General features: G+C 73.2%; 99 protein-coding genes (1 of these 99 running past the window's edge). 59 read left to right on the forward strand and 40 right to left on the reverse strand.

Annotated features, from left to right (window positions below):
• Positions 1-300 precede the first annotated feature (300 nt).
• The 3 genes from ACZ6TV_RS23825 to ACZ6TV_RS23835 are packed head-to-tail and all read left to right on the forward strand — an operon-like array spanning position 301 to position 1,795.
• Positions 301-804 carry a sensor histidine kinase gene (locus tag ACZ6TV_RS23825; protein WP_465299432.1) on the forward strand — a complete coding sequence of 168 codons (504 nt, stop codon included), beginning with the start codon at positions 301-303 and terminating at the stop codon, positions 802-804.
• A complete protein-coding gene (locus ACZ6TV_RS23830; RefSeq protein ID WP_465299433.1) occupies positions 801-1,496 on the forward strand; it encodes a response regulator in 696 nt (231 codons plus the stop codon). The genes ACZ6TV_RS23825 and ACZ6TV_RS23830 overlap by 4 nt, the downstream gene beginning before the upstream one ends.
• Before the next feature lie 35 nt (positions 1,497-1,531).
• On the forward strand, positions 1,532-1,795 hold the full coding sequence (locus tag ACZ6TV_RS23835; protein ID WP_465299434.1) for a hypothetical protein: 264 nt from the start codon (positions 1,532-1,534) through the stop codon (positions 1,793-1,795).
• Positions 1,796-1,833: 38 nt separating this feature from the next.
• On the opposite strand, the gene ACZ6TV_RS23840 is transcribed toward ACZ6TV_RS23835, so the two are convergent.
• The gene (locus ACZ6TV_RS23840) at positions 1,834-3,057 is read right to left on the reverse strand and encodes a GAF domain-containing sensor histidine kinase (protein ID WP_465299435.1); all 1,224 of its coding nucleotides are present in this window, start codon (positions 3,055-3,057) and stop codon (positions 1,834-1,836) included.
• Positions 3,058-3,444: 387 nt separating this feature from the next.
• Positions 3,445-6,573, reverse strand: a complete 3,129-nt coding sequence (locus tag ACZ6TV_RS23845) for a GH92 family glycosyl hydrolase (protein ID WP_465299436.1) — start codon at positions 6,571-6,573, stop codon at positions 3,445-3,447.
• Between the two features lie 228 nt (positions 6,574-6,801).
• On the opposite strand from ACZ6TV_RS23845, the gene ACZ6TV_RS23850 reads away from it, so the two are divergent.
• The gene (locus ACZ6TV_RS23850) at positions 6,802-7,983 is read left to right on the forward strand and encodes a zinc-dependent alcohol dehydrogenase (RefSeq protein ID WP_465299437.1); all 1,182 of its coding nucleotides are present in this window, start codon (positions 6,802-6,804) and stop codon (positions 7,981-7,983) included.
• Between the two features lie 21 nt (positions 7,984-8,004).
• Here the strand turns inward: ACZ6TV_RS23850 and ACZ6TV_RS23855 are convergent, their stop codons facing one another.
• Positions 8,005-8,451, reverse strand: coding sequence for a GntR family transcriptional regulator (locus ACZ6TV_RS23855; RefSeq protein ID WP_465299438.1), 447 nt, complete (start codon positions 8,449-8,451; stop codon positions 8,005-8,007).
• A gap of 64 nt (positions 8,452-8,515) precedes the next feature.
• Here ACZ6TV_RS23855 and ACZ6TV_RS23860 point away from each other — a divergent pair, with 64 nt between their 5' ends.
• The 4 genes from ACZ6TV_RS23860 to ACZ6TV_RS23875 all read left to right on the forward strand — a co-directional run bounded on the left by ACZ6TV_RS23860 (position 8,516) and on the right by ACZ6TV_RS23875 (position 12,586).
• Complete coding sequence (locus ACZ6TV_RS23860; RefSeq protein WP_465299439.1) at positions 8,516-9,976, forward strand: tetratricopeptide repeat protein; 1,461 nt, start codon at positions 8,516-8,518, stop codon at positions 9,974-9,976.
• A gap of 76 nt (positions 9,977-10,052) precedes the next feature.
• Entirely contained in the window at positions 10,053-10,586 is a 534-nt protein-coding gene (locus tag ACZ6TV_RS23865; RefSeq protein WP_465299440.1) for a SigE family RNA polymerase sigma factor, read from the forward strand.
• Positions 10,583-11,917, forward strand: coding sequence for a beta propeller repeat protein (locus ACZ6TV_RS23870; protein ID WP_465299441.1), 1,335 nt, complete (start codon positions 10,583-10,585; stop codon positions 11,915-11,917). Before ACZ6TV_RS23865 ends, ACZ6TV_RS23870 begins: the two co-directional genes overlap by 4 nt.
• Before the next feature lie 90 nt (positions 11,918-12,007).
• On the forward strand, positions 12,008-12,586 hold the full coding sequence (locus ACZ6TV_RS23875) for a hypothetical protein (RefSeq protein WP_465299442.1): 579 nt from the start codon (positions 12,008-12,010) through the stop codon (positions 12,584-12,586).
• A 72-nt stretch (positions 12,587-12,658) separates the two neighbouring features.
• On the opposite strand, the gene ACZ6TV_RS23880 is transcribed toward ACZ6TV_RS23875, so the two are convergent.
• The 12 genes from ACZ6TV_RS23880 to ACZ6TV_RS23935 all read right to left on the reverse strand — a co-directional run bounded on the left by ACZ6TV_RS23880 (position 12,659) and on the right by ACZ6TV_RS23935 (position 22,835).
• Entirely contained in the window at positions 12,659-13,513 is an 855-nt protein-coding gene (locus ACZ6TV_RS23880; protein ID WP_465299443.1) for a DMT family transporter, read from the reverse strand.
• Between the two features lie 11 nt (positions 13,514-13,524).
• The gene (locus tag ACZ6TV_RS23885) at positions 13,525-13,908 is read right to left on the reverse strand and encodes a PPOX class F420-dependent oxidoreductase (protein ID WP_465299444.1); all 384 of its coding nucleotides are present in this window, start codon (positions 13,906-13,908) and stop codon (positions 13,525-13,527) included.
• Positions 13,909-13,915: 7 nt separating this feature from the next.
• The gene (locus ACZ6TV_RS23890; RefSeq protein ID WP_465299445.1) at positions 13,916-14,869 is read right to left on the reverse strand and encodes a hypothetical protein; all 954 of its coding nucleotides are present in this window, start codon (positions 14,867-14,869) and stop codon (positions 13,916-13,918) included.
• The gene (locus tag ACZ6TV_RS23895; protein ID WP_465299446.1) at positions 14,866-15,375 is read right to left on the reverse strand and encodes a hypothetical protein; all 510 of its coding nucleotides are present in this window, start codon (positions 15,373-15,375) and stop codon (positions 14,866-14,868) included. Before ACZ6TV_RS23895 ends, ACZ6TV_RS23890 begins: the two co-directional genes overlap by 4 nt.
• Positions 15,376-15,582: 207 nt before the next feature.
• Entirely contained in the window at positions 15,583-17,619 is a 2,037-nt protein-coding gene (locus ACZ6TV_RS23900; RefSeq protein ID WP_465299447.1) for an MMPL family transporter, read from the reverse strand.
• Positions 17,616-17,900 carry a hypothetical protein gene (locus tag ACZ6TV_RS23905; RefSeq protein ID WP_465299448.1) on the reverse strand — a complete coding sequence of 95 codons (285 nt, stop codon included), beginning with the start codon at positions 17,898-17,900 and terminating at the stop codon, positions 17,616-17,618. Before ACZ6TV_RS23905 ends, ACZ6TV_RS23900 begins: the two co-directional genes overlap by 4 nt.
• Complete coding sequence (locus ACZ6TV_RS23910; protein WP_465299449.1) at positions 17,900-18,244, reverse strand: ArsR/SmtB family transcription factor; 345 nt, start codon at positions 18,242-18,244, stop codon at positions 17,900-17,902. The genes ACZ6TV_RS23905 and ACZ6TV_RS23910 overlap by 1 nt, the downstream gene beginning before the upstream one ends.
• A 151-nt stretch (positions 18,245-18,395) precedes the next feature.
• The gene (locus ACZ6TV_RS23915) at positions 18,396-19,208 is read right to left on the reverse strand and encodes an ABC transporter permease (RefSeq protein ID WP_465299450.1); all 813 of its coding nucleotides are present in this window, start codon (positions 19,206-19,208) and stop codon (positions 18,396-18,398) included.
• Positions 19,205-20,125 carry an ATP-binding cassette domain-containing protein gene (locus ACZ6TV_RS23920; RefSeq protein ID WP_465299451.1) on the reverse strand — a complete coding sequence of 307 codons (921 nt, stop codon included), beginning with the start codon at positions 20,123-20,125 and terminating at the stop codon, positions 19,205-19,207. Before ACZ6TV_RS23920 ends, ACZ6TV_RS23915 begins: the two co-directional genes overlap by 4 nt.
• Positions 20,122-21,024 (reverse strand): DUF4097 family beta strand repeat-containing protein, encoded by a 903-nt coding sequence (locus ACZ6TV_RS23925; protein WP_465299452.1) that lies wholly within the window; start codon positions 21,022-21,024, stop codon positions 20,122-20,124. The genes ACZ6TV_RS23920 and ACZ6TV_RS23925 overlap by 4 nt, the downstream gene beginning before the upstream one ends.
• A 74-nt stretch (positions 21,025-21,098) precedes the next feature.
• A complete protein-coding gene (locus ACZ6TV_RS23930) occupies positions 21,099-21,611 on the reverse strand; it encodes a toxin-antitoxin system HicB family antitoxin (RefSeq protein WP_465299453.1) in 513 nt (170 codons plus the stop codon).
• Positions 21,612-21,695: 84 nt separating this feature from the next.
• Positions 21,696-22,835 carry an ROK family protein gene (locus ACZ6TV_RS23935; RefSeq protein WP_465299454.1) on the reverse strand — a complete coding sequence of 380 codons (1,140 nt, stop codon included), beginning with the start codon at positions 22,833-22,835 and terminating at the stop codon, positions 21,696-21,698.
• Between the two features lie 58 nt (positions 22,836-22,893).
• On the opposite strand from ACZ6TV_RS23935, the gene ACZ6TV_RS23940 reads away from it, so the two are divergent.
• Positions 22,894-23,175, forward strand: a complete 282-nt coding sequence (locus ACZ6TV_RS23940) for a SemiSWEET family sugar transporter (RefSeq protein ID WP_465299455.1) — start codon at positions 22,894-22,896, stop codon at positions 23,173-23,175.
• 74 nt (positions 23,176-23,249) lie between these two features.
• Positions 23,250-23,849, forward strand: coding sequence for an HAD-IA family hydrolase (locus ACZ6TV_RS23945; RefSeq protein WP_465299456.1), 600 nt, complete (start codon positions 23,250-23,252; stop codon positions 23,847-23,849).
• A gap of 594 nt (positions 23,850-24,443) precedes the next feature.
• On the opposite strand, the gene ACZ6TV_RS23950 is transcribed toward ACZ6TV_RS23945, so the two are convergent.
• Together ACZ6TV_RS23950 and ACZ6TV_RS23955 are read right to left on the reverse strand one after the other, a co-directional pair.
• The gene (locus ACZ6TV_RS23950; protein WP_465299457.1) at positions 24,444-27,347 is read right to left on the reverse strand and encodes an ABC transporter permease; all 2,904 of its coding nucleotides are present in this window, start codon (positions 27,345-27,347) and stop codon (positions 24,444-24,446) included.
• Positions 27,348-27,349: 2 nt separating this feature from the next.
• Complete coding sequence (locus ACZ6TV_RS23955; RefSeq protein WP_465299458.1) at positions 27,350-28,102, reverse strand: ABC transporter ATP-binding protein; 753 nt, start codon at positions 28,100-28,102, stop codon at positions 27,350-27,352.
• 178 nt (positions 28,103-28,280) lie between these two features.
• On the opposite strand from ACZ6TV_RS23955, the gene ACZ6TV_RS23960 reads away from it, so the two are divergent.
• Together ACZ6TV_RS23960 and ACZ6TV_RS23965 are read left to right on the forward strand one after the other, a co-directional pair.
• Positions 28,281-29,447, forward strand: coding sequence for a sensor histidine kinase (locus ACZ6TV_RS23960; protein ID WP_465299459.1), 1,167 nt, complete (start codon positions 28,281-28,283; stop codon positions 29,445-29,447).
• Positions 29,448-29,645: 198 nt separating this feature from the next.
• Positions 29,646-30,308: a response regulator gene (locus tag ACZ6TV_RS23965; RefSeq protein ID WP_465299460.1), complete on the forward strand. Its 663-nt coding sequence runs from the start codon at positions 29,646-29,648 to the stop codon at positions 30,306-30,308.
• 48 nt (positions 30,309-30,356) lie between these two features.
• Here ACZ6TV_RS23965 and ACZ6TV_RS23970 read toward each other — a convergent pair whose 3' ends face one another.
• Both ACZ6TV_RS23970 and ACZ6TV_RS23975 read right to left on the reverse strand, forming a co-directional pair.
• Positions 30,357-30,722: a VOC family protein gene (locus ACZ6TV_RS23970; RefSeq protein ID WP_465299461.1), complete on the reverse strand. Its 366-nt coding sequence runs from the start codon at positions 30,720-30,722 to the stop codon at positions 30,357-30,359.
• Positions 30,719-31,153, reverse strand: a complete 435-nt coding sequence (locus ACZ6TV_RS23975; protein WP_465299462.1) for a MarR family winged helix-turn-helix transcriptional regulator — start codon at positions 31,151-31,153, stop codon at positions 30,719-30,721. The genes ACZ6TV_RS23970 and ACZ6TV_RS23975 overlap by 4 nt, the downstream gene beginning before the upstream one ends.
• Before the next feature lie 143 nt (positions 31,154-31,296).
• Here ACZ6TV_RS23975 and ACZ6TV_RS23980 point away from each other — a divergent pair, with 143 nt between their 5' ends.
• The 6 genes from ACZ6TV_RS23980 to ACZ6TV_RS24005 are packed head-to-tail and all read left to right on the forward strand — an operon-like array spanning position 31,297 to position 40,846.
• Complete coding sequence (locus ACZ6TV_RS23980; protein WP_354781153.1) at positions 31,297-31,740, forward strand: CBS domain-containing protein; 444 nt, start codon at positions 31,297-31,299, stop codon at positions 31,738-31,740.
• Between the two features lie 58 nt (positions 31,741-31,798).
• Positions 31,799-35,536: an FHA domain-containing protein gene (locus tag ACZ6TV_RS23985; protein WP_465299582.1), complete on the forward strand. Its 3,738-nt coding sequence runs from the start codon at positions 31,799-31,801 to the stop codon at positions 35,534-35,536.
• A 10-nt stretch (positions 35,537-35,546) separates the two neighbouring features.
• Entirely contained in the window at positions 35,547-36,230 is a 684-nt protein-coding gene (locus ACZ6TV_RS23990) for an MOSC domain-containing protein (protein ID WP_465299463.1), read from the forward strand.
• A gap of 10 nt (positions 36,231-36,240) precedes the next feature.
• On the forward strand, positions 36,241-38,418 hold the full coding sequence (locus tag ACZ6TV_RS23995; RefSeq protein WP_465299464.1) for a DUF4132 domain-containing protein: 2,178 nt from the start codon (positions 36,241-36,243) through the stop codon (positions 38,416-38,418).
• Positions 38,418-39,782, forward strand: coding sequence for a phosphotransferase family protein (locus ACZ6TV_RS24000; protein ID WP_465299465.1), 1,365 nt, complete (start codon positions 38,418-38,420; stop codon positions 39,780-39,782). The genes ACZ6TV_RS23995 and ACZ6TV_RS24000 overlap by 1 nt, the downstream gene beginning before the upstream one ends.
• 41 nt (positions 39,783-39,823) lie before the next feature.
• Positions 39,824-40,846: a hypothetical protein gene (locus tag ACZ6TV_RS24005; RefSeq protein ID WP_465299466.1), complete on the forward strand. Its 1,023-nt coding sequence runs from the start codon at positions 39,824-39,826 to the stop codon at positions 40,844-40,846.
• Here the strand turns inward: ACZ6TV_RS24005 and ACZ6TV_RS24010 are convergent.
• A complete protein-coding gene (locus ACZ6TV_RS24010) occupies positions 40,828-41,334 on the reverse strand; it encodes a YcxB family protein (protein WP_465299467.1) in 507 nt (168 codons plus the stop codon). The genes ACZ6TV_RS24005 and ACZ6TV_RS24010 overlap by 19 nt on opposite strands.
• Before the next feature lie 17 nt (positions 41,335-41,351).
• The gene (locus ACZ6TV_RS24015) at positions 41,352-42,881 is read right to left on the reverse strand and encodes a discoidin domain-containing protein (RefSeq protein WP_465299468.1); all 1,530 of its coding nucleotides are present in this window, start codon (positions 42,879-42,881) and stop codon (positions 41,352-41,354) included.
• A 132-nt stretch (positions 42,882-43,013) separates the two neighbouring features.
• Here ACZ6TV_RS24015 and ACZ6TV_RS24020 point away from each other — a divergent pair, with 132 nt between their 5' ends.
• From ACZ6TV_RS24020 to ACZ6TV_RS24035, 4 genes are all read left to right on the forward strand, one after another.
• Positions 43,014-44,714, forward strand: a complete 1,701-nt coding sequence (locus ACZ6TV_RS24020; protein ID WP_465299469.1) for an HD domain-containing protein — start codon at positions 43,014-43,016, stop codon at positions 44,712-44,714.
• Between the two features lie 32 nt (positions 44,715-44,746).
• A complete protein-coding gene (locus tag ACZ6TV_RS24025) occupies positions 44,747-45,433 on the forward strand; it encodes a SanA/YdcF family protein (RefSeq protein WP_465299470.1) in 687 nt (228 codons plus the stop codon).
• A gap of 147 nt (positions 45,434-45,580) precedes the next feature.
• Entirely contained in the window at positions 45,581-46,117 is a 537-nt protein-coding gene (locus ACZ6TV_RS24030) for a SigE family RNA polymerase sigma factor (protein ID WP_465299471.1), read from the forward strand.
• Positions 46,104-47,270, forward strand: coding sequence for a hypothetical protein (locus ACZ6TV_RS24035; RefSeq protein WP_465299472.1), 1,167 nt, complete (start codon positions 46,104-46,106; stop codon positions 47,268-47,270). The genes ACZ6TV_RS24030 and ACZ6TV_RS24035 overlap by 14 nt, the downstream gene beginning before the upstream one ends.
• A 439-nt stretch (positions 47,271-47,709) precedes the next feature.
• Here ACZ6TV_RS24035 and ACZ6TV_RS24040 read toward each other — a convergent pair whose 3' ends face one another.
• Both ACZ6TV_RS24040 and ACZ6TV_RS24045 read right to left on the reverse strand, forming a co-directional pair.
• Positions 47,710-48,054, reverse strand: a complete 345-nt coding sequence (locus ACZ6TV_RS24040) for a hypothetical protein (RefSeq protein ID WP_465299473.1) — start codon at positions 48,052-48,054, stop codon at positions 47,710-47,712.
• 88 nt (positions 48,055-48,142) lie between these two features.
• Positions 48,143-49,513: an MFS transporter gene (locus ACZ6TV_RS24045; protein WP_465299474.1), complete on the reverse strand. Its 1,371-nt coding sequence runs from the start codon at positions 49,511-49,513 to the stop codon at positions 48,143-48,145.
• 235 nt (positions 49,514-49,748) lie between these two features.
• Between ACZ6TV_RS24045 and fxsT (ACZ6TV_RS24050) the strand changes: the two genes are divergently transcribed.
• Positions 49,749-52,910 (forward strand): FxSxx-COOH system tetratricopeptide repeat protein, encoded by a 3,162-nt coding sequence (gene fxsT / locus ACZ6TV_RS24050; RefSeq protein ID WP_465299583.1) that lies wholly within the window; start codon positions 49,749-49,751, stop codon positions 52,908-52,910.
• Between the two features lie 19 nt (positions 52,911-52,929).
• Here fxsT (ACZ6TV_RS24050) and ACZ6TV_RS24055 read toward each other — a convergent pair whose 3' ends face one another.
• The 3 genes from ACZ6TV_RS24055 to fxsT (ACZ6TV_RS24065) form a co-directional block, all read right to left on the reverse strand.
• Positions 52,930-54,258: an HEXXH motif domain-containing protein gene (locus ACZ6TV_RS24055; protein ID WP_465299475.1), complete on the reverse strand. Its 1,329-nt coding sequence runs from the start codon at positions 54,256-54,258 to the stop codon at positions 52,930-52,932.
• Positions 54,255-55,451: an FxsB family cyclophane-forming radical SAM/SPASM peptide maturase gene (locus tag ACZ6TV_RS24060; RefSeq protein ID WP_465299476.1), complete on the reverse strand. Its 1,197-nt coding sequence runs from the start codon at positions 55,449-55,451 to the stop codon at positions 54,255-54,257. The genes ACZ6TV_RS24055 and ACZ6TV_RS24060 overlap by 4 nt, the downstream gene beginning before the upstream one ends.
• A gap of 373 nt (positions 55,452-55,824) precedes the next feature.
• Positions 55,825-58,716, reverse strand: coding sequence for an FxSxx-COOH system tetratricopeptide repeat protein (gene fxsT, locus ACZ6TV_RS24065; protein ID WP_465299477.1), 2,892 nt, complete (start codon positions 58,714-58,716; stop codon positions 55,825-55,827).
• A 343-nt stretch (positions 58,717-59,059) separates the two neighbouring features.
• Between fxsT (ACZ6TV_RS24065) and ACZ6TV_RS24070 the strand changes: the two genes are divergently transcribed.
• A complete protein-coding gene (locus tag ACZ6TV_RS24070) occupies positions 59,060-59,233 on the forward strand; it encodes a hypothetical protein (protein WP_465299478.1) in 174 nt (57 codons plus the stop codon).
• 119 nt (positions 59,234-59,352) lie between these two features.
• Positions 59,353-60,045 carry a glycerophosphodiester phosphodiesterase gene (locus ACZ6TV_RS24075; protein ID WP_465299479.1) on the forward strand — a complete coding sequence of 231 codons (693 nt, stop codon included), beginning with the start codon at positions 59,353-59,355 and terminating at the stop codon, positions 60,043-60,045.
• On the opposite strand, the gene ACZ6TV_RS24080 is transcribed toward ACZ6TV_RS24075, so the two are convergent.
• Genes ACZ6TV_RS24080 through ACZ6TV_RS24090 form a run of 3 tightly spaced genes read right to left on the reverse strand, consistent with a single transcriptional unit; the run spans position 60,003 to position 61,883 of the window.
• The gene (locus tag ACZ6TV_RS24080; protein WP_465299480.1) at positions 60,003-60,305 is read right to left on the reverse strand and encodes a hypothetical protein; all 303 of its coding nucleotides are present in this window, start codon (positions 60,303-60,305) and stop codon (positions 60,003-60,005) included. The genes ACZ6TV_RS24075 and ACZ6TV_RS24080 overlap by 43 nt on opposite strands.
• 1 nt (position 60,306) lies before the next feature.
• Positions 60,307-61,530, reverse strand: a complete 1,224-nt coding sequence (locus ACZ6TV_RS24085; protein ID WP_465299481.1) for an RNA polymerase sigma factor — start codon at positions 61,528-61,530, stop codon at positions 60,307-60,309.
• Between the two features lie 5 nt (positions 61,531-61,535).
• Positions 61,536-61,883: a YciI family protein gene (locus ACZ6TV_RS24090; RefSeq protein ID WP_465299482.1), complete on the reverse strand. Its 348-nt coding sequence runs from the start codon at positions 61,881-61,883 to the stop codon at positions 61,536-61,538.
• Between the two features lie 150 nt (positions 61,884-62,033).
• Here ACZ6TV_RS24090 and ACZ6TV_RS24095 point away from each other — a divergent pair, with 150 nt between their 5' ends.
• The 9 genes from ACZ6TV_RS24095 (at position 62,034) to ACZ6TV_RS24135 (ending at position 72,879) form a co-directional block, all read left to right on the forward strand.
• A complete protein-coding gene (locus ACZ6TV_RS24095; protein WP_465299483.1) occupies positions 62,034-64,145 on the forward strand; it encodes an alpha-galactosidase in 2,112 nt (703 codons plus the stop codon).
• Between the two features lie 63 nt (positions 64,146-64,208).
• Positions 64,209-65,126, forward strand: coding sequence for a S1C family serine protease (locus tag ACZ6TV_RS24100; RefSeq protein WP_465299484.1), 918 nt, complete (start codon positions 64,209-64,211; stop codon positions 65,124-65,126).
• 29 nt (positions 65,127-65,155) lie between these two features.
• Positions 65,156-66,148, forward strand: coding sequence for an AAA family ATPase (locus tag ACZ6TV_RS24105; protein WP_465299485.1), 993 nt, complete (start codon positions 65,156-65,158; stop codon positions 66,146-66,148).
• Between the two features lie 2 nt (positions 66,149-66,150).
• Positions 66,151-67,050, forward strand: coding sequence for a DUF58 domain-containing protein (locus tag ACZ6TV_RS24110; protein ID WP_465299486.1), 900 nt, complete (start codon positions 66,151-66,153; stop codon positions 67,048-67,050).
• Positions 67,047-68,009 carry a VWA domain-containing protein gene (locus tag ACZ6TV_RS24115; RefSeq protein ID WP_465299487.1) on the forward strand — a complete coding sequence of 321 codons (963 nt, stop codon included), beginning with the start codon at positions 67,047-67,049 and terminating at the stop codon, positions 68,007-68,009. The genes ACZ6TV_RS24110 and ACZ6TV_RS24115 overlap by 4 nt, the downstream gene beginning before the upstream one ends.
• The gene (locus tag ACZ6TV_RS24120; RefSeq protein ID WP_465299488.1) at positions 68,009-69,085 is read left to right on the forward strand and encodes a vWA domain-containing protein; all 1,077 of its coding nucleotides are present in this window, start codon (positions 68,009-68,011) and stop codon (positions 69,083-69,085) included. Before ACZ6TV_RS24115 ends, ACZ6TV_RS24120 begins: the two co-directional genes overlap by 1 nt.
• A 39-nt stretch (positions 69,086-69,124) precedes the next feature.
• Entirely contained in the window at positions 69,125-69,511 is a 387-nt protein-coding gene (locus tag ACZ6TV_RS24125) for a hypothetical protein (protein WP_465299489.1), read from the forward strand.
• Positions 69,508-71,832 carry a DUF4132 domain-containing protein gene (locus ACZ6TV_RS24130; RefSeq protein WP_465299490.1) on the forward strand — a complete coding sequence of 775 codons (2,325 nt, stop codon included), beginning with the start codon at positions 69,508-69,510 and terminating at the stop codon, positions 71,830-71,832. Before ACZ6TV_RS24125 ends, ACZ6TV_RS24130 begins: the two co-directional genes overlap by 4 nt.
• A gap of 45 nt (positions 71,833-71,877) precedes the next feature.
• Positions 71,878-72,879, forward strand: a complete 1,002-nt coding sequence (locus tag ACZ6TV_RS24135; protein WP_465299491.1) for an SMP-30/gluconolactonase/LRE family protein — start codon at positions 71,878-71,880, stop codon at positions 72,877-72,879.
• 202 nt (positions 72,880-73,081) lie between these two features.
• Here ACZ6TV_RS24135 and ACZ6TV_RS24140 read toward each other — a convergent pair whose 3' ends face one another.
• A complete protein-coding gene (locus tag ACZ6TV_RS24140; RefSeq protein ID WP_465299492.1) occupies positions 73,082-74,086 on the reverse strand; it encodes a LacI family DNA-binding transcriptional regulator in 1,005 nt (334 codons plus the stop codon).
• Positions 74,087-74,287: 201 nt separating this feature from the next.
• Between ACZ6TV_RS24140 and ACZ6TV_RS24145 the strand changes: the two genes are divergently transcribed.
• Positions 74,288-76,186 (forward strand): ricin-type beta-trefoil lectin domain protein, encoded by a 1,899-nt coding sequence (locus tag ACZ6TV_RS24145; RefSeq protein ID WP_465299493.1) that lies wholly within the window; start codon positions 74,288-74,290, stop codon positions 76,184-76,186.
• Positions 76,187-76,357: 171 nt separating this feature from the next.
• On the opposite strand, the gene uxaC is transcribed toward ACZ6TV_RS24145, so the two are convergent.
• The gene (gene uxaC / locus ACZ6TV_RS24150) at positions 76,358-77,764 is read right to left on the reverse strand and encodes a glucuronate isomerase (RefSeq protein WP_465299494.1); all 1,407 of its coding nucleotides are present in this window, start codon (positions 77,762-77,764) and stop codon (positions 76,358-76,360) included.
• Positions 77,765-77,908: 144 nt separating this feature from the next.
• On the opposite strand from uxaC, the gene ACZ6TV_RS24155 reads away from it, so the two are divergent.
• From ACZ6TV_RS24155 to ACZ6TV_RS24190, 8 genes are all read left to right on the forward strand, one after another.
• Positions 77,909-78,898, forward strand: a complete 990-nt coding sequence (locus tag ACZ6TV_RS24155) for a LacI family DNA-binding transcriptional regulator (RefSeq protein ID WP_465299495.1) — start codon at positions 77,909-77,911, stop codon at positions 78,896-78,898.
• Between the two features lie 13 nt (positions 78,899-78,911).
• Positions 78,912-80,111: an extracellular solute-binding protein gene (locus ACZ6TV_RS24160; RefSeq protein WP_465299496.1), complete on the forward strand. Its 1,200-nt coding sequence runs from the start codon at positions 78,912-78,914 to the stop codon at positions 80,109-80,111.
• Positions 80,108-81,163 carry an ABC transporter ATP-binding protein gene (locus ACZ6TV_RS24165; protein ID WP_465299497.1) on the forward strand — a complete coding sequence of 352 codons (1,056 nt, stop codon included), beginning with the start codon at positions 80,108-80,110 and terminating at the stop codon, positions 81,161-81,163. The genes ACZ6TV_RS24160 and ACZ6TV_RS24165 overlap by 4 nt, the downstream gene beginning before the upstream one ends.
• Positions 81,163-82,056, forward strand: a complete 894-nt coding sequence (locus ACZ6TV_RS24170; RefSeq protein WP_465299498.1) for an ABC transporter permease — start codon at positions 81,163-81,165, stop codon at positions 82,054-82,056. The genes ACZ6TV_RS24165 and ACZ6TV_RS24170 overlap by 1 nt, the downstream gene beginning before the upstream one ends.
• Positions 82,053-82,871 carry an ABC transporter permease gene (locus ACZ6TV_RS24175; RefSeq protein ID WP_465299499.1) on the forward strand — a complete coding sequence of 273 codons (819 nt, stop codon included), beginning with the start codon at positions 82,053-82,055 and terminating at the stop codon, positions 82,869-82,871. The genes ACZ6TV_RS24170 and ACZ6TV_RS24175 overlap by 4 nt, the downstream gene beginning before the upstream one ends.
• Positions 82,868-84,076 carry a D-mannonate dehydratase ManD gene (gene manD, locus ACZ6TV_RS24180; protein WP_465299500.1) on the forward strand — a complete coding sequence of 403 codons (1,209 nt, stop codon included), beginning with the start codon at positions 82,868-82,870 and terminating at the stop codon, positions 84,074-84,076. The genes ACZ6TV_RS24175 and manD overlap by 4 nt, the downstream gene beginning before the upstream one ends.
• Entirely contained in the window at positions 84,073-85,386 is a 1,314-nt protein-coding gene (locus ACZ6TV_RS24185; protein WP_465299584.1) for a mannitol dehydrogenase family protein, read from the forward strand. The genes manD and ACZ6TV_RS24185 overlap by 4 nt, the downstream gene beginning before the upstream one ends.
• A gap of 69 nt (positions 85,387-85,455) precedes the next feature.
• On the forward strand, positions 85,456-87,540 hold the full coding sequence (locus tag ACZ6TV_RS24190; RefSeq protein WP_465299501.1) for a glycoside hydrolase family 2 protein: 2,085 nt from the start codon (positions 85,456-85,458) through the stop codon (positions 87,538-87,540).
• Between the two features lie 122 nt (positions 87,541-87,662).
• Here ACZ6TV_RS24190 and ACZ6TV_RS24195 read toward each other — a convergent pair whose 3' ends face one another.
• Positions 87,663-87,926 (reverse strand): macro domain-containing protein, encoded by a 264-nt coding sequence (locus ACZ6TV_RS24195; protein ID WP_465299502.1) that lies wholly within the window; start codon positions 87,924-87,926, stop codon positions 87,663-87,665.
• Here ACZ6TV_RS24195 and ACZ6TV_RS24200 point away from each other — a divergent pair.
• The 3 genes from ACZ6TV_RS24200 to ACZ6TV_RS24210 are packed head-to-tail and all read left to right on the forward strand — an operon-like array spanning position 87,885 to position 89,746.
• Positions 87,885-88,172, forward strand: a complete 288-nt coding sequence (locus ACZ6TV_RS24200) for a hypothetical protein (protein ID WP_465299503.1) — start codon at positions 87,885-87,887, stop codon at positions 88,170-88,172. The two genes, ACZ6TV_RS24195 and ACZ6TV_RS24200, sit on opposite strands and share 42 nt — an antisense overlap.
• Before the next feature lie 38 nt (positions 88,173-88,210).
• On the forward strand, positions 88,211-89,077 hold the full coding sequence (locus ACZ6TV_RS24205; RefSeq protein WP_465299504.1) for a hypothetical protein: 867 nt from the start codon (positions 88,211-88,213) through the stop codon (positions 89,075-89,077).
• Positions 89,078-89,098: 21 nt separating this feature from the next.
• A complete protein-coding gene (locus ACZ6TV_RS24210) occupies positions 89,099-89,746 on the forward strand; it encodes an SIMPL domain-containing protein (protein ID WP_465299505.1) in 648 nt (215 codons plus the stop codon).
• On the opposite strand, the gene ACZ6TV_RS24215 is transcribed toward ACZ6TV_RS24210, so the two are convergent.
• Together ACZ6TV_RS24215 and ACZ6TV_RS24220 are read right to left on the reverse strand one after the other, a co-directional pair.
• Positions 89,732-90,529: a class I SAM-dependent methyltransferase gene (locus ACZ6TV_RS24215; RefSeq protein WP_465299506.1), complete on the reverse strand. Its 798-nt coding sequence runs from the start codon at positions 90,527-90,529 to the stop codon at positions 89,732-89,734. The genes ACZ6TV_RS24210 and ACZ6TV_RS24215 overlap by 15 nt on opposite strands.
• 10 nt (positions 90,530-90,539) lie before the next feature.
• Entirely contained in the window at positions 90,540-90,914 is a 375-nt protein-coding gene (locus tag ACZ6TV_RS24220; protein ID WP_465299507.1) for a response regulator transcription factor, read from the reverse strand.
• A gap of 88 nt (positions 90,915-91,002) precedes the next feature.
• Between ACZ6TV_RS24220 and ACZ6TV_RS24225 the strand changes: the two genes are divergently transcribed.
• Both ACZ6TV_RS24225 and ACZ6TV_RS24230 read left to right on the forward strand, forming a co-directional pair.
• Positions 91,003-91,659 carry a sensor histidine kinase gene (locus ACZ6TV_RS24225; protein ID WP_465299508.1) on the forward strand — a complete coding sequence of 219 codons (657 nt, stop codon included), beginning with the start codon at positions 91,003-91,005 and terminating at the stop codon, positions 91,657-91,659.
• Positions 91,656-94,040, forward strand: a complete 2,385-nt coding sequence (locus ACZ6TV_RS24230; protein WP_465299509.1) for an ATP-binding protein — start codon at positions 91,656-91,658, stop codon at positions 94,038-94,040. The genes ACZ6TV_RS24225 and ACZ6TV_RS24230 overlap by 4 nt, the downstream gene beginning before the upstream one ends.
• Here the strand turns inward: ACZ6TV_RS24230 and ACZ6TV_RS24235 are convergent.
• Both ACZ6TV_RS24235 and ACZ6TV_RS24240 read right to left on the reverse strand, forming a co-directional pair.
• Positions 93,991-94,488, reverse strand: a complete 498-nt coding sequence (locus ACZ6TV_RS24235; protein ID WP_465299510.1) for an SRPBCC family protein — start codon at positions 94,486-94,488, stop codon at positions 93,991-93,993. The genes ACZ6TV_RS24230 and ACZ6TV_RS24235 overlap by 50 nt on opposite strands.
• Positions 94,485-94,853, reverse strand: coding sequence for an ArsR/SmtB family transcription factor (locus ACZ6TV_RS24240; RefSeq protein ID WP_465299511.1), 369 nt, complete (start codon positions 94,851-94,853; stop codon positions 94,485-94,487). The genes ACZ6TV_RS24235 and ACZ6TV_RS24240 overlap by 4 nt, the downstream gene beginning before the upstream one ends.
• Positions 94,854-94,990: 137 nt before the next feature.
• Here ACZ6TV_RS24240 and ACZ6TV_RS24245 point away from each other — a divergent pair, with 137 nt between their 5' ends.
• Complete coding sequence (locus tag ACZ6TV_RS24245; RefSeq protein ID WP_465299512.1) at positions 94,991-96,259, forward strand: chitosanase; 1,269 nt, start codon at positions 94,991-94,993, stop codon at positions 96,257-96,259.
• Position 96,260: 1 nt separating this feature from the next.
• Here the strand turns inward: ACZ6TV_RS24245 and ACZ6TV_RS24250 are convergent, their stop codons facing one another.
• Positions 96,261-98,489, reverse strand: coding sequence for a putative bifunctional diguanylate cyclase/phosphodiesterase (locus ACZ6TV_RS24250; RefSeq protein ID WP_465299513.1), 2,229 nt, complete (start codon positions 98,487-98,489; stop codon positions 96,261-96,263).
• A 171-nt stretch (positions 98,490-98,660) separates the two neighbouring features.
• On the opposite strand from ACZ6TV_RS24250, the gene ACZ6TV_RS24255 reads away from it, so the two are divergent.
• From ACZ6TV_RS24255 to ACZ6TV_RS24285, 7 genes are all read left to right on the forward strand, one after another.
• Positions 98,661-99,821, forward strand: a complete 1,161-nt coding sequence (locus ACZ6TV_RS24255) for an alpha/beta hydrolase family protein (protein WP_465299514.1) — start codon at positions 98,661-98,663, stop codon at positions 99,819-99,821.
• Positions 99,818-100,717: an ABC transporter ATP-binding protein gene (locus tag ACZ6TV_RS24260; RefSeq protein ID WP_465299515.1), complete on the forward strand. Its 900-nt coding sequence runs from the start codon at positions 99,818-99,820 to the stop codon at positions 100,715-100,717. Before ACZ6TV_RS24255 ends, ACZ6TV_RS24260 begins: the two co-directional genes overlap by 4 nt.
• Positions 100,714-101,442, forward strand: a complete 729-nt coding sequence (locus tag ACZ6TV_RS24265; protein WP_465299516.1) for an ABC transporter permease — start codon at positions 100,714-100,716, stop codon at positions 101,440-101,442. The genes ACZ6TV_RS24260 and ACZ6TV_RS24265 overlap by 4 nt, the downstream gene beginning before the upstream one ends.
• A gap of 52 nt (positions 101,443-101,494) precedes the next feature.
• Positions 101,495-102,631 carry a sensor histidine kinase gene (locus tag ACZ6TV_RS24270; RefSeq protein ID WP_465299517.1) on the forward strand — a complete coding sequence of 379 codons (1,137 nt, stop codon included), beginning with the start codon at positions 101,495-101,497 and terminating at the stop codon, positions 102,629-102,631.
• The gene (locus ACZ6TV_RS24275; protein ID WP_465299518.1) at positions 102,628-103,233 is read left to right on the forward strand and encodes a response regulator transcription factor; all 606 of its coding nucleotides are present in this window, start codon (positions 102,628-102,630) and stop codon (positions 103,231-103,233) included. The genes ACZ6TV_RS24270 and ACZ6TV_RS24275 overlap by 4 nt, the downstream gene beginning before the upstream one ends.
• Positions 103,234-103,405: 172 nt before the next feature.
• Positions 103,406-103,888, forward strand: a complete 483-nt coding sequence (locus ACZ6TV_RS24280) for a hypothetical protein (protein ID WP_465299519.1) — start codon at positions 103,406-103,408, stop codon at positions 103,886-103,888.
• A 24-nt stretch (positions 103,889-103,912) separates the two neighbouring features.
• Entirely contained in the window at positions 103,913-104,470 is a 558-nt protein-coding gene (locus ACZ6TV_RS24285; protein ID WP_465299520.1) for a hypothetical protein, read from the forward strand.
• A gap of 44 nt (positions 104,471-104,514) precedes the next feature.
• Here the strand turns inward: ACZ6TV_RS24285 and ACZ6TV_RS24290 are convergent, their stop codons facing one another.
• The gene (locus ACZ6TV_RS24290) at positions 104,515-107,325 is read right to left on the reverse strand and encodes an Hsp70 family protein (RefSeq protein WP_465299521.1); all 2,811 of its coding nucleotides are present in this window, start codon (positions 107,323-107,325) and stop codon (positions 104,515-104,517) included.
• 21 nt (positions 107,326-107,346) lie between these two features.
• Entirely contained in the window at positions 107,347-108,249 is a 903-nt protein-coding gene (locus tag ACZ6TV_RS24295; protein ID WP_465299522.1) for an MBL fold metallo-hydrolase, read from the reverse strand.
• A 236-nt stretch (positions 108,250-108,485) separates the two neighbouring features.
• On the opposite strand from ACZ6TV_RS24295, the gene ACZ6TV_RS24300 reads away from it, so the two are divergent.
• Together ACZ6TV_RS24300 and groEL are read left to right on the forward strand one after the other, a co-directional pair.
• A complete protein-coding gene (locus ACZ6TV_RS24300) occupies positions 108,486-108,848 on the forward strand; it encodes a hypothetical protein (protein WP_465299523.1) in 363 nt (120 codons plus the stop codon).
• A gap of 4 nt (positions 108,849-108,852) precedes the next feature.
• Positions 108,853-111,132, forward strand: a complete 2,280-nt coding sequence (gene groEL / locus ACZ6TV_RS24305; protein WP_465299524.1) for a chaperonin GroEL — start codon at positions 108,853-108,855, stop codon at positions 111,130-111,132.
• A gap of 14 nt (positions 111,133-111,146) precedes the next feature.
• Here the strand turns inward: groEL and pepN are convergent, their stop codons facing one another.
• Positions 111,147-113,555, reverse strand: a complete 2,409-nt coding sequence (gene pepN, locus ACZ6TV_RS24310; protein ID WP_465299525.1) for an aminopeptidase N — start codon at positions 113,553-113,555, stop codon at positions 111,147-111,149.
• 33 nt (positions 113,556-113,588) lie between these two features.
• Between pepN and ACZ6TV_RS24315 the strand changes: the two genes are divergently transcribed.
• Positions 113,589-114,308, forward strand: the 5' portion of a protein-coding gene (locus tag ACZ6TV_RS24315; RefSeq protein WP_465299526.1) for a glycoside hydrolase family 30 protein. The gene runs 579 nt beyond the window's last position; the window shows 720 of its 1,299 coding nt (coding positions 1-720); its start codon is at positions 113,589-113,591; its stop codon lies beyond the right edge, outside the window.

A 114,308-nucleotide genomic window follows, 5' to 3' on the forward strand; every position in this document is an offset into this window, starting at 1 on the left:
CTCGCCGCTGAGACGCGCGGCGCGCCTGCCGCTGAGACTGACGGCGCGCCCGTCGCTGAGACGACCGGTGCGCCCGTCGAACAGATGAACGGCGCATTCGCCGCACAGACGAACGGCACACTCGCCGCTGAGACGCGCGGCGCGCCTGCCGCTGAGACTGACGGCGCGCCCGTCGCTGAGACGACCGGTGCGCCCGTCGAACAGATGAACGGCGCACTCGCCGCACAGACGAATTGTGCACTCGCCGCTGAGACGACCGGTGCACCTGTTGCAGAGACGACCGGTGCGCCCGTCGAACAGATGAACGGCGCACTCGCCGCACAGACGAACAGTGCGCCCGCCGCTGAGACGATCGCGGTGGCGCTCGGGCACGGCAGGGCCGCGCTCACCGCGATGCGGGAACTGCTCGCCGTGCTGCGGGTCGGTCCGGCTCCGCGCGCGGCGCAGCCGACTCTGGCCGGGCTGGCCGGGCTGGCCGGGCTGGCGGGGGTCGCCGTCGAGGTGCACGGCGCCGGGCCGGGGGTTCCCCTGGAGGTGCAGTTGTGCGCGTTCCGGCTGGTGGAGGCCGTCCTGCCGGTCGGTGGAGCGCCGCTGAGCGTGCGGGTCGAGCACGGGCCGGGTGCGCTGCGGCTGCGGGTGGAAGGGCTCGCCGGTCCGGTCCCGCGGCCGGTCCTGGCCGCCTTGCGCGAACGGGTCGACGCGGTCGGCGGCTCCGTCACCCCGGCCCGGGACACCGGCGAGGGCTGGCGGCTCGACGCGAGCCTGCCCACCATCGAACGGGACGTACAGGAGGCGCTGCGGTGATCAGGGTGCTGGTGGTCGACGACCAGCCGATGGTGCGGGCCGGGATCGCCGCCGTCGTGGACGCCGAGCCCGACCTGTCCGTGGTCGCGGTCGCCGCCGACGGGGGCGAGGCGGTCGCCGTCGCCCGCCGGGAGCGGCCCGACGTGGTGCTCATGGACATCCGCATGCCCGGCATGGACGGGCTGGCCGCGACGCGGCTGCTCACCGCAGGCGCGGAACCGTTGCGGGTGCTGGTGCTCACGACCTTCGGTCTCGACGAGTACGTGTACGCGGCGCTGCGCGCGGGTGCGTCCGGGTTCCTGCTCAAGGACGCCGACCCGCAGCGGGTCGTCGACGCGGTCCGGGTCGTCGCCGCCGGTGACTCGCTCATCGACCCGGCGCTGACGCGGCAGCTCATCGACGTGTTCGTCCGGGCGCCGGCGGTCGATCCGGCGGTCGCGGCCGGTCTCGCCGCGCTCACCGCCCGGGAGGTCGAGATCCTGCGCCGGGTGGCGAGGGGCCTGTCGAACGCGGAGATCGGCGCCGAGCTCGGCGTGCGGCCCGCGACGGTGAAGGCGCACATGAACGCGATCCTCGCCAAGCTCGACCTGCGCGACCGGGTGCAGGCGACGATCTTCGCGTACGACGCGGGCCTGGCCCGCCCGGGCACGTCTACACCCCAGGGTGGTGCCGGGAATCCGCCCCTGGCCTGACGAGCGCGGCGCCCGGCGGCCATAGCTTCGGATGTATGCGAACGAACTGGCGGCACGCGGGCGCGGTGCTCGTGATCGGGGGCGCGGCGGCGGTGGCGGTGCTGGTGCTGGCGGCAATGCTGTACTGGCAGCACGACGAGCGGCCGTGGCCGCTGCTGGTGTGGGCGGCCGTGAAAGGCCTGCTGTGGAGCAAGGGCGTGGTCAAGCTCGCGGTCGCGACGGGTCTCGGCGTGGTCATCGCCGTCCGGGCGGCGGCGCGGCGGCTCCGCCGGACACCGGCGGAGGACGCGTCACGGTGACGGAACAAGGCAGAGTGATGCGGACCCCGGAGGACGCGTCACGGTGAGCTTCCGGGACACGGCAGGGTCAGGCGGACCGCGGTGCCCTGGCCCTCGGTGCTGGTGACGGTGATGTCGCCGTGATGGGCTTCCATGATCGCCTTGACGATCGTCAGGCCGAGGCCGGCGCCCTGCGCGGCGAGGTGGTCGGCGGTGCTGCTGCGGTGGAAGCGGTCGAAGACGTGCGGCAGGTCCTCCGCGGGCACGCCGACGCCGGTGTCGACGATCGACAGCGTCGGCTGCGGCTCGGCGGTCGTGGTGACGGTGATGTGCCCGCCGGCGGGGGTGAACTTGACGGCGTTGAACAGCAGGTGGTCCAGGGCCTGCGCGAGGCGTTCCGGGTCGCCGGCCGCCGGCACCGGCCCGCGGGTCGTGGCGGTGAGCGTCAGCTGCTTGTGCTCGGCGATCGGCCGGGACGTGAGGCTCGCCTGGTATGCGAGCTCGGCGAGGTCGACCTCGGTGACGTCCAGCCGCAGCCCCGTCTCGTGCAGGCGGGCGACGAGCAGCAGGTCGTCGATGAGGCGCAGGAGCCGGTCGGCGTTGCGCTGCATGACGGCGAGGAACCGGCGCACGGTCTCCGGGTCGCTGGTCGCCTCGTCCTCGTCGAGGAGCACCTCGATGTAGCCGCGCACGGAGGCGAGCGGGGTGCGCAGCTCGTGGCTGACGCTGGCGAGGAACGAGTCCTTCAGCCGGTCGAGCTCGCGCAGCCGGTCCGCGGTGTTGCCGACGGTGCGGGCGTACCGCCGCAGCTCCAGATGCGCGGCGGCGTGCCGGGCGAGCGACCGCAGCGCGCGCCGCTGCTGCAGCGTGAGGTGCCGCGGCCGGCGGTCCATCACGCAGACCGTGCCGGCCGCGTGCCCGTCCTGCAGCAGCATCGGCGCGCCGGCGTAGAAGCGCACGCCGTGCTCGACGAGCGCCGGGCTGTCGGTGAACCTCGGGTCGGCCACGGTGTCGTCGATCTCCAGCAGCTGCCGGTCCTGCACGACGTACGTGCAGAAGGACTCCGCCCGCGAGGTCTCCTCCAGCTCCCACCCGACCCGCGCCTTGAACCACTGCCGGTCGGCGTCCACCATCGACACCATCGCGATCGGCGCGTCACAGATGTCGGCCGCGAGCACGGCGATGTCGTCGAAGTCGGTCTCCGCCCGCGTGTCGAGGATCCCGGTCTCGCTGAGCGCGATGAGGCGCTGCGACTCGTCGTCCGCGGTCAGCGGTTTCGTCACGACGGTGCTCCCTCGCGCTCGACCCCCTGAGCCGATCCTCGCACCGCGCCGGACCTCGGCGAGGCGTTTTCGCACCTCAGCGCCGTTGGCTAGTATCCTAGGACGGCGCAGTGGATGTGGCGCTGCGCACCACACCAGCAAACAGCGCGCCGAGGCGCGCGGCGGTCGTTCGCGGCCGGGACGGCCGCGGCCTACGGCCACCAGCAAACAGCGCGGCGGTTGTTCGCGGCCGGGACGGCCGCGGCCTACGGCCACTACCGGCGGCGGGAAAGGTCAGGCCCCCTCGGGGCCTGACCGGCGGCTGACGGGAGCAACGGAGGCAAAGCACGACGGACCCGAGCCAGGATCTGAAAGCAGTTGATCCTGACCCGGGTCCGTCGTGGGACTTCAGCTGTAGGCCTCGAACTCGTAGACGCGCGCGGCCGTGTTGGTGTTCTGCGTCGGAGTGATGATGTTCATGCGGATGTAGCGGGCGTTGACGTTCGTCGCCGTGGTGGTGACGTTGGCGGTGTTGGCGCGGACCTGGGCGGCGGTGGTCCAGTTCGTGCCGTCGGTGGACGTCTGCAGGTCGTAGTCGCGGGTGTTCCAGGCCGCGTCCTCACCGCCGGCGCCGGCGTGCCGGACCACGAGGGATCCGATGTGGACGGTGCTGCCGAGGTCGACCTGGAGGAACTTGTTCGTGCCCAGCGAGCACCACTTGTCGGAGTTGCCGCCGGAGACGCTGCCGTTGACCGCCTTCTCGGGGCCTTCGGTGCTGCCGCAGGACGAGTCGGCGGTGGCCGGCCTGCCCAGGGCGAGGTTGCCGGACGGGGTGCCGCCGCCGTAGACCTCGAACTCGTAGATGCGCGCGGCCGTGTTGCCGTCGTTGGCCGGGGTACCGATGTCGACCTTCACGTAGCGGGCGGTGCGTGCCGTGATCGAGTGCTGGGTACGGCTGGAGCGGTTGCCCGAGACGGACACGACCTGGCTCCAGGTGCTGCCGTCGGTGGACGTGGAGATGGTGAAGGCGCCCGTGTTCCAGCCGGTCGACTCGCCGCCGAGGCCCGCGTGCTTGAGCACGAAGGTGCTGACGGTCTGGTTGGAGCCGAGGTCGACCTGCAGGAAGCGCGGGGCGGTGCTGGTGCAGAACTTGCTGTTGTTGGCGAGGCTGCCGTCGACGGCCTTGGCGGCGGTCTCGGTGGTGCCGCAGGCGGCGGAGCCGGTCGCGGCCTTGTTCAGCGCCAGGTTGGTGCCCAGGTTGGCCGGGGTCGGCGGCTGGGTGGCGCCGTCGGTGAAGGACGGCGGGACCTGCCCGGCGCCGGTGCCCCACGACGACTCGCTGCCGCCCATCGTGTACTGCAGGGTGCCGCCGGCGGCGAGGTCGGGGTAGCGCAGGTAGTTGTTCGTGACGGCCGCGCCGTTACGGGTGAGGCTCTGGACGTACGCGGAGGACGAGCTGCCGCCGTTGATCTGGATGTTGCCGGCGGAGCGCTGGATGAGCACCGACGGGAACGTCGGGCCGTGGATGGCGAGGGTGTCCGCGCCGGGGGTGACCGGGTACATGCCCATCGCGGACCAGACGTACCAGGCGGACGTGGCGCCGAGGTCGTCGTTGCCGGGCAGGCCGCCGGCGCCGGTGGTGAACGACTCGGTCATGACCCGGCGGACGGCACTCGCCGTCTTCGCGGGGCGCTGCGCGAAGTTGTACGCCCACGGCACGTTGTGCTCGGGTTCGTTGCCGATGTAGAAGTACGGCCGGGAGAGACCGCCGTTGAGCTCGGTGAAGTGGTGGTCGAGGCGCTGCACCGCGGTGGTGGGGCCGCCCATGAGGTTGATGACGCCGCCGAGGTTGTAGGGGACCATCCAGGTGTACTGGGCGGCGTTGCCCTCGGTGAAGGGGCTCTCCTGCGCGGGGTTGAGCGGCCACGGCCAGGAGCCGTCGCTGTTGCGCGGGTGGATGTAGCCGGACTCGGTGTTGAAGGTGTTGCGCCAGTACTGGGCGCGGGTCATCGCCGAGTTGTAGGTGGTGGTGTCGCCGAGCGACTGGGCGAACTTGGCGACGGCGAAGTCCGACGCCGAGTATTCCATCGAGTCCGAGGGGGCGCCGGGGATGTACGTCTTTGACGCGTACTCCGACTGGCGGCCGCGGATCGGTGAGCCCTGCATGGCGCCGCCGGCGATGGCGTTCTTCATGAGCTGCAGCGCGGCGGCGGTGTCGAAGCTGCGGGCGCCGAACGCGTAGGCGCTGGACACGATGATCGGGCCCGGGTCGCCGGTCATGACGAAGTCCTCGTTGATCTGCTGCGACCACTTGGGCAGCAGGCCGCCCTGCTGGCCGTCCAGGACCATGGACTTCATGATGTCGCTGGCGACGTCGGGGGCGATGAACGCGATGAGCGCCGCCCACGAGCGGTAGATGTCCCAGCCGGAGTAGTTCTGGTAGACGGGGTGGCTGGCGGTGTGCACGGCGTTGTCGAAGCCGCGGTACTGGCCGTTGACGTCGCTGGCGATGTTCGGGTTGACCATGACGTGGTAGAGCGCGGTGTAGAACTTCTGCAGTTCCGTGGCGCTGCCGCCGGTGGCCTGGACGCGGTTGAGGGCGGTGTTCCAGGCGGCGTTGGCGTTGGCCCGGACGGTGTCGAACGCGCCGGTCTCGGCGTTGAGGTTGGCGGTGGCGTTGGCGACGCTCACGAACGACAGCGCGACGGTGGCGTTGACGGTCCGGTTGCTGCTGGTGTCCCAGGTGATGACCGCGCCGGTGTTGACGCCGCTGGTACTGGTGGATCCGTTGCTGATCGTGCCGCCGTTCCAGGTGCCGACGGAGGACGGGGCCCGGTCGAAGCGGATCGAGTAGTAGATCTGGTAGGTCTTGGACGAGCCGCAGAACCCGCCGGCGGTGACGCTGCCGGTGACGTTGCTGCCGGAGATGTTCACCGAGCCGCTGCGGTTGCCGGTGGCGGACCGGCTGGTGTTGATGAGCAGCCGCGCGGTGGTCGTGTTGGGGTAGGTGAGGCGCAGCGCGCCGGTGCGGGTGGTGGCGGACAGTTCGGCGTCGACGCCGTATTTGTCGAGCCGGTTCTTGTAGTAGCCGGCGGACGCCGACTCGTTGGTCTTCGTGTACGCGGACGCGTAGCTGGTCCACGCGGTGCCGGGCGAGGAGCCGAGCGCGCCGGTGATCGGCAGCAGCCCGAGGTCCTCGTTGTTGGCGCAGCCGGCCCCGTTGAAGTGGGTGAGGCTGAACTCCTCGATGGTGCGGTCCCGGTCGCGGTAGCCGGACGGCGACGCCGTCGGGGTGTCGGGGCTGAACTGGGTCATACCGAAGGGGACGGTGGCCCCGGGGAACGTGCTACCGCCGGCGCCGCCGCCGACAGGGTTGGGGGAGTTGCTGTCGTCGGTGCCGATCATCGGGTTGACGTATTGGGTCAGGTTGAGGTCGGCGGCCTGTGCCGGTGCTGCCGGTGCCAGCGCGACGAAGGCGCTGCCCAGCAGGGCTGCACCCGCACCGGCGAGCAGCCGGACCGTGCGTGATCGGGACATGGGTGGTCTCCCGTTCGTGGCGGTGAGGACGGGAGAGCGCTCTCGATGCCATTCATACCCACTGATCGACGTTCGGTCAAGATTTAGCAGAACTTGCTTCGGATGTTGACCTGTTATCGAACGTGCTCATTCCTGTGCGATCCGCATCAGGACGCCGCCGGACCGGTTTTCGTTTCCAGGGGGTGGGGCGGGGTAGCGGCAGGGGTGAGGCGACGGAGGGGGACCCCGGTGAAGGCAGTGGTGTGGCACGGGAAACGGGACGTGCGGGTCGAGACGGTGCCGGACCCGGTGGTCCAGGAGCCGAACGACATCGTCATCAAGGTGACGTCCAGCGGGATCTGCGGGTCCGACCTGCACCTGTACGAGGTGCTCGGGCCGTACATGAGCGAGGGCGACATCCTCGGGCACGAGCCGATGGGCGTGGTCGAGGAGGTCGGTGCCGACATCGCGCACCTGCGGGTGGGGGACCGGGTGGTGATCCCGTTCAACATCGCGTGCGGGCACTGCCTCATGTGCGCGCAGGGGCTCATGACGCAGTGCGAGACGACGCAGGTGCGCCAGGAGGGCAAGGGGGCGGCCCTGTTCGGGTACACGAGGCTGTACGGGCAGGTGCCCGGCGGGCAGGCGGAGTACCTGCGGGTGCCGCAGGCGCAGTTCGGGCCGGTCAAGGTGCCGGACGGGCCGCCGGACGACCGGTTCGTGTACCTGTCCGATGTGCTGCCGACGGCGTGGCAGGCGGTCGAGTACGCGGCGGTGCCGGACAACGGGACCGTGGCGGTGCTGGGGCTGGGGCCGATCGGGGACATGGCGACGCGGGTGGCGAAGCACCGCGGGCTGCGGGTCATCGGTGTCGACCTGGTCGCCGAGCGCCTTGACCGGGCGCGGGCCAACGGGGTCGAGGTGATCGACCTGACGCAGGTCGACGACGTCGCCGACGCGATCCGGGAGCTGACCGACGGGCGGGGCGCCGACTCGGTGGTCGACGCGGTGGGCATGGAGGCGCACGGGTCGCCGGCCGGGAAGCTGGCGCAGACGGTCGCCGGGTTCCTGCCGGACGCGGCCGCGGCGAAGCTCATCGACAAGGCCGGCGTCGACCGGCTCGCGGCGTTGCATCTCGCGATCGACGCGGTCCGCCGCGGCGGGACCGTCTCGTTGTCGGGCGTCTACGGGGGTACGGCGGACCCGCTGCCGATGATGGTGCTGTTCGACAAGCAGATCCAGCTGCGGATGGGGCAGGCGAACGTGAAACGGTGGGTGCCGGAGATCCTGCCGCTGCTGACCGGTGACGGTGACCCGCTCGGGGTCGAGTCGTTCGCGACGCACCGGCTGCCGATCGACGAGGCGCCGGTGGCGTACGAGAACTTCCAGCAGAAGAAGGACGGCACCGTCAAGGTCCTCCTGCGACCCTGACGATCAGGTCAGGCCCAGCGGTCAGGCGACGTCCATCACGCGGGTGGCGGCGCTGGCGAGGCCCTCGGGGCTGAGGACCTCGACCTGGTCGGCGAGGAAGACCTCGACCTGGCCGAGCTTGTCGCGGACCTCGACCAGGGGCACGCCCCGGTCGATGCCCATCGCGAAGCGTTCCGTGGTGGTCGGCATGCGGCAGGTGAGCTTGCTGCCGCGGCCCATCACCACGGTCCGCCGCGCCGGGCATTCGCGGACGGCCGAGGGTGCGCCGCGGCGGGTCGTGATGAGGCCTTCCTCCCGCAGGATCGCGAGAGCGCGGCGGATGGTCGTGAGGCTGACGGTGTACCGCTCGCAGAGCTCACGCTCGGCGGGCATGGGCTGGCCGGCCGGGTGGGTGCCGCGCTTGATCTCTTCGCGGAGGACGTCGGCGATCTGGTGGTACATGGCCGGGACGTGTCGCTGCACATTCACGGACCTCATCTTAGCGATATGTGGCCATAAGGCAACATCGGGTCGAGCGGTAGACTTCCGCGCCGTGACCGGACCTCTCGCACCGATCGACACGGCTGTCTCCCTGATGCACGAGGGGCGGTTCGTCGAGGCCGAAGACGTCATGGTGCGGGAGCTGCGGGCGGTCACCGTCCGGCACGGCCACGGCAGTCCGGCGTGGGCGTCCGCCCAGTGCGACCTCGGCAACATCCTGCTCAACTGCGAGCAGCCGGCGCGCGCGATCGACTGCTACCGGCAGGCGATCTCGGTGCCCGCGGTCGACCGCAAGGAGCACCTCACGTACCGGCTGAACCTGGGCCTGGCGCTGCGCATGGTCGGCCGCCTGGAGGAGGCGGAGCAGGAGCTGCGCCGCGGCGCGGAGGAGCGGCTGGCGTTCTACGGCCGCGACCACGCCGGCTACGCGTTCGGCCTGGAGCCCCTCGCGGACGTGCTGCTGCAGCGGGGCAACGTCCGGCAGGCGCGCGACGTGGTCGAGGAGACGGTCCGCAACCTGTGGGGCAACGGGCACGACCACCTCGCGTCCGCCCTGGCGTTGCGGGCCGAGGTCGTGCACGCGGGCGGGACCGGCGAGCCGCTGTTCCCCGGCCTGGACCAGCTGCCGGAGGAGACCGTGGGCGGGATCCTGTCCGCCGTCGGGCACCGGGAGGGCCTCGCCGACCCGGTCACGCGGCACGCTGTGCTCGCCGCGCTGGCCGCCGCCGTCGACGCCCGGCTCGGCCCCGACCATCCCACGACGCTCAGCACGCTCGCGGCGCTCGCCAACGCCGGGTACGACAGCGGCGACCAGACCGGACGCGTCGACGCGATCCGGCGGGTCCTCGCGTCCTACGACCGGCAGGGCCGCGCCGAGGACGCCCTGACCGCGGAGCTCGGCCTGGCCCTCGCGCACAGCGACGCCGGCGACCGGGACGCGTCGCTGCGCGCGTACGAGTCGGCGCACCGCCGGGCGACCGGCCTCGACCGGCCGGAGCTGACCAGTCAGGTGCTGCGCAACTGGGGCCTCGCGCTGCAGGACGCCGGCAGGACCGAGCAGGCGGAGCGGTGCCTCACCGGCGCGGTCGCCCAGGCGCAGCGCGGCGCCGACTTCGAGATCCTCGGCCGGGCCGGGATCGCCCTCGGCATCTTCCTGCAGCACCAGGACCGGCTGCCGCGGGCGCGGGAGGCCCTCGAGGCGGGCCTGGCGTCGCTGGCGCCCGCGCACCCGGACGCGATCAGCGGCCGCGGCCACCTCGGCGCCGTCCGGGAGGGCCGCAGCTGCGGCTGCGGGGACGTGCAGGGCGCGGTCGAGGAGGCGTTCCGCGAGTTCGTGACGAGCCGCCTGCCGCAGGACCTCCTGGAGCGGTTCGAGGCGCGGATCGTCGACGGGGACTGGCGGATGGACGTGCACCTGCGCCGCGAACCTGCCGAGGGTGAGCTGGAGCGGCTCAACGGCGTCGTGCAGGCCGCCCTCGCCGAGTTCCGGCACCGGGCCCTCGACAGGCGCTGACCGGCGCTGACCCCGATCCCTGGGTTGCGTGCAACCGATCCGGTGGCCGCCGCGCACCTAGTGGCGAGGAGGTGCGATGCCGAGCGGAGAGACCGAAGAGCAGCGCCAGTTCCGGGAGTACTTCACCGCCCGCCGGGACGCGGTGCGCAGGACCGCGTACCTGCTGTGCGGCGACTGGCACTGGGCCGACGACCTGACCCAGACGGCGTTCATGCGCCTCGCCGTGTCGTGGCGGAAGGTCCGTGACCGGGAGGCGCTCGACGGGTTCGTGCGGACCTGCCTGGTCCGCGCGTACCTGGCGGACGTGCGGCGGGTGTGGCGGCGGCGGGAACGCAGCGTCGCCGAGCCGCCGGACGTCGCCGGGCGGCCCGGCGGGGCGGAGGACAGCCCGGGCCGGATCGCGTTCACGGCCGCGCTGCGCCGGCTGCCGCCACGGCAGCGGGCGGTGCTGGTGTGCCGGTACTACCAGGACCTCGACGTCGCGGCGACCGCGGCGGTGCTGGGGTGCGCACAGGGGACGGTGAAGAGCCAGGCCGCGCGCGGGCTGGCGAAGCTGCGGGAGCTGCTGCAGGCCGACGGCGAGCTGGTGACGATGGAGGGGCTGCGATGAACCAGATCCGGGAACGGTTCGCCGAGACGGCCGGCGCCGCCGCGCCGCCGAGCCGGCTGACCGCCGACGCCGTCTACGCCGCCGCGTTCCAGCGCCGCCGGCGCCGCGCCGCCGCGTGGACGGCGTGCGGGGCCGGGGTCGTCGCGTTCGCCGTCGCCGCGGCCGCGGGACTGCTGCCGGCGGGGTCGGGCAGCCGGCCGGGGCACGACCCGGCACCGTCGCGGACGGTGGACGGCTGGTCCGCCGGCACCCGCGACGGCACGGTCCGCGCGGTGGCGGCCGCCGACGGTGAGCACCTGTACGCGACGGTGAACGTCTGCCGGGGCGACGGGACGCAGGACCGCGGCTGCACCGCCGACCTCGTCGGATCCGACGACGGCGGCCGCACCTGGACCGTGCGGTGGCAAGGCTTCACCGGCGAGCTGGCCGCGCCCGCGCCGGGGATGCTGCTGCGGACCGTCGAGCGGGAGAACACCGACCCGCGGGGGCCGAAGCTGCTGCACGTCCCGTGGGTCTCCCGCGACGGGGGCCGCGTCTGGACGGAGGTGGTGACCCTCGCCGGGCAGGCGCCGCGGGTCCCGGTCGGCGGGTGGCTGACGTGCGCGCCGCCGCGGACCCTCGACGACCCGTGCGCGCTGCTCGCCGTCGACCCGGTGGCCGCCCGCGCGAACCCGCTGGCGAACGTGCCGGACATCGACGTCAACGGGCCCGCCGGCGTGCCGGCCTCGGCCGGGCTGTGGGTCACCGGCTGGGAGCGCGGCGGCGCGCACCTGCCCGCCGTGGCCGTCAGCCACGACGGCGGCGTCACCTGGCAGACGCACGTGTTCGGCAAGGGCGAGGCCGACTACCCGGTCACCGAGGTGCTCGCGTACCCGGCGCCGGCCAGCGTCGACGGCGTCACCGGGTACATGATCGTCACCGTGGCGGACCCGGCGGTCACCACCAGCCCGGGGCCGACCACCCCGCCCGGTCAGGGGCGGAGGAACCTCGTCTACCGCACCGGCGACGGCGGGCAGTCCTGGCAGCGGGTCGCCGCGCAGTCGCTGCCGGACGTCGTGTACGAGGCCGGCGACGCCTACGTGGCGGCCGGCGGCGTCCATGTCGTGCTGACCGAGGAGGACCCGCCGCTGCGGTGGGTGGCCGGCGCTGACGGCGGGCAGACCTACCGCCGCACGGACCAGCCGGGCCTCGGCGGGTCGCTGAACATCACCGGCCGGGGCCGGGTCCTCACCGCCGGGCCGGGAGCGTACTTCGCCTTCGACAGCGATGCCCTGTACACGTCCACGGACGGGCTGCGGTGGACCAGGGTGGTGATCCAGGTGACCCGCTGAGCGTCCCCAGCCGGGGGTGAGTAGGGGTACTCAGCCGGGTTGGGTACGCGCCCCGATCCATCGCCGTCCGGCGATGCGAAGGATGGGCGCATGCGACGAACATTGACGATTGTGACAGCGGTGCTGGCCGGCGCGATGGCACTGGCCGGCACCGCGGCGGCGGCGCCGGAGCGGCGGGGGATTCCGGACCGCGTGATGCTGCAGCCGGCGGACCTCGGGGGCGCGGCGACCGGGCCGGTGGAGGCCGGGATGCCGCATCCGCTGCTGCCGCAGCCGTGCGCGGACACGCCCGTGCCGCAGCCGGTGGCCGCCCGGAGCCTCGCCGCCGACTACAGCCCCCGGCACCGGGTGTACGAGAACGTGGTCCGCTACCGTCCCGGCGGCGCGCAGGAGTACGTGAACGCGTTGAAGGAGCAGCTGCACCGGTGCCGGGCCGGTGGCGACGAGGCGGGCTTCGTCCCGGTCGCCGAGGACCACCTCGGGCCGGACACGGTGCTGTTCCTCGGCGCGTACGACGAGGGTGACCGCACGGTCGCGTACGTGGCCGCGGCGGTCGGCCGGTACGTGGTGGTCGTGATGGTCGCCGACCCGGTGCTCGGCGCGGGTGATCTCACGATGGCGAACACGTTCGCGTCGCGGGCGATGGTCCGGGCGGCCGCCGGCAAGTAGCTCAGGCGCGGAAGGTGGCGGCCGCCGACGGGGGAGGTCGCCACCTTCCGCGGGCAAGCCCGCCCGGCGCGGTCACCCCTGCCGGGTGGGGGCGCCGAGGCGGAACGCGGCGAAGGCGATGACCGCCAGGCAGGCGGCGAACACGACCAGGTCGGCCGGTGCGTGCGGGATGTCCTCGTGCAGCAGCAGCGCGCCGAGGACGACGGCGGTGATCGGGTTGGCGGTCAGGTCCGCCGGGTAGCCGGCGCCGATCGCGTCGTGCTGGAACGCGACCTGCACCAGGGCGATCCCGGCGACCGCCGCCGGCACCAGCACCACCACCGCCATCAGCACGTCCGGGTCGGTGAGCGCCCGGGCGCCGTCGGCCTGCACGGCCGCGGCGGCCGCGTCGACCAGGACCGCGGCCAGACCGGCGCAGACCCCGGCGACCAGCCCGTAGACGGTCGCGGTCGCCCGGGATCCGAGGCCGCGGGCGGCGGACAGCGCGGCGAGCGCTCCCACGGCGACGGCCGCCCCGGCCGCGGCGACGTGCCCGGCGCCGAGCCGGTCCGCGTCACCCGGGTCGCCGACGACTACGAAGAACACCGCGAGGCCGGCGACGATCAACGCGCAGGACCGCAGCTGGAACGCGGTCGGCGGGTGCCCGCCGAGCCGCCACGCGACGACCAGGGACACCGGCAGGGCGAGGACCAGGCACGGCTGGACGAGCACGACCGGCCCGGTCGCCAGGGCCGTCACGTGCAACGTGACCGCGAGGACGTCCAGGCCGAGCCCGGCCAGCCAGTGCCGGTCCCGGGCGAGGCGCAGCACCTTGCGCGGACCACCACCGCCGGGGGCCGGCGCCGACGCGGCCTGGTGCTCGACGGCGGTGGCCGCCCCGTAGGCGCACGCGGCGAGGACCGCGCACGGCACCGCGACCAGCAGCACGGGCGGGCCGCTCAGAGGGTGACGATGATGCCGATGCTCACCCGGGGCCGGCGTAGGAGCCGGTTGAACCAGTTGCCGATCCGGGAGGAGATGTACCGCCGGCCGATCGCCGCGCGGACCCGGGCGACGCCGTCGGGGTCCTCGACGAGCCGGGCGGTCCCCTCGAACGACGGCGCACCTTCCGGCACCCGGCCGCGGATGTCGCTCGGCGCGAGCACGACCCGGCCGCTGTTGCGCAGGCGCTTCACCTTCCCCGAGTGGGGCTCGGTGAGGATCAGGACCTCCCCGCCGTCGACGACGTGCCACACGGCCGTGGACACGGCGCGGCCGTCCTTGCGGAACGTGGTGAGGCTGACCTGCTTGCGCCGGCCCAGGATCTCGAGGCTGCTGCTCATCGCTCCATCATCGCTCTTGGACGGGCCGCAGCCACGGCTGGACGCGCAGCAGGTCGAAGCCGATGGCGTGCAGCTGCTCGTACAGCCGCGGGGTGAGCATCAGCAGCTCGACGGTGAACACGTCGTCGCCGCCGACGCTCCAGATCCCGTTGGCCGGGTCCGTCATCAGCGGGTCCAGGCCGGCGCTCACCTGTTCGCGGAGCTGCTCCTGCCGGGCGATGCTGGGCCTGCCGGGCGCGGCGACGACGCACAGGTTGCCGTCGTACAGCTTGCGCAGCTGCTGCTCCTCCTTCGCCGGGTCACCCGCGACGACCTCCACGACCATCACGTCCGGCGGCTGCGGCCCGGTCGTGGCCCCGGTCGGCGCGCCGTGCGGGTAGGCGACGCGCAGCGGCCGGAACCGGTCCGGGTGCTGCTCGTAGATGTAGCGGTGCATGGCGTTGCCGTCGACGCCGGAGGTCGGCCGCCAGCCGCCCTTCGGCGCGGGGCACGGCACGGTGTCGTCGGTCGCCGGCAGTGGCTCGGGCAGCGGCGGGCCCTGCTCGGTCACCTGCAGCACCCCACCCTTCCAGGTGCCGCGCAGGCGGGCCTGGCCGACGGTGACGCCGAGGACGACGCCGCGCTCGGTGAGCTTCGCCGGGTCGACGCCGGTGACGTCGACGCCGACCGAGCAGCTGGGCGGCTGGTCGCCGACCGTGCCGATCGCGGGGACGGGCGCCGGCGCGCACAACCGGGCCGGCTTCCCCGATGCGATGAGGACCCGGCCGCTGGCCTCGACGACGTCGCCGTCGTCGACGACGAGCGAGGCCGGATCGGCGGGCTGCGTCGCCCGTGGCGCGGGAGCCGCCTCGTGGGGGGCGGTGGACGGGCTGTCCGCCAGCGCCACCACCGCTACCAGCGCCACCAGGGTGCCGACCCCGGCGAGGGCGACCACGAGCCACCTGCGTCCGTCGTTGCTCATACCTTTTCAGACGCTCCCGGCATCCCGGAGGTTCCACCGCGGATCGTGGCGAAGGCGTGGGCGGCGTTGGGGTAGCGGGCGGCGTGCGTGGCGGGGTGGAGCTTCTCGCCGGCGGCGGCCCACGCCCGGGGATGGCGGCGCATGTCGTCGACGGTGCGCGCGACCGGCCGCCGGTCCAGCAGGGCGAGCAGCGTGCGGCGCAGCGGCCGGGGCACCGTCGCCAGCCGCGGCCGGTCGGCGATCGAGCCGGTGCCGCCGGAGCGCACGATGAGGACCCGCAGCACGTCGGTCGCGCTGTCCACGTAGGGCTCGGCCCGGCCGGCGGTGGCGGGCTCGTCGAGGAGCCAGGCGAGCAGGTGCGCCTTCGCCTCCCGGCCGGGGACCCGCGCGGGCAGCCACGCCAGATCGTGCCGTGCCTGGGCGGCCAGCAACGCGCGCAGCTCAGCGGCGCCGGCCGCCGACAGCACGCCCGGCAGGGCGAGCATCGCGATCAGCTGCGCGGTCACCGGCCCTCCCTCACGTCGGCCTGCACGTCGGGTGGGGCCGGGAAGCGGGCGCGCTGAGCGGTCGTTCCGGATTTACCGGCTACGAAGAGAAGGAAGCACGCCCGAGGAGCCGGCCCCACCTGGACGACAGTACCTGCAGTCCGCCAGGCCGGTGGGCGTGACCTTGGAGACTTCGACACGTCACGGGCGGGCCGAAGTCTCCGAGGGTCAGACCACGCGGGACGGCACCCTGAGCGGGGCGGGGGCCGGGGTGACAGCGGGGCGGCCCGGCCACCACAGCTTCGGGCCGACGTCGATCGCCAGGGCCGGGACCAGCAGCGTGCGGACCACGAACGTGTCCAGCAGCACCCCGACCGCGACGATCACACCCATCTGGATCGCCGCGACGAACGGCAGCACCACCAGGACCCCGAACGTGCCCGCGAGGACCAGGCCGGCGCTGGTGATGACGCCGCCGGTGGCCGTGAGGGCGGTGAGCATCCCGTCGCGGTTGCCGCGCGCCGCGACCTCCTCCCGGGCCCTGGTCATCAGGAAGATCGTGTAGTCGACGCCGAGCGTGACCAGGAACAGCCACCCGTACAGCGGCATGGCCTGCATGATGTTCGGGTGCCCGATCGCGGTGAAGATCAGGCCGGACAGGCCCATCGCCGCGATGTAGGACACCGCGACGCTCGCGGCGAGCAGCAGCGGCGCGACGAGCGCCCGCAGCAGCAGGATCAGCACGACGAGCACCACCAGCAGGATCATCGGCATGACGACCGCGTTGTCGCGTTCCGAGGCGCGGGCCACGTCGACGAGGGTCGCCGTCTGCCCGCCGACGAGCGCGTCGGCGCCCGGCACCGCGTGCACCGCGGCCCGCAGCCGGTCGATGGTCGCCTTCGCCGCCCCGGACTCGGGCGGGTCGGTGAGCGTCGCGGCGATGCGCGCCCAGCGGCCGTCGGCGGAGCGTGCCGCCGCCGTCGCGTCCGCCACCCCGCTGACGCCCTTGGCCGCCGCCACCACGTCGTCCACTGTGGACGCCGCCGCGACGATCGTCGCGGGTGCCGAGGTACCGCCGGGGTAGTGCCGCTCGATGAGCTGCTGCCCGAGCACGGAGCCGACCTCGCCGGTGTACATCTGCGCCGAGCTCTGGCCGAGCCGCAGCCCGGACACGCCCAGGCCGAGCAGGACGAGCACCACGGCGGTCGCCGTCCACAGCGCCCGCGGCCGGCGGCCGACGAACTCGGCGACCCGCTGCCAGCCGCCGCGGCGGACGGTGACGGCGCCGCCGAAACGGGGCACGAACGGCCAGAACACCCAGCGGCCGAGCAGCACCAGGATCGCCGGCAGCAGCGTCGTCATCACCGCCAGGGACACGACGATGCCGACCGCGGCGATCGGCCCGAAGCTGCGCATGTCGTTCATCTGCGCGGCGAGCAGGCACAGCACGCCGATCGTCACGGTCGCCGCCGAGGCGAGGATCGCGGGGAACGAGCGGCGCACCGCGACCGTCATCGCCGTCGTGCGGTCCTCGTGCCGGTGCAGCTCTTCCCGGTACCGGGCGATGAGCAGCAGCGCGTAGTCGGTGCCCGCGCCGAAGACCAGCACCGTCATGATCGTGGTGATGTCAGGGGTGACGGTCACGTCGAGGTGCCGGCCCATGAGGTAGACGATCGCCGAGGTGAACTGGCTCGCCGCCGCCGCCGAGACCAGCGGGATGATCCAGAGCACCGGGCTGCGGTAGGTGAGCAGCAGCAGCACCGCGACGATGCCGGCCGCGGCGAGGAACAGGGTCGTGTCGACGTCCTCGCCGATCTCGTCGACGTCGGCGAGCGCGCCGGCCTCGCCGGTGACCGCGGTCCGCAGCCCGGCGGGCGCGTCGGCGAGGGCCGCCTTGATCTGCTTGACCGCGGCCTTGTCCGGCACGGGGAACGCGACCAGCAGCGCCTGCCCGTCCCGGCTCGCGGTGACCGGCCCGGCCGCGCCGCCGACGGCGACGGCACCGAACTCGGCCAGGTCGGCGTCCACGGCCGCCCGGTCGGCGTCGGTGACCCCGCCGTCGCGGACGTAGACGACGACGGCCGAGGGGGTGCCGGTGCCGGGGAACGCCTCGCGCTCCCGCAGCAGCTCCCGGGTCGCCTCCGCGTGCTGCGGCAGGACCAGCGCCGGGTCCGTCGACGTGACCTCGCCGAGCTTGCCGGCCAGGGGCAGGAGCAGGAACCCGGCGACGAGCCACAGCGCGAGGACCGCGACCGAGCGTCTCATTCGACGGTCCGCAGGATCGTCTCGATCGACGCGGTGCGGGTGCGCAGGTCCGCCACGTCGGTCGCGATGCGCTGCTGGGCGTCCATCGAGGTCTCCGCCAGCTTCTCGTACCGGCTGACCAGCTGCCGCAGGTCGTCCTGCTGGATACCGGTGACCTTGAGCTTGCGGTACTCCAGCCAGCTGGCGACGCTGAAGCCGAACAGGAACAGCACGGCCAGCAGCATGCCGAGGAAGGCCACGCTCTCGGGCCAGGTGATCGCGTCTTCCGCGCTCAGATACATCAGGACCGCTCCTTGCGGGTGGGACCCTTGTCGGGGTCCGTGAGGGTTTCGGCCGCCGCGGCCAGGGTGGCGGCGGTCAGGTGCAGGTCGAAGTCCGCGACCTCGTAGTACTTCATCGCCTTGCCGTCCTCGGAGAGCTCGAGGCTGCCGATGATCAGCCCGGCGGCCTCGAGGCGCTGGAGGTGCATGTGCAGCAGGGGACGGCTGACGCCGATCTCCCGGGCGAGTCGGCTCACGTAGTCACGGCCGCCGGCTAGCTTCGCGACGATGCGCAGTCGCAGCGGGTTGGAGAGGGCTGCCAGCATCTCGACCAGGTCGTCGCCGGTTGGCGGACTCGCCGTCATGATGCTCCTTCATATGTAAGAACTTCCTTACAGGTGAAAACGCTAGCACCCGCCGGGGAGTCGTCACGTCAGGGCTTTCCCTGAGGTGACACCCCGACGGGTGCTGTTCGTCGATGGCCGGCGTCAATGCCGGTGTTGATTGCCGGTGCGGTCAGGCCTGGCGGTTGAACAGGCGCCTGGACCACAGGTAGCCGCCGAGCGCGATCGCCGCGCACCAGGCCAGGGCGACCCAGGCGGTGCCGCCGAGCGGCTCGTCCATCAGCAGGCCGCGGAGGGTCTCGATGATCGGGGTGAAGGGCTGGTGCTCGGCGAACCAGCGCAGCCCGGCGGGCATCGAGTCGGTGGGGACGAACCCGCTGCCGAGGAACGGCAGCAGCACGAGCGGCATCGGCAGGTTGCTCGCCGTCTCGACGCTCTTGCTGACCTGGCCGAGCGCGACGGCCAGCCACACGAGCGCGAACGTCACCGCGAGGAGGAACCCGGCAGTGGCCAGCCATCCGGCGACCCCGGCGGTGGGCCGGAAGCCGACGAGCACCGCCACGCCGATGACGACGGCCAGGCTGATCGCGGCCTGGATGACGCTGCCGAGGACGTGACCGGTCAGGACGGAGACCCGGGCGATGCGCATGGTCCGGAAGCGGTTGACGATGCCCTCGGTCATGTCCATGGCGATGGAGATGGCGGTGCCCTGTACCGTCGCCGCGACCGTCATCAGGATGATCGCCGGCGACACGTAGTCGGCGTAGACGGCCCGCGCCGCGGCCGCGTTGCCGGTGCCGGCCCCGAGCCCGGCGCCGAGGGTGCCGCCGAGCACGTAGACGAACAGCAGCAGGAAGACGACCGGCATCGCGACGAGCATCACGGTCATCGACGGGTAACGGATCATGCGCTTGAGGTTGCGGCGCAGCATCGTCGCCGAGTCGCGCAACGGCCGCTGCCGGGGCAGCGCGAGCGTGGTGCTCATCGTCCGGCCTTTCCGGTGATCGCCAGGAACACGTCGTCGAGGTCCGGCGTGTGTACGGACAGCTCCTCGACCTGCACGGCCCGGTCGTCGAGCCGGTCGAGGAGGGCCTTGAGCTCGCGCGGGCTGCCGTCGCTGGGCACCCGCAGGGTGAGCGCGTCGGTGTCCCGGGTCGCCCGGGCGAGGGCCCGCATCGCCGTGTCGAGGCCGTCGGCGTCGGTGAACCGCAGCCGGACGTGACCGCCGGGGATACGGCGCTTCAGCTCCTCCGCGGTGCCCTCGGCGACGACCCGGCCGTGGTCGAGCACCGCGATCCGGTCGGCGAGCTCGTCGGCCTCCTCCAGGTACTGCGTGGTGAGGAAGATGGTGGTGCCGGCGGCGACCAGGTCCCGCACGATCTGCCACATGTCGCGGCGGCTGCGCGGGTCCAGGCCGGTCGTCGGCTCGTCCAGGAAGATCACCCGCGGGCTGCCGACCAGGGTCATCGCCAGGTCGAGCCGCCGCCGCATGCCGCCGGAGTACGTCGAGGCCGGCTTCGCCGCCGCGTCGGTCAGGTCGAACCGCGCGAGCAGCCCGGCGACGGTCTTCCGGCCGTCGGTGCGGGGCAGGTGGTGCAGGTCCGCCATCAGCCGCAGGTTCTCCTCGCCGGTGAGCAGGTTGTCCACCGCGGAGAACTGGCCGGTGACCCCGATCGCGGCGCGGACCGCGTCCGGCTCGCGGGCGACGTCGTGCCCGGCGACGCGGACGTCCCCGGCGTCGGCGCGCAGCAGCGTCGACAGGATCTTCACCGTGGTGGTCTTGCCGGCGCCGTTCGCGCCCAGCAGCGAGAAGACCGTCCCGCTCGGCACCCGCAGGTCCAGGCCGTCGAGGACGACCTGACCGCCGAACGACTTGCGCAGGCCGGTCACGTCGATCGTCATTTCACGCCCTTCTGTGCGTCCTTCTGTCCGTCCGGGTGGGCTTCCTGGTGGGCCGCGCGGCGGATGGTGATGTCGCCGTACGAGGTCCGGGCGCGCACCTCGACCGTCTCGTCGGACTCGCCGGGGCGGCTGGCGTTGTCCAGCTGGTTGCGCACGTGCCCGAACCCGGTGTGCACCTCCAGCCAGGCGGCGGTGCCGGCGGCGACGCCGACGTCCAGGTCCCCGTTCGCGGTGGCGAGGACGACGGAACCCCGCACGATCTCGCCGACGCGGATCTCGCCGTTGGAGGACTTCGCGTCGATCCCGGCGCCGGCCCGCCCGATGGCGATCTCCCCGTTGGCGTTGCGGATCCGTACGTCACCGTCGGCCGCGTCGAGCGAGGTGTCGCCGTTGGAGTTCTTGACCACGACGCTGCCCCGGACCTCGCCCAGCCGGACCTTGCCGGTGCCGGTGGACACCTCCGCGTCGCCGGCGGAGACGCCCTCGACGGTGACGTGCCCGGCGCCCGTGTCCACGCGCAGCGCCCCGGTCCCGTCCAGGGCGACGTTGCCGGCGGCGGTCTTGATCCTGCAGTCGCCGAGCCGGCCGGTGCCGCGGACGCCGCCCAGCTGCTGGTCGGTGGTCAGGTGCGAGCCGCTGGGCAGCTCGATGGTCACGTCGACCGACCTGGTCTTGCGGGAGAAGTCGAACAGCCGCCCCCGCGGGCCGGTCACCCGCAGGACGCCGTCGGTGTGGTCGACGCGGACCTGCTTCGCGGCCTGCACGTCGGACTCGTCGGTCTCCTCGCTGGGGCGGACCTCGACGACGGTGTCGGTCCGGTCGCCCGCCGCGATCCAGACATTGCCGACGCCGAGCTCTACATTGACACTGATCGATTTCGGAGTGTCGAAAACTGGCATGGTGGTCCCCGAATCTTGAGTGGGTGGGCCTTCCGGCCCTGGTGGGTGGCTGCTGGGTGCGGCCTTCCGGGTGGCTAGCGCACCCAGCCGGTGAAGGCCTGCCTGCCGCGTTTCGCGTGCGTGGTGGCGCCGGGGTCGTGGGTCTCGCGCTGCAGCGCGGCGGCCGCCGCGCGGCTGAGCCAGGCGTTGACCGAGCGGCCCTCCTTGGCGGCGGCCTCCTCGATCGCCGCCTTGAGCTGCTCGGGCAGGCGGACGTTGATCCGCGCGGCCGGGCCGTCCTCCGGGAACTGGTCGGCCGGGCCCTCGCCCCCGCGCACCGGCTCCGCCGCGGCCGGCTGCTCGCCCTGGGGCGCGGTCACGACGAAGCTCGGGTCGCGGCCGCGCAGGCGCAGCTCGACCGAGCCCGGGGCCAGGTCGCGGGTGATCTCGTCGGCGGCGGCGGACAGCGCTTCGAGCAGCGTCATCCGGATCGCGGACTCCAGAGGTCCGGTCAGGCGCTCGACCAGTGCACGCGACTCCTCGCCGCCCGCTTCGGCGAGGGTGGCGAACTCCCGCCCGAGGTTGCTCACATACGAGGTCAAGTCCATGGCACCAGCATGGCACGCGATTGGCACCTTGTGAAGCCTTGCTGGCACATCAGTGTGCCAAAGTGGCACACGCGCTGGTGTCGGCTACGTGAGCAGGGCGGCTTCGGTCAGTACCAGCGCCATCGCGGACTCGGCGGCGCCGATGGCGGGACCGCTGGAGCCGAGGGCGGCGGGGACGACCGGGGGCAGGTCGTCACGGCGCCAGGCCATCGCGCCGCCGGCGACGCCCGCGTGCAGGGCCGGCCCGGCCACGTCGAGGAGGTCGACGCCCAGGCCGCCGAGGGTGACGACGGCCGGGTCGACGGCGTTGAGCAGCGCGCCGATGCCCCGGCCCAGCGCAGCCGCGACGCTCCGGCAGGCGGCGCCCGCGTCCGGGTCGCCGTCACGGGCGGCGGCGATCGTCCGCTCCGCGAACGCCCGCGGGTCCGCCGGGGCCCGCACGCCCAGGTGCCGGGCCATGGCACGGCCGTCGACGTCGAGGTCCCAGCAGCCGTACGCGCCGCACGGGCACCGCCGCGCCGGGTCGCCGAACGGCAGGTGCCCGAACTCGCCACCCGCGCCCGCCGTGCCCAGCACCGGCCGGCCGTCGACGATGAGCACACCGCCGACCCCGACCTCGACCGTCAGGTGCAGCGCCACGTCGATGCCGCTCGCGGCACCGCGCAACGCCTCGGCCACCCCGGCCAGCGACGCGTCGTTGCCGACCGTGATGGGCAGCGGCGTCAGGACGCTGAGGTCGACGCCGCGCCAGCGCAGGCTCGTCGCCTCGACCAGCGTGCGACCGTGGACGGTGCCGGGCACCGCGACCCCGACCGCCCGCAGCCGGGGCCCGGCGATCCGGTCGAGCGCGTCCCGTACCAGCGGAAGGACGGCGTCGGCGGGCTGGCCCAGGTGCCGGTGGGCGGGCGCCTCGGCGAGCACGCCACCGATGGCCGCGGTCGTCACCGTCCAGGTCGCATGGCTGATGTCGACGACGGCGACGAGCGGCCCGTCCGGGTGCGGGACCAGCGTCGCCGTCGGCCGGCCACGCCCTCCGGTCTGCGGCGCGGGCGCCTCCGCGAGCAGTCGCGCCGCCCGCAACCGGCCCATGATCCCGGCCGCCGACCCGCTGCTGAGCCCCAGCCGCGCCGCCGCCTCCGCCCGCGTGATCCCCGGCGTCCGGTGCGCACACCGCAGCATCGCCAGCGCCCCCTGCGCCCGCAACGTCTCCGCGCGATGGTCCATCGGTGCAGATCCTGCCTGTCGTACAATATGCTCGCTGGACGAGTTTAAAGGAGGCGCCATGTCGGTGCTCGGCGTGCTGGCCGGAATCCTGACCACGGGGTGCTGGCTGCCGCAGCTCGCCCGGTCCTGGAAAACCAGATCGGTCGGCGACATCTCGTGGGTGTACCTGCTGGCCCTCGCATCGGGTGTCGTGCTCTGGGTGGTGTACGGCGCGACCCAGGGCGACCTGCCCATCGTGCTCACCAACGCGGCGACCGGGACTGCGCTGGTCGCCCTCGCCGTGATGAAGGCCCGCTACCGCCGGGGCGCGCCCGTTTCCCGGCCCGGCAGCCTGGCATGACCTCGGCTCGGAGGTTTTCGTGACCCGTCTCGGACGCTTTTCGTGACCCGTCTTGGAGGTTTCTCGTGATTCCGGTGAAGGCTGTGTTGCTGGACATGGACGGCACGCTCGTCGACTCCGACGCCGCCGTCGAACGCGCCTGGCACCGCTGGGCCGCTGAGCACTCGGTCCCGATCGAGGTCCTCGCCCCGATGCTGCACGGCAACCCGGCCGCGACCACGATCCGCGTCGTCCGCCCCGACCTCGACGACGCGGCCGTCGCGGTGGCCGCCCAGCGGAACCTGGACCTGCAGTACGACGACCTCTCCGACGTCGTCGCCACGCCCGGCGCGGCCCGGCTGCTGCAGACCCTGGACGAGCTCGCCCTGCCATGGGCGGTGGTGACCAGCGCGGACCGCCGGCTCGCCACGGTCCGGCTGCACGCGGCGGGTCTCGCCGCCACCCGCCTCGTCACCGTCGAGGACACGCTGCGCGGCAAGCCCGACCCTGCCCCGTACCTGGCCGGCGCCTCCCTGCTCGGCGTCGACCCGAAGGACTGCCTCGTCGTCGAGGACTCCCAGCCGGGCATCGACGCCGGCCACGCCGCCGGGATGCGCGTGGCGGCGCTGCGTGGCCTCTCCGCCGACCTGGAGATCCGCGACCTCGCCGACCTCGCCGACCGCCTCACCCACTGACCCTCCAGCCCGCGCTTGCCCTCTCCGCGCCTGTCGGCCGTCAGGCCGCCGTTTCCTCGCAGCAGCTCGGTCGCGCGGCGAACAGGTCGGCCCCGCCCTGTCTGACAGCCGGGCCGCGACCTGTTCATCCACCTGCTTGTCCCGTTCCTCTCGGCGGCGATCTGCTCATGTGGCGGCCCGTGCACCTGCCTGCCCCGGACCGCCACCTGCTCCGGCGTGTACCTGCCTGCCCCGGACCGCCACCTGCTCCGGCGTGTACCTGCTCGCTCCGGACCGCCACCTGTTCCGGCGTGTCCAGCTGCTCGCTCCGGACCGCCGCCTGTTCCGGCGTGTCCAGCTGCTCGCTCCGAACCGTCGCCTGTTCCGGCGTGTCCAGCTGCTCGCTCCGAACCGCCACTTGCTCCGGCGTGCGTAGCGCCAACTCGAAAGGCGCCTGCCCCATCTGCCAAGGCCTCGGCACCATCCACACCGACCTCGCCGAGCTGCTCGCTCCGGACCGCCGCCATCGGCCTCGGCTACCTCACCCTCGACCGCGACACCAGCACCTGTTCCGGCGTGTACCTGCTCGCTCCGGCCCCTCGTGTCCGCGGGCGGCTACACCTGCTCGTGCACCGGGCCGCTGCGCAGGGTCCGCAAGGTCGGCACCGCGCTCGCCGAGACCGCGAGCAGCAGGCACAGCCCGACGACCCCGCCGACCACGGACCACGGCACCACCAGGTCGACCGGGGCGCCGACCTGCTCGGCCAGCCCTGCCCTGATGCTCAGCAGCGCGAAGAACGCGACGCCACCGCCGAGCACCGCGCCGATCAGCACCACGAGCGCCGACTCGGCCGTGACGAGCCGCAGCACCTGCCGGCGCGTCGCCCCCGCCAGCCGCACCGCCCGCAGGTCGGCCGCCCGGCCCGAGGCCGCCATGAGCAGGGTGTTGGCGACGGCGATCGCACCGTACCCAGCCGACACGGCGATCAGCAGCACCGTGAACATCCACACCAGCCGGTCCTCGGCGCTGTCCTGCTCGGCCGCCCACGTGCCCACGTCGACGAGCCTCGCCCCGGACCCCGCCGGCACCTCGACCCGGTCCCGGACGAACACCGCCGATGTCAGCGCCGACGGGTCATGCGCCCGCACGACGCCGCGAGGCAGGATCATGTCACCGGGGATCGAGCCGTCGGAGATCACGGCAACGACCCGCAGCGACACCACCGTCCCGTCGGCGAACATCACCGGGTACACCGCCGGAACCCCACCCTGCACCCCGCCGTGCGCAGGCCCGGACGCGGTCGCCGCCGCGGAGCCCGGCCCGGCCACGGCACCCGGCGGAGAAGCGGAGCCCGCCACCGTCGAGCCGGCGGTGCCCGGCGCTGAACCGGTCGCGTTCGTGCTTGCGGTGCCGGTCGTGGTCGTGCCGGCGGTGCCCGGCGCTGAGCCCGTCGAGGCCGCGCCGCTCGGTGGGCCGGCAGAACCCGTCCCGGCCGCAGGGCCTGGACCGGGCGTGGAGCCATTTCCCGAAGCCGAGCCTGGACCGGGCGTGGAGCCTTGCCCGGACGCCGAGCCTGGACCGGGTGTGGAGCCATTCCCGGACGCGGGGCCCTGCCCGGACGCCGAGGCCGCCGCCGAAACGGTGAGCGCGACCGTGTCATCCCCGCGCAGGTCGGCGAGCGCGCCGCTGAGCACCTCGAGGCGCCGGTTGACCGCGGCGAACGCGGCCGGATCCACCCCGAACGCGGTCCGTGTCACCTGCTCCCCGGCCGGATCCTGCCCGGACGGCACGAACACCGTCGCCGGCAGCACCTCCGCGCCCGGCACCGCCGCCACCGCGGCGTCCGACAGGCCCGGGGCCCGGTCCGGCGCGACGACCCAGCCCGCGTCCACCCTGGCGGAGCGTCCCGCCGCGTACGCCCCGGTCGACGTGCGGACCATGCCGGACACCAGGACCGCGAACGCGACCGTCAGCAGCACCGGCGCCGCGGTGGACGCCGTGCGCCGGGCCGCGGTCAGCGCGCTGCCCCGGACCAGCATGCCGATGGCGCCACCCCGCGACGGCAGCGGCGAGCGCAGCAGCCGGACCACCGGACCGACCACCGCCGGTGCCAGGACGGCCACGCCGCTGACGAGGGCCATCATGCTGTACAGCGCGAAGGTCGCCGAATGCTGCGCGTCACCGGACGTCGCGGTGCCCACGGCGAGCGCGGCGCCCCCGGCGAACAGCACGAGTCCGGTGACCCAGCGGGCAGGACCCATCGGCCGCTGCTCGACCGCCGCCTCCCGCAACGCCTCGACCGGCCGCACCCTGGCCGCGCGCCGCGCCGCCGACCAGGCGCCGATCAGCGCCACGACCGGACCGGCGGTGAGTGCCACGAGGACCGGCCAGAGCACGAACCGCACCCTGAACGTCGCCGGCTCGAACCCCGCCTCGACCAGCGCCCAGCCCAGCGGTGTCGCGCAGGCGGCCCCGGCGAGCAGCCCGACGACGGATCCCGCGGCGCCGACGGCGACGGCCTCGCCCTGCACCGTCCGCCGGATCTGGCGGGGCGTGGCACCGACGGCGCGCAGCAGCCCGAACTCCCGCCGCCGCTGCGCCACCGCGAACGCGAACGTCGACGCCACCACGAACACCGTGACGAACCCGGACAGCGCTGCCACCGCCGTCAGCACCTGCATCCCGATCCACCGCATGCGGGCGTCGTCACGCGGCTCCAGCGCGCCGCGCTCGTCGCCGGTCAGGACCCGGGCACCGCCGCCGGCGACGGTCTGCGCCGCTTCCGCCACCGCCGCGGGGTCTGCGCCGGGCCGCAGCACGAGCCCGATGGTGTCGACGCCGGGGGCGAGCGCCGCCGCGACCTCGTCCGTGACGTGGAAGCCGGGCGCGTCGACGGTGCCGCTCACCGTGTACGGCGCGGGCCCCGACGCCGTCAGCAACATCACCGTGTCGCCGGGCGACAGGCCCAGTCCACGGTCGACGACGACCTGCCCGGCGGCGGTCGGCGCCGCACCCGCCGTCAGGCGCAGCCCGCCGAGCATCGCGCTGGACCAGCCGTGCCCCTCGCGGGCGTCCTGCCGCCGGCCGTCGGCCGCGTAGGGGCGGCCGTCGATGACCGCCTGGACGTAGAACGTGCGGTCGGGGACGGCGGCGGCGACGCCGGGGATCGCGGCGAGCCGCCCGGCGACGTCAGCGGCCGTGCCCGACGACCACGGCACCGGCGGCGGGAACGAGTCCGCCGGAGCCGCCGCCGGTCTGGTGCGGACGACCACCGCGGCATCCGCCAGCCGCTCGGGGACCTCGGGGCGGCCTGACGCATACAACAACGTGGCCGCCGAAAGCAGCGCGATCCCGACCGCGACGGCCACGAACGCGCCCCCGAACCGTCGCACGGTCCGCACGACCGCGCCGCGCCGCCCCTCGCCGCCACCTGCGGTCGGCGTGACCGGGCCGTGCCGCCCGTCACCGCCGCCTTCGATCCGCGTGACCGCGGCGCGCCGCCCCTCACCGTCGCCCATGGTCAGCATGACGGCCCCGCGACACCGGCCTCGACAGCGGCGGTCCGGGCGGCGACGGCCTCGGCCGTGATCCCCTCGCGGAGCTCGTCGACGACCCGCCCGTCGGCGAGGATCACCACCCGGTCCGCCCACGCGGCGGCGACCGGGTCGTGCGTCACCATCACCACCGTCTGCCCGTGCTCGTCGACGAGGGCTCGCAGCAGCGTCAGCACCTGCCGGGACGTGGCACTGTCGAGGGCGCCGGTCGGCTCGTCGGCGAACACGACCGCGGGCCGGCTGATCAGCGCCCGGGCGAGCGCGACCCGCTGCTGCTCGCCGCCGGACAGCTCGCTCGGCCGGTGCGCGGCGCGGCCGGCCAGCCCGACGGCGGCCAGCGCGGCCGCCACGTCACCGGCGGCCGGTCGCCGCCCCGCGAGCCGCTGCGGCAACGCCACATTCTGCGCCGCGGTCAGCGTCGACACCAGATTGAACGCCTGGAACACGAAGCCGATGCGGTCGCGGCGCAGGCGGGTCAGCGCGTCCTCGTCGAGGTCGTCGAGGCGGGTCCCGTCGACCGTGACCGTCCCGGACGCCGGCCGGTCCAGGCCCGCCGCGCAGTGCAGGAGTGTCGACTTGCCAGAACCGGACGGCCCCATCACCGCCGTGAACGTCCCCCGGTCGAACCCCACCGTCACGCCCGCGAGAGCCGTCACCTGTCGTGTGCCGAGGCCATACACGGCCCGCACATCGTCGAGTAGCACCGTCGGTGTCGTCATGCCACAGACACTGCCGCCTGCGCGGGTGCGGCCGCGTCAGACTCAGGTCGTTCGATCGGGTCCTGCTTGAGTAGGACCTCCAGCGCCGAATCACCGATTCGTCATACTCAAGAATGACCCCCCGGGGTCGACCTGGGTAGGACGCGCCCCGGCCCCACCTGCCGCTACCGTCGACGACGTGAGTGAACTGCTGCTGACCCGCCGGCTCAGGCCCGTCGACCTGTATGTGGTCGACGCGCTCCTCGCCGTCGTGGCCGGCGCGGCCCTGTGCGCCTATGCGGCACTGGAGTCGCCCGAGAGCGGCAGTCTCGTCGAGCCGACCTGGGTTTCGGTCGTGACGGGTCTCGCGATCGGGCTGCCGCTCGCCGTCCGGCGCCGCTTCCCGGTCGCGGTCGCGATCTCGGTCAGCGTCACCACCACGATCGCCCTCGCGACGGGCATCATTCCGAACTTTGCGGCCGCGGCCCCGTCCGCCTCGCTCGCGCTCGCCTTCTACACGCTCGCCGTCGCGACCCCGCCACGCTGGTCGCTGCCCGTCGCCGCCGGCTGCCTCACGGCCGTCGTCGCCGCGCTCGCCGCGACCGGCGGCAACCTCTGGTCAGGTGCCTTCGCCGTGGCGTATGGGGCGGTCATGACCATGCCGGGCTGGCTCATCGGCTGGACGTTGCGGGAGCGGCGGGCACACGCCGCGCGGCGCAGCGAGCAGGTGACCCGGCAGGCGGTCGCCGAGGAGCGGCTGCGGATCGCGCGGGAGCTGCACGACATCGTCGCCCACACGATGAGCCTCATCGTGGTCAAGGCCGCCGTCGGCAACCACGTCGCAGAGGCCAGCCCGCAGGAGGCCCGCGACGCCCTGCGGGTGATCGAGGCGACCGGCCGGGGCGCCCTGCTGGAGATGCGGCGGGCCCTGGGCATGCTGCGCGACGACACGCCATATGCGCCGGCGCCGGGCCTCGCCGAGCTGCCCGCGCTGGCCGAGCAGGCGTCGTTCGCCGACGTCGACGCGCGCCTGGAGGTCACCGGGACCGTGCCGCAGGAGCAGGTCCCGGAGTCGGTGGGGCTCGCGGTGTACCGCATCGTGCAGGAATCCCTGACGAACGTGGTGAAGCACGCCGCGCCCGCCACCTGCCGTGTCGAGGTCATGATCGGCCCGGCCGAGGTCCGTGTCGAGGTCACCGACGACGGCCGCCGCCCGGTCCGCGCCCAGGGCGCCGGGCACGGCCTCATCGGCATGCGCGAGCGGGTCAGCGCCCACGGCGGCACCTTCACCGCCGCACCCCGCCCGGGCGGTGGATACGCGGTGACGGCCACGCTGCCCTACACCCCGGTCGAGGTGCCGGCATGACCCGGGCGCGGACTGCCGCCGTGAGCGGGCTCCGAAGTCCCGCCGCAGGTTGTGCACGGGCCAGCGAGCCGGACCGGCCAAGGGCCAGCGCGGTGGCTCGGGCGGACGACGGCGCGCTGCACCGGGCAAGGGCCAGCGGGTTGGACGGGTGAGGGAGCAGTGCGGTGGACGGTGTCGGGGACGGCGGGGGGTGATGGTGTGATCAAGGTGCTGATCGCGGATGACCAGGCGTTGCTGCGTGGGAGTTTCCGGGTGCTGGTGGACCTGAGCGAGGACTGCACGACCGTCGGCGAGGCCGGCAACGGGGTGGAGGCGGTCGCGCTCGTGGAGCGGCACCGGCCCGACGTGGTGCTCATGGACGTGCGGATGCCGTTGCTGGACGGGATCGAGGCGACCCGGCGGATCTGTGCCGACCCGGCGACGGCGGCGACGAGGGTGCTGATCCTGACCACGTTCGACCTGGACGAGTACGTCTACGGGGCGTTGCGGGCGGGAGCGAGCGGGTTCCTGCTCAAGGACACGCCGCCGGTGGAGCTGCTGGCGGCGATCCGGGTCGTCGCGGCGGGGGAGGGGCTGCTGGCGCCGTCGGTGACGCGGCGGCTGATCGGGGAGTTCGCGCGGCGGCCCGCCGAGGTGGCGCCGACGCACCGGCGGCTCGACGGGATCACGGGGCGGGAACGGGAGGTGCTCACGCTGATCGCGCGCGGTCTGTCCAATGTGGAGATCGCGGGCCGGCTCAACCTGAGCCTGGCGACCGTGAAGACCCACGTCAGCCGGCTGCTGGCGAAGCTGGAGGTGCGGGACAGGGCGCAGCTGGTGATCGTCGCGTACGAGACAGGCCTCGTCACGGTCGCGCAGTAAGCGGCAGGGGCATGGCCGTGCGCGGCGCGGCAGGGCGCGGGGTGGAGGTCAGGGGACAGCGGTGAAGAACTCGTAAGCGATGCCGTCCGGATCGAGGATGTAGACGCCGCGGCCGCCGCCGAGGTGGTTGATCTGGTGGTCGATGAGGCGGGGCGCCGAGCCCCACTCGAGACCGGCCCGCGCGGCGTAGGTGAGCGCCCCGTCGAACACGGCGTCGTCGACGAGGAACGCATAGTGGCCCGGTCGGGCCCCGGACCGGTCGTCGAAGTCGAGGGTGAGGTCGGCGTTGACCCGTACCGGCGCGAAGGGACCGGCGGGAGCGGCCGCCGGGACGCCGAGGAGGCCGGCGAGCAGCGACGCGGCGCGATGGCGGTCGGCGACCGGGACGATGGTGTGGTTGAGCACGACGGTCATGACGCTCCCTGGGACTCGGCGAGGCGGACGAGGTAGGCGGCGAAGCGGCGGGCGTCGGCGGCGGGCCAGTCGGCGACCATGCGCGCGAACGTCTGCGCCTGCCACGCGCGTGCGGCCGCGAGCAGGTCCTCGCCGGCCGGGGTGAGGTCGAGCGAGGTGCGCCGCGCGTCCTGCGCCGACATGGTCTTCGTGACGAGCCCGGCGGCGACGCTCGCGGCCACCATCCGGCTGGCGTTGGACCGGTCCAGCCCGAGCTCGACCGCGACGGCGCCGATCTGCGCGGGCCGTCCGGCGGAGACGGCCTCCAGGACCAGGACGTGTGCGACGTCGCCGCCCTCGTCCTGGCTGATCCCGGCCGCCCACCGGCGTGACCAGAACCGGACCAGCCGGAACAGTGCCGGCCCTCCCGCGTCCACAATATCCGTGCGCATCGCACAGATATTACGTGCGATGCGCACGGATCCGCAATGCCGGTTCGGGCGGCGCAATCGGCCGCAGGTTCGATGATTTTTTCCGGTCCGCGGTGCGATGATGACCATGCGGATCGGACTCACGGGGCAGCGTGGGAGGCGGCGTGCTGGTCAGGGACGTCATGGCGGCCTATCCGGCCTATGTTCGGCTGGGCGCGACCATCCGGCGGGCGGCCGAGGTGGTCAGCGTGTCCGAGGTCGGTCATCTCATGGTCCTCGACCACGACGGGAAGTTCGTCGGGTCGGTGTCCGAGGAGGACCTGGTCCGGGCCATGCTGCCCGGGTTCGACGACGTGACCGAGGCCGGGGGCACGCTCGCCGACGCGTTCCGGCTGTTCCTGGAGCGGGGCCGCGCCCTCGCCGACCGGGTCATCGACCCCCTGGTCGTGCGGGACACGGCGACCGTGCGGCCGACCGACGAGCTGGCCCGGGCCGCGATCGTCATGCTCGACCGGGGGATCCGGCGGCTGCCCGTCGTCGACGACGGTGCCCTTGTCGGCACCGTGTCGCGGGCCGATCTGTGTCGCGCGGTGATCTACCATTCCTGACCTGCGGCTGATCATCACCGACCGGCACACCCGGCAGACCGGCGAGCGGGTCTGCGCGCTGCCGGCCACCCTCGGCCGGGACGGCGGCGCCGCCGCGGTCGTGCTGGAGGACCGCGACATCTCCCGCCGGCACGCCCGGCTCGAGCTGGCCGGCGACGACCTGCTGCTGACGGATCTGGGCAGCACCAACGGCACGTTCGTCAACGACGAACGCGTCACCCGCAGGGTCCTGGTCCCCGGCGACCGGCTGCGGATCGGGCGGTTCGAGCTCGCATGGGCGTTCGTCGACCCCGACGCGACCGCGCTGATCGACCCCGGCGAGCTGACCGCGCTGCGGCCGGTCGCGGCGCCCGGTGTCGCCGCGCGGCGGGTCGTGCAGGCCGCCGAGCTGCACAACCGGCGGGTGGGGCACGAGCTCGACGGCTTCCTGTCGCTCGCACACGGGTTCCTGCCCGCCGAGCCGCCGCTGCTGGCGTTCCCGGGGTCGCACCGGGCCTGGGACGACATGACCGCGCAGCTGCCGGAGCTGTTCCGGCGGCTGGCGGTGCGCCGCGCGTTCGACGCCATGCCCGTGCTCGACGCGCGGCCCGAGGCGCTGCCCGACCGGTACCTGCTGCGCGCCTCCACCCTGCTCGGCGTCTTCGCGCACGCGTACCAGTACATGGCGATCGACCCTCCGGCCGCGCTCCCGGAGTCGCTGCTGCGGCCGTGGACGACCGTGTCCCGGCGGCTCGGCAAGCAGCTGCCCGCAGTGTCGTACATCGACCTCTTCTTCTACAACTGGCGGCTGCGCGACCCGGCGGGCCCGAGGGCCCTTCCCAACATGGAGCTGCTCGTCCCGACCTGGGACAACGCGGCGGAGCGGGTCTTCTACCTGGTCACGACCGAGTTCGCGATGGGGCTCACGCCGGTGCTCGGCGCGATGGTCGACGCGCAGGAGGCCGCGGTCGCCGACGACCCGGCGGGTGTGGAGCGGGCGCTGCTCACCATCCTGGACCGGTTGCAGCACGTCACACAGGCCGTGTACCCGCAGATCGACCCGAACCCGCGCGCCCGCCATCCGCTGGACCAGGTGCTGTGGGCGAAGACGGTCGGCACCGCCGGCGTGCCGATCTTCGACGGCGCGCCGAGCCCGAGCGGCACCGCCCAGCCGCAGATCCACGCCCTCGACGCGTTCCTGGAGCGCCGCGAGTACGGCTCGCTCGTCGGGCAGCAGAGCACCTACCTCGCCGGTTTCTTCCCGCGGCACTGGCAGGAGCTCGTCGCCGCGCTGCGTGAGGTGTCGGTGCGGCAGTACGTCGAGGACACCCGCAACAGCACCCTGCGCGGCGTGTACAACGCGATGCTCGACGCCTACGTCGGCGACCGCGGCTGGATGGGGTTGCACCGCATCAAGGCGTACGGCTTCCTCGAGGTCGCCTTCAAGGTCGGCCGGCAGGTGACGACCGGCGCCCGCTTCACCGGCCTGTTCAAGGACCGCACCTGGGACAAGGTCGACCACGAGCTCGCCACGGTCCGCGACGAGCGCCGGCCGCCGGTCGGGCCGCCGGTCGTCTTCGGCACGACCAGGCGCGGCAGGACCGTCACCGGGGATGGCGGCGCCTGGACCTGCTACGTCGAGCTCGACGTGACCGGGCTGGGCGTGCACCACCTGCCCGGCGACCGGGTCGGGGTGCTCGCCGAGCACGACGACGAGCTCGTGCGCCGCACGACGGCCGCGCTGCAGGCGACCGGCGACGAGCTGGTGCCCCTGACGCCGCAGTGGCAGACGTCGGTCTCCTGCCGGGAGGGGTACGGCGACGTCGACGTGCTGCCTCTGCGGACTCTGCTGCGGTTCGCGAAGCTGCGCCCCATCGGCCGGGACGTCGCCAAGCGCCTGGCCCGGCTGAGCGCGGCCGGCTCCTGGCAGCGGGTCGTGGACGCCCGCATGGAGGACCAGTGGGAGCTGTGGGACGTGCTCAACCTGCTGCACGCCGGTGGGTACGACGTCACCCGGCTCTGGAAGGCCGACCCGGGCGCCGGCGACGCGTTCTGCGCGGTGATCCCGCCGGAGCCGTTCCGGCTGTACTCGATCGCGTCCGCGCCGCCGCCCGGCCGCCCCGCGACGACCCTCCGGCTGGTGGTCGCCGGCCTGGACTACACGTCGGCGCGCACGCCGTGGTCGTACCCGCGGCCCCGGCGCGGCGCCGCCTCGCATTTCCTGCGCCGGGCCGCCGCCGAGGGCCGCCAGCGTCTCGCCCTGCAGGTCGTGCCGACGCCACGGTTCCGGCTGCCGGCGGATCCGGCACGCCCGGTCCTCATGTTCGCCGCCGGCTCCGGCATCGCCCCGTTCCTGTCCTTCGTCGCGGCCCGGACCGGTCCCGGCGAGCACCGGCTGTACTGGGGCGTCCGCTCGCCGGCGGAGTTCGTGGAGCACCCCGACCTCGACGCGGCCGCCGCCGCGGGCCGGCTGCGGCTGTCGGTCGCGTTCTCCCGCGCCGACCACGCGGTCACCTTCGACGGCCGCCGGCACACCGTCCAGGATGGGCAGCGCCGGCACGTCGACGACGCCGTCCGGGCCGAGGCCGGCGCCCTGTGGGACCTGCTGCGCCCGGTCGAGGAGGGCGGCCGCGGCGCGCACGTGTACGTCTGCGGCAGCGCCCCCTTCGCCGTCGCGGTGATCCGGGCCCTGACCGACATCGTGCCCGGCGGGGCCGCCGCGGGCCGCGAGTTCCTGCGCCGGCTCGTCGCCGAGGGCCGGCTCGGTGAGGACGTGTTCACCACGTACCTCGGCCACGCCCAGCAGGGCCCGCGCTTCGAGGTGTCCGACCTGGCGGTGCACAACACGCCGGAGACGGGCTACTGGATGGCGGTCGGCGGCGCGGTCCTCGACGTCACCGAGTTCCTGCACCTGCACGTCGGCGGGCCGCACATCGTGCGGAACCACACGGGCCTCGACGCGACGGTGGCGTACCGCACGGTGCTGCACCACGCGCACGCCGAGATCGACGCGCAACTGGCGATGTACCAGATCGGGCACCTGCGCCGGCTGCGGTTCGGCGCCCGCTGGGGCGTCGTGCTCACCGAGGACGGCCTGCACAGCCTGCCGCTGGAGGAGCTGTTCAAGACCTGGGTGCGGTTCGTGTACCTGGTGTGCGGCATGGAGAACGCCCTGGCCGCCGACCACGGCTTCACGTCGGCGGTCGCGACCCACGGCGAGAACCCGGCCGAACTGACGCCGTTCAAGGCCCAGTACGTCGTCGAGGCCCACCGCCGGTTCCTGGTCAGCTACCTGGACGGCCTGCTGCACGAGGACCTGCGGCTGCTGTGGCTGCGCACCGCCGGCTTCTGCGACCCGCACACCGACCTGCGCGCCTTCGACGCCGCACTGGCCGCCCTGTCGTCCACAGTGGACGCCCGGCTGGTCCGGCACAGCGTACCGGCGGTGAAGGCGCTGCTGCTGTCCGGCGACGAACCGGGGCGCGTCGCCGCCCTCTGCCGCGCCTACGTCCACGCCGACGCCCAGCTGCTGCGCGACCTGAAACACGCCGTCCTGGAGGGCGTGCGCGCCTTCGAGGCCCACGAGTCCGAGGTCGTCGAGCGTTCGGCCGACGTCCTGCTGTACGCGGCCCACCGGCCCCTCACGGTCGTCGCCGCCTACCACCAACGCCTCGCCGAACTGACCCGCGGCCACGGCATCACGTCCGTGGACGCCGCCGACCAGCCGATCCCGGACGACAAGGGCCTGCCCGGCCACGGCGGGCCGCTGGACCTGCCGGCCGGAAAATACGCGGCGGGCCGCGCCGCGGATGGGTAGCGTGCCCCGGATGGGCAGGATTCTCTCGGTCAACCTGGCGGTGCCTGAGCCGAACCCGGCCAAGGGCGGACTCACCGGCATCAACAAGCGACCGGTCGACCACCTGGTGACCGTGCGGGCGCCGGGCCCGAAGACGACCGGGCTGCACACCGGCCTCGTCGGCGACCAGATCTACGACATCGTCAACCACGGCGGCGACGACCAGGCGGTGTACGCGTACGCGCGGGAGGACTACGACTGGTGGCAGGCGCGGCTGAGCCGCCGGCTGCCCAACGGCCTCTTCGGGGAGAACCTCACGACCGAGGACCTGGACGTCAACGGCGCGGTCATCGGCGAACACTGGCGCATCGGCCCGCGGCTGGTGCTGCAGCCGACGTTCGGCCGGATCCCGTGCTCCACGTTCCAGCACAAGATGGGTGAGCCGCGCTGGCTGAAGACGTTCACCAGGTCGCTGCGCCCCGGCGCCTACCTGCGGGTCGTCGAGGAGGGCGAGGTGTGGGCGGGCGACCCGGTCACCGTCGAGGACCGCCCGGCGCACGGGGTGACGATCGCGCAGGCGTTCCGGGCGTACATGACGGAGACCGCGCTGATTCCCGGGATCATCGCGATCGACGGGCTCCCCGACGACCTGCGCGAGACGCTCGAGGAGCGGCTGCCCCGGCGGCGGCCTGGAAGTGTCGTACCCGGGCGGTAGCGTCTCGGGCATGACAGGTTCGGCGGTCGAGAAGCAGGTGACGTGGGAGGACGGCGAGCGGGAGCGCTGGCTGTCGCGGGCCGCGGCGCTCGACCACGGGCTGGAGCGGCCCGACTGGGACGCGGCCGCCGCCCGCGCGGACCGGCTCGCCGACCTCACCCCGCCGCAGGTGTCGTGGCTGTTCGCGAGGGGACCCGAGGGGCCGGCCCGGGCGCTGCTGGCCAAGCCCACGGCGCTGGGGCACCGGCAACGCGTCGACGTTGGGATGGTCGCGGTCGCGCGGTTCGAGCTGGACGCGTTGCCGCTCGCGCTGAGCGAGGCGCAGGCGAGTCCTGACCGGCTGGGTCTGCTGGTGCTGCCGTTCCGGACGGTGGAGGTCGCCACGCTGGTCGCGGGGTGGCTGCGGCATCTGGGGTCCGCGCGGCTGTGGGCGCGGCTGTGGCTGCGCCGGCATCCGGAGACGGCGGAGGAGGCGCTGACCCCGGCCGCGGCCGGGCGCTCGGCCCGCGCCCGCCGCCAGGCGGAGGACGCTCTGCGCTACCTGGCCGGTGCCAGCGCCGGGAGCGGTGGCGAAGGCAACGCCGTCCTGCGGGGGCAGCCGACCGGCGACGGCGGCACGGCGGCGACTGCGCTCACCGGCCCTGGTGGGGAGGCGCGACGCCCGGCGCGCAAGAGCAGGCCGGCGTGGACGCTGCCTGAAAACCTGCCGCAGATCCAGCTCGCCGGCGGCGGGACGATGCCGGCCGGCGACGTCGAGCGGCTCGTCGACGGGCTCGCCCGGTCGGGGATGGCCCCGCCGCCCGAGCCGGCGCCCGGCGACCCCGCGCCGCACGACGGTGGCCCGCCGGTCACCGTGGACTCGTCGGCGGCGGCGCAGCCGCTCGTGCAGGCGGCGGATCCGGAGACGGCGCACCTCGTCGCGGCCTGCGACCGCCGCAGCGTGGCCGCGTTCGGGCGGGCGCTGCTGGAGGGCTGGCTGGCCGACGGGCTGCCCGCCGGCGAGGCATGGGTGGTGCTCGCGCAGGCGCACGTCGGCGACGACGCCACGATGGACACGCTCGCGCCGCTGCGCCGGTCCTGGTCCGCGGGCAGCCGCTGGGCGCGGTCCCTCGACGCGCTCGCGGTGCTGGCGACGGCCGGCAGCGACGTGGCGCTGCGGCACGTGCTCGCGCTGGAGCAGGGCCTGACGGGCGGGTCGACGAGCGACCGCACCAACGACTACCTGACCCAGTCCGCCGCGCGGCGCGGGCTGACCGTCACGCAGATGGCGGACCGGCTCGCGGTCACGCACGGCCTCGACACGGGCGTCACGCTCGACTACGGCCCGCGTGCGTTCACCGTGGCGACCGACGAGCACCTCACCGCGTTCGCCGTCGACGCCGCCGGCCGCCGCCTGGCCAGGCCGCCGAGGCCCGGGGTCAGGGACACCAATCCTGCGGCGTATCAGGAGTTCCTGCGGCTGAAGAAGGACGTGCGGGCGACCGCCGCGGCGCAGGCCGCCCGGCTGGAGCAGGACATGCTGACCCGCCGGCGGCGCCCGGCCCGGGACGTCGCCGCGGTCCTCCTGCCGCACCCGATCCTCGGCCCGCTCGCGCGGCGGCTGCTGTGGGGCGAGTGCGACCCGCGCGGCCACCTCGTCAGGGCGGTGCGGATCGCGGAGGACGGCACGTTCACCGACGTGGACGACACCACCACGACCGTCGCCGGCGACGCCCGCCTCCGCGTCGTGCATCCCGCGGAGCTGGGCGACGACCTGACCCGATGGCGGCAATGCCTCGTCGACTACGAGATCCTGCAGCCGTTCCCGCAGGTGCACCGCCCGGCGGTGGCACTCACCGCGGCGCAGCGCGCGGCGACGAGCCTGCCGGGGCCCGGCCCGGTGCCGACGGACGAGATGCTGCGCCTGCTGCACAACGGACGCTGGCAGGGCAACGGCTTCCACATGCGGCGCCGCCAGCACACCCAGCTGTCGCGCCGCCTCGCGGGTGGGATGACGCTGCTGGTCGAGTTCGCCCCGGGGGTCGCCACGTCGGCCGTCACCACGGCCCGCGAGCAGGAGATCACCGAGATCTGGGCCGACGACTCACGGTCGGACCACTGGCAGACCGCCCGGCGCACCCCCATGGGCCACTGCGACCCGGTCACGCTGTCGGAGGCGCTGGTCGAGCTGTATGCGGCGGGCACCTGATGCGTCCACTGTGGAAGGACCTGCCGGCGCCGGTCCGGGCGGCGGCCGAGGAGCTCATCGGCGGGCCGGTCGTCCACGCCGAGAGCTGCCTGGGCGGGTTCTCGCCCGGGTTCGCGTCGCGGCTCACGCGCCCCGACGGCACCCGGCGGTTCGTGAAGGCGATCGACGCGGACGCGTGGCCGCACGAGGTCGGCGCGTACCGGACCGAGGCCAGGGTCGCCGCCGCGCTGCCGCCGTCGGTGCCCGCTCCACGGCTGCTCGGCGTCCACGACGACGGCCACTGGTGCGTGCTCGCCTTCGAGGACGTCGAGGGTGTGCCGCCGGGGCGCCCCTGGAGAGCCGAAGACATCCGCCGCGTCGTCGAGGCCGCGGTCGCTCTCGGCAGGATCGCGCAGCCCGCCGGTGATCCCGACCGGTCTGGGGAGCCCGCCGGCAGTCCAGGCCGGGTGGGGGAGGACGACGGCAGCCCCGATCGGGTGGGGGTGCCCGCCGGTGGTCCAGGCCGGGTCGAGAAGGCCGACGGCAGGTCGGGCCGGGTTGCGGAGGCCGGTGGTAGTTCGGGCCGGGTCGGGGAGACCGACCGTAGTTCGGGCCGGGTTGCGGAGGCCGGTGGCAGTCCCGGCCGGGTCGGGGAGGACGCCATTGGCTTCGCCCGGGCTGCGGACGGCGCCGGCGGTTCCGTGCGGGGCGTCGAGGCGGCCGGCGGTTCCGTGCGGGGCGTCGAGGCGGCCGGTGGTTCCGTGCGGGGCGTCGAGGCAGCCAGCGGTCCCGTGCACGGCGTCGAGGCGGCCGGTGGTTCCGTGCGGGGCGTCGAGGCGGCCGGTGGCCCCGGGAGGGACGGGTGGCTCCCGCGTGATCATCCGAGACTCGGCGGGTGGGCGGGCGTCGCCGGTGACGGTGTGGCCGAGCTGCGGCGGCATGCGCCGTGGGCGGCCGGGGACCTGCCGCGGCTGCGGGCGCTGGAGCGCGACGGGCTCGCCGCGGCGCGGGGTGAGGCGCTGGTGCACGGTGACCTGTACCCGCACAACATCCTGCTGACGGCGGACCGGGTCGTGTTCGTCGACTGGCCGCACGCCCGCCTCGGCTCGCCCACCGTGGACGTGGTCGCGTTCCTGTCGAGCGTGGCGGCGGACGGGCTCGACCCGGAGCCGTTCGTGCCGGACGACGCGGTGGCGGTCACGCAGGTTCTGGCGGCGCACACCGGGTTCCTGCTCGCCGGGGGACTGGCGGCGCCGACGCCGGGCCTGGAGGCGATCGCGGCCGCCAAGCTCCGCCTCGGACTCGGCGCGCTCGGCTGGCTCGGTCGCCGGCTGGGCGTGGAAGTTTCACCGGAGGTGCCAGGTCCGGGCGGTGCCGGCGGGTGAGCGGGACCGTGGCCGGTCGGTGCGGACCTACGCTGCGCGGCATGTTCACCCGGGTACTGGTGATGCTGGCCCTCGTGCCGGCGGCGGTCGTCGTGGCGCAGCCGGCGCAGGCCTCCGGCGGGCATCAGGCGCGGCCCACGAACGGGTTCTCCCGGCAGGGGCCGTGGAACACGAAGCTGCCGCGGCACGTCCCCCTGGCGGCGAACTCCGCCGCGGTCGTCGAGAACATCCGCCTCGACAAGGTGAACAACTACGGGTCCTGGGCGGTGAACACCGACGAGTACTCCACTCCGGTCTTCACCGTCGGGCGGGACACGCCGACGCAGCGGTGGACGTTCTCCGACTGCCTGAACCTGCCGCACCTGGCGCCGGTCATCGCCGGCAGCCTCGCCGCGGTGCCGACGCCCGCCGATCTGATCGTGTCGAAGGGCACCGACGCCGCGGTGACCATCTACCAGCCGTCGACGGACACGTACTGGGACTTCTGGCGCGCCGAGCGGGACGCGGCCGGGCACTGGTCGGCGTGCTGGGGCGGGAAGATCGAGCACTACTCCCGCAACCCCGGCATCTTCACCAACCCCCTCGGCGCGACCGCGACCGGCCTGCCGATGGGCGCGTTCACGATCCGCATCGACGAGCTGCGCCGGGGCAGGATCGACCACGCGGTCAACATCGCCACGGTCCGCACCCGCAAGGACTGCAACTCGTGGCCGGCGACCCGCAACGACGGCAACACTGAGGGTGCGGACATCCCGTGCGAGGGGCAGCGCTTCCGGCTCGACCCGGCCTTCGACATCAGCGTCGTGCGCAGCCCGGCCGCCCGCACCATCGCCCGGGCCATGCAGGAGTACGGCCTCATCCTGACCGACAAGGCCGGCGCCCTCGTCACCTACGCGGAAGACCCGCGCCCGTACATGGCGGCGAACGGTGGCGTCGACCCGTACTTCAAGCTCATGGACCCCGACGACATCGTGCCGGACGGTGCCGAGAAGTACCTCATCCTCGGCGACATCCCCGTCGAACGGTTGCAGGCCCTCCCGTACGACTACGGCCGCCCCTGCTGACCCCGCCCCGGGAGCCCCGCGGAGGAGGCCGCGGCGAGGAACGCGGCGAACTCCGCCCGCTGCGCGTCGGTCATCGGCGCCTTCGGCACGAACAGCGACGCCGCCTTGCCCAGCAGCAGGTACCACGCCTCCGGCGTCTCCACGACGTGGTCCAGGCCGGCCCACCGGTAGCGGGACTCGGCCAGGGGGTACACGACGGCGAGCCACTCGTCGGTGAGTGACAGGTGGAACCCGTCCTTGATGAGGGCGGGCTGCATGCCGACCGTGACGCGTTCCGTGATCGGCCCGATGAGGGTCATGCACACCAGTCCCACGCCGATCGTCACGGTCGCGAGGGTGACCGGGTCGCCGATCACGAGCAGCAGGAGGCCGAGTGCGGTGCAGACCGCGCCGAGGATGCGGATCAGCCGGATCTGCGGCCGGATGACGACCTTGATCGTGCGACGCAGCTGAGCCACGTCGTACGGCACCCACATGTCGATCTGCACCGCAGCATGCTACGCGGTCAGTAGCCGATCGCCGAGGCGGCCACGTCGCGCATCGAGGCGGCCGTGGCCGCGGTGGCGTACAGGTTCGCCAGGGCGCGCGGCGATTCGCGGAACAGGATGCCGTACAGCGTCGCGGCGTCCAGGTAGATCGCGGTGTCGTTCGGGTGCTTGCCGTCGGCGACGATGAGGAACGACGTGCCGCGGGTCGCGATGACCGTCTCGAACGTGTCGCTGACCGGGGCGACCAGGTTCGGCGTCGCCAGCGCCCCGGACAGCGCCGCGTAGTTCGTGTCGGTCGCCGCGACCGCCGCCGCGCGGGTCGGGAATGGCGCCGGGTCGACGAGCGCCCAGTTCTTGAACAGCACCACCTTGCCGCCGGGCTTCAGCGACCGGGGGAAGGTCGGCGCGTACGTGTTGAGCAGCGTCGCCGTGGCCTGCGCCGGGTTCGTCGCCACGAGGGTGCTGTACTCCTGCAGCACGATGTAGTCGTACTTCGTCGCGCCGCTGAGCGCGGCGGTGACCTCGCCGCCGGCCCAGGTCTGCTGCAGCGTGTTGCCGAAGTGGATGACCTTCGTCAGGCGCAGCGTGCGACCGGCGGCGGTGGCGAGGCGGCCGAGCACCGCAGGGGTGTCGTCGCCGGTCGCGGCGGTCGCCGTACCGATGAGGCTGTTGCCGACGAAGAGCACGTCGAGCGCCGGGGCCGGCACCGCGGTCGCGGAGACGGTGAAGCGGACGGTGAGCGGCGAGCCCGACGATGCCTGCACGGTCAGCGTGTACGCGTCGGCGGTCGCGAGCAGCGGGCAGTCGACGTAGTCGTTGCACAGGAAGTACGGCGCCTGGCTCTCGGTCCGCGTGTACGTGCTGCCCTTCGCGCCGGTGAGCGTGAACGTGACGCTGCTCGTGGTGACGCCCGGCGCGAGGTTCGCCTGGATGCTGAGGTTGCGGTTGGCGAGCCTGGTCAGGTCGACGACGGCGCCGTCGACGAGCGGGCTCAGGCCGAGGACCGGTTTGCGGGTCACATTGTTGACCAGCGCCAGGCCGGCGAACGTGCGGGCGGCCGGTGGGGTGCCGCCGTCGCCGTAGACCTGCAGCTCCCACATCGAGTAGCCGTACGCCGGCAGGGCCCGCGTGGTGAGGTTGATCCGGACGTAGCGGGCGGTGCCGGTCACGGGGATGCTCTGCTGCCCGCCGGTGCCGGTCGTCGTCTGGTACGCCTGCGTGTAGGCGGAACCGTCGGTGGACAGCTGGACGGTGAACGCCTTCGCGTACGCGTTCTCCCAGTTGATCGCGACCCGGCTCAGGGCCGATGGCGTGCCGAGGTCGACCTGGATCCAGGCGGTGGCCGTGAAGGCGCTGGCCCAGCGGGTGCCGGTGTTGCCGTCGACCGCGGCGGCCGCCGACGTGCCGGCGTTCTCCACCGACGACACGGTGACCGGCTTGTTCTGGGACAGGACCGCCTCGGCGGCGACGGCGTGCGGCGCGGCGACGACGAGCGACGCGCCGATCAGGCCGGCGGCGAGAGCGAGGACCGGCAGGCGGAACTTCATGCGATGCGCTCCTATGCGGGGAGAGCATCCGCTGGCGGGCGGACGCTGAGAGAGCGCTCTCTCAACCCGACACTGTCGGGCCGCGAGCTACGTCTGTCAATCCCTTCGCCGCGCGCCGGTACGTTCCTGTGCATGACCTTCGACGAATGCTTCCGGCGGGCGACCGGCCGGCTGCCCGCCCCGGCGCTGCGGTCGCTTGCCCGCGAAGGCCTGCCCGGCGAGGTCGAAGTGCCCGCCGGGGTCCCCCGGACATCGATCGTGCTCGTTTGGCTTTGGCGGCTGCGGTACGGCCGAAGTCACCGACGCCTCGTCTATGCGCTGCCGCGCGGGTCCGGGGTCGAACAGGTCGCCGGGGACGTCGTGGGCTGGCTCGCCGCGCTCGACCTGACGGACCGGGTCGGGGTGCACACCGTCATGGCCGGCGCCGGTGAGGCGGACCGGCGCTGGCGGCTCGACCCGCACCTGCCCGCGATCGTGATCGGCGCCGCCGACGCCCTGGTGAGCAAGGCACTGAACCGCGGTTACGCCCTGTCCCGGGCGATGTACCCGATCGACTTCGCCCTCGTCACCAACGGCGCGCAGTGGATCGTCGACGAGCCCCACCTGTCGCCGGCGGCGACCACCACGCTCCGCCGCGTCATCGCCTGGGCCGACTCCCCGGCCGGCTCTCATGGCGGCGTTGAGGGCGGCTCTCAGAGCGGTTCCTGGCCGACCGCCGAGCCGTTGGCGCTGACCTGCGTGTCGGCGGCGGGCGTGGCACGGCCCGGACTCGTGCCACCCCCGCACGTCCGCGACATCGAACGGGAGGACCTCCTGGCCTGGTTCGACACCACGGACGACGTCGACCTGACGCCCTACGTCAGCGACACCGGAGACTTCGACGTACAGGTCGCCTGGGCCCGGTGGACCCCGGCCGGCGTCGACGGCCGGCCGGCTCCCGAGGTGCGCATCCCGGAGCAGCGGTGGCGGCACCCGGTGCCGTCCGGCGACCTGCGCGCCTTCGCGGAACGGGTCGCCGTCTGGTGGTTCGACCCCGCCGACGGCGGCTGGTCCCGGGTGCTCGGCGGATCCCCGCTGCGCCCCGGCGAGACGGTCCTCGTCGCGGCCCGCGACGGCGGCCTCGACCCGCGCACCGGCTTCCACCCGTCCGGCACGAGCCCGGTGGAACCGGCGCCCGACGTGGACCCCGTACCACGGCAGCAGGGGCCGAGCGGATGGCAGTCGCTCGACCGGCACAGCGCCGACGTGCGTGACCAGGTCCGCGCGCTCCTCACCGCCATCGGCCCCGCACTGCCGCCCGGCGCCGCGCAGGCCGCCGTCGTCGCCGGCCACGCCCACGATCTCGGCAAGGCCCACCCGACCTGGCAGGACGCGCTGTGCGCCCTCGCCGGCGACCCCGAACCCGCCTGGATCACGGCGGGCCGCCCGTGGGCGAAGTCCGGCATCGACGCGCCGCTGCGCTTCCGGGACGACGTCGCGTTCCGGCACGAGCTCGGCTCGCTGCTGCTGCTCGACGGCCCGCTGCGTGGCCTCCTCGACGGCGTCGACGACCCGGACCTGGTCCGCTACCTGGTCCTCGCCCACCACGGCAACCTCCGCGTCCGGATCCCGCTGCCGGGCGACGTCGGGGCCGGGGAGACCGTGCCTGTCCCGGCGACGCACGGCCACCCCGCCGGCATCCTGACCGTCGAGCAGGACGGCATCCAGGAGGCGTGGACCCGGACCGCGACCGGGCTGCGCGACCGGTACGGGCCGTTCCTCCTCGCGTACCTGGAGACCCTGGTCCGCATCGCGGACTGGCGCGCCAGCGCGGGACTGCCGGAGGCCGGTTGAGCGGGGTTGACGGCGGCTGTCAGGCTCGTGGCATGACCGAGCCGCGATGGTGGCACCGCCGATGGATCCGCCGGCTGGCGGTGCTCGCCACGATCGGCGTGCACGGCGTGCTCCTGCTCCTGGCGGGCAGCGTCGTCTGGGTCCGCGGCGGCGCCGACGGTCACCTGTTCACCGAGCAGGCCGTCCCGGTCGCGCCGGTCGCGCTCGTCTTCGGCGCGCAGGTGTACGCCGACGGCACCCCGTCTCCGTTCCTCGAGGCCAGGCTCGACCTGGCCCGGCGGCTCTTCGAGGCCGGCAAGGTCAAGGTCCTGCTCGTTTCCGGCGACAACATGCGCCACGAGTACGACGAGCCGACCGCGATGCGGGCCTGGCTGATGGCCCACGGCGTGCCCGACGCGAAGATCGTCCGCGACTACGCGGGCTTCGACACCTACGACACGTGCGCCCGCGCGAAGCGCATCTTCGGCGTCACGAAGGTGACCGTGGTGACGCAGTCGTTCCACCTGCCCCGGGCCGTCATGGTGTGCCGCCACGTGGGCCTGGACGCCGCCGGGGTCGGCGACGACAGCGTCCGCAAGTACACGAAGGTCTGGCAGGCCAACGCCCGCCGCGAGTACCCGGCCTCGGTCAAGGTCGTCTACGACGTCGTGTCCGGCCGCGACCCCGTGTACCTCGGCCGCCACGAGACCGGCGTCGAGGACGCCCTGCGCGCTGGCTGAACCGCGCCGCACCGCTGGGTCGTGCGCCGCACCGCTGGGTCGTGCGCCGCACCGCTGGGTCGTGCGCCGAACAAATCCTCCGGATGTTCTCAACCTCCCCGGTGCCGGGCCCCGTCGGACGGGTGAAGGCGACAGGGAGGAGCCCGGATGCGCAGTGACAGCGAAGCCGACTACACGACCTACGTGGCGGCGCGGCTGACAGCGCTCCACCGCGCCGCATACCTGCTGTGCGGCGGTGACAAGGACCGTGCCGACGACGTCGTGCAGGTCACCATCACGAAGCTGTACCGCAGCTGGAAGCGGGCGAGCCGCGCCGACAACGTCGACGCGTACGTGCACCGGATGCTGGTGCGCACCTACATCGACGAGAAACGCCGGGTGTGGTCGCGGGTGTGGCTGCTCCCGCACGGCGACGACCCGGCGGCCGGTGCCGGGGGTGTCACCGAGCCGTACTCCGCGATCGACGACCGCGGTGTCGTCGTCGCGGCGCTGCGGAAGCTGCCACCACGGCAGCGGGCCGTGCTGGTGCTGCGGTTCCTCCTCGACCGGCCCGTCGAGGAGGTCGCCGACATCCTCGGCTGCTCCGCCGGCACCGTCAAGAGCCAGACGTCCAGGGGGCTCGCCGTGCTGCGGGCCTCGCTCACGGACCACCCAGAGATGATTGGAACGCGTGGACATGTCTGAGGACGAGCAGCTCCGTGACCTGATGCTGGCCGTCGAAGTGCCGCCGACGACCGCCGACATCGGTCTCGCCATCGCCGCCGGCCGCCGCCAGGCGGCCCGCCGCGGCACGACCCTCGCCGGCGCGGCGACCGTGCTGGCCCTCGCCGGCGGCACCGCCTACGCGCTCGGCGGCACGCCGACCGGCGGGTCCGGCGGCGCGCCGGCCGGGGAGCCGCCGCAGCGGGCACCGTTCGCCGCGTGCACCGTCGACACGGTCGACGTCGCCGTGCCGCTCGGGATCCCCGCGGTCGATCCCGCGGGACGCCTGATCGTCGCGTCGGCCGGCGGCACCGCGGCCCGGTTCGCCGACGGCCGATTCACGCCCTACCCCGCCGCGACCGGCCAGGTCGTCGCCGTCACCGCCGCCGGGACCATCGTCGGCTACGACGAGGTCGACGAGGCCAGCCACATGCTCGCGTGGACCTACCGCGACGGGACGAAGACGCCGCTGGCGAAGCTGACCGGGTACGCCTACACGGTGCCGACCGCCGTGAACGCCCGCGGCGACGTCGCCGGCTACGCGATGGGCGAGGCCAACGACGACAACGTCCCCGTCGTCTGGCCGGCGGACCGGCCGGGCACCGTGCGCGCGCTCGCCGCGCCCGCCGGATACGGCGAGCCCAACACCGGCGGGTCGCAGGCGATCGGCATCGGCGACGACGGCACCACGGTCGGCAACGTCCGCGGCGCGGCGGCCCGCTGGTCCCCGGACGGCACGCCGGCGCTGCTGCCCGTGCCGCCCGGCCACGAGCTCACGATCGTGACCGCGATGCGCGGCGGCTACGCCTACGGCCTCGGCCGCGTCGCCGACGCCAACCGTAACGCGGCGCTGCGCTGGGACCTCACGGCAGGCACCGTGGTCGTGCTGGCGGGTGCCCCGGACGACATCACCGACGGCACCCCGACCGGCTGGGCGATCACCACCGGCGGCGACTACAACCAGCCGAACAGGATCGCCCCCGACGGCACCGTCGAACGCCTGCCGCTCCCGGCGGGCATCCAGCTGCCCCCGAACGGGCCGGGCGTTGTCGCCACGTCGATCAGCGACGACGGCACCACGATCACCGGGGTTACCGGCGCCACCGACCGCCACCTCCTGATCTGGCACTGCTGACCGGCCTCAGCCGGCACGGGCTCAGTCGATCCGGCCCGGCTGAACCCGGCCTGCCACCTCGGCCCGGCTGACCCGGGCCGGCCGGCCAACTTCGGCGCGGCCGGCCAGGGTCTTGATCCAACACCGCCGGGCCGCCCGCTTCCCCGGTGCGGCCCGGCCGACCGAAGACGAACTGCGCCCGCAGGCTCGACCAAGTCCGCCGGGCCGACCAAGTCCGCCGGGCCGACCAAGTCCGCCGGGCCGACCAAGTCCGCCGGGCCGACCAAGTCCGCCGGGCCGGCCACGCCCGCCGGGCCGGGCTGCGAACGGCGGACCGGGCTGCGAACGGCGGACCGGGCTGCGAACGGCTGCGGTCCGGCGGGCGGACCACAAGAACGGCAAGACGCGGCCGTCGTGATGCGGAAGGGCGAGGGCGTCGGTGCAGGACCGCGCACCCCCGTCAGGGCTTGTGGGTCAGGTCCAGTCCGGCGGGCCCGACGCCGAGCAGCGCGGCGGTCGTCGGGCAGGCCGTCGACGCGCACTCCCGTGGATGGGCGCGGAACGTCGCGTGGTCGATCGGGACGACGGTCACCGCCAGGGGCTGCAGCGGCCCCCGTGACCAATACCGCTCCGCGCTGCGCGCCCGCCGGAACGCACGGTCCAGGTCGGGCGTGAACTGCGTGATGTCGTGGCAGACCAGGACCGGCCCATAGCCCGCCCAGTCGAGGCGGACGGCGAAACCGTCATCTGGCGCGGGGCGCCGCAACAGCATGCGGACAACGTCGGAGAGGTCGTTGCGAGGCATCGGAGAACCACCCTTCCCAAGGACCAACGACCGATCGGCCCCAACGTTATTCGTACACGTGTACGAACGCCAGCCCGATCGGCGCGCCTCAGGACGGCTCGCCGACAGCCTCCTCGACCCTCGGCGTGGCGGGGGTGGTCATGAAGTGGTTTCTGAGGCGGCGGTACTGCCCGCTGCGCATCGCGAACCCGCTGGCGACCAGGCCGACGACCCCGGTGAGGACGAAGACGAGTGCCAGACCGCGGTCGGCGCCGGTGCCGAACCAGTCGCCGATCGCCCGCGCGCCGGCGCCGTCGGTCATCAGCGGGATGAAGACGAACTGGGCGATCGGCGCGATCAGGAACGCGGTCAGCGGCGACGCGGCCTGCTCGACGCTCTGCGCGAAGCCGAACACGCGGCCCTGCCGCTCGTACGGGACCACCTTCTGCAGGATCGTCTGCTCGGCGGCCTCCGCGTACGGGACCAGGAGCATGTAGATGAGCATGCCGCCGCCGAGCAGGATGATCGACGACCGGGCCGGGAACAGGATGGTCACCGTCCACAGCACGACGTTGACGAGCAGCAGCAGCCGGACCGGGTTGCCGCCGAGGCCGGTCTTCGCGACGCACAGCCCGCCGACGATGAACCCGGCGCTCAGCGCGCCCCACAGCAGTCCCCACGTCTGCACGGAGACGAGCGACAGGCCGTAGGCGTCCAAGAGGGCCATGTAGACGCCGCCGAGGAAGTTGTTGAACGAGGAGAACAGGATGAGCGCGGTCAGCCCCGGCACCTCGCTGACGACGCGCATGGTGCCGCGCAGGTCGACGCTGCGCTTGGGGGCCTCCCCGCCGGGCTCGGGCTCGCTGTGCGCGGCCGCCGGCACGACCCGCAGGAACGACAGGTGCAGCACCGCCGCGGCCAGGACGCCCAACGCCCCGGCGAGCACCCAGAACATCCCGCCGAGCGCCACCAGGATGCCGCTGATCACCGACGTGACCAGGAACGACACCCCGGACGTCGTGCCGACGAGGCCGTTGGCCCGGTCCCGGTCGCCCTCCTCGATGAGCGCGGTCACCATCGTCGGCAGCGCGATGGTGCGGATGTTGCCGGCGATGACGCCGAGCATCAGCAGCACGATCACCGTCCACAGCGACACGCTCGTCGGGTCCTTGAACTCCTCCCGCGGCACCGACTGGTAGACCCCGAACGCCGCCGCGTACAGCAGGAACGACGCGGCCGCCGACACCTGCATCATCGTGGTCTTCGAGTAATGGTCCACGAGACTGCCGAACCAGATCCCGGTGAGCGCCGTCGTCACCAGGAAGATCCCGGACACCACGCCGGTGGCGAACACCGACCTGGTCTCCAGGTACACATAGAACGTGATCGCGAACCAGACCGTGAAGTTGACGACCGACACCAGCAGTGTGTTGATCAACAGCTGGTAGAACGTCTTGCGATCCCCCTGAATAGTCGCCATCGGAGGATCGTAGAACCTCAACCCGGATAGAGGTCCAGTTCAGAGCGTCCGCGCCGCCGGTTCATGCACGAAGCGCAAAAGAGATCTATGCCAAAGGGGTGGAACCACCGAACGGATGGGTCTGCCGCGCGGGGAAATCCGTTACTATTCGAGCCTGACGTTCGGATCGCGTGGGAAATGAGTACCCGTGTCGGAAGCCGCGACGGCGGAACAGCCGCTTGACGCCCTGGTTGCAGTGTTGTTGCAGGTCAACGCCTTGTCGGACGCTAATGTGCGCGACATCATCGTGGATGAGACGGCGGTAGCGCTACGCCGTAAGTACACGACCCGGCGGACTTCCGACGCACGCAAGGATCTATTGTCGTTGGTCCATTCGCTGGACTTGCTCAGCGGCGGTGTGGTGGCTTTCACCCGCATCGTCGCCGACAGCCATCCGGTCGAGTCGGCGCTGCGGGCGTCGGCGATGGCCGGTGAGCTCCGTGGCGCGCTGCTGCTGTCGGAGCCCGACCGCCACGACCTGTGCCGGATTCTGGGCGCGGTCGGCACCCCGCCGGTGTTCGGGGCGCTGGGTGAGCTCTCGACGGTGCCGGAGCTGCAGAATCTGGCGATCTGGACCGACTGGCCGGCCGTGGTCCGGATCATGGAGGTCCAGCCGGTGCCGACTGGTGGCATGCCGCCCCTGCTCGCGTTCGTCACCCGCCTCGCCCGGCTCGTGGACGGCAACATGGCCAGCGCGCTGCGGCGCTGGGCGGCCAACGTCGCCGGCGGCATCGGTGTGACGGAGGCGGAGTTCGACGCGCTGCGACTCGGCGACGTGGAGGACGGTCCCGCGGTCCCGCGGCGCCGTGCCGGTGGCGGGGGGCCGCTGCGGGGCAACCTGCCGCTGCAGAACCAGAACTTCACCGGCCGCACGGAGCTGCTCGACCGGCTGGCGCAGACCCTCGCCTCGGGCATCAAGGCGGCCGTGCTGCCGCACGCCGTGCACGGCATGGGTGGTGTCGGCAAGACGCAGCTGGTGCTGGAGTACGTGTACCGGCACCTGGACGAGTACGACCTGGTCTGGTGGGTGCCGGCCGACGCGGCGTCGGGCGTGCTCGCGTCGCTGGAGCAGCTCGCCGACCCGCTCGGCATCCGGCCCGGCGACAACACGCAGCAGACCGTCCGACTGGTGCTCGACGCGCTCGCCACCGGCTCGCGGAAGTGGCTGCTGGTCTACGACAACGCCAACGACCTCGACTCGATCGACGAGTATGTGCCGTCCACCGGCGGGGACGTCGTGGTGACCACCCGTAACCGGGAGTGGGCGGCCGTCGGCGTGTCGATCGAGGTGGACGTCTTCGAGCGGCACGAGAGCATCGACCTGCTGCGCCGCCGCACCCGCAACGCCATCAGCACCGCCGACGCGGACCGGCTCGCCGACCGTCTCGGCGACCTGCCGCTCGCCCTGGAGCAGGCCGCGGCCTGGCACCTGCTCACGAAGATGCCGATCGCCCAGTACATCGACCTGCTGGAGCAGCACCAGAAGGAGCTGCTGTCGGAGGGCAAGCCGGCCGGCTACCCGGCCTCGGTCGTCGCGTTCGTGACCCTGGCGATCGAGAAGCTCCGCAACGAGCACCCGGCCACCGCCCAGCTGCTGGAGCTCTTCGCGTTCCTCGGCGGCGAGCCGGTGCCGGTGTCGCTGCTGCGGTACGGGCGCGACGCCGACGTGGTGCAACCGCTGCGCGGCCTGCTCGGCGACCCGATCAAGATCAACCTCGCGGTGCGCGACCTCAACCAGTACGGCCTGGTCAAGATCGACAACGCGCAGCGCCTGCAGGTCCACCGCCTCGTGCAGGGCGTGCTCCGCGACGCGCTCGACGAGCAGCGGGCCCAGGAGACCCTGACCAGCGCGCAGAACCTGCTCGCCCGGGCCAACCCCGGCGACCCGGACGAGAACGACGGCCGCGCCGACCTCGACCGCCAGCGGGAGATCGGGCCGCACCTGGAGTCCGCCGACATGATCCACGCCGGCCGCTTCGAGGTGTGGAAGGCGGTCGTCGACCACATCCGGTATCTGTACAAGATGGGCGACTACGAGAACAGCCGCCGCATCGCCGAGGACGCCGTCGCGCACTGGCGCACCAGCGACGAGGACCCGAAGGTCGGCCCGGACGGCGAGCTCACCCTGCAGGCCCGCGCCCACGCGGCCAACGCCATGCGGGCACAGGGCCTGAGCGACGACGCCGACCGGCTGACCAACGAGACCTACGAGCAGATGAAGCGGCACCTCGGGGAGACCGCGAAGTCGACCCTCGTGCAGGAGAACCAGGTGGGTCAGGCGCTGCGGATCCGCGCCGACTACGCGCCCTCGCTCGAGTTCGCCCTGGCGTCGCTCGTGCGGCACCAGGCCGCGCTCAGCCGCGGCGAGTTCAAGCGCGCCGACCCGTATGTCCTGCGGGCCCAGTCGAACCTGGCGGTCGCCTACCGGATGGTCGGTGACTTCGCCGAGGCGGAGAACCTGGACCGGGCGATCGTCGACTACTGGGAGGGCCGCGAGCAGCTCGACACCAGCTTCGGCGCGCTCGAGGCGTACATGAACATCGCCCGCGACTACTACGGGCTCGGCGCGTACAAGCGGGGGATCGCCGTGCTCGACGGCTGGCGCGGCTCGCTGCTGGACCAGCGCAGCCCCCGCCACCGGCTGGTCCTGCTGTCCGGCCGGACCTACGGCATCATGCTGCGCAAGGACGGGCAGCTGCGCGAGGCGGCCGACGTGCTGAGCGAGAACCTGGAGCAGACGGAGCAGACGTTCGGGTCCAACCACGAATACACCGTCGCCGTGCTGTGCAGCCACGGCAACGCGCTGCGCCAGCTGGGCGACACCGACGGCGCGCTCACGCAGATCACCGAGGCGGTGCGCCGCTACCGGGAGTCGTTCGCCGACAACCACCCGCTGGCGCTGGTCGCGCTCGTCAACGAGGCCGTCGCGCGGCGGGTCGCCGGCGATCACGCGACCGCCATGACCCTGGACGCCCAGGCCTACGAGGGCCTGACCGAGGTGCTCGGGCACGGCCACCCGTACACCCTGTGCGCCGGCACGTCGCTGGCCACCGACCACGCGCTGCGGGGCGAGCACGCCGAGGCGCTGGCGCTGTCGACGGAGATGCTGGACCGCAGCCGGCCCGTGTCCGGTGGCACGCACGAGGTCCGCAACGGCGCCGAACATCCCTACCTGCTGGCCCGGGCGGTCAACCTCGCGCACGACCTGCGGGCGACGGGCGCGACCGATGAGGCGGCGGCGCTGCTGCGGGCCTCGCTCGACGGGCTGCGCGACGTCCTCGGCGACGGGCACCCCGAGGTCCTGGCCGCCGAGCGGGGCGAGCGCCTCGAAGGAGACATCGAGGCGCCGCCCACCTGACCGGGCCGTGCCGGTCGCTTCAGTTGCTGTTCGCGGCGAGCCAGCGGCGGTGGAGCTCCACCTGCCGCTGCTCGGCCCGCCGCGCCACCTCGGCGTCGACCGGCACGGTGAGCAGCGCGTCGGTGAACTGGCGCAGGTGCCCGACGAACACCTCGCCGGCTGGGGTCAGCGCCCCTGAGGACTCCACGCTCAGCAGGCTCCGGTCGACCTGGAGCCGGGCGTCCGCGAACTCCTGCTCGGCGGCGGCGGCGACGCCGTCCGCGCCGCGCAGCGCCCGCCACGTGTCGGCGACGCCCGCGAACGCGTACACCCCCTGGAGCAGGCCGCCGAGCGGGCGCGGGTCGGTCCGCCACGGCGCGAAGTACCGCCGGTCGTCGTCGGGCTCGCTCAACGGCGTGACGTCGAGCAGCGCGCTGAGCTTCGAGTGCTGATACTCGTGCACGAGCGTGACGGCGAAGTCCTCCGCGGTGGCCGGCCGGGTCAGCCCGAACACGCCGAACACGTGCCGGATGGTCGCGCTGCGGGACGAGCGGCCGTCGGCCTGCAACGGCACCAGCGCCCGCAGCCCGGCGGCGATCTCGGCGGCCCGGCCCGGGATGCGCCCGGCGAGCAGCCGCCACGCCTGCCCGAACAGCTCCTGCCACGCCGCGAACTCCGCCTCGGACAGCCGCGGCGCCGGCGGCGCGTGATATCCGTGCCGGTACGGGTCGACGTCGTCGAGCGCCAGCTCGGCACCGATCCCGCCGGCCTCGGCGCGCAGGAAGCGGACGGGCTGCCAGCCCACCGCGGCGGCACCGGTCCCGCCGGCCGACCCGTCCGCGCCGGCCGAGACCGTGACGGGGCCGTGGCCGGCGTCGACGGTGATGGTGCCGCGGGTGATCCGCACCCGGGCGGTCCCGGCGGCGCCGACCGTCAGGACGCCGAGTCCCGGCAGGGCCACCGTGCCGGCCCGGACGGGGACCTCGACCTCGGTGTCGACGCCGGCGGCGGCGCACGCGACGGCGGCGACCGCGCCGAGGTGCGCGACGTCGGCGGGGTCGGCGAGCCCCTGGCCCGTGGCCCGGCACGCGATCGCGACCCAGGCGCCGACCAGCGGCGCACCCAGTACCCGGGCGGCGGCGGCAGGATCGGTGGCCCGCGCGGACTCGATCGCGGCGACGAGCCGGTCGCGTTCGCCGTCGGGCCCCGGCCACTGCCGCAGGAGCGACGCGATGCGCAGCAGGTGCTTGCTCAGCTGCGCCTGCCCGAGGGCCCGGGACGCGGCCGGTCCACCGGTGCTCTCGGCCAGGTCACCGAGCAGCCCGGACGGGAGCCGGTGAAACTCGGCGGGCAGGTGACGGGCGCTCATGCGGTCACCGCCCCGACCGCTCCGACCAAGGCCTGGGCGTCCGCGAGGACCCGCCCGCGCACGTGGTCGATGAACAGCCGCAGGTCCGCGCAGTACACGGACGGGTTGCGGAAGCCGGTGCCCGGCCGGTAGCGGTGCGCGTAGTGGCCGCCGCCGCAGACGAGGCGGACGGGGCAGGCGGTGCACTCCTCGCCGAGCGCGGCCAGGCCGATCTGCCGGGCCACGACGCCGGGATGGTCCAGCGCGGCGTCGAGCTCGTCGCGCTGCACGTGCAGTCCCGTGCCGCACGCCCCCGGGTATGCGGACTTCAGCGCGTCGATCTGCTCGATCGCGCCGTCGGACTCGATCACGACGAGGGCCGCCGGGCTGAGACCGAGCTGCTCGGAGCGCGACGCGCCGCCGAGCGTCAGGTCGACGACGCTCTCGAAGAGCCGGACCGGCACCGGGTCCGGGTCGTCATACCACGCGTCGAACGCCCCGACGAGCCACGCCCCGGCGCCCGGGGCCGGCGGTGCGCCCCAGTTGGCGTGGGGGAGCAGGAAGTCGATCGCCGGCGGGTCGAACGCGCGCAGCCGCTGGTAGCACGCGACCGGGTCCGTGTCCGGCGCGACGGTGCACAGCAGGCCGCCGAAGCCGCCCCGGAACTCGGGGCGGGTGAGCAGCGCCAGGGCCCTGCTGACCGCGCCGAACGTGCCCCGGCCGGCGTGGGTGACGCGGTGCCGGTCGTGGTCCTCGGCGACGCCGTCGACGCTCACCGCGACGGTGATGTCGTGCCGCCGCAGCTCACGCAGCGCGGCCTCGCCCAGCAGGACGCCGTTGGTCTGCAGCCCGACGCGTACCTCGCACCGGTCGGGGACCGCGGCGCGCAGCTCGGCGGCGAGCCGGCCGAGGCGCGCCGCGCCCAGCAGCATGGGCTCCCCGCCGTGCAGGACGACCCGGACCTGGCGCAGATCATGGGCGCGTGCGTGCCGGCCCAGGCTCTGCGCCGTCGCGGTGAACACCTCGGCAGGCATGACGGCCGGCCGGTCCCGCCACGTCTGGTCCGCGTGGGTGTACACGTAGCAGTAGGAACACGCGAGATTGCACCGCTGGTGGACCTTGACGATCACCTCGTGGAACGGCGTGGGCCGCCAGCCTCCGGCGAGCAGGGCGGCCACGTCGAGATCGTCGTACGGCCAGGCGGCCGAGGTCATGGTGTGTCGATGAACGAGCTGAAGGCCGACAGCACTCCGTTCGGATCCTCAAGACTTGCCTGCAGTCGCCGGATGGACCGCACCACCGGCGAATCGGGTTGCGCCGCCAACAGTGTGACCAGCGGGACGTTCGTGACATCGACGAGGCCAGGATCCTGCGGCCCGTCACTCGCGAGCGATCCAGAAGCGCCACCCACCGGTCGTCCTCCACGGCTGAAGCGAGATGTCTCCGGCATTGTCTACCCCCGTGAAACAACATCTGAAAAGAGGCCGGACGGACCTCATTGTTGAGATCCAACGCAAGCAGTCTCCGAGCGTGTGGATCTTGACGAAAATCGGGGGCCAAGAATTTGACAAGACTTGTCAAACGCCCCTATGGCAGCGGTGGCTCCAGCACACAGTCGATCCTGTCGCCACGCGCGACGGTCACCGCTATCGGGTGATCCGGGCCGTACAGGCTGCCCAACCGGTGCAGCACCTGCTGGCGCATGCCTGACGCGGCCGGTCCACTCACGGCGGCGCTGTCGATTGTCAGATTAGCCTCGGCCGCGATGCGGGCCGGGTGGTCCGGCTGGTGATGCACCCGTTTCGCAAGGTCGAACGCCCGCCGGGACGCCGAGAGCCGCTCCGGGTGCCCGATGCACGCGTAGTCGGAGGCGAGGTTGACCGCCGCCGCCACGGAGAACGGGTGCTCGCGCCGCACCTTGTCCTTGAGCGACTCGCTGCTGGCGACGTCGATGCGCATCGCCCGGGCGTGCTCGCCGCGGGCCCGCAGCATGTTGGCGAGGTTGATCTCGGCCGCCACGGTGAGCGGGTTGCGGCCGCCGAACAGCTCGCGGTAGCTGGCGTGCGCCAGGGTCGCCTCGTTCGCGGCCTCGTCGGTCCGGCCGAGCATGTGCAGCGTGTTCGCGTGGCTCATCTGCACGGCGAGGGTGTATTCGTGCCGCTCGCCGAACAGCTCCGCGCACTCGGTGTGGGACAGCTCCAGCAGGTCCAGCGCCTCACCCAGCCGGCCGGTCCCGCGCCGGGCCAGCGCCAGGGCCCGCCGGGCCAGCAGCAGCCCCCGGTACATCCGGGTCCTGGGCGGCGGCTCGACGCGGGACACCATGGGCTCCACCTCGTCGAGCACGTCCTGGTAGCGGCCCTGCCCGTTGAGGTCCTCGGCGAGGGCGTTCATCGACAGCATGGTCCGCCAGTTGCGGTCGCCGAAGGTGTCCCGGTGCTGGCGCAGCGCGCTGCGGTCCAGCTGCTCGGCCGCGGCGAAGTCGCCGTTGAGCCGGAGGCTGATCGCGAGGTTGTGCCGGCTCATCGTGGTGCGCGGGTGATCGCCGCCGAACCCGGCCTCGCACCGCTCGAGGGTCTCCTCGTCGAACTCGCGCGCCTGCCGGTAGTCCCCGGAGATCCGCAGGTCGGCGGCGCGGCTGGCGGCCATGGCGAGGGTGTACCGGTGCTGCTCGCCGTACAGCGGGTCGACCCGCAGCTGGCTCATCGCCGCCCGGGTGAGCTCGCCCGCCTTCTCGTACCTGCCGACCGCCCGCAGCGCGTTGGCCCACTCCTGCGAGGTCCGCAGCACCAGGTGGTCGTCGTGCGCCGGGTCGTTGCCGGCCCGCCACGTCAGATACGCCCGCTCGCCGAGATGGCAGGCCGCGGCGTGGTCGCCGTGCAGATACCGGAAACGGATCTGGTGGTACACCACCTCGCGGGCCTCGCTGGTGCGCGCCGAGACCAGCCCGGCCGCCTCCACGTGCGCGGCGATCTCCCAGTACAGGTCCGCCGACTCGGCCTGCTCGTCGGGCCAGCCGGGATCCGCGGCGGCGAGCAGGGCGTGCGCGTGGCCGCGGGCGCGGCCGGCCTCCTCCCCGCTCAGCGCGCGGAACGCGACCAGCCGGGCCAGCGGCATCACCTCGACGCGCCGGCCGTCGTCGGTGAGCCGGGCCAGGCCGTGCCGGCAGAGCTCGGCGATCGCCTTGCTCAGCGCGACCTCACCGCGCAGCGCGTCGGCCAGCGCCGGGTCCACCTTCGCGCCCATGCCCCGGCCGAGCAGGTGCTTGGAGACCGGCACGGACGCGAAACAGGACAGCGCCTCCAGCAGCCGCAGCGCCGGGCGGCTCGAGGCCTCGAGCCGGTCCAGGGCGAACAGCAGCGCCCTTGACGCGCTGCGCCCGTAACCGTCCGCCGCGACGATGGTCAGCCGGTCGGCCGGGTTGACGCCGTCGGACACGTCGAAGGGTGTCCGGGCCGCCTGCCACCAGGCCACCGTCTGCCGCAGGGCCAGCGGGGTCCGCCCGTACGTGTCCAGGACCCCCTGGATCCGCTCGGGGACCACGCCGGGCTCGTGCCGGCGCAGCAGCTCCTCCGCCTCGGCGTGGTCGAGGTCGGCGACCTCGATGCCGACGCTCGACACGTCACGGCCGATGACCGGATCGCACGTGGTGATGATGACGTGCCCGCCGTTGGGGACCATCCGCAGCAGGTCCTGGCCGTCGAGGCCGTCGAAGACCATCAGGTAGGGGAACCCCTGCGTCTCGAGCCGGTCCAGCAGCAGCCGCACGGTCCGCTCGACCCGGTGGTGCGCCTCGACGCCGATGACCGCCGCCAGCTCCACCAGCGACGCCTGGGCGGCCTCGACGGTGCCGGACGGCACCCACCACACCGGATGATCGGCTGCATGATCGGCTTCGGAGTGCCGTTCCAGGTACTGCAGGACGGCCTGCGTCTTGCCCGTGCCGACCGGGCCGTAGAGCACCAGCCGGACGTCGGTGCCACCGGCGAGCGCGTCGCCCATCCACTCGATGAGCGCGTCCCGGCCGACGAACCCGGGCGCGGCCGGCGGGCGCACCCCGGCGAACGGCGTGACGTCGACCTGGGGCGGCGCGGCCGGTGGCGGTGTCAGGTTCGGTTGCGGCTGGACCGGGATGACCGGGGCCTGCGTCGTGTCCTGCAGCACGTGCCGGGCCTGCCGCCACAGCGCGATCATGTCCTGCTCGAGCGCCGTGAGGTCGTATTCGAACGGCGCCATCTGCGCCATCACGTGCAGCATCGACCGGATCTTTTCCCAGGCGGGCACCGTGCCGGCGCGTAAAGTCGCGCTCACCGTCTCGTGCGAGACGGACTGGAATTCATGTGTCGGCAGATCGACGGTCGCCTTGGCGATGACCCGCGCGGCGGGCTGTCCGGCCGCATCGTAGATTGCGTGCACGGCCGAGACGAAGTCGCGCAATGGGCCCTCGGGGACCTTGTCGAGACCCGGCAGTGCAATAGCCACGTCGATACGCTCCGGACCTCAGGCGGGGCCTCGTCAAATTTTGTCAAAGGCAAGGGTTTCACGCAACGCGCCGCGTCCACAATGGCCGCGCCGAGCCAAATTTGTACACCACTTGGCAAATTCAGATGGAGAACACGCGGACGGGTGAGGGCACCCTCTCCGGCCGATCTTTTGATCATCAGGCACCGTCAATTGACGCCGCACGATCGTAAACGCTTGACCTTCGACCGGCGAATCACCCCCGTCAAGAACATGTTGGTTTAGATCCGCAGGACTTTCGCTTGACTTACGCGCAATTCAGGCTTGTGGACATACCCAATCGGACACCCCCTGAGGAGCCGTCATGTCCCACCTGGCCGATCCGCTCACGCTGTTCGCCCTGGCCCAGTTCGCGGAGGCGGCCGCCGTCGTCGTGGCCGTCGGCGTCGGCCTGTGGTCACGCAGCCCGTCGCGGCGCCTGGCGGCCCGGCGGCTGATCCGGACCCTGCGCCGCCGCCCCGGCAGCCCCGACAAGTAACCACCCGTGTCCACCCGGCCGCTCGTCGCACCGCGGGCCCAAGGCGTGCGGCGAGCGGCCATCTGCTGTTCAGGCGAGTCGCACTGACCCGTGGGTGACCACCGCGCTATCGTGGCGCGATGGCGGGGATGGTCCTGGTCGCGCACCGGGCGGGCAACAACCTGGCGGACCTGCGCGGGGCGCTCGACGCCGGCGTCGACCTGGTCGAGGCCGACGTGCACCTCTACCGGGGCGCCCTGGAGATGCGGCACGCCAAGGCGGTCGGCCGGCACGTGCTCTGGGAGCCGTGGCGGGAGGTGACCCGGCGCCGGGACGTGACCGTGCCGCTGCTCGCCGAGGTCCTCGCCGCGGCGGCCGGGGACGCGCGGCTGATGCTCGACCTCAAGGGGCCGTTCCTGGGCGTGGCGCCGTCGACGGCGGCCGCGCTGCGGGAGGCGGCACCCGGGGCGCCGGTGGCGGTCTGCTCCAGGCAGTGGCGGATGCTCGACGCGTTCGAGGACCAGCCGCACATCCGGCGGATCTACTCGGCCGGCAACCAGCGCGAGCTGGCACGGACGCGGGTGCTGGTCCGGCGGCAGCGGGTGGACGGCCTGTCGATCCGGCTGAGCCTGCTCACCCCGCGGCTCGTCGAGGAGCTGCACCGGCACACCGACCTGGTGATGGTGTGGTCGGTGGACACGGAGGAAGCGCTCGCCAGAGCGCAGTCGCTGGGCGTGTCCGGCGTCATCAGCAAGAACCTGCCGATGCTGCGGCGCATCGCCGAGCGGCCTCAGGACGACCCGGCGACGAACGCGCGGGCCTCCACGACGTAGGCCAGGGCGGCCGGCGGGTCCGGCGCGGGGATGCGGACCCATTCGCGCATCGGCCGGCCCGGGCGCGGTGAGCACGGCAGGCCGTCGCCGGTCGCGACCAGCGCCGCGACACGGGCCGCCGGAAGCTTCACGACGAGGTCCTCACCGGTGGTGAAGGCGTAGCACCGGCCCGCCGTCCGCAGCGCCGGCGAGCGCAGCATCCGGCCCTCCTCGTCATCCGGGTGCTCCAGCAGCACCGCCGCGAAGACCTCGAACGCCACCTCACACCATCCTGCGCAGCTCGGCGAGGCGCAGCTCGCGGTGGCGCCGCTCGACGTCCGTCAGCTCCGGCGCCGGTGCCGGCGTCAGCGACGAGGCGAGCGCGTCGGCCGCCTCCGCGTAGCGCCCCGACCGGGCGAGGAGCTCGGCGCGCACCGCGTGCCACCGGGGATCCGGCGGCAGGTCGGCGAGCAGGGACAGCCCCGCGGCGGGCCCCGACGTCTCGGCCACCGCGACCGCCCGGGCCAGCCCCGCGGAAGGGTTCGGCGCGACGGACAGCAGCAGGTCGTACAGGCGGACGATCTCCGGCCAGTCGGTGCCGTCGTAGGAGGCGGCGCGGGCGTGCTCGGCGGCGATCGCGGCCTGCAGCTGATACGGGTCGGCGCGCCGGCCCGACGCGGTCAGGGAGGCGTTGAGCAGCGCGATCCCGCGCGAGATCGCGGCGGCGTCCCACCGTGAGCGGTCCTGACGGTCGAGGGTGACCACCGCGCCGGCCGCGTCGAGGCGGGCCGGCCGGCGCGCCTCGGTGAGCAGCAGCAGCGCCAGCACCGCCGCCGGTGACGGCTGGTCCGGCAGCAGCGCGTGCAGCAGCTCCGCGAGCCGGACCGCCTCGCGGCAGACGTCGAACTCGTAGGTGGCGTGCCCCGACGTGTACAGGCTGTGGATCACCCCGCACACCGCGGGCAGCCGGTCCGGCAACTCCGCCGGCGGCGGCACCCGGTAGGGGATGTGCGCGGCGGCGATCTTCTGACGGGCCCGGGTGAGCCGCTTCTCGGTCGCCGCCTCGGTGCTGAGCAGCACCCCGCCGATCTGCGCGGGCGACAGCCCGCACAGCGTCCGCAGCGCCAGGGCGACCTGCGTCGGCGGCGACAGGGTCGGGTGGCAGCAGGTGAAGATGAGCCGCAGCAGATCGTCGGCGACGACGTCGTCGGGCGGCACGTCGGTGCGGGCGAGGTCGAGCATCCGGGTGCCTTCCTCCTCCTTGCCGCGGCGGGCCTGCTCGCGGCGCAGGATGTCGACGGCCTTGCGCCGGGCGGTGACGGTGAGCCACGCGCGCGGCTGCGGCGGCACCCCGGTGACCGCCCACGCCCCGAGCGCGGCGAGGGCGGCCTCCTGCACGGCGTCCTCCGCGATCTGCACGTCGCCGACGGTCCGGATGAGGGTCGCGAGGATCCGCGCCCCCTCGATCCGGACCGTTTCGGCGAGCGCTTCGGACGACGAGGACAAAACGCCTACCTGGCCGCGATGACCGGGCGGACCTCGACGGCGCCGCCCCACGCCGCCGGGATCTCCGCGGCGATCGCGACGGCCTCGTCCAGGTCGGCGGCCTCGATCAGGTAGTAGCCCGTCAGGGCCTCCTTCGTCTCCGCGTACGGGCCGTCGGTGGTGACGACCTTCCCGCCGCGGGCGCCCTCCACCCGCACGACGGTGGCCGTCGCCGTCGGGTGCAGCACGGCGCTGGCGCGGACGCTCCCGGCGTGGTCGACCCCGAAACGCCGGTACTCGGCGAGCTCGGCGGCCTGCTCCGGCGCCCACCAGTCGACGTCGGCGGTGTAGGTCAGTGCGAGGTACTGCGGCATCGGACCGCTCCTTCCAGAAGGGGACTCAACCATGGAACGAACGGGACCGCCGGGAAAAGGACATCGGGACGGCTATCTTGTGGCGATGGCCCCGATGCTCGTATCGCACGCCATCGCCGGTGTCACCCGCGTCACCCGCGGAGCGGTCGCGTGACCCGGGCCCATCTGGTCGGCCGGGAGGGCGAGACCGGGCTCGTCCTGGTCGAGCGCCCCGATCGGCTGCCGGTCGTCGCGTGGTGCGGCGTCGTCAGCGCCGGGATCACCGCGGCGTCCGTCGCCGCCGCCACGGCCACCGCCGCCGGGCCGCCGGGGGACGCGGCCGGCCCGCAGGGGGTGGCGCTGCTGCCGGAGCACGCCACCGGCTGGTACGGCCGCCCAGGCCTCACGGGCCACCGGCGGGAAGGCGCGTGGACGACCCTGTTCCGCCCGGCGGCACTGCACGCCGACCAGGACGGGGCGGCCGTCGAGGCCACCGACGAGCACGCCGGGCTCGCGCTGCGCACCGAGGTCGAGACGGTCCCCGGCGGGCTGCTGCGGATCCGGCACCACGTCACCAACACCCACGAAACGCCCTACGTCCTGGACGCGCTCGAAGCGGTGGTGCCGGTCCCCGGCCGGGCCACCGAGTCCCTCGACTTCACCGGCCGCTGGGCCGGCGAACGCGTCCCGCAGCGCCGCCCGGTCACCGACGGGCTGTGGCTGCGGGAGGGCCGGCGCGGCAAGACCGGCTTCGACGCCGCGACCGTCCTCACCGCCGGCACGCCGCACTTCGGCTTCGGGCACGGCGAGCTGTGGGGCGTGCACGTCGCGTGGAGCGGCAACCACGTGCACCGCCTGGAGCGCACGCCGCTGTCCAGGCACGGCGGCACCGTCACCTCCCTCGGCGGTGGTGAGCTGCTCCTGCCCGGCGAGATCACCCTGGCCGCGGGGGAGACCTACAGCGGGCCGTGGGTCTACGTCGCCGCCACCGCCGACGGCCTCGACGGGCTCGCCGCCCGCTTCCACGACCACCTGCGGGCCGGCCCGGCGCACCCGGCGGGAGCGCGGCCGGTCACGCTCAACGTGTGGGAGGCCGTCTACTTCGACCACGACCTCGCCCGGCTGACCGCGCTCGCCGACACCGCCGCCCGGGTCGGCGTCGAACGGTACGTGCTGGACGACGGCTGGTTCGGCGGGCGGCGCCACGACCGGGCCGGGCTCGGCGACTGGACCGTGTCCCCCGACGTGTGGCCCGACGGGCTCACCCCGCTCATCGAGCACGTCCACGGCCTCGGGATGCAGTTCGGTCTGTGGATCGAGCCGGAGATGGTCAACGCCGACAGCGACCTGCACCGCGCGCACCCCGACTGGATTCTGGCCGCCGGTGGCCGTACACCACCCGCCGAACGCCATCAGCAGCTGCTCGACCTCACCCATCCCGCCGCCTACGCGCACGTGCTGGGCCAGCTGACCGCCGTCCTCGCCGGCAACGCCGTCGACGCCGTCAAGTGGGACCACAACCGCGACACGATCGACGCCGGATCCGCCACCCTCGGCGGGCGGCCCGCCGTGCACGCGCAGACCGCCGCCTACTACCGGCTCCTCGACGAGCTGCGCGCCGCGTTCCCGCACATCGAGTGGGAGACCTGCGCGTCCGGCGGCGGCCGGATCGACCTCGAGGTCCTGGCCCGCACCCAGCGGGTGTGGACGTCCGATCAGAACGACGCCCTCGCCCGGCAGCGCATCCAGCGGTGGACCGCGCAGCTCGTGCCGCCCGAATACCTCGGTGCCCACGTCAGCGGGCCCGTCTCGCACCAGACCCACCGGTCGCTGCCGCTGGACTTCCGGGCCGGCACCGCCCTGTTCGGCCACTTCGGCATCGAGTGGGACCTCGGCACCGCCACCGCGGCCGAGCTGCGCACCCTGTCGCGATGGATCCAGGTGTACCGGCAGCGCCGCGCGCTCCTGCACGGCGGCCGCCTGGTCCGGCTGGACACCGAGGCCGAGGGCGCCTGGATCCACGGCGTCGTCGCACCCGGCGGCACCGCGGCGATCATGGCGTACGTGCAGCTCGACGAGGTCCCGCACGAGCCGCCGAGGTTCCGCGTGCCCGGTCTGGCGGGCGGCCGGTCGTACACCGTGCGCCGCATCGATCCGGCGGACCGGCCGGACTACGCCGTGCCCACCGCCGCGGTCAGCGGGGCGGTGCTCGGCGACCTCGGCCTGCCCGGTCCGCCGCCCGCCCCGCAGACGGTCGTCGTGCTGCTGATCGAGGCCGTCTGAAACCTGGAAGCATTGGCAGAAAGTTCTAACCAACTTCCCAGGAAGCGTGGTTACGGTGCTTTCATGCGCCCGAACGGGAGGCCTCCCGAGGCTCCACGCGACATCGAGGTCGAGTTCCACGTCCAGGGCGACGTCCTCGCCCAGGGCGAGGACCCACCGCGCCCTCCGAGCGCCCCGGGCACACCGGGTCCGCCGCGCCCGCCGCGGCAGTGGCCGGTGCTGCGGAACCGGCGCGTCCTGCTCGGCGCGGCCGTCGTCCTCGCCTTCGCGTTGACCGCATATGTCGCGTTCCAGGCCGGCGGCGGCGGCGCGGAGACGGCGAAACCGCGCCCGTCCGCGTCCGCGTCGCCGTCGCCGTCGGGACCGCCGACCGTCGCGCAGATCTACGCGGCCGTCGCCCCGTCCGTCGTCACGATCCAGGCCCTCCAGGGGGACACCGTCGCCTCGACCGGCACCGGCGTCGTCGCCAGCGCCGAGGGGATCATCCTGACCGCCAACCACGTCATCGAGGGCGCCGGCGCGATCCGGGTCGTCTTCGCCGACGGCACCCAGGTCGCGGCGAAGGTCGCGCAGGCCGACCCGGCGATCGACATCGCCGCGCTCGCCCCCGAGGGGCTGCCCGACGTGCTCGTGCCCGCCGTCATCGGCAACTCCGAGCGGCTCGCCGTCGGCAACACGGTCATCGCCATCGGCAACCAGCTCGGCCTCACCAGCAGCGCCACCGCCGGCGTCGTGTCCGGCCTGCAGCGCACCGCGTCCAACCCCGACGGCACCAAGCTCACCGGCCTCATCCAGTTCGACGCGGCCGTCAACCCGGGCAGCTCCGGCGGCCCGCTCCTCAACGCCAAGGGCGAGACGATCGCGATCGTCGTGGCCCTGGCCAACCCGACGTCCGCCGGCACCTTCGTCGGCGTGGGCTTCGCCGTGCCGATCGGCGCCGCACTCGGCGCGGGCGGCGGCGACCAGGCACCGCAGCAGTGACGACCCGTCAGCAGACGTAAGGACGATACGTGGACACACCAACCGAAACTGGGATCACCGGCGCCGTCGAGCAGGTCCTGTACGAGGTCAAGAAGACCATCGTCGGGCAGGACGCGCTGCTGGAGCGGCTCATGGTCGCGCTGCTGTCCCGCGGGCACATCCTCGTCGAGGGCGTCCCCGGCCTCGCCAAGACCCTCGCCGTCAAGGCCCTCGCCGCGGCGATCGGCGGGCAGTTCCACCGCGTCCAGTTCACCCCCGACCTGGTGCCCGCCGACATCGTCGGTACCCGCGTCTACCACCAGCTCAGCGGCGAGTTCCAGGTGTCCCTCGGCCCCGTCTTCACCAACCTGCTCCTCGCCGACGAGATCAACCGGGCCCCGGCGAAGGTGCAGAGCGCGCTGCTGGAGGTCATGCAGGAGCAGCAGGTGACGATCGGCCGGGAGACGCACCACATCCCGCGCCCGTTCCTGGTCATGGCCACCCAGAACCCGATCGAGTCCGAGGGCACGTATCCGCTGCCCGAGGCGCAGGTCGACCGGTTCATGATGAAGGTGATCGTCGGCTACCCGAGCCCGACGGAGGAGTTCGTGATCGTCGAGCGGGCCATCTCCCCGCTGCCGATGCTCCAGGCGATCGTCGACCCCGCGCGGCTGATCCAGATGCAGGGCGAGGTCGAGCAGGTCTACGTCGACCCGTCGCTGATCGAGTACTCGGTCCGGCTCGCCAACGCGACCCGCCGGCCGGAGGAGGTCGGGCAGGGCGACCTCGCGCGGTACATCAGCTTCGGCGCCAGCCCCCGCGCCTCGATCAACCTCGTCCTCGCCGCGCGGGCCCTCGCGTTCATCCGCGGCCGCGACTACGTCATCCCGCGCGACCTCACCGAGCTCGCCCTCGACATCTTCCGGCACCGGCTCGTGCTGTCCTACGAGGCGCTGTCCGACGACGTCACCGCCGACATGATCCTCACCCGGGTGATGGCGGCGCTGCCGGTGCCGGTCCCGGTGAGCAGCGGAAGCCGCTGACGGTGGCGAGCGCACCCGACCGTCTGCTGCGGCGCCTGGAGTGGCAGGTGATCCGCAGGCTCGACGGGCAGCTGCAGGGCTCCTACCGCACCGTGTTCCGCGGCAGCGGCATCGACTTCGCCGACCTGCGGGAGTACACGCACGAGGACGACGTCCGGCACATCGACTGGAACGTGACGGCCCGCCTCGACGAGCCGTACGTGCGGCAGTACACCGAGGACCGCGAGCTCACCGCGTGGCTGGTCCTGGACCTGTCGGCGTCGATGCGCTTCGGCGGCGCGGGCGGCAAGGACGGCGTGCTCACCGAGCTGGCGGTCTGCCTGGCGCGGCTCTTCACCCAGGGCGGCAACCGGCTCGGCGCGGTGCTGTACGACAACGGGCTGCAGCGGGTCATCCCGCCGCGGACCGGCCGGACGCACGTGCTGCGGCTGGCACACGAGATCTCCCGGGCCGCGTCGGCGGTCGGTGCGAAGCCGGGCGGCGCGTCCACCGACGTCGACGGGATGCTGCGGCTCGCCGCGGCCCAGGCCCGGCGGCGCAGCCTGGTGTTCGTCATCTCCGACTTCCTCAGCGGCGACGCCGTGAACTGGGAGTCGTCGCTGACGCGGCTCACCCACCGGCACGAGGTCGTCGCGATCAGGGTCGTCGACCCGATGGAGCTCGACCTGCCCGACCTCGGCCTCGTCCTGGTCGAGGACGCCGAGACCGGCGAGCAGGTCCTCGTCGACACCAGCGACCCGATCTTCCAGCAGCGCCTCCGCGAGCAGGTCGACGGGCGGGAGGCCGCGGTGGCGGCGGCGATGCGCAAGGCCCGGGTGACCTCGCACCGCGTCACCACCGACGAGGACCCCCTGCTCGCCCTGGTCGAGATGGTCCGCTGGTCGAAACGGCGGCGCGCATGAGCGTTCAGCATCCTGTGCTGCTGGTTGTCGGGCTTCTCGTCGCCGGTGCTGTCGCCGCCGGGTACTGGTGGCTGCAGCGGGAGCGGACCCGGTCGTTGGCCACGGCCGGGCTTTCCACCGGCCGGCGGGACGGGTTCCGCCGGCACCTGCCGCCCGTCCTGTTCCTCGTCGCCCTGACGTTGCTGCTGCTGTCCGTGGCCCGGCCGCAGGCCGACCTGCCCGTGGCGCGGGCCGCCGGGACCGTGATCCTCGCGTTCGACGTGTCCAACAGCATGGCCGCCGACGACATCGCCCCGTCCAGGCTCGCCGCCGCGCAGAAGGCGGCGATCGAGTTCGCCGAGGCGCAGCCCGACAGCGTCAGCATCGGCGTCGTCGCCTTCGACGAGGGCGCGCTCACCACCCAGCAGCCGTCGGACGACCACGCCGCCACCGTCGCCGCGATCAAACGGCTCCAGATCAACGGCGGCACGTCCCTCGGCCAGGCGATCCTCGCCTCGCTCACGGTCATCGCCGGCAAGCCCGCCACCCTCCCCGAGGAGGGCCAGGCACCGGTCGACCTCGGCTACTGGGGCAACGCCACGATCGTGCTGCTGTCCGACGGCGAGGACACCGGCGGCCCCGACGCCGTCGCCGCCGCCCAGCTCGCCGCGACCGCCGGCGTCCACATCGAGACCGTCGGCGTGGGCACGGTCGACGGCGCCACCGTCGAGGTCGACGGCTTCCAGGTCGCCACGTCCCTGGACGAGGAGCTGCTGACCGAGGTCGCCAAGACCACCACCGGCAACTACCACCGTGCCGAGAACGCCGAGGCCCTCCACGACGTGTACGAAGGGCTGGACCTCAGGCTCACCGTGCAGACGAAACCGGTCGAGCTGACCGGCGCCGCCGCCGCGATCGCGGTGCTGCTGCTGACCATCGGGGGAGTACTGATGACCATCTGGTTCGGACGGATCCTCTGATGTCACTGCAATGGCCCTGGGCCCTCGCCGCGCTGCTGGCGTTTCCGCTGCTCCTCGCCGTCCGCTGGTGGACCCGCCGGCGCCGCCGGCACGCCGCCGTCCGGCTGCCGAGCGTGGCCCTCATCCGGGCGGCGCTGCCCGGGCGTACCTCGTGGAAACGCCGGATCCCGTTGTGGCTCTTCGCCGCCGGGCTCCTCGTCACCGGCACCGCCGCGGCCCGTCCGCAGGCGTCCGTCATGGTCCCCGACAGCGCCGCCACGATCCTGCTCGCCATCGACGTGTCCGGCTCCATGTGCTCCACCGACGTCCCGCCCAACCGGCTCACCGCGGCGCAGAAGGCGGCCCGCGACTTCATCCGTGACCACGACGGCGACTCGAAGATCGGCCTGGTCGCCTTCTCCGGCATCGCCGGCCTGATCGTCCCGCCGACCACCGACACCAAGCAGCTCCTCGACGCCATCGACGGGCTGCGGACGTCCCGCGGCACCGCGATCGGCCTCGCCATCCTCGCCTCCATCGACGCCATCGCCGAGATCAACCCCGACGTCGCGCCCACTGGTGTCGAGGTCCCCGACGACGGCGTCAACACCGGCGAGTACGAGCCGGACACGATCGTCGTGCTCACCGACGGCCGCAACACCGACGGCGTCGACCCGATGACCGCCGCGGCCGCCGCGGAGGCCCGCCGCCTGCGCGTGTACACCATCGGCTTCGGCACCTCGACCCCCTCGCCGATGGTCTGCTCCAGCGACCAGATCAGCAGCGGCAGCGGCCAGTTCCGCGGCGGCCCGCCCGGCGGCGGTGGCGGGTTCGGTGGCGGCCGTGGCCGCTTCCAGGACATGGACGAGGGCACCCTGACCAAGGTCGCCGAGACCACCGGCGGCAAGTACTTCAAGGCCGAGGACGCCGAGTCGCTCGGCGACGTCCTGCGCGACCTGCCCAGCCAGGTGACCCTGCAGCGCAAGAAGACCGAGCTGACGTCGTGGTTCGTCCTCGCGGGCGCGGCGCTGCTCCTGGTCGCCGTCGGCCTCGCCCAGTGGTGGAACCGCACCCGCCTGCCACCCGCCCGGACATAGCCTTCCCAGCGCACGGGCCGGTGCCTTACGCTCCGGTCCGTGCTGGTGAAGATCCACGATGAGACGGCCACCGGACGGGTCGTCAGCGCCCTGGAGCTGTCCGTCACCGGGCCCGTCCGCCTGCGCGAGCTGATCCGGCTGCGGGTGCGGGAGGAGGTCGCGCGGTACAACGCCCGGCCGGTCGAACGCTTCCAGGGCCTGGTCCGCCCGACCGCCGCCGAGGCCGACCTCAACGGGTACCTGATGCCGACCCCGGCGAAGATCGACTGGGAGCGGCAGGCCGACGCCGCCGTGGCCGCCTTCGGCCGCAACGCGTTCTTCGTCCTCGTCGGCGACCGGCAGGTCGAGGACCTCGACGAGGAGCTGACCCTCGATGAGGCGTCCCACGTGGCGTTCGTACGACTGGTGCAGCTGGTCGGCGGATGAAGCTGCCCGGTCCCGGCCGGGAGGCCGGCGAAGCCTTCCTGCGCAACGTCCTGCCCGGCCTCAACGACGCGGAGGTCCGCGCGACCGTCATCGCGCTCGCCAGGCGGGCCGCGGCGGCGGACCAACCGGCCTGGGCAACCTCGACGGGCACGGTCCTCCCGGCGCTGGAGGGCCGGTCACCGGCCTGGACGGTGGCCGAGGTGGACCAGCTGTTCGAGCTCGCCCATCGCGCGTACCAGGACGAGGACACGACCGTGCTGCGGGTCGCCGTGAACGCCGCGCAGACCCTCGACCCGGCCGGTCGCGGCGCGCTCCTGGGCCGCTTCAGGGAAGCGGAGCCACTCGTCGAAGCGACCACCTCGCGCGGCGCGGGCGAGCGGGCCGAGCTGCTGCGCCGGCTGCTGCTACTCGCCGACACCGCGGACACCCCGGACGGCGCCGCGCCCAGCTGGGCCGGACGGATCCGGGTCGAGGACGGCTGGAGCCGGGCCGCCGTCGAACACCTGCGGACGGCGCCGGCCGCCCCCGACGCGCTCACCGCGCTCCTGGACAACGCGCTCGCGCTGACCTCCGGGCCGCGGCCGACGAAGGCATGGCTGGCCCGGACCGGCGAGCTGCTGCGGACCCGTCCGGAACTGGTCGCCGTGGTGCGCCAACTGACCGAGTTCGCCCACACGGCCGCCCCTGCGATGGTCAGGTCCTGGTACGGCGACTACCACCGGCGGGTCGGGCCGGACAGCGCCGACCTGGTGCGCGGGCTGCTGTGGACGGCCCAGGTGTCCGGTGAGCCGTGGCTGGTCCCGCTCGCGCTCGCCCTCGAAGCCGTGCTCCGCGAACCGAAGCCGCTCAACGCCTGCTACGCGGTGCTCGGCCGGCGCGCCGACCAGCCGTCGATCGCGGCGCTCGTGACGATGCAGCGGCGCAACCGGCACCGCGGGAACCTCAAGCAGATCGCCGCCGCGCTCGACGAGGCCGCGGCCGCCGCCGGGGTCAGCCGCTCGGAGCTCACCGAGCTGACCGTCCCGGACTGCGGCCTCGACCGGCAGCGGCAGTGCCGCCTCGGCACGGGCGCCGTCGTCGGCGTGGTCTCGCTCGACGACCAGGCGCGGGTCCGGATCGCCTGGGAGCACGGCGGGACGACCGCGACGAAACCACCGGCGGACGTCGACCCGGCGCTGGCCGCCGACGTGCGCCGGGCCGCCGCCGACCTGAAGAAGGCCGTCGCCGGCGAGCGGCAGCGCCTCGAGGACCTGCTCGTCGAGGACCGCGACTGGCCCGTGCGGACCTGGCGCGAGCGCTACCTCGAGCATCCCGTCACCGGCGCCATCGCCGGCCGCCTGCTGTGGACGGTCAGCGACGGCGGTGCGCGGTACACCGGCATCCCCGGCAACGACGAGCGCTTCACCGACGCGAGCGACGCCGCGCGGGTCCGGCTCTGGCACCCGGTCGACGCCGACCCGCAGGAGGTGCGGACGTGGCGCGCCCGCATCATCGCCGACGAGCTGACCCAGCCCTTCAAACAGGCGTTCCGGGAGGTGTACCTGCTGACCCCGGCGGAGGAGGAGACCGGCACCTACTCGAACCGGTTCGCGGCGCACGTCCTGCGCTACCACCAGGCGTACGCGCTGATGAAGGAACGCCGCTGGGGCAGCAACTACCTGGGCGGCTGGGACGGCGGCTACGACGGTGAGGCGAAACGGGAGTTCCCCGCGGCGGACCTGACCGCCGTGTTCCACCACGAGCAGGCGACCGACGGCGGCGGCGACACCGTCCAGTTCTGCGTGACCGACCGGGTCCGCTTCCAACGCGGCCGCGGCCGGACCCGCCAGGACGTCCCCCTGACGGACGTGCCGGCCCGGGTCTTCGCCGAGGCGATGCGCGACGTCGACCTCTTCGTCGGCGTCACCTCGATCGCCACCGACCCGACGTGGGCCGACCGCGGCACCGACGACCCGCGCTTCGACTACTGGCGGTCGTTCGCGTTCGGCGAGCTGACGGCGAGCGGCCAGGTCCGCGGCCAGGTCCTGGCGCACCTGCTGCCGAAGCTGAAGATCCGCGACAAGGCCCGCCTCGACGGCCACTACCTGGTCGTGGACGGCCAGTTGCACACGTACAGAATCCACATCGGCAGCGGCAACATCCTCATGTCCCCGAACGACCGCTACCTGTGCATCGTCCCCGCCTCCACCGCCAAACCCTCAGGCGTCCGCTTCCTTCCCTTCGACGGCGACACCATGCTGTCGATCGTGCTGTCCAAGGCCCTGCTGCTGGCCGACGACCACAAGATCAAGGACCCCTCGATCCTGCGCCAGATCGCCTGACCGGCCGCCCTGGCGAGGGGGGACGGCGCGTCGTAGGGTGCGGGGATGGCTCGTCGTTGGATCACGCCGCGGCGGTGGCGGCCGGCAAAGGCAAGGGACACCGGGGCGACGGGCGCGTTCGTGGTGGCGCGGCGGCTGGCGACCGGCGGCCGCGGGCCCGAGGACGTCATGTTCGACGCGCACGGCCACGTGGTCACCGGCACCGGTGACGGCCGGGTCCTGCGCATCGGTCCGGTCGGCGGGCACACGGTCGTCGCCGAGACCGGCGGGCGGCCCCTCGGTGTGCAGCCGTGCGCCGACGGCGGTGTGCTGGTCTGCGACCACGACCGGGGGCTGCTGCGGGTCGCCCCGGACGGCGCCGTCGAGGTGCTGGTCGGCACCGTGGACGGTGAGCCGCTGACGTTCGCCAGCAACGTCGTGCAGGGGCCGGACGGCACGATCTGGTTCACCACGTCGACGGCGCGGTGGAGTCTGGAGCATCACCTCGGTGACATGTTCGAGCACTCGTGCACCGGGCGGCTGATCCGCCGCGACCCCGACGGCACGGTCACCACGCTGCTGAGCGACCTGAAGTTCGCCAACGGCCTGGTCCTCGCGCCCGACGGGTCGGGTCTGCTGTTCGCGGAGACCGCCGGGTATCGGATCTCGCGGCTCCGGCCGGACGGGCGCGTCGATCCCCTGGTGGAGAACCTGCCGGGGTTCCCCGACAACATGAGCCTCGGCAGCGACGGGCTGCTGTGGGTCGCGATCGCCGCGCCGCGCAACGCGCTGCTCGACCGGCTCCTGCCGCTGCCCGGGTTCCTGCGGCTGCTGGTGTGGAACCTGCCTGCCGCGGTCAAGCCGAAGGCCAAGCCGATCGCGTGGGTGATGGCCTTCGACTTCGACGGGCGGCTGATGTACGACCTGCGCACCACCGACGGCTCCTACGGCTTCGTCACCTCGGTCGCCGAACGCGACGGCACCGTCGTCGCCGGCAGCCTCACCGAGACCGACGTCGTCGTGCTGGACCTGCGAGGGACGCGTGACCGTGCGGCTGCCTCCGGGTGAGGCGGAGGCGACCACAAGATCAAGGACCCGTCCGTCCTCCGCCGGCTCGGCTGACGCGTGTTTCACGGGGCCGAAGCCGGGGCGGCCGGACGATCGGTGCGCCGGCGTCGCCCGCTTCGCCGCCGCCGACCGGGACAACCTGCTGGTCTTCGCCGAGCACGTCAGCCTCGCCCGCACCGACGCGAGGACCGCTCGCGGCCGGTCAGCGCTGCGGTGGTGGTGCGGTCGAGTCGCGGACGATGAGCTCGGTGGCCAGCTCGACGTGCAGGGCGTCGAGCTGGTGGCCGCCGATCATCCGAAGCAGCATGGTGACGGCCATCCGGCCGAGCTCGGCGAGCGGCTGGCGGACCGTGGTGAGCATCGGCCGGGTGGCCCGGCTGACGTCGATGTCGTCGAACCCCGCCACCGACAGGTCCCCGGGAACCCGCAGCCCCCGCTCGGCCGCCGCGCGCAGCGCCCCGACGGCGATCTTGTCGTTGAAGGCGACCAGTGCCGTCGGCGGGTCCGGCAGGTCGAGCAGCTCGCAGGCGACCGCGTGGCCCTGCTCCTCGTTGGGCTCGGTGACGAAGCGCAGCAGCCCCGGCGGCGGCAGGAGGCCCAGCTCGATGAGCGGCGTCATGTAACCGGCCAGCCGCCCGTCGTTGACCGACCACTCGCGCGGCCCGCCGATGACGCCGACCCGGCGGTGGCCGAGCCCGACGAGGTGGGCCATGACGCTGCGCCCACCGGCGAAGTGCGCGGAGGAGACCGCGACCACGTCGCGGGGCGGTGCCGTGCGCGGGTCGACGACCACGAAGGGAAACCTCCGGTCGCGCAGCGCCACCAGGTCCTCGGCCGGCTCCGGCGGCAGGACGAGGACCGCGCCACGCACGCCCGGCCGGTCCGGCAGCGCGCCGAGCGGACCGCGGCCGGCGCCGCCCCGGCCCGCGTTGAGCAGGACGTTCATGCCGTGCAGCTCGGCGGTCTCCACGACCGAGGAGACGATCAGCCCGAAGTAGTCGCTGAGCACGTACGGGCAGCGCACGCACAGCACGTCGGCGCCCGGCCGAGCGGGCGCGTCGTGCCAGCCGAGCTGGTCGGCGGCGCGCAGGACCCGGTGCCGGGTGGCCGCGGCCACGCTGGGATGCCCGTTGAGCACCCGCGACACGGTGGCGATGGACACGCCGGCCCGGCTGGCGAGGTCGCGGATCGTGACACGTGTCGGCACGGCGGCGGCGCTCCTGTCTACGGCGGGCGGGACCGGTGCGGCGAAGTTTAGGCGCGAACCATTGCCTGATGTAACAAGTTTCAGAAAACTTATGCTGTGTTTTGATTGACTCGGTACCGCATCGGGTGTGTTCTATGAAACACCGCAGCGCGCCGCCCGCCACGGCGCCCGGACCTCTCCCGTCGCTGGAAGGGCACCCCCATGTCGCATTTCTCCCGAACTCCCTCGCGAACTCGTTCGCGGGCCGGCCGCCGGCTCGCGGCCCTCGCGGCCATCGGCGTGACCGCCGCCGTGGTCGCCGTGCTGCCCCAGCAGTTTGCCAACGCCGCCAACGAGAGCGTCGGCGTCTGGCTGACCACCACGTCCGACGGCGGCGGCCGCACCGTCACCCGCGGCCTGCAGCAGCAGAGCCCGGTCGTGTTCACGGCGAGCACCGGCGGCGCCAACCAGACGGTCACGGTCAACGAGGGCACGACCTACCAGCCGTTCGAGGGCGCGGGCGCGTCCTTCACCGACACCGCCGCGTTCAACCTGCGCGGTAGCGGCGCGCTGAGCCAGGCGACCCTCAACGACGTGATGACGAAGCTGTTCAGCCCGACGGCCGGGATCGGCGTCAGCGCCACCCGCAACGTCATCGGTTCCTCGGACCTGGCGCAGAACAGCTTCTCCTACGACACCACCTGCTGCGACCTCAACGACTTCTCGCTGTCGCGCGACGCCGACGTGATGGCGCTGACCAAGCAGGCGCGGAGCCTCAACCCGGGCATGTTCGTCATGGCCTCGCCGTGGTCGGCGCCGCCGTGGATGAAGGACAACAACGCCTACAGCCAGGGCTACCTGCAGGCGCAGTACTACAAGACCTACGCGCAGTACTTCGTCAAGTACATCCAGGGCTACCAGGCGCAGGGCGTGCCCATCAAGTACGTCACCCAGCAGAACGAGCCCGGCTGCTGCCCCGGCTACCCGTCGATGCAGTGGCCCGTCTCCGGCCTGCAGTCCTTCGCCAAGAACGACCTCATGCCCGCGCTGCAGGGCGCCGGGCTGAGCACGAAGCTGCTCATCGGCGACTGGAACTTCGACACCTACGCCACGTGGGTGGCGCCGCTGGTCGGCGACGCCGCGATCCGCAACCACCCCAACTTCGGCGGCATCGCCTGGCACGACTACGGCGGCAGCCCGTCGCAGATGACGACGGTGCACAACCAGTACCCGAACGTCAACCAGTACTTCACCGAGCACTCCGGCGGCACCTGGGTCGGCAACCAGCACTCCGAGGACATGTACGACCTCATCGAGTACTTCCGCAACTGGGGCCGGTCCTGGACCAAGTGGAGCCTCGCCGTCGACCAGAACATGGGCCCGCACAACGGCGGCTGCGGCACCTGCACCGGCCTCGTCACCGTGCACCGCGGCGACAGCCGCTCAGGCCAGGTCGACTACACGATCGAGTACTACACGATGGGCCACCTCACCAAGTTCGTGAAGCCCGGCGCGGTGCGCATCGACTCGACCGCCAATGGCGCCATCCCCAACGTGGCGTTCAAGAACCCCGACGGATCCAAGGCCCTCATCGCCTACAACCCCGGCGGCTCGACCCAGACGCTGAAGGTCAACTGGGCCGGCCAGTCGTTCGTGTACAGCCTGCCGGCGCGGACCTCGGCGACGTTCACCTGGAACACCGCCACCGGCAACCCGGACCCGACGCAGACCGGCGGCACCCGCACCGGGCAGATCACCGGCATCGCCGGTAAGTGCGCCGACGTCGCCGCCGGCAACTCGGCCAACGGCACCGCGGTGCAGCTGTGGGGCTGCAACGGCAGCGGCGCCCAGCAGTGGACGACCGGCAACAGCGACAGCAGCATCCGCGCGCTCGGCAAATGCCTCGACGTCTCCGGCGCCGGCACCGCCGACGGCACCGTGGTGCAGCTGTGGGACTGCAACGGTAGCGGCGCGCAGCAGTGGACCAACCAGGCCGGGAAGCTGGTCAACACCGGCTCCGGCAAGTGTCTCGACGCGACCGGCAACAGCTCCGCCGACGGCACCCGCCTGCAGATCTGGACCTGCTTCGGCGGCGCCAACCAGCTGTGGACGCTGCCGTAGCGCCTTGGAACACCTCGTGACACGGTGGCGGCGCCCCTCCCGCGCGGGGGGCGCCGCCGCCCCCTCGCCTGGGACATGGCCGGGCGGCCTGCGCCGGCACCGCCGACCAGGCCTGGCTCTCGGCTCAAGGCCGTCCGGAGGGTCGCCGTGCGGACCGGCGGCCCTCCGGGCTCAGGCGGGGCGGGCGTAGACCTCGCGGGGGATCGTGTAGGCGAGGTCGACCGCCGTCTCCACGGCCTCGTCCAGGTCGAGCAGCCCCTGCGCGACGAGCCCGGCGAGGTGGCCGGCGTCGATGCGGCGGGCGAGGTCGTGCCGGGCCGGGATCGAGGCGAACGCGCGGGTGTCGTCGACGAAGCCGGCGGTGTTGTAGAAGCCGGCGGTCTCGGTGACGGAGGCGCGGAAACGGCGCAGGCCTTCGGGGCTGTCCAGGAACCACCAGGGCGCGCCCAGGCGCACCGCCGGGTAGACGCCGGCGAGCGGAGCGAGCTCGCGGCTGTAGACGGTCTCGTCGACGGTGAAGAGGATCAGCCGCAGCGACGGTGAGCGGCCGAACGCCTGCAGCAGCGGCCGCAGCGACCGGGTGAACTCGGCGGCGACCGGGATGTCGAAGCCGCGGTCCGGGCCGTACAGCGACAGCGCCTCGGTGCTGTGGTCGCGCAGGACCCCGGGGTGCAGCTGCATGACGAGGCCGTCCTCGCAGGACATCGCGGCCATCTGGAACAGCATGTGCCCGGCGAACGCGGCCGCGTCGGCGGCGGAGACCCTGCCGGCCAGCGCGTCGGAGTAGATGCGGCGGGCGTCGGCCTCGCCGAGCGGGGTGGTGCCGGCGGACTCGTGGCCGTGGTCGGTGGCGAGCGCACCGGCGTCGATGAACGCCTGCCGCCGGGCGCGCAGCGCGGCGAGATAGCCGTCGTAGTCGTCGGTCGGTGTGTCCGCGCGTTTCGCCAGCGCCGCGACGTCGGCGATCCAGGACGGGCGCCCCAGGTGGACGAGGGCGTCGGGGCGGAACGTGGGGATGACCCGCGCGCCCCAGCCGTCGGCGGCCAGCCGGGCGTGCGCGTCCAGGTCGTCCAGCGGCGAGTCGGTGGTGGCGAGGACCTCGATGCCGAAGCGCTGGAACAGTGCTCGCGGCCGGAACTCCGCGGCCGTGAGGCGCTCGGCGATCGCGTCGTAGAGCTCGTCGGCGGTCGAGGCGGAAGGCACCGTCGTGACGCCGAAGACCTCGACGAGCTCGTGGGTCAGCCAGTACCGCGACGGGGTGCCCCGGAACAGCTTCCAGTTGGCGCAGAACGTGCGCCAGATCGCCCGCGGATCGGTCTGCGCCGCGTCACCGACGCCCAGCGCGTCCAGCGGCACCCCCGCCGCGTGCACCAGCCGGGTCACGTAGTGGTCCGGGGTGATCAGCATCGAGGCCGGGTCCCCGAACGGAGTGTCGTCGGCCAGCAGTCCGGCATCGACGTGGCCGTGCATGCAGACCAGCGGCAGCGCCCGGGTCGCGGCGTAGACGGTGCGGGCGAGCTCCCTGGTGGTGGGGTCGGGTGGCAGGGCGCGGTCGGGGTCGAGGTGGAGCTGCGGCACCGAAGAAACTCCCTCGCAAGAGATCCCACAAACGTTCTCATCACTGTGTGCCCCGGGAAGCTACCCGTCAAGAGAATCTCTTGACATCGACCTACAAACGATTTCATGCTTGCCGGCATCACCTCAGGACAGGGAGCGTGCTCGATGCCCGTGACGATCAAGGACGTGGCCCGGGTGGCCGGCGTGTCGCCGTCGACGGTGAGCCGTGCCCTGACCACGCCCGCGCTCGTCCAGGCCGAGACCCGGGCAAGGGTCGAGCGGGCGGCCGCCGAGCTGGGCTACCAGCCCAACCGGGCGGCCCGCGGCCTGATCACCGGCCGCACCGGCAACATCGGGCTGGTCGTGCCCGACCTGACCAACCCGTTCTTCCCCGGCGTCGTCAAGGGCGTGCAGAGCCGCGCCCGTGAGTCCGACTTCTCGGTCTTCCTCGCCGACACCGACGAGGACCCGACCGCGGAGGCCGGCCTGGTCCGGGCGCTGAGCAAGCAGGTCGACGGCATCGTGCTGTGTTCGCCTCGCATGAGCGAGGAGGACCTGCGCTCCGTCGGCGGCGAGACGCCGATCGTCATGCTCAACCGCCGGGTCGGCCAGATCCCGTCGATCACCATCGACAACGGCGACGGCATCCGGCAGGCCGTCGCGCACCTCGCCGCGCTCGGCCACCAGCGCATCGCCTACGTCGGCGGCCCGCGGCTGTCGTGGTCCAACCGGGAGCGCACCAAGGCGCTGCGGGCGGTGACCGCGGCCAGCGGCATCGACCTCGTCGAGGTCGGCAACTTCGCACCCCAGTTCGCCGGCGGTGTCGCCGCCGCCGACCTCGTCCTCGCCGCCGGGGTCACCGCCGTCATCGCCTACAACGATCTCGTCGCGCTCGGCCTGCTCAACTGGTTCGCCACCCGCGGTGTCAAGGTGCCCGAGACGATCAGCGTCATGGGCTTCGACGACATCGTGCTCTCCCAGATGGTCAGCCCCTCACTGACGACCGTCGCCCAGCCGCAGGAGCCGATCGGCCGGGCCGGCGTCGACATGCTGCTGCAGCTCCTCGAAGACCCCGACCGCGCGGCCGTCGCGAGGCGGGAGCTGCCGTCACAGCTCATGGTCCGCCATTCCACGGGCCGCGCACCCGCCCCCTGAGAAGGGAACCGCCATGAAACCCTGGAGAACCGCCGCCTCACTGCTCGTGCTGTCGCTCGCCGCGTGCGGCGCGCCGACGAAGAACACCCCCGCCACCACGTCCAGCGGCGACCTGCCGCTGAAGCCCGCGTCCGCGGTGACGCTCAACATCCTCGACGTCGCCGGCAACCTCCAGCTCACCCAGGGCATGATCGACGACTTCGTGTCCGCGCACGCCGACACGATCAGCAAGGTCACCTATTCGAAGGCGACGGCGCCGGAGCTCGCGCCGAAGGTCAAGGCGCAGCAGGGCGCCGGTCGGGTCGACATCGACCTCGTGCTCACCGGCGTCGACGGCCTGGCCGCGGGCGTCGATCAGGGACTCTGGCAGCCGCTGCTGCCGGCGTACGCGCAGCGCCTGTCCAACATGAACAGCTATCTGCCCGGCGCCGCCGCCATGCAGAAGCTCGCCGGGGGCTACGGCGTCACGGTCACCTACTACCCGTCCGGGCCGCTCATCGAGTACCTGCCGGCGAAGGTGCCGAACCCGCCGAAGAGCGCCGAGGAGCTCCTCGCCTTCGCGAAGGCCAACCCGGGCACCGTGCAGTACGCCCGGCCCGCGAACTCCGGGCCCGGTCGCACGTTCCTGATGGGCCTGCCGTATCTGCTGGGTGACAAGGACCCGAAGGACCCGGTCAACGGCTGGGAGAAGACCTGGGCATACCTGACCGAGCTGAACAAGTACGTCGAGCTGTACCCGTCCAGTACCAGCGAGACCATGAAGTCCCTGGCGAACGGCTCCGCGAAGATCATCGCGACGACGACGGGTTGGGACATCAACCCGCGCGTCCTCGGCCAGGTGCCGAAGGAGGCGATGATCGGCTCGCTGAACGGTTTCCACTGGGTCACCGACGCGCACTACGCCGTCGTCCCGAAGGGCGTCTCCGCCGACAAGCAGTCCGCGATCCTGCTGCTGCTGCAGGAGATGCTCACCCCGAAACAGCAGGCGAAGGCCTACGACAAGGGCTACTTCTACCCCGGCCCGGCGGTCAAGGACGTGCCGCTGTCGATGGCGCCCGCGGACAGTCAGAAGGCGATCACCGACTTCGGCCGCCCCGAGTACGACGCGCTCATCTCCGGCAACCCGCTCGAGGTGCCGCTGGACGCGAAGGCGCTCGTCGCCGCGTTCGACAAGTGGGACCGTGAGATCGGTGGCGCGAAGGTGAAGAAGTGACCTTCAAGCAGCTTCGTCTGGAGGGCGTGACCCGCCGGTTCGGTGGGCAGGACGCGCTCGTGGACCTTGACCTGACGATCGAGCGGGGCGAGTTCATCGCCCTGCTCGGCCCGTCGGGCTGCGGCAAGTCGACCGCGCTCAACTGCCTCGCCGGCCTGCTGCCGCTGACCGCGGGCCGGATCTGGCAGGACGACACCCGCCTTGACACGCTCCTGCCGGAGAAGCGCGGCTTCGGCATGGTGTTCCAGAACTACGCCCTGTTCCCGCACCTGAGCGTGGCGAAGAACATCGCGTTCGGGCTGCAGATGCGCCGCCTGCCCAGTGCGGAGGTCCGCCGCCGCACCGACGAGGCGATCGCGCTGGTGCACCTGGAAGCGCAGGCGCGGAAGCTGCCCGGTCAGTTGTCCGGCGGGCAGCAGCAGCGGGTCGCGATCGCCCGCGCCGTCGTCCTCGAGCCGTCGCTGGTCCTCATGGACGAGCCACTGTCCAATCTGGACGCGAAGCTGCGGCTGGAGATGCGCACCGAGATCCGCCGGCTGCACCAGGCCCTCGGTCTCACCACGGTGTACGTGACCCACGACCAGGAGGAGGCGCTGTCGATGGCCGACCGCCTGGTCGTGCTCCGCAACGGGCGCGTCCAGCAGGTCGGCACCCCCGAACAACTGCACACGCGGCCCGCGAACCGGCACGTCGCCGACTTCATGGGCTTCCGCAACCTGCTGCCGATGACCGTCACCGGCGCCGGACCGTCCACTGTGGTCGTCGAAGGTGGCGGGCTGACCCTGCACGGCACTGCTGTCGGCGAGGTCGCCGCCGGGGACGCGGTGGTCGCCGGGGTACGACCGGAGTCACTGCGGCTCGCGGACGACGGGTTCACGGCCACCGTGGAGGTCGTCGAGTACCAGGGCCGCGAGGTCGCCGTCGAGGTCGTCACCGACGCCGGTCAGCGGCTGCACCTGCGCACCGGCGACCGCCCGGCACCCGGCGACAAGATCCGGCTCGCGGTGGAACCCGCCGCCCTGCTGGTGTTCCCGGCCGGGCAGGACACCTGATGGCGGCCGTCACGCAAGGCAAGGTGGCGCTGCGGCACCGGCTCGCCGAACGCGGCGTCGACCGGCAGCTGCTGCTGCTCGGCCCGGCGCTGCTGTTCGTCGTGACCCTGTTCGTCTACCCGTTCTTCTACGGCATCGGGTTGTCGTTCCAGCCCGAGGAAGGTGGGCCGTTCGAGGCGTACCGGTCGTTCTTCGCCGACGCGTACGAGCGCGGCACCCTCACCACGACACTGTGGTTGTCGCTGCCGGTGGCGTTGCTCAACGTCGGGGCGTCGGTGCCGATCGCCTACCGGATGCGGGGCCGGTTCCGCGGCAAACGGCTGCTCACCACGGTCCTCGTCGTGCCGATCACCCTCGGCACCGTCCTCACCGCCCAGGGGCTGCTGAACTTCCTCGGCCCGACCGGCTGGTTCAACCGCACCCTGATGGCGCTGCACCTCGTCGACGGGCCGGTCCGGCTGACCCACAACTACTGGGGGGTGTTCTTCTCCCTCGTCATCACCGGCTTCCCGTTCGCGTTCCTCCTCGTCCTGTCCTACCTGTCGGGTATCGACCCGACCCTGGAGAAGGCCGCCGCAACGCTCGGCGCGGGCTGGGCGCAACGCTTCCGGCGGATCACCCTGCCGCTGCTCGCCCCCGGCCTCGCGACCACGTTCTGCCTGACGTTCGTGCTCGCGTTCAGCGTCTTCCCGTCCGCGGTCCTCGTCGGCGACCCCGCCGGCGACACCCGGGTCATCTCCATCGCCGCCTGGCACGCCGGCTACGAACAGTACGACTACCCGAAAGCGTCCGCGATCGCGGTCGTCATGGGCCTCGTCGAACTCGCCGTCATCGCCGCCGTCCTCGGCTGGCGCTCGCTGCTTTACACCGGATCCACGGGAGGCAAGGGATGAAAACCGGCGCCTGGATCGTCTGGGGTGTGGTCGCGTTCTTCTTCGTCAACCTGCTCGGCGTCGTCGGGTCCGTCGTCGTCAGCTCGTTCGGGACCACATGGTTCGACACGTGGCTGCCGACCGGCGCCACCGGCCAGTGGTACGGCGAGGCGTGGCGCGACTTCGGCCTGCTGCCCGTGCTGGTCACCACCCTGGAGGTGTCCGCGCTCGTCGTCGGCATCTCCGTCCTCGTCGGCGTGCCCGCCTCCTACGTCCTCGCCCGGCGCTCGTTCCCCGGCCGGCGGGTGCTGTACCTGCTGTTCCTGCTGCCGATCCTGATGCCGCCGATCACCTACGGCATCCCCCTGGCCACCGTGCTGTACAAGTACGGGTTCGCCGGGCACATGACCGGGGTGGTGCTGGCGAACCTGGTGCCGTCGGTGCCGTTCGTCATCCTCACGATGACCCCGTTCATCGAACAGATCGACCCCACCATCGAACGCGCCGCCCGTATGTGCGGCGCCGGTACCCGCCAGATCTTCACCCGCATCCTCGCGCCGCTGCTCGTCCCCGGCATCCTCGCCGCGTCGATCCTCGTCCTGGTGCGCACCGTCGGCATGTTCGAACTGACGTTCCTCACCGCCGGACCCGACTCCACCACCCTCGTCGTCGCGCTCTACAACTCGATGTCGGCCGCCGGGATCCGCGCCCAGCAGTCCGTCGACGCGATGGCCGTCATCTACACCGGCACGATGCTGGTGCTGCTCGTCCTGGCGCTGCGCCTCGTCAACCCGACCCAGCTCGTCGCCCGGGTCAAAGAGGAAGAGATCACGTGAGAATCACCGAGGCGCGGGTCATCGTCACCTGCCCCGACCGCAACTTCGTCACGCTGAAGATCGTCACCGACGAGGGCGTGACCGGGGTCGGCGACGCGACGCTCAACGGGCGCGAGCTCGCCGTGGCCGGCTACCTCACCGACCACGTCGTGCCGCAGCTGATCGGCCGCGACCCGACGCGCATCGAGGACACCTGGCAGTACCTCTACAAGGGGGCGTACTGGCGGCGCGGGCCCGTCACCATGTCGGCGATCGCGGCCGTCGACACGGCCCTGTGGGACATCCTCGGCAAGGTGGCCGGGTTGCCCGTCTACAAGCTGATCGGCGGCCGTTCCCGCGAGGGCGTCACGGTGTACGGCCACGCCAACGGCTCCACGGTGGACGAAGCGGTCGCCGAGGTCGCCAGGTACGTAGACCTCGGCTACAAGGCCATCCGGGTGCAGACCGGCGTCCCCGGCCTCGCCAGCACCTACGGCGTCTCCGGCGACAAGATGTACTACGAACCCGCCGACGCCGCCCTGCCGACCGAGAACGTGTGGTCGACGGCCCGCTACCTCAACCACGTCCCGTCCGTGTTCGCCAGGGTCCGCGACGAGTTCGGACCGGACGTCAAACTGCTGCACGACGTACACCACCGGCTCACCCCGATCGAAGCCGCCCGCCTCGGCAAATCCCTCGAACCCTACGACCTCACGTGGATCGAGGACCCCGTCCCCGCCGAACTGCAGGACGGGTTCCGGCTCATCCGCCAGCACACCACCACCCCGATCGCCGTCGGCGAAGTCTTCAACACCATCTGGGACTGCGAACAGCTCATCCGCGAACAACTCATCGACTACATCCGCGCCACCGTCGTGCACGCCGGCGGCATCACCCACCTGCGCCGCATCTTCGACCTCGCCGCGCTGCACCACGTGCGGTCCGGCTCGCACGGCGCCACCGACCTGTCCCCGGTCTGCATGGCCGCCGCCCTGCACGTCGACATCGCCATCCCGAACTTCGGGCTGCAGGAGTACATGCGGCACACGACGGCGACGGACGAGGTCTTCCCGCACGGGTACCACTTCGACGGCGGCTACCTGCACCCCTCAGAGACGCCCGGGCTCGGCGTCGACATCGACGAGGAACTCGCCGCACAGTACCCGTACAAGCCGGCGTCCCTGCCGGTGAACCGCCTCGAAGACGGGACGATGCACAGTTGGTGAACCGCCTCGGCCTCCCGGCACTGTCCATGCTGGACGGTGTCCGTAAACCCGGCTACGACCCGCGGGACGTCCAGGTCGGGATCGTGCACGTCGGCGTCGGCGCGTTCTTCCGCGCGCACCAGGCGGTCTACACCGACGCCGTGCTCGCCACCGACCCGGCCTGGGGGATCGCGGGCTTCACCCAGCGCTCCGCCACCGTCCGCGACCAGCTCGCGCCGCAGGACGGGCTCTACACCGTCCTGGAGCGCGGGGCCGGCGCCGGGCCGCCGCGGGTCGTCGGCGCACTGCGCGAGATCGGCCTGGCCCACGAGGTGGTGAACAGGATCGCCGACCCGGCCGTGCGGCTGGTGACCCTCACCGTGACGGAGAAGGGCTACCGGCCCGGCAACGCGGTCGAGCGGCTCGTCGCCGGCCTGGAGCTGCGCCGCCGCGCCGACGCCGGGCCGATCAGCGTCCTGCCCTGCGACAACCTGCCCGCCAACGGCGCCACCCTGCGCGGCCTCGTCGTCCGCCACTGCGAAGGGCTGCCCGGAGGGGACCGGCTGCTGGACTGGATCACCACGTCGGTGGCCTTCCCGTCGTGCGTCGTCGACCGGATCGTGCCGGCGACCGCACCCGCCGACCTCGCCGCGGTCGCGTCGGCGCTCGGCGTCCGCGACGAGGGCGCGGTCGTCGCGGAACCCTTCAGCCAGTGGGTCATCGAGGACTCGTTCGCGGCCGGCCGACCCGCCTGGGACGCCACGTTCACCGACGACGTGGCCCCCTACGAGGCGGCGAAGCTGCGGCTGCTCAACGCGACCCACTCGCTGCTGGCGTACACCGGCGCGCTCGCCGGCCACGAGACGATCGCCTCGGCGATGGCCGACCCGGTCCTCGCCGACGCCGCCCGGCGGCTCATGACCGAGGACGCCACGCCGACGCTCACCCCGCCGGCCGGCTTCGACCTCGCCGGCTACCAGGAGTCCATCCTGCGCCGGTTCGCCGACCCGGCGCTGGGCCACCGCACCGCCCAGGTCGCCGCCGACGGCTCGCTGAAACTCCCGATCCGCCTGCTCGGCACCGCCCGGGACCGGCTCGCCGCCGGCGCCGATCCACAGTGGACGGCGCTGGCCGTCGCCGCGTGGATGGTCTACGTGGCGACCCGCCGGCCCGTCGACGACCCACGCGCGGCCGAGCTCGCCGCCGCGACGGCCGCGGTCCGGGGCCCGGCGGAGCTGGTCGACGCGCTGCTGCCCGTCTTCCCCGACCCGCTCGGCCCCGTGTGGCGCGAGCTGCTCGTCACGCACGCCGCACGCCTGCTCCGCCAATAGGTTCGGCACCTCACCGCGGCGTCACCCGGGGCCGCGCGTACCGCCATACGTCCCGTTCGGGAGTGAACAATGCGCAGAATCCTCACGTGGCTCGCCGCGGCCGTCATGGTCGTGTCGGCCAACGTGGTCGCGGCGCCCAGCGCGTCCGCCGCCACGTACACCCCACCCGCGCTCAGGCAGCGGGTCGACCTCAACTCGGGCTGGCGCTTCACCAAGGGCGACGTCGCCGGCGCCGAGGCCACCACGTTCAACGACAGCGCGTGGCAGCAGCTCAGCGTCCCGCACACCTGGAACGCCGCCGACGGCGCCGACGGCGGCAACAACTACTACCGCGGCGTCGGCTGGTACCGCCGGCACTACACCGTCCCGGCCGGCTTCGCCGGCAAGATGCTGTTCCTGCAGTTCGCCGGCGTTAACCAGGTCGCCGACGTGTGGGTCAACGGCACCTACCTCGGCAAGCACGCAGGCGGCTACGCCCGCTTCCGCTTCGGTGCCACCTCGGCGCTCAAGGTGGGCCAGGACAACGTCATCGCGGTCAAGGTGACCAACGCGCACAACGCCGACATCGCCCCGCTGTCCGCCGACTTCACGTTCTACGGCGGCATCTACCGCAATGTCAGCCTGCAGGTCGTCGACCCGCTCGCCGTGCGGATGCTCGATTCCGCCGGTCCCGGGGTGTACCTGCGGCAGCGGTCCGTCACCGCGGCGTCGGCGACCGTCGACGTGACGACGAAACTGTTCAACAACAACACCTCCAGCCGCTCGGTCGTCGTGCGCACCGTCATCACCGACGCGTCCGGCACCGTCGTCGCGGACCAGTCGTCGGCCGCCCGTACCGTGGCAGCCAACGCCGGCGTCGACGTGGTCTCCACCGTGACCATCGCCAACCCCCACCGGTGGGACGGGCTCGCGGATCCCTACCTGTACAACGCGAACGTCGAGATCCGTTCGTCGGGCCAGGTCACCGACGTGGTCACCGAACCCCTCGGCCTGCGCACCTTCGCCGTCGACCCGAACACCGGCTTCAGCCTCAACGGTCACGCGTACGACCTGCACGGCGTGAACCTGCACCAGGACCGCGCCGGCGCCGGCTGGGCCGTCAACGACACGCAGCACACCGCCGACTTCGACCTCATCCGCGAGATCGGCGCCACCACGATCCGGATGGCGCACTACCAGCACGACCAGAAGGACTACAACCTCGCCGACGAGCGCGGCCTCGTCGTCTGGGCGGAGATCCCGCTCGTCAACGACACCACCAACTCCGCCGGCTACACCGCGAACGCCCGGCAGCAGCTGACCGAGCTGATCCGGCAGAACTACAACCACCCGTCGATCGTCTTCTGGGGCATCGGCAACGAGCAACGCGTCGACAACGCCGCCACCAACACGCTGCTGGACAGCCTCGCCGGCCTGGTGGACGCCGAAGACCCGGACCGCGTCTCGGTCTACGCCAGCTGCTGCGTCAGCGACACCGGCGCCGTCAACAACCACGCCGAGGCCAGCGGCTACAACAAGTACTTCGGCTGGTACAACGGCTCGTACAACGACCTCGGCGGGAACCTGGACAGCCTGCACGCCGCCAACCCGTCCCGCAGGATCGCCCTGTCCGAGTACGGCGCCGGCGCCAACACCACGCAGCACGCCCTCAACCCGGCCGCGCCGAGCCCCGGCGGCCAGTACCACCCCGAGGAGTACCAGGCGCTGCTGCACGAGGCGACGTGGAAGCAGCTCGACGCCCGCCCCTACGTGTGGGGCACCTACGTGTGGAACATGTTCGACTTCGCCGCCGACGCCCGCAACGAGGGCAGCCAGCCGGGCATCAACGACAAGGGCCTCGTCACCCGGGACCGGCTGACCCGCAAGGACGCCTTCTACTTCTACAAGGCGAACTGGTCTTCCGCACCGACGGTGTACATCACCAGCCGCCGCTGGACGACCCGCACCACCGCGTCGACGGAGCTGAAGGTCTACTCGAACGCGTCGTCGGTCACCGCCACCCTCAACGGCGCCTCACTCGGCTCCCGGACCGCGCCCGACCACATCTTCAAGTGGACCGGCGTGACCCTCCGCCCGGGCGCCAACACCGTCCAGGTCACCGCCACCATCAACGGCACCCAGGTCACCGACACCGTGACGTGGACCCTGAACTGACAGCCCCTTCCGGCCGCTGCACCGTTCCCCGGTGCAGCGGCCGCGCTCCGGGTCGGGTCAGTCGACGTACCAGTCGAAACGGCGCGGCGGTCACGGGGCGCCCGGCCGACCTTGCCAATGGCCTAGAGTGCGTCGATGTGCTCCGCCACGCCGGTGAGGTCGACGGCGGCCAGGCGTTCGGGCTGGACGACTATCCGCAGCTCATCGGAGATCCGGCCGTGCCGGCTGCGGGCGACGAAGGAGCTCGCGATGAGCTTGAGAAGGTCGGACGGTGCCTGACGTTCCACGCGTGCGAGGCCGGTGCCGATCAACGGAATGGCGATCGGCCGTAGGCGCGGCCGAACGTGTTCATCGAACTGGGAATGTCGCTGGCGCTCCTGCCGCACCAGACGATCATGCTGCAGGCGGGTGCCATGCGGTTGCCGGCGGGTGCCATGCGGTTGCCGGCGGACCTCGCAGGGCTCAACTACATCCGCGTCACCGCGTCCGGCGACTGGTGCAACAAGCTTGCCGAGCGGCTGCGGACCGCGGGATGCCCGGTGGACCGTACCGGCACGGACTGGCAGCGCGCCAACCGGTTCGGAAACCTGGACGCCCACCGGCGTGGAGCCGACTACACGCGGACGCCGTAGCCGCGCAGTCCTCCGCCAGGCTCTGGCAGGATCGGGGGATGGACGACAGCGTGCCGTTCCGGTGGGACCTGGTCACGCCGGACCGGCTGGGGTCGTTGCTGGACGGGGTGGAGGCGCCGGATCTGTGGTTCCTCGACGAGCTTGTCGCGTGCGCCGGGAAGGTCGTGGCCCGCGGTGGCAACGGTGACCTGGTGTTCGTTGGGCGGTCGCTGGATTCGATGTACGACCTGCTCGGCGGGGCGCTCGGCGGCAGGGTGGGCCTGCGGCGGCTGCCGTTGTCGTTCGCGCGCCCGTCGGTGCGGCGGGGGCGCGGGTGGCGGCGGCGGGCGTTGACGCGGGCAGAGGTGGAGCAGGCCCGCCGGATCGTCCGAGGGGTCGAAGCGGCGCCGCGGGACCTGGCGCGCGGGCCGCGGCCGGTGACGTTTGTCGACGTGGTCAGCGAGGGCGGGACGTTCACCGAGCTGTACACGCTGCTGCGCGACTGGGTCGAGCAGGAGCGGGAGCCGTGGCCGGTGATCCGGCGCAAGCTGCGGTTCGTCGGGGTGACGCCGCGGCGGCAGACGAGCCCGAACGCGTACCGCTGGCAGCAGGACGACCGGCCGTGGACCCGTGAGCTGCCGGCCAGGGCAGTCGTCAACGTGTCGCTGGACGGGCGGGTGTGGTCGTACTTCGGGGACCACCAGACGAAGCTGACCCGGTCGTTCCGCCCCGAACGGTGGCTGGCCGGGGCGGACGGGCCCGACCGGGAGGAGCGGACCCGGGCGGCGCTCGCGGAGGCGGTGGCGCTCGTCCACTACGGTCGCAGCCGGGAGGGGCGCCGTGCGCTCGCCCGCGCCACCGCCGGTGAGCCCGCGCTCGCCGAGCCGTGGTTGCGCACCCTGGTCACCGCGCTGAACAACGGCTGATGCGACAGATTGGAACGGGGCATGCGGAACAAGATCGGGCAACCGTGGGGCGTCAGTGTCTACGGTACGGCGAGCGTGCAGGCGCTGCCGGAGCTGGTACGGGTCAAGTTCAAAATCATGAGTCTCGAGGAGACGCCCTCGGCGGCGTTCGACGTGGCCACCGCGGCGGTGACCGAGGTCCGGGCCGTGCTGCGCCGGCACGGCATCGCGGACGCGGCGGTGAAGGCGTCCCGGCTGAGCCTCGTGACGGCCACCAGGTACATCGACGGCACGAACCGGTTCGTCGGCTACCAGTGCGTGGCGGAGTTCGCCGTCGAGTCGGCGGACCTCGACGGGAGCCGGCAGCTGCTGGTCGATCTCGTCGCGGCGGGGGCCAACCAGATCGACGACGTCGACTTCGACGTCACCGGCAAGCAGGCGCTGCGGGCGCAGGCGCGGCGCAGGGCGGTCGCCGTCGCGCGGGCGAAGGCCGAGCTGTACGCGGAGGCGGCGGGTGTCCGGCTCGGCGCCGTGCTGCACATCGAGGACGTGGACCCGGAAGGGCCGGGCGTGGAGAAGTACCGCAGCCACGCCACCGACGCGGCCGACGCGGCCGCTCAGGACCTCGCCCCCGGCTATGTCGTCGTCAACGCCGCCGTGCTGCTCGGGTTCGCGCTACAGGGCGACTGACGGAGACCGCGGTGCGCGGCCCGCGGCGAGCAGTGCCGCTGTCGGCAGCGCGAGGTCGCCGCCGGAGTCGAGGAACGCGGCGGCGAGGCGTTCGTAGGAGCGCCGGGCCGCCGCGACCACGGCCGGGTCGGCGCCCGTGAGCGCCTCGCCGAGGGCGCCCATGCCGTTGGCCGGTCCGATCCACCACGTGTCGACGGAGGTGTGGTGGGTCCAGGTGACGGTCTCGCACGACACGTCCCGCAGGCCGGCGCCGGTGAGCAGGGCGGTGAGGCCTTCCTCGGTGCGCGGGAAGTCGAGCGGCGGTGGGATGATCGACGGCGCCGGGGTGAGTCCCACGGACGCCATGACGTCCGTCCACAGCCGCTGCAGCGGCGGCGACGGATGCGGCCAGACGGTGACGGCGACCCGCCCGCCCGGCGCGGTGAGCCGCACCAGCTCCAGCAGCGCCCGCCCGGGGTCGGGGACGTGGTTGACGACGAAGTTCGCGACGACCGTGTCGAAGGCGCCGTCGGTGAAGGGCAGCGACGGAAGCGCGGCCTCGACGACTTCAGCGGCGGTGGTGCTGCGGGCGAGGTCGACCATGCCCGGCTCCGCGTCGACCGCGGTGACCCGCCCGCCGCCGGCCACGGCGAGTGCCGCGACGGTGCCGGTGCCCGTGCCGACGTCGAGTAACCGGGAACCCCGGGTGAAACCGGCCGCCCGCAGCAGGAACGGCGCCGTGTGGGCGCACAGGTGCGCGTAGCTGTCGGCGAACGCCGCCGCGCGGCCGGTCCATTTCCCCATGCGGGAGAGCCTAGTCGGGGGCGTCGGACAGCAGTGTCTCGATGCGTTCGAGCAGGACGCTCGGCTCGAACGGCTTGACCAGGTAGTCGTCGGCGCCGGCGTCGAAGCCGGTGCTCACGTCCAGCCACTGGCCGTGCGAGGTGAGGATCAGCACCGGCATCAGCTCGGTGTCGGCGGTCCGGCGCAGCGCGCGGCAGACCTCGATGCCGTTGATGCCGGGCATGCTGACGTCCAGGATCGCCAGGTCCGGGTGCTCGCGGCGGGCGGTGTCCAGGGCGGTGCCGCCGTCGGCACAGGCGATGACGTGATGGCCGGACGTGTCGAGCAGAAACGTCAGCAGCTCCCGGATGGCGAGGTCGTCCTCGGCCACGAGCACCGTCGACATGCGCACCAACTTTCTGGAAGCTCCCGATCCGAGTATATGGACAAAACAGCTCAACTATGGTGGTTCCGGATGGACGGAGGCCGGGACGATGACCGCAGCGCCTGCGCCGCAGTACCTGCGGCAGCTGTCGCACGAGCTGCGCACGCCGCTCACCGGTATCCGCGGCTACAGCGAGGTGCTGGAGCAGGCGGGCCCGCTCACCGAGCGGCAGCGCCACATGCTCACCATGCTCAACTCCTGTGTCCACCGGCTCGACAGCCTCATCGACGACCTGCTGCTGTTCGCGGCGGTGGACGCCGGGGTCTACGGGCTCGTGGTCGAGGACCTCGACCTGCGCCGGCTGTGCGACCGCGCCCTGAAGGCGCACGCCGCGCGGGCCCGGCCCGGTGAGCCGCGGGTGCGCTGGGCCGACGAGGGCGGCAGCTGTGTCGTACAGGGGGATCCGAGACAGCTGGAGCATCTTGTCGTGGCCCTGCTCAACCACGCCGTGGGGTGCTTCGCCGGCTGCGACGAGCTGCTGGTCGCGCTGGACGGCGACGACACCCAGGTGCGGCTCACCGTCACCGCCGGCACCCAGCCGTGCCCGGCCGGCATCGTGGGGCTCGGGGTGGCCGTGGTGCGCGCCATCGCCGACCGGCACGGCGGGATCGTGACCACGAGCGACACCGAGCTGCGGGTCATGCTGCCGCGCACCGCGACGCCCGGCGACCGGGTGACGGTCCGGCCGATGCGGCGGGTCCGATGACGGTGGAGCGGCACCGCTGGTACGGCTCGATGGCCCTCGCAGCCGTGGTCCTCGTCCTCGGGGCGCTCGCCACGCTCGGCGTCACCGTCGTCATCAGCGGCAAGGAGCGGCGCTCGGCGCAGCAGGCGATCGACCGCCAGTCAGACCTCGCCGCCGCGGCCGTCGCCGGTGAGGTCCGCCGGTACGTCGACACGATCGACAACGTGGCGGCGGCGCTGGGCTCCCACGACGGGCTGAGCCCGCAGGAGTTCGCGCGGGCGACGGCGAAGGTGCCGGGGGAGGCCCTGGCGGGCGCGACGGCGCTCGTGTTCGTCGTCCCGGCCGGCGCCGCGGACGTCGCCACCGTGCAGGAGCAGTGGCGGGCGGCGGGCGCCACCGGGCTGACCCTGCGGCCCGCGGACGGCCTGCGGGAGCACTATTTCGGCGTGTACGCCAGGCAGCTGGACGGCAACGCGCCGCTCGCGGGCGGGACGGATCTCGGCGGCGACCCGGACCTCGCCGACGTGATGCGCCAGTCGCACCGGGCGGGCCGCGCGGCGGTGTCCAACGCGGCGCTGCTGGAGCCCGACGCGTCCCGGCCCGCGGGTGAGCAGCGCCGGACGCTCAGCCTCGCCACCCCCGTCACCGGGCCGGCCGGGGAGCTGCGCGGCTGGGTCGTGCTCGGCCTGCGCGGCGAGGGCTTCTTCGGCGGCGCGCTCGGCGAGGCCCTGCACCGGCGGGTGACCGCGACGCTGTCGGCCACCCAGACCGGCGGCGGGCTGCTGACGATCGCGACCGTGCACCGCCTGGCGACGCCCCGCGACGCCCTGCGCCGGTCCCAGGACATCGGGATCGCGCAGCGGCTGTGGCACCTGGAGGTGAGCGCCGACCCGCGCGACCTGCCCGGCGCCTACACGGACCGGCCCCTCGTCGCGACCGCCTCGGGTGCGGTGCTGACGGTGCTCGTGACGCTGCTGGTGTACCTGCTGTCGACCCGCCGCTCGAAGGCGATGATCCTGGTGCACGAGGCGACCGAAGAGCTGCGCGCCGCCGAACGCGAGGCGCGCAAGCAGGCCGCGCTGCAGCAGGCGATCCTCACCAGCCTCGGCGAGGGCGTCACCGTCGTCGGCGCCGACGGCCGGGTCCTGCTGCACAACCCCGCGGCCCGCCAGCTGCTCGGCACCGCCGGTGACCCGGACACCCTGGAGGACTGGCCGGCGCACTACGGCGCGTACCTGCCGGACCGTGCGACCCCGTTCCCCGCCGCGGAGCTGCCGATGGTGAAGGCGCTGCGCGGGGTGTCCGTCGACCGGGTCGAGATGGTCATCCGCAACGCCACCCACCCCGACGGGATCCTCGTCAGCGTCAGCGCCCGGCCCCTGGACCGCTCGGCGGGCGGGCCGCGCGGCGCGGTCGCGGTCCTGCACGACATCACGGCGCTGCGCCGGTACGAGACGGAGCTGGCTCAGTTCGCCGCGGTCGTCGCGCACGACCTGAAAAGCCCGCTGACCGCGGTGCACGGCTTCGCCGCCGTCGCCGCCGACGCCCTCACCGCGGCGGACCCGCTGATCGCCTCCGTCGCGCCGGTGGGGGGATCCCGTTCCGCCGCCGACGCGGAGCCGGAGAGCCCGGAGGTCCGGCGGGGCGGCCTGACCCGGTCGAGCACGGCGCGGGCCGCGGTCGAGCGGGTCCGGCAGGGCGCGATCCGGATGCGGTCCATCATCGACGACCTGCTCGCCTACACCACGGCCCGGGACGCGCCGCTCAACCTCACCGAGGTGGATCTGCGGGCGATCGTCGAGTCGGTGGTCGCCGAGCGGACCGCGCCGGTCCCGCCGGCGGACCTGGCGATGGCGTCCTCGGCCGGCCGCCCGCCGACGCCGGTCGTCCACATCGGCGACCTGCCCGAGATCAAGGCCGACCCGGGCCTGCTGCGCCTCGTCGTGGACAACCTCGTCGGCAACGCCATCAAGTACACCCCCGCCGGGCGCACCCCGCACGTGGAGGTCACCGCCGACGCCGGCCCCGACGGCATCCACCTCGTCGTCGCCGACCGCGGCATCGGCATCCCCGACGCCGAGAAGGCCCGCGTGTTCGAGTCGTTCTACCGCGCCCGCCCGGTCGACTACGGCGGCACCGGGCTCGGCCTCGCCATCTGCCGCCGCATCGTGGAGCGGCACGGCGGCTCGATCGCGGTCGAGGACAACCCCGGCGGCGGCACCCGCTTCCGGGTGACGCTGCCGCTGACCGCCGCCGCCGAGCCCGACCCGATCGCGGCGCTGCGCACCTACGGCACGTCCGGCGATGCCGGCTGGGAACGCCTCATGCGCCCCGGCGACACCACCGCGACCGCTACGCCAGGGACTGGTAGTAGGACTGCATCGACGGGTAGTAGTCGTTGAAGTCGGGCATCGCGGGGGTGCCGGGGGAGCGGGAGGCGACGAGCGCGTCGAGGTAGAACTCCCAGCCGGGTCCGACCTCGCCGATGCCGTCGGCGCTGGTCAGGTGGTGGACCAGCCGGAGTTCGGTGCTGGCGCCGGCGGTGCTGAGCAGCAGCTCCAGGTGCCATGAGCCGGCCGAGTCGGTGGTGGTCACCGTGAGGCGCCGCGGGGCGTCGCAGACCTCGACGCGGGCGTCGGACCAGGGGGCGCCCTCCTCCTGCACCAGCTGGATCTGGATGGCGCCGCCGGGGCGGCCGTCGCCCTTCCAGGGGCCGAACCAGCGGGCGGTGCGCTCGGGCTCGGTGACGCTGGCCCAGACGTCCTCGATCGGCGCGCGGAAGGTGCGGGTCACGACGAGGTCGCCGCCGGTCGGGGTCGGGGTCCAGGTGCCGTTGGGTGTGAGGGTCATGCGGTGCGTTCCTCTCCGGTGGGTGAACTGCGAAGGCGGTCGCGGCGGGTACGGTGCACCTCGGTCTCCAGTGCGTCCATGCGCTGCTGCCACACGGGCGGCACGGTGAACTGGGCGAGCCAGCCGGTGAGCTCGGCGAGGCGGGTGGGGTCCACGGCATAGAGGCGGCGCCGGCCGTCGAGGGTGTCGCGGACCAGGCCGCACTCGCGCAGCACGCGCAGGTGCCGGCTCACGGCGGGGCGGCTGATGGTGAACCTGGCGCCGATCGCCGCGGCGATGTGGCCGGCCGGCTGCGGGCCGGTCCGGAGCAGCTCGAGGACCGCCCGGCGGACCGGGTCCGCGATCGCTTCCGCCACATCGTCCACGCCCGGAAGTGTAACCTACGGGTTACACGATAGAACGCCTAATGCAGTCTGAAGTCTGGCTTAGGTGGCTTGACATCGAAGGATTCGAATCGGAACATCTGACAGGTAACTTACCTATCTAATGACGGAGGCGCCTCGTGAAGATTCCCGGCAGGCTGGTCGGCATCGGTGCCGCGGCCGTGCTCGTCGGCGGGGTGACGATCGCCGTGACCACCTACGGCGCGGAGGCGGCCGCCGAGACCCTGCTCTCGCAGGGCAGGCCCGCCACGTCGTCGTCCGACGAGACGTCCTCGCTCGGCCCGGGCAACGCCGTGGACGGCAACACCGGCACCCGCTGGGCCAGCGCCGAAGGCGTCGACCCGCAGTGGATCCGGGTCGACCTCGGCGCCACGAAGACCATCACGCACGTCAACCTCAGCTGGGAGGCGGCGTACGGCAAGTCGTACCAGATCCAGACGTCGGCCGACGGGAGCGCCTGGACCAGCATCTACAGCACCACCACCGGCAACGGCGCGACCGACGACCTCACCGGGCTCAGCGGCACCGGGCGTTACGTGCGGGTCCTGGGCACCGCCCGGGGCACGGCGTGGGGCTACTCGCTGTGGGAGTTCAAGGTGTACGGCACGACGCCGGGCACGACCCCCAGCGCGTCGGTGACGCCGTCCAGGACCCCCAGCACCAGCCCGAGCGCCGGGAAGGACCTCACCGACCCGCGCAAGAAGGACATCGCGATGCAGCTGGTGTCCAGCGCGGAGAACTCGTCGCTGGACTGGAAGGCGCAGTACAAGTACATCGAGGACATCGGCGACGGGCGCGGCTACACCGCCGGCATCATCGGCTTCTGCTCCGGCACCGGTGACATGCTCGAGCTCGTCGAGCTGTACGCGCAGCGCGTCCCGGGCAACGTCCTGGCGAAGTACCTCCCGGCGCTGCGCAACGTCGACGGCACCGCCTCGCACGCGGGCCTGGACCCGAACTTCACCAAGGACTGGAAGACCGCGGCGGCCGACCCGGCGTTCCAGACCGCGCAGAACGACGAACGCGACCGGGTCTACTTCAACCCGTCCGTCCAGCAGGCGAAGGCCGACGGGCTGCGGGCCCTGGGCCAGTTCGCCTACTACGACGCGATCGTCATGCACGGCCCCGGCAACAGCGCCGTCAGCTTCGGCGGGATCCGCCGGGCCGCGATGGCGAAGGCCCGCACCCCCGCACAGGGCGGCGACGAGTTCACGTACCTCAACGCCTTCCTCGACGCGCGGGTCGCGGCGATGAAGACCGAGGAGGCGCACAGCGACACCAGCCGCGTCGACACCGCGCAGCGGGTGTTCCTCAACAACCGCAACTTCGACCTCAACCCGCCGCTGAGCTGGAAGGTCTACGGGGACCCCTTCACCATCCCCGCCTAGTTCACGACTGCCTGGCGTCGCCGAGGATCGATGAGATCGCCTCGGCGGCGCCCGGCTTCGCGAACAGGTACCCCTGACCGAACTCGCAGCCGAGGTCCTGCAGCGTCGACCACTGCTCCTGCGTCTCGATGCCCTCGGCGACGGTCTGCAGCTGCAGCGCCCGGCCGAGCTGCACCACGGCCTCGGCGAGGGTGGCGTCGCCGTCCTCCGTGTCGATCCCGTCGACGAACGACCGGTCGATCTTCAGGATGTCGACGGGAAAACGCTTCAGGTACGACAGCGACGAGTAGCCGGTGCCGAAGTCGTCGATCGCCAGCCGGACCCCGAGCGCCTTGAGCCGGCCGAGGGTGTCGATCGTCGACTCGGTGTCCTGCATCAGCAGCGACTCGGTGATCTCCAGGACCACCTGTTGCGGGTTGACGCCGGTCTGGGCGAGGATCTGCCCGACCTCCTCGACGAGGCCCTCGTGCTGGAACTGCCGCGCCGACAGGTTCACGTTCATGCGGACGCGTTCCGCGGCCGGGAAGTCCGCGCACCACCGGGCGAGCTGCTCGCACGCCTGGCGCAGCACCCACCGGCCGAGCGGCACGATCAGCCCGGTCGACTCCGCCAGGGGGATGAACGCGTTGGGTCCCACCAGACCGCGCATCGGGTGCTCCCACCGTACGAGCGCCTCGACGCCGATCAGGCGGCTGGTCGGCAGGTCCACGATCGGCTGGTAGTGCACGACGAACTCGTTCTCGGCGAGGGCCCGCTCCAGCTCGGCGCGGTCGTCGGCCTCGCGGAGGATGTCGGCGTACATGGTGGGGTCGAACAGCGCGTAGCGGTCCCGTCCGGCGGCCTTCGCGGCGTACATCGCGAGGTCCGCGTTGCGCAGCAGCTCACCCGGGTCCGGGCCGTCGTCGCCCTCGCCGGCCTTCGCGGTCGCCACGCCGATGCTGGCGGAGCAGACGACCTCGCGGTTGCCGAGGCGCAGCGGGCGGCGGATCGCGGCGAGGAGCCGGTCGCCGAGGTCCATCGCCTCGATCTCGCTGACGTCCTCGACGAGGATCGCGAACTCGTCGCCGCCGAGGCGGGCGAGGGTGTCGGCGGCGCGCAGCTGCTGGTGCAGGCGCAGCGCGGTGGTCGCGATGAGCTGGTCGCCGGCGTTGTGGCCGAGGCTGTCGTTGACCAGCTTGAAGTCGTCGAGGTCGACCAGCAGCAGGGTGATCCGCCCGCCGCAGCGGCGGTTGCGGGCGATCGCGTGCTCGAGCCGGTCGCGGAACAGCGCCCGGTTCGGCATCCCCGTCAGCGAGTCCGCGAACGCCTGCCGGGTCAGCTCCTCCTCGAGCTCCTTGCGTTCGGTGATGTCCCTGATGCTGATGACGGCGGCTTCCAGGTCCGGGTCGTGCAGGCGGTTGGTGCCGATCACGTCGGCGTAGATCCAGGCGCCGTCGCCGCGGCGGATCCGCGACTCGACACGGGAGGAGGAGCCCGGCGCGCCGTTCGCGACGCGCAGCCACCACTCCATGACCACCGGCAGGAAGTCGGGGTGGGTGATGTCCATGAGCAGCTCGCTGGTGACGAACGACTGCTCGTAGCCGAGCACGCTGCGCACCGACGGGCTGGAGTAGGTGACGCCGCCGCCGGGATGCACGGCGATGACCGCATCGGAGGAGTTCTCCAGCAGCGCCTCGATCCGGCGTTCGGCGCTGAGCCGGGCCGTGTCCAGCCGCCGCCGGTTGCTGGCCGTGCGGGCGCAGAACCACATGACGCCGGCCATCAGGGCGAGGCTCAGCGCGGCGAGGGTACCGGTGACGGGCCGGTCCCTGGTGAGCACGAGCGTGACGTACCCGACGAGGGACGCCGCCCCGATGCCGATGACGGCGCGTTCGGTCGCGAGCGCCGCCGTGGACGCCAGGATCAGGGTCACCCCGGCGGGGTAGATGGCGAGCGCGGCGACGTCGTAGGCGGTGAACGCCAGCAGCACGGCCAGGTTCGCCACCCACCAGGCGACGAGGGCCTTCGGCAGCCACGGCCGGTCGACCAGGTCGCGCCACGGCAGGAACGCCATCGCCGCCTGGGCCACCGCGGCGAACCCGGTCAGCGCGACGAGCAGCGGCCCGCCCTGCCAGTCGAGGTGGACGCGGACCGCGCCGATGGCGATCACCCCGACGGCGACCCACGTGCCCAGCCGGATCTGGCGGGCCCGGTAGTCACCCTCGTGCTGTTCCAGCGCGTTCACCGACATGGTCCGTTGATCGGTGCGGGCCGGGTCATCCTGAGCCCGATCGCCGCCCGCCGCGGGTGCGGTACGGGAGCAGACGCGCTGACATTTGTCATCCGCCGCACGTGAACCACGCACCCGAAGCCGTGTGCGGCGGCACTACAGGCACCGCCGGAGGGCACGAAGACTGTCCATATGAGACGCAGACTTGTGCTGACCGCCGCCGCGTCGGCCGCCGCCGTCACCGCCCTGGCCACGCCGGCGGCCGCGGCCGGCGCGCCGTCCCTGCGAAGCGCGCGGCGCACCCGGCTGGTGCTGCCGGAGCCGACCGGACCGCACCGCATCGGCACCGTCGCGCTGCACCTCGTCGACCGGTCCCGCCCCGACCCCTGGGTCCCCGCCGAGACCGTCCGGGAGCTGATGGTCCAGGTCTGGTACCCGGCGCTGCCGGCGCCGTGGCTGCCGCGGGCGCCGTGGGTGTCGCCGAAGCTCGCCGAGCTGATCAACCCGGCCGGCTCCGGCGTCGAGCTGCCCCTCACCCACGCCCGCACCGGCGCGCCCGCGCTGCCCGGCAACCGGCCCGTCGTGCTGTACTCACCCGGCTTCGGCGTCGAGCGCACCGCGGGCACCGCCGTCGTCGAGGAGCTCGCCGGTCACGGGTACATCGTCGTCACCATCGACCACACGCACGACGCGCCGCTGGTCGAGTTCCCCGGCGGGCGGGTCGCGACCAGCGCGGTGCCGCCGCCCACGGGGGAGCCCGGCGAGGAGGAGACGCTGATCGCCAAGGCCCTCGCCGCCCGGGTCGCCGACACCAGGTTCGTCCTCGACTGGCTCGCCCGTCCGCAACGGGCGCTGCCGCCCGGGCTCTGGCACGCCATGAACCAGCGGCGGATCGGGATGATCGGGCATTCGCTGGGCGGTACCACCGCCGCGCAGACGATGCTGGAGGACCGGCGGGTCAGGGCCGGCGCCAACCTCGACGGCGCCATGTCGGGCCGGGTCATGACCGAGGGCCTCGACCGCCCGTTCCTGCTCGTCGGCTCCGACGGCCACGGCCGCGCCGACGACGAGACCTGGGCCGCGTTCTGGGCCCGGCTGCGCGGACCGCGCCTGGAGCTGCAGCTGCGGGGCTCCGGGCACCTGTCGTTCACCGACTACCAGGTGCTGCTCCCGCAGGCCGGCATCCCACCCGAGGACCTCACCGAGCAGTTCGGCACCATCGACGGCGCCCGGTCGGTGCGGGTGCAGCGCGCCTACCAGCTGGCGTTCGCCGACCGCTACCTCGGCGGCCGTCCCGGGGCCCTGCTCGACGGGCCGACGCCCGCGTTCCCCGAGATGCGGTTCCTCCCGTGACGGCCGCGGTCCAGGTGTACGGGGTGCGCCGCCGCTACGGCTCGTTCGAGGCGGTGCGCGGCGTGTCGTTCGACGTGGAGCGCGGCGAGATGTTCGCCCTGCTCGGCACGAACGGCGCCGGGAAGACCTCGACCCTGGAGCTCGTCGAGGGCCTCGCCCGGCCGGGCGCCGGCACCGTGCGGGTGCTGGGCCACGACCCGGTCCGCGACCGGTCCGACGTCCGCCCCCGCACCGGGGTCATGCTGCAGGAAGGCGGCTTCCCGCCCGACCTGACCCCGGCCGAGACGCTGCGCATGTGGGCGGGCACGCTGAAGGCCCGCGCCCGGGGCGTCGGCGAGGTCCTCGAGCTCGCCGGCCTCGACCACCGCGCCGACGTGCGGGTGCGGCAGCTGTCCGGCGGCGAACGGCGCCGCCTCGACCTCGCCGCCGCCGTCATCGGCCGGCCCGACCTGCTCATCCTCGACGAGCCGACCACGGGCCTGGACCCGCAGAGCCGGCACGACACCTGGCGGCTGCTGCGCGGGCTGCTCACCGACGGCGTCACGATCCTGTTCAGCACCCACTACCTGCAGGAGGCGCAGGAACTCGCCGACCGGGTCGCGATCCTGCACGCCGGCACGGTCGTCGCGACCGGCACCGTCGCCGAGGTCGTCGCCGCGTTCCCGGCCCGCATCTCCTTCGACCTGCCGCCCGGCCTCACCCTCGACGCCCTGCCCGACATCGTCGGCGCCTACGACAGCGGCGGCGGGCGGGTCACCGTCCACACGACGGCGCTGCAGACCGCGCTCACGACGCTGCTCACCTGGGCCGCCGCGCACGACGTCACCCTGACGGGCCTCGACGCCAGGTCCGCGACGCTGGACGAGGCGTTCCTGTCGATCGCGGGTGCCGCATGACGAGCCTGGCCCGCGCCGAGATCCTGCTGCTCGCCCGCAACCGGATCGCCGTGTTCAACGCCATGCTGCTGCCGGTGATGGTGTTCGCGCTGTTCCTCAACGGCGGCGGCGACGCGGCCCTGCTCATCGGCGTGCTCGGCTTCGTGCTGCTCGGCGTGCTCTATTACACACTGGTCAGCACGTACGTCGCTCGCCGCGAGGACCTGGTGCTCCAGCGGCTGCGCGTCGGCGTCCTGACCGACCTGGAGATCCTCGCCGGCACCGCGGGACCCGCCGTCGCCGTCGCCCTGGGACAGATGGTGCTGTTCGTCGCCGCCGGCGCGATCGCGTTCGGGCTGCCGGCCCCCGCGAACGCCCCGGTCCTGCTCGCCGGCGTCCTCGGCGGGACCGTCGTGTTCGCCCTGATCGCGGCGCTGAGCAGCGCCTTCACCCGCACCGTGGAGCTCGCGCAGGTGACCACGCTGCCGGTCCTGCTCGTCTGCCTCGTCGGCGCCGGTCTGACGGTACCGGTGGACACGCTGCCGCCCGGGATCGCCGGGACGCTACGGTGGCTGCCGCTGACCCCGACGCTGGACCTGGTGCGGCTCGGCTGGCTCGGCCGGCCGGGGGAGGGCGTCCTCGGCGTACTGCGGGCCGCTGCCGGGCCGGCCGGGCTGCTCGCGGCGTGGACGGTGCTCGGCTGGGTCGCCGTGCGACGCTGGTTCCGCTGGTCGCCGCGGCGATGAGAGACAGGGGGGCGGTTCGTTGATCGGGTGGTGGCGGCGGCGTGGGCAGGCCGTGCGGCTGGAGTGGTACGTGCGCGGCACCCTCTACGGGCAGCTCGTGGTCTCGCCGCTGCTCATCGGGGCCCTCGTCCAGCTCAGCGTCGGCACCACCGCCCTGGCCGTCCTCGTCGCCGGGTCGGTCGTGCACACCGTGGTGTGCCTGCGGCTCGCGCACGCCGGCATCAACGCCTACCTCGGGCTGCGCCCGCGGCCGACCGCCCTCGTCGTCGCCGGCGGCGCCCTGACCGCGGCCGGGGTCGCCGCCGGCTTCGCCGTCTACCCGCACGCGGACCCGGGCCACCCCGACGGGCCGGGCACCGCGATCCTGCTGATGCTGTCGGCCACCTACGTCGCCGCGCTGGCCGTCGCGGTCCGCCCCCGGTGGGCGGTCGCCGTCACGATCGCCCTGTGCGTGGCCGGCGGGCTCGTCTCCGGCGTCGGGTCCACGATCGCGCTCGGGGTCCTGCTGGTGAGCTTCATCTTCGCGTACCGGACCTCGCTGTGGATCCTCGGCCTGGTCCGGGAGCTGGACCGGTCCCGGCACGTGCAGGCCGGGCTCGCCGTCGCCGAGGAGCGGCTGCGCTTCGCCCGGGACCTGCACGACGTCGTCGGCCGTACGCTGTCGGTCGTGGCGTTGAAGGCCGAGCTCGCCGCGCAGCTCGCCCGCCGGGGCCGGGAGGAGGCGGTGGAGGAGATGCTGGAGGTGCGGCGCATCGCCCAGGACTCGCTCACCGAGCTGCGCGCCGTCGTCGGCGGCTACCGGGCCGCGGACCTCGACGTCGAGCTCGCCGGCGCCCGCGCCCTGCTCACCTCCGCCGGGATCGAGTGCCGGATCATCGGCGACGGCGCCGGTCTCCCGCCGCCGCTGCAGGGCGCGCTCGGCTGGGTCGTCCGCGAAGGCATCACCAACCTGCTGCGCCACAGCGAGGCCCGCACCTGCGTGATCACCCTGCGCACCCCGGCCGGCGCGGTGACCCTCACGATGACCAACAACGGCGTGCCTTCCACGGCGGCGAAGGTGGTCTTCGGCGGCGGGCTGATCGGCCTCACCGAGCGCATCACGGCGCTCGGCGGCACGGTGAGCGCGGCCCGTACCCCGCCCGACGGCTTCGAGCTGCTGGTCTCCCTGCCGGCTCTGGTGGTTTCGTGATCCGCATCCTGCTCGCCGACGACGAGCACCTGATCCGGGGTGCGATCGCGGCGCTGCTCGGGCTCGAGGAGGACCTGGAGGTCGTCGCCCAGGCCGCCACCGGCGCCGAGGCGCTGCGCCTCGCCCGCGCCCTGCACCCAGACGTCGCCGTCCTCGACCTGCAACTGCCCGACCTCGACGGCGTCACCGTCGCCACCACCCTGCACGCCGAGCTGCCCGCCTGCCGCACGATGATCGTCACCAGCCACGGCCTGCCCGGCCACCTGAAGCGCGCCCTCACCGGCGGTGTCCGCGGCTTCCTCGGCAAGACCGTCTCCGCCGAGGTCCTCGCCACCGTCGTGCGCACCGTCCACGCCGGCGGCCGCTACGTCGACCCCCAGCTCGCCGCCGAAGCCATCAGCGCCGGCGACAGCCCCCTCACCGCCCGCGAGGCCGACGTCCTCACCCTCGCCGCCGAAGGCGCCCCCGTCGACGAGATCGCCCGCCGCGCCGCCCTCTCCCCGGGCACCGTCCGCAACTACCTCTCCTCAGCCGTCGGCAAGACCGCCGCCGCCAACCGCCACGAGGCCGCCCGCATCGCCCGCTCCCGCGGCTGGATCTGAGCTCCCGTCAGGTCCTCAACTACTCGCCACAAGCCATCGAGAGGCGGAGCGCCGAGTGGATTCGGGATTTCAAGCCGAGATCGGCCGGCTGTGGTCCAGGCCGACACCGGACATGTGTCCTCCCGTACTGTCTGCTTTCATCGTCGATGTGAACGTCCGTGGACCGCAGGCAATGGACGTGTACGCCACGCGGCTGCGCGCCGGGATCGAGGCCGGTGTGACCACCGCCGCCGGCAGCTCGTTCGACGCCGATGAAATGTCCGAGGCGGCCGTTCCGGGATGGCTCGCCGAAGTGAGCTCGGCATCGCCGGTTCGCGCAGCCCTGCCGGAAGAGGTGCTCGGCGGCAGAAGCCTCTACGTGATTGCCCAGGAGCAGGAGGCCTGGTTGCTTCAGGATTGGCTGTGGGCCTTTGAGCCCCGGGCACGACAGTGGGCGTGGTGGGATGTGACGTCCGCCGGTGGAAGCTCCGCCCTGGTGTGGCTGGACGCGAACGGCGAATCGGCCTATCCCTGTGAAGACATCAGGTGGCTCACGTACGTGGCGGGCGCCGGCGCCGTTGCCGGACCGGCGGTTCTACCTGGGGTCGCCTGGGCCGGGCAGTCCTCACTCGGACTGCCGCCCATGACCGTCCTCACCGCGTCCGATCAACCGTAGGCTGTCGCGTCGGGGGTGCGTTCGATGGACGTCGGTGACGTCGTGGGCCGGATCGACCGCCTGGTGGGGATTCACCTGGACGGGTTCGAGGAGCGGTTCGGGTATCCGCCGGACGAGAACGGCGTCGTCCTCGCCGCTCCGGGCGGCGGCGTCGCGGACGCGCTCCGCGCGGCGTTCGGCGAGGGGACGGTCCCGGACGACTTGCTGGCGTTCTTCGCCGTCGTGGAACGGGTGTCGCTGCCCGACCTGTGGAACGCGTACTTCATCGGCCCCGCGTCCTGGACCGTGGCGATCCACGCCGCGCGGCAGCCGCGGTGGGTTCGTCTGCCGGGCGGCGCCGCCGAAGTGATGATGATCGGCTCCGACGGCAGCGGGACGATGTACGGCCTCGTCCCGTCCGACGGCGACGCCGTGTACAGCCTGCCGCAGGACCGGATCGACCGCGGGATCTACGAACCCACGAGCTACGGGTCGTGGGGGTTCACGAAGATCGCGGACGACTTCCCGGACCTGTTGGCACGCTTCGTCACCGGCCTGGAGGCGTACGTCGCCGGCGCCCCCGCGGGTCCGTTCGACTTCTGACCTGGGGGTCTGGTCCCGGCGAGACGAAGAGGCCGGAAATGGTTTCAGCGGTCCGGGCGGCCGGCGTCCGGCGGGTCGAGCGGCACGGGCAGGGCGTCGGTGGTGAGGGCGGCTTCCGGGGCGGCCAGGGCCGGGGCGGCGGCGGTGACGGTCCGGGAGCCGCCGGTGCCGAGGTCCCGGGCGGTGACGTGGAGGATGCCGTTGGCGTCGATGTCGACGGTGAGCTCGAGGCGGGGGGTGCCGGCCGGGGCGGGCGGGATGCCGGTGAGGTCGACGGTGAGCAGGCGCCGGTCGCCTTCCAGGACGCGGAAGCGGACCACCGGCTGGTCGTCGGCGTGGGTGGTGAACCGGTGGCTGACCTGGGTCGGGATCATCGTGTTGCGTTCGGCCAGGCACAGGAAGGCGCCGGCGGCGGTCTCGACGCTCAGCGGCATGGGCATGACGTCGAGGAGGATCACGTCGGAGATCCTGCCGATGAGGAGGCCGGCCTGGACGGCGGCGCCGGTGACCGCGGTGGACGGCGGCAGGCGGCGGAACGGGACGGCACGGCCGAGCGCGGTGCGGAGCAGTTCGTCGACGGCCGGGACGCGGGTGCCGCCGCCGAGGAGCAGGACCCGGTCGATGGTGGGCGCGGCGGCGTCCGCGAGGACCTGGTCGACGACGGCGCGGCAGCGTTCCAGCAGCGGGCGGGTGAGGGCGGAGAGCTCGGCGCGGGTGACCGTTTCCTGGAGGTGGACCGGGCCGTCGGGGGTGGTCGTGAGGTACGGCAGCCACACCTCGGCGCTCGTCGTCGAGGACAGCTGGACCTTGCACGTCTCAGCGGCCGCGGTGAGCCGCTGCTGCGCGGCCGGGTCGAAGGTGACGTCGGCGCTGTAGCGGTGCAGGACGCGGTGGCTCAGGTCGGCGGCGAGGAGGCGGTCCCAGTCGTCGCCGCCGAGGTGCTGGTCGCCGCCGGTGGCCTTGACCTCCACCGCGCCGTCGAAGATCTCGACGACGGCGACGTCCAGGGAGCCGCCGCCGAGGTCGAACACCAGGACGACCTCCTCGTCGGGGGCGCCGCGGGCGTGGTTGAGCGCCGTCAGGGCGGGGCCGCTGACCAGGCGGGCCGCCGGCAGCTCGGCACGGTTCGCGGCGGTGGCGAGGGCGGCGCGCTGGATGCGGTCGAAGCTCGCCGGGACGGTGATGACCGCGGCCTGGACCGGGCGCCCGAGGTGGGTCTCCGCGTCGGCGCGCAGCCGGGCCAGCAGGAGGGCGACGAGGTCCACGGCGGTGTGGCGGGTCCCGCCGCGGCTGACGGTCCGGCCGGTGGTGAGCCCCTGCCGCAGGCTCCGCATCGTGTACCGCGGGTTCGCCGCCGCCTGCCGGTCCGCGGCCGCGCCGACGAGTGTGGCGCCGTCCGCGGTGACGGCGACGACGGCCGGGGTCAGCAGCGCGCCCTCGGCATCGGGAATGAGGACCGGGTCGCCGGCCTCGTCGAGGACGGCGGCGCTGCAGCTGGTGGTGCCGAGGTCGACGCCGATCACCACCCCGCCCGGCGCGAACGTCGACGGCGCGCCGACGGTGTCGTCCCCCGCCTCGACGACGACAGGTGCTTCCGGCACGACACCCGGCGGCGGCGTGCCAAAAGGCGGCGAAGCAACAGCCGGCGAAGCAACCGGCGGCGGCGAAGCAACCGGCGGCGGCGAAGCAACCGGCGGCGGCGAAGCAACCGGCGGCGGCGAAGCAACCGGCGGCGGCGAAGCAACCGGCGGCGGGACGACAGGCGGCGCGACGACGGGAGCCGTTGCCGCCAGGTGCAGGGCACCCTCGGCGACGACGAGCTCCGGGCTGTCCAACGTGAACGGCGCCACCCGCAGCGCCCGGTGCAGGAGGGTGGCGGCGAGCGGTACCCGCGACGAACCGCCGACGAGAAACACCCCCGCGACCTCGTCGGACGGGACGCCGGTGCTGCGCAGCACGGCGACGGTGAGGTCGGTGGCGCGGGACAGCAGCGGCCGGGCGAGCCGCTCGAACTCCTCGCGGCTCACCAGCACCTCGGCGTCGACGAGCGGCACGTGCAGGTCCGCGGCCGGGCGGCGGGACAGCTGCTCCTTCACCCCGCGCGCGCCGAGGTACAGCTGATGCCGCGCCCGCCGGTCCGCGGCCGTGACGGGGTTGTCGAGCCGGGCCCACGCAGCACCGCCGGAGCCGCCGGAGCGTGCCCTGGCGTGCGAGACGACGGCGGCGTCCAGGTGCAGGCCGCCCGCGTCGAGGAGCCCGTCGCCGGCCAGGACGGTGAACCCGTCCGCGGTCCGCCGCACGACGCTGGCGTCGAACGTGCCCGCGCCCAGGTCGTACACGACGAGGCAGTGCCCGACGGGAAGCCGCTCACCCAGCACGTCGACGAAGTAGGCCGCGGCCGCGACCGGCTCGGCCACCAGCCGCACGCCGGGCAGCCCGGCCCGCTCGGCGGCGGCGGCGAGGATGCCGCAGCGGACGTTGCCCCACGCGCTCGGATGCGTCAGCACCACCGTGCCGGGCGGCCCGCCGGCGACCCGGACCGCCTCGTCCGCGACGGTCCGCAGGACGGCGGCGATCAGGTCGACGACCGGCACGGCCCGCTCCGCCAGCCAGACGCTGCCGTGGTCGACGCACTGCTTCGGGTTGGGCTCCCACCCGGCCGGCGCGGCGACCGCCGCGTGCGCCCCGTCGGCGCCGGTCAGCAGCGCCCCGCCGGCCGCGGCGAACACCCCGGACGGCAGCAGCGGCGACACCCCGAACAGCAGCGGCCGGACCCGCCCGTCCGCGCCGGCGAGCATCGCCACCGTGTTGGACGTGCCGAAGTCGATCCCAAGCTGACAGCCGCCCGCGCGCACGCCCCGACTGTAGGCGAGGACCTACTGGTACGACTCCGGCAGGCGGCTCTGCGGGTGCGCCCAGGCGACCACGTTGGGCAGGGCCTGCCTGTCGAAGAACGCGACGATCTCCGGGTCGGAGTGGCGCAGGCTGAAGTGCGTCAGAACGAAGGTCGTGGCCGGGTTGGCCGCGACGATCGGGCGCAGCTCGCTCCACACCGTGTGGCCGATGCGGCGGGCCCGGTCGAGCTGGTCGTCGTCGAGGAACGTGCACTCGGTGACGACGACCGGGTAGTCCAGCAGCCACGGTGCGCGGGTGAAGACGTCGGGGCGGGTGTCGCCGAGGAACGCGAAGCGCGGCGTCACCACCTCGTGGTCGATCTCGACGCCCTCGCGGCGTTTCGCGGCCAGGAGGCGGCCGTCGGACTTGAGCGCCTCGAACTCCGGTCTGATCGCCCGCCGCACCGACGAGAACGCGTAGCCGACGCACGGGACCTTGTGCGTGCAGTCCACGACGCGGACCCGGTGCGTGCCGCGCTTGCCGAGGGTGAGCTCGTCGCCGCCGCGCACGCCGTGCAGCCGCGACGCGGGGGCAAGCGCCGGGTCGTAGTCGGCGGAGTGGTTCAGGGAGCTGGTGGCCCGGATGTACCCCTCCGCGTGGGCGAGCGAGTCCGCCGGCAGGTAGATGTCGGCGCCGGACTCCTTGACCGCCACGTAGTCGAGCTCCTTGCTGTGGTCCAGGTGCGTGTGGGTCAGGAACACGGTGTCGGGCTGCCAGCCCTCGACGAGGCCGCAGTCGATGCCGGCCTTCAGCTCGGCCAGGAGGAAGAACGTCTTGTCGTTCGACCGTGAGTAGCCGCTCATGGTGACGCCCGCGCCGGGGATCGCCCACGACTTCCACTGGCGGAAGGGGTGCCCGCGGTCGAGCAGGTCTGCGTGCGGCATCGGGAGCCTCCCGTCGGCGTCAATGTCGACGGTACCGGCGGCGGCAAACCGTTTAGGCCGGCGCCCAGCTGAAGATCCGGGCGTTCGCGGTGACGGGCGGCGGCACCGTCCGCCGCAAGGACCGCAGGGACCGCAAGGGGCGCGGGTACGACGATTGATTCAGCCGTTCGGCAGCGCCGCATCGGCGCCCCCGGTCGATAGCATCTGACGGGCGGCAATCAGAGGGGCGGTCCCGTATGGCTGAGGAAGGCCTGATCAGGCTGGTGATCACGGACGGGCCGCAGGTGGACGCCGCGCGGGCCGCCACGACGCTGGGTCGCGAGCTGACCCGCGAAGGGGTGTCCCTCGGCGCCGAGACCGGCACCGGGCCGGACGGCAGCAAGAGCGGAGCGCTGGTCGCGGCCGGGTCGCTGCTGCTCAGCGGGGCGCTGTCGGTGCAGGCGGTCCGGTCGATCACGCAGATCGTGATGGGCGCCATGCGGCGCGGGCTGGCCGGGCAGATCAAGCTGCAGGACGGCGACCGGACCATCGAGATCGAGAATGCCACCCGCGACACGGAGCGGGCCCTCGTCGCCTGGCTGAACCGTTCGGAGCCGTGACCCGGTGGGGCGCTACGCGCTGCTGATCGCGGCGGGGGAGTACGAGGACCAGGCGCTCAGCCGGCTGCGGGCACCCAACCAGGACGTGACCCGGCTGGCGGTGATCCTCGAGGCGCCGGAGATCGGCGGGTTCACCGCCGTGCAGGTGCTGCAGGACACCACCGACGCGGGCGTGCGTGCGGCGGTCGAGGACCTGCTGGCCGACCGGCAGCGCGAGGATCTCGTCCTCGTCTACTTCTCCTGCCACGGCATCGTGGACCGGCAGCACCGCCTGTATTTCGCCGCCACGAACACCAGGCCCGGCCGGCCGGCGAGCACGGCCGTGTCGCGGTCGTTCGTCAACGAGCAGCTGGAGGCGTGCGCGGCGAGCGCGAAGGTGCTCATCCTCGACTGCTGTTACAGCGGGGCGTTCGCCGAGGGATTCAAGGCGGCGCCGGAGCGCGCGCTCGACGGGCAGATCGGCCGGGGATACGTGGTGCTCACCGCGTCGGACGCCTACGAGTACGCCTACGAGGGCGACAGCATGAAGGACGCCGCACCGCACGCGTCGATCTTCACCGACGTGCTGATCGAGGGGCTGAGCAGCGGCGCGGCCGACCTCGACGGGGACCGGCGGATCGGGGTCGACGAGCTGTTCCGCTACGTGAAGGACGGCGTCGGGCGGCGGCAGCCGAACCAGACGCCCCGGTTCTGGGCCAACGACGCGGAGCTGAACATCTTCCTGGCCGCCGTGCCGCAGCGGGGCGGCGCGGTCCCGCCCGCCCGCTATGGCACGGCGGCGAGGGCGAGCACCTACAACCGCAACCAGGTGACCATCGCGCGGGGGCTGCGGGGCGTCACCGACCGGGTCAGGCTGATGCTCGGGCCGGTGGGGCGGCGCATCGTGTTCGAGGACAAGCGCGGCACCTGGGCGGAGACCGACGACACGGCGGCGTTCGTCGCGCGGTACCACCCGGAGGATCCGCGGGACCGGCTCGGCACCGAGTACGCCACCGACATCGTCCGGCACGTGTACCGGCGGGCGGGCGACGGCGCCGCGACTGCGCTGATCCTGGCCCAGGCCATGGTGGACGGCGCGGCGGACGCGATGCGGGCCGGGGCGCACCCGATCGCGCTGGCTCGCGGGGTCGAGGCCGGGGTGGCCCGGGCGGTCGAAGCCCTGGGCGCACTGAGCCGGACGGTGGAGTCCAAGGAGCAGATCGATGCGCTCGTGGCGGCCGCCGGCAGCGTCGACGACGGTGGGATCCTCGCCAAGGCGATCGACCGGGTCGGCGGCCAAGGCGTCATCGTCGTCGAGGAGGGCGGCGTCGAAGGCCCGCAGCTCAACCTGTGCAAGGGGATGCGGTTCGACAACGGCTACCTCTCGGAGCATTTCGTCACCGACGCGGAGCGGATGGAGGCCGTCCTCGAGGACGCCGCCGTGCTCGTCGTGGACGGCCCGGTGTCGGACGTGCGCGGCCTGATCCCGCTTCTCGAGGTGGTCCTGAAGAGCGGCCGGCCGCTCGCGGTCATCGCCGACGACGTCGACGGTGAGGCGCTGCCCACGCTGGTGGTGAACAAGCTCAGGGAGACCTTGCAGTCGGTCGCCGTCGCGGCACCCGGGACCGGCGCGAGCCGCAAGGGCGTCCTGGCGGACATCGCCGTCGTCACCGGCGGGCAGGTGCTCACGCCGGCGATGCTGCCGGACGCGACGATCGAGTCGCTCGGTCGTGCCCGCCGGGTCGTGGTGACGGAGCACCGGACCACACTGATCGACGGCGCCGGCGACGCCGATCTCATCTACGCCCGCACCGAGCAGCTCCGCCGGGAGATCGGGCAGGCCGACCCCGGCTGGGATCGGGAGAGGCTGGAGGAGCGGCTGGCGAGGCTCGCCGGCGGCGTCGCCATCATCAAGGTCGGCGCGGCCCACGAGGTGGAGCTGCACGCGCGCCTGGGACGGCTGCACGCGATGGCGGCGCTCGCCCAGTCCCCGGCGGTCGACGGCGTCCTCCCCGGCGGGGCGACGAGCCTGTGCGCCGTCGCCGGCGAGGTGGCCGCGCAGGCCGGTCATGACGACCAGGGTCTCGGCCTGCGGATCGTCGCCGGGGCACTGAGCGCGCCCTACCGGCAGATCCTGGTCAACGCCGGCATCGCCGTCCCGGAGCCGCCGGGCCGGCAGATCGACGCCGTCACCGGCGCCCCGGCCGACCTGTTCGCCGGGCGCGTCTTCGATCGGCACGGCGTGCTGCGGGCCTCGCTCGAGGCCGCGATGTCCGCGGCGATCCGCTTCCTGAGAGTCGCATAGCCGGCACCTCCCGATCAGAGGGCGCGGGCGCGGAGCATGCGGCGGACCACGTCGATGCGTTCCGTCATGTACTTGCCGACCACGGGGGCCACGCCGGTGGCGACGGCTTCGGCGCGGTGCAGGTAGGCCTCGTCGACGGCGTGGACGGGGAAGAGGCGGCCGGCGAACACCATCGCGGGCATCATGCCGCCGCGGTGCAGCTGCGGGGCGAGGTCCAGGAACTGTTGCGCGTACGGGGCCAGCGCCATGTCCTGGCCGGGGCGCCAGAACGCGGTCGTGACGTGCCTGACGTCGCTGATCGGCACCTTGCGGTCCACGACGACCGTCTGCCAGACGGCCTCCTTGACGGCGGGGTCCGGGGACGCGGCCCGCACCGTCGTCGCGCGGACCCACGCCTCGGGGTCGGGGTCCAGGCCCAGCAGCAGCTCGATGTCGGCGGTCACGTCGCCGCCGAGCTCGGCGGCCCGCGCCAGCGCGCGCCACTGCAGGTCGATGTCGTCGCCGGCCGACTCCCGCAGCCGGGCGACCTCGTCGAGGCTGCCGGCGGTGCGGGCGAGGGTCCGCAGCGCCACCTGCGCCTGGTCGGGGTCCTCGGCGAGCCTGCGGCAGGCCGCGGCGACGGCAGCGGTCAGCTCCTGCCGGTCCGAGGGCGGCGACCACAGCTCCGCGGCGTCGGCGGCGAGGGTGAGGTACGGCTCGATCACCGACCCCGACGTCTCCACCTCCAGGACGCCGGTGAGGCCGCGGACCGCCTCGGCCGCGGTCGCCTCGCCGGCGAGCAGCATGTCCCAGACGGTGGCGAGGGCGACGCCGCGGGAGATCGCCGAGGGCAGCCCGGCCGCCGCGGGGAAGACCGACGGGCGGGTCGTCGCGAACGCCAGGTCCTCGTCGTTGACCAGGTACAGGTCGGCGGCCGGCAGGTCCACCGGGGTCGCCGGGCCGGTGACCTCGACGTGGACGAGGTCGACGCGGCGCAGCCGGGCACCGTCGGTGGCGTACGCCCCGATCGCGAGGACGTGCGGCCGGGGCGGGCCGCCGTCGGGACCGGTCGCCTCCAGGGAACCGGAGCCGCGCAGCGTGAGCCGGTCGGTGCCGGCGGTCTCCAGCCAGCCGGTCCGCCACGCGTTCAGGTCCCGGCCGCTGTGCTCGCCCAGCACGTCGATGAGGTCCTGCAGGGTCGTGTTCCGCCAGGCGTACCGCTCGAAGTACGCGGCCATGCCGGTGGCGAAGTCCGCCTCGCCGACGTACCGCATCAGCTGATGCAGGACCGAGGCGCCCTTCGGGTAGGTGATCGCGTCGAAGATCGACATGGCCTGTGCGACGTCGTGGATCGGCTGCCGGATCGGGTGGGTCGCCGGGCCCTGGTCGGCGAGGTACGCGGCGAGCTTCCCGCTCGCGAGGTGCCCGGCCCACGCGTCGGTGAACTCGGTGGCCCGCTCCGCCGCCCAGTTGCACGCGAACTCGGCGAACGCCTCGTTGAGCCACAGGTCGTCCCACCAGCGCATCGTGACGATGTTGCCGAACCACATGTGCGCCATCTCGTGCAGCAGGATCTTCGCCCGCAGCTCCCGCTCCGCCGGGGTGGGCGCGGAACGGTAGAGCACGGAGTCCGACCAGGTGACACAGCCGTAGTTCTCCATCGCTCCGCCGAACTCGGGGACGAAGACCTGGTCGTACCGGCGCTGCGGGAACGGCATCCGGAACACCTCGGCGTAGAAGGCCAGGCCCTGCCGGGTGAGCGTGAACAGCTCCTCGGCGTCCCGGTCGAGCACCGCCGCCAGGGACCGGCGGGTGAGCAGCCCGAGGTCGTGCCCGTCGGCCTCGCGCCGGATCTCGCAGAACGGCCCGGCGTTGACGACGGTGTTGTACACCGACAGCGGCGGCGTCGCGGGGAACACCCACCGCCGCGCGTCGCCGGCGGTCTCCACGACCGGGTCGCCGCTGTTGCTGACGACCGTCCAGTGCGCGGGGGCGAGGACCGTGAACTCGTGCGGCGCCTTCAGGTCCGGCTGGTCGAAGCACGCCCACACGAAGTGCGCCTCGTCCGGCTCGAACGTCGTCCACGCGTAGACCTCACCGTCGGCGGGGTCGACGGCCTTGTGCACGCCCTCGCCGTCGCGGGTGTTCACCTGGACGGTCTCGACCCGCAGGTGGTTGGCCGCGGCGAGCCGCGGCAGCGGGATCCGGCCGTCCTGCGCGGGCGGCAGCGCGGCACCGTTGAGCGTGCCGCCGACGACCTCGGCGGCGCAGTCGACGAAGCTGTCCGCGCCCGGCTCCCGGCACGTGAACGTCACCTCCGACACGCACCGCACCGCCGGCCCGGCCGGCAGATCGGTGAAGTCGATGTCGACGGCATACCGCTCGACGGTCAGCAGCGCGGCGCGGTGCTCGGCTTCGGCCTGCGTCAGGCTCCGGTTGCTCATCCCGCGATCCTAGGCGGTGGATAGATTGACAGCATGACCATTGACGACCTGGTGGTGAGCACGGCGGATCGGCCGTGGCAGCGTTCCGTGACCGGGCAGCCGGACGGCACCGGTGTGGCGCTCGACTTCGACGGGACGACCGACCAGGTCATGCGCGGGTTCGGCGGCTGTGTCAACGAGCTGGGCCACCGGGCGCTGGGGCAGCTGTCCGCCGCGGACCGGGAGGCGGTGCTGGACCTGCTGTTCGCGCCGGCCGCCGACGGGCTGCGGTTCACGGTGGCCCGGGTGCCGGTCGGCGCGAGCGACTACGCGACCTCCTGGTACAGCCACAACGAGACGCCCGGCGACTTCGGGATGCGCTCGTTCGGCATCGGGCGGGACCGGGAGGCGCTGCTGCCGTACCTGCGCGACGCCCAGGTCAGGGTGCCCAGGCTGCGGGTGGTCGCCTCGCCGTGGAGCCCGCCGACGTGGCTGAAGTCGCCGCCGGTGTACAACCACGGGACGCTGGTCGCCGACGACCGGCACCGCGACGCGTACGCCCTGTATCTCGCCCGGTTCGCGGAGGCGTACGCGGACGAGGGCGTGCCGGTGGCGGAGCTGCACGTGCAGAACGAGCCCGGCGCGGACCAGAAGTTCCCGTCGTGCGTGTGGTCGGCCCGCGCGATGGCGGACTTCGTCGGCGGGCACCTCGGGCCGATGTTCGCCGCGCGGCGCGTGGAGACCGGTATCTGGGTCGGCACGGTCAACGACGAC

This window comes from Dactylosporangium sp. NPDC051087 (genome assembly GCF_055586325.1).

Excerpts from the sequence above, each read along its gene's own strand:
- ACZ6TV_RS24115 (WP_465299487.1), top strand. The coding sequence starts at position 67,047 with ATGAGCGTTCAGCATCCTGTGCTGCTGGTTGTCGGGCTTCTCGTCGCC.
- ACZ6TV_RS24135 (WP_465299491.1), top strand. The coding sequence starts at position 71,878 with ATGGCTCGTCGTTGGATCACGCCGCGGCGGTGGCGGCCGGCAAAGGCA.
- ACZ6TV_RS23825 (WP_465299432.1), top strand. The coding sequence starts at position 301 with ATGAACGGCGCACTCGCCGCACAGACGAACAGTGCGCCCGCCGCTGAG.
- ACZ6TV_RS23915 (WP_465299450.1), bottom strand. The coding sequence starts at position 19,208 with ATGAGCACCACGCTCGCGCTGCCCCGGCAGCGGCCGTTGCGCGACTCG.
- ACZ6TV_RS24100 (WP_465299484.1), top strand. The coding sequence starts at position 64,209 with ATGCGCCCGAACGGGAGGCCTCCCGAGGCTCCACGCGACATCGAGGTC.
- pepN (WP_465299525.1), bottom strand. The coding sequence starts at position 113,555 with ATGAGCAACCGGAGCCTGACGCAGGCCGAAGCCGAGCACCGCGCCGCG.
- ACZ6TV_RS23910 (WP_465299449.1), bottom strand. The coding sequence starts at position 18,244 with ATGACGGCGAGTCCGCCAACCGGCGACGACCTGGTCGAGATGCTGGCA.
- ACZ6TV_RS24030 (WP_465299471.1), top strand. The coding sequence starts at position 45,581 with ATGCGCAGTGACAGCGAAGCCGACTACACGACCTACGTGGCGGCGCGG.
- ACZ6TV_RS24160 (WP_465299496.1), top strand. The coding sequence starts at position 78,912 with ATGAAACCCTGGAGAACCGCCGCCTCACTGCTCGTGCTGTCGCTCGCC.
- ACZ6TV_RS23970 (WP_465299461.1), bottom strand. The coding sequence starts at position 30,722 with ATGACCGTCGTGCTCAACCACACCATCGTCCCGGTCGCCGACCGCCAT.
- ACZ6TV_RS23885 (WP_465299444.1), bottom strand. The coding sequence starts at position 13,908 with ATGAGCAGCAGCCTCGAGATCCTGGGCCGGCGCAAGCAGGTCAGCCTC.
- ACZ6TV_RS24285 (WP_465299520.1), top strand. The coding sequence starts at position 103,913 with ATGGACGTCGGTGACGTCGTGGGCCGGATCGACCGCCTGGTGGGGATT.
- ACZ6TV_RS23900 (WP_465299447.1), bottom strand. The coding sequence starts at position 17,619 with ATGAGACGCTCGGTCGCGGTCCTCGCGCTGTGGCTCGTCGCCGGGTTC.
- ACZ6TV_RS23845 (WP_465299436.1), bottom strand. The coding sequence starts at position 6,573 with ATGTCCCGATCACGCACGGTCCGGCTGCTCGCCGGTGCGGGTGCAGCC.
- ACZ6TV_RS23875 (WP_465299442.1), top strand. The coding sequence starts at position 12,008 with ATGCGACGAACATTGACGATTGTGACAGCGGTGCTGGCCGGCGCGATG.
- ACZ6TV_RS24250 (WP_465299513.1), bottom strand. The coding sequence starts at position 98,489 with ATGTCGGTGAACGCGCTGGAACAGCACGAGGGTGACTACCGGGCCCGC.
- ACZ6TV_RS24015 (WP_465299468.1), bottom strand. The coding sequence starts at position 42,881 with ATGAAGTTCCGCCTGCCGGTCCTCGCTCTCGCCGCCGGCCTGATCGGC.
- ACZ6TV_RS24000 (WP_465299465.1), top strand. The coding sequence starts at position 38,418 with ATGCGTCCACTGTGGAAGGACCTGCCGGCGCCGGTCCGGGCGGCGGCC.
- ACZ6TV_RS24300 (WP_465299523.1), top strand. The coding sequence starts at position 108,486 with ATGGCTGAGGAAGGCCTGATCAGGCTGGTGATCACGGACGGGCCGCAG.
- ACZ6TV_RS23955 (WP_465299458.1), bottom strand. The coding sequence starts at position 28,102 with ATGACGACACCGACGGTGCTACTCGACGATGTGCGGGCCGTGTATGGC.
- ACZ6TV_RS23935 (WP_465299454.1), bottom strand. The coding sequence starts at position 22,835 with ATGGACCATCGCGCGGAGACGTTGCGGGCGCAGGGGGCGCTGGCGATG.
- ACZ6TV_RS24060 (WP_465299476.1), bottom strand. The coding sequence starts at position 55,451 with ATGACCTCGGCCGCCTGGCCGTACGACGATCTCGACGTGGCCGCCCTG.
- ACZ6TV_RS23975 (WP_465299462.1), bottom strand. The coding sequence starts at position 31,153 with ATGCGCACGGATATTGTGGACGCGGGAGGGCCGGCACTGTTCCGGCTG.
- ACZ6TV_RS23835 (WP_465299434.1), top strand. The coding sequence starts at position 1,532 with ATGCGAACGAACTGGCGGCACGCGGGCGCGGTGCTCGTGATCGGGGGC.
- ACZ6TV_RS24055 (WP_465299475.1), bottom strand. The coding sequence starts at position 54,258 with ATGAGCGCCCGTCACCTGCCCGCCGAGTTTCACCGGCTCCCGTCCGGG.
- ACZ6TV_RS24230 (WP_465299509.1), top strand. The coding sequence starts at position 91,656 with ATGACGGTGGAGCGGCACCGCTGGTACGGCTCGATGGCCCTCGCAGCC.
- ACZ6TV_RS24265 (WP_465299516.1), top strand. The coding sequence starts at position 100,714 with ATGACGAGCCTGGCCCGCGCCGAGATCCTGCTGCTCGCCCGCAACCGG.
- ACZ6TV_RS23925 (WP_465299452.1), bottom strand. The coding sequence starts at position 21,024 with ATGCCAGTTTTCGACACTCCGAAATCGATCAGTGTCAATGTAGAGCTC.
- ACZ6TV_RS24255 (WP_465299514.1), top strand. The coding sequence starts at position 98,661 with ATGAGACGCAGACTTGTGCTGACCGCCGCCGCGTCGGCCGCCGCCGTC.
- ACZ6TV_RS24235 (WP_465299510.1), bottom strand. The coding sequence starts at position 94,488 with ATGACCCTCACACCCAACGGCACCTGGACCCCGACCCCGACCGGCGGC.
- ACZ6TV_RS24130 (WP_465299490.1), top strand. The coding sequence starts at position 69,508 with ATGAAGCTGCCCGGTCCCGGCCGGGAGGCCGGCGAAGCCTTCCTGCGC.
- ACZ6TV_RS24020 (WP_465299469.1), top strand. The coding sequence starts at position 43,014 with ATGACCTTCGACGAATGCTTCCGGCGGGCGACCGGCCGGCTGCCCGCC.
- ACZ6TV_RS24155 (WP_465299495.1), top strand. The coding sequence starts at position 77,909 with ATGCCCGTGACGATCAAGGACGTGGCCCGGGTGGCCGGCGTGTCGCCG.
- ACZ6TV_RS23995 (WP_465299464.1), top strand. The coding sequence starts at position 36,241 with ATGACAGGTTCGGCGGTCGAGAAGCAGGTGACGTGGGAGGACGGCGAG.
- ACZ6TV_RS23920 (WP_465299451.1), bottom strand. The coding sequence starts at position 20,125 with ATGACGATCGACGTGACCGGCCTGCGCAAGTCGTTCGGCGGTCAGGTC.
- ACZ6TV_RS24175 (WP_465299499.1), top strand. The coding sequence starts at position 82,053 with ATGAAAACCGGCGCCTGGATCGTCTGGGGTGTGGTCGCGTTCTTCTTC.
- ACZ6TV_RS24040 (WP_465299473.1), bottom strand. The coding sequence starts at position 48,054 with ATGCCTCGCAACGACCTCTCCGACGTTGTCCGCATGCTGTTGCGGCGC.
- ACZ6TV_RS24120 (WP_465299488.1), top strand. The coding sequence starts at position 68,009 with ATGTCACTGCAATGGCCCTGGGCCCTCGCCGCGCTGCTGGCGTTTCCG.
- ACZ6TV_RS24075 (WP_465299479.1), top strand. The coding sequence starts at position 59,353 with ATGGCGGGGATGGTCCTGGTCGCGCACCGGGCGGGCAACAACCTGGCG.
- ACZ6TV_RS23865 (WP_465299440.1), top strand. The coding sequence starts at position 10,053 with ATGCCGAGCGGAGAGACCGAAGAGCAGCGCCAGTTCCGGGAGTACTTC.
- ACZ6TV_RS24215 (WP_465299506.1), bottom strand. The coding sequence starts at position 90,529 with ATGGGGAAATGGACCGGCCGCGCGGCGGCGTTCGCCGACAGCTACGCG.
- ACZ6TV_RS24205 (WP_465299504.1), top strand. The coding sequence starts at position 88,211 with ATGGACGACAGCGTGCCGTTCCGGTGGGACCTGGTCACGCCGGACCGG.
- ACZ6TV_RS24210 (WP_465299505.1), top strand. The coding sequence starts at position 89,099 with ATGCGGAACAAGATCGGGCAACCGTGGGGCGTCAGTGTCTACGGTACG.
- ACZ6TV_RS23950 (WP_465299457.1), bottom strand. The coding sequence starts at position 27,347 with ATGGGCGACGGTGAGGGGCGGCGCGCCGCGGTCACGCGGATCGAAGGC.
- ACZ6TV_RS23905 (WP_465299448.1), bottom strand. The coding sequence starts at position 17,900 with ATGTATCTGAGCGCGGAAGACGCGATCACCTGGCCCGAGAGCGTGGCC.
- ACZ6TV_RS24220 (WP_465299507.1), bottom strand. The coding sequence starts at position 90,914 with ATGTCGACGGTGCTCGTGGCCGAGGACGACCTCGCCATCCGGGAGCTG.
- ACZ6TV_RS23930 (WP_465299453.1), bottom strand. The coding sequence starts at position 21,611 with ATGGACTTGACCTCGTATGTGAGCAACCTCGGGCGGGAGTTCGCCACC.
- ACZ6TV_RS24225 (WP_465299508.1), top strand. The coding sequence starts at position 91,003 with ATGACCGCAGCGCCTGCGCCGCAGTACCTGCGGCAGCTGTCGCACGAG.
- ACZ6TV_RS24295 (WP_465299522.1), bottom strand. The coding sequence starts at position 108,249 with ATGCCGCACGCAGACCTGCTCGACCGCGGGCACCCCTTCCGCCAGTGG.
- ACZ6TV_RS24045 (WP_465299474.1), bottom strand. The coding sequence starts at position 49,513 with ATGGCGACTATTCAGGGGGATCGCAAGACGTTCTACCAGCTGTTGATC.
- ACZ6TV_RS24025 (WP_465299470.1), top strand. The coding sequence starts at position 44,747 with ATGACCGAGCCGCGATGGTGGCACCGCCGATGGATCCGCCGGCTGGCG.
- ACZ6TV_RS24070 (WP_465299478.1), top strand. The coding sequence starts at position 59,060 with ATGTCCCACCTGGCCGATCCGCTCACGCTGTTCGCCCTGGCCCAGTTC.
- ACZ6TV_RS23990 (WP_465299463.1), top strand. The coding sequence starts at position 35,547 with ATGGGCAGGATTCTCTCGGTCAACCTGGCGGTGCCTGAGCCGAACCCG.
- ACZ6TV_RS24090 (WP_465299482.1), bottom strand. The coding sequence starts at position 61,883 with ATGCCGCAGTACCTCGCACTGACCTACACCGCCGACGTCGACTGGTGG.
- ACZ6TV_RS23870 (WP_465299441.1), top strand. The coding sequence starts at position 10,583 with ATGAACCAGATCCGGGAACGGTTCGCCGAGACGGCCGGCGCCGCCGCG.
- ACZ6TV_RS24170 (WP_465299498.1), top strand. The coding sequence starts at position 81,163 with ATGGCGGCCGTCACGCAAGGCAAGGTGGCGCTGCGGCACCGGCTCGCC.
- ACZ6TV_RS24005 (WP_465299466.1), top strand. The coding sequence starts at position 39,824 with ATGTTCACCCGGGTACTGGTGATGCTGGCCCTCGTGCCGGCGGCGGTC.
- ACZ6TV_RS24145 (WP_465299493.1), top strand. The coding sequence starts at position 74,288 with ATGTCGCATTTCTCCCGAACTCCCTCGCGAACTCGTTCGCGGGCCGGC.
- ACZ6TV_RS23940 (WP_465299455.1), top strand. The coding sequence starts at position 22,894 with ATGTCGGTGCTCGGCGTGCTGGCCGGAATCCTGACCACGGGGTGCTGG.
- ACZ6TV_RS24190 (WP_465299501.1), top strand. The coding sequence starts at position 85,456 with ATGCGCAGAATCCTCACGTGGCTCGCCGCGGCCGTCATGGTCGTGTCG.
- ACZ6TV_RS24280 (WP_465299519.1), top strand. The coding sequence starts at position 103,406 with ATGGACGTGTACGCCACGCGGCTGCGCGCCGGGATCGAGGCCGGTGTG.
- ACZ6TV_RS23890 (WP_465299445.1), bottom strand. The coding sequence starts at position 14,869 with ATGAGCAACGACGGACGCAGGTGGCTCGTGGTCGCCCTCGCCGGGGTC.